76 protein-coding genes, 1 pseudogene and 1 riboswitch (1 of these 78 running past the window's edge) are annotated in these 112,396 nt (G+C 44.2%); of the genes and pseudogenes, 35 read left to right on the top strand and 42 right to left on the bottom strand.

The window, feature by feature from the left end; translation table 11 throughout:
* Nucleotides 1-2,017, bottom strand: a 2,017-nt coding sequence (locus Q8W40_RS19805) for a VCBS domain-containing protein (RefSeq protein ID WP_305399633.1), incomplete at its 3' end; no start/stop codon positions are given.
* Nucleotides 2,018-2,417: 400 nt separating this feature from the next.
* Between Q8W40_RS19805 and Q8W40_RS19800 the strand changes: the two genes are divergently transcribed.
* From Q8W40_RS19800 to Q8W40_RS19785, 4 genes are all read left to right on the top strand, one after another.
* Complete coding sequence (locus Q8W40_RS19800; protein ID WP_305399648.1) at nt 2,418-3,719, top strand: TolC family outer membrane protein; 1,302 nt, start codon at nt 2,418-2,420, stop codon at nt 3,717-3,719.
* An 11-nt stretch (nt 3,720-3,730) separates the two neighbouring features.
* A complete protein-coding gene (locus tag Q8W40_RS19795; protein ID WP_305399632.1) occupies nt 3,731-4,345 on the top strand; it encodes an OmpA family protein in 615 nt (204 codons plus the stop codon).
* Between the two features lie 128 nt (nt 4,346-4,473).
* A complete protein-coding gene (locus Q8W40_RS19790) occupies nt 4,474-4,824 on the top strand; it encodes a DUF2750 domain-containing protein (protein ID WP_104398981.1) in 351 nt (116 codons plus the stop codon).
* Nucleotides 4,825-5,083: 259 nt separating this feature from the next.
* Entirely contained in the window at nt 5,084-7,054 is a 1,971-nt protein-coding gene (locus Q8W40_RS19785) for a diguanylate cyclase (RefSeq protein WP_305399628.1), read from the top strand.
* Here Q8W40_RS19785 and queC read toward each other — a convergent pair.
* From queC to Q8W40_RS19740, 9 genes are all read right to left on the bottom strand, one after another.
* A complete protein-coding gene (gene queC / locus Q8W40_RS19780) occupies nt 7,008-7,709 on the bottom strand; it encodes a 7-cyano-7-deazaguanine synthase QueC (protein ID WP_305399627.1) in 702 nt (233 codons plus the stop codon). The two genes, Q8W40_RS19785 and queC, sit on opposite strands and share 47 nt — an antisense overlap.
* 9 nt (nt 7,710-7,718) lie before the next feature.
* On the bottom strand, nt 7,719-8,369 hold the full coding sequence (queE, locus tag Q8W40_RS19775) for a 7-carboxy-7-deazaguanine synthase QueE (RefSeq protein ID WP_305399646.1): 651 nt from the start codon (nt 8,367-8,369) through the stop codon (nt 7,719-7,721).
* A 197-nt stretch (nt 8,370-8,566) separates the two neighbouring features.
* Nucleotides 8,567-10,036 carry a bifunctional NUDIX hydrolase/phosphatase PAP2 family protein gene (locus Q8W40_RS19770; RefSeq protein ID WP_305399626.1) on the bottom strand — a complete coding sequence of 490 codons (1,470 nt, stop codon included), beginning with the start codon at nt 10,034-10,036 and terminating at the stop codon, nt 8,567-8,569.
* Between the two features lie 41 nt (nt 10,037-10,077).
* Nucleotides 10,078-10,557, bottom strand: a complete 480-nt coding sequence (locus Q8W40_RS19765) for a GNAT family N-acetyltransferase (RefSeq protein ID WP_305399624.1) — start codon at nt 10,555-10,557, stop codon at nt 10,078-10,080.
* Between the two features lie 171 nt (nt 10,558-10,728).
* Complete coding sequence (locus Q8W40_RS19760; RefSeq protein WP_305399622.1) at nt 10,729-12,612, bottom strand: propionyl-CoA synthetase; 1,884 nt, start codon at nt 12,610-12,612, stop codon at nt 10,729-10,731.
* Nucleotides 12,613-12,662: 50 nt separating this feature from the next.
* Nucleotides 12,663-14,114, bottom strand: a complete 1,452-nt coding sequence (locus Q8W40_RS19755; RefSeq protein ID WP_305399620.1) for a bifunctional 2-methylcitrate dehydratase/aconitate hydratase — start codon at nt 14,112-14,114, stop codon at nt 12,663-12,665.
* 17 nt (nt 14,115-14,131) lie between these two features.
* The gene (gene prpC, locus Q8W40_RS19750) at nt 14,132-15,262 is read right to left on the bottom strand and encodes a bifunctional 2-methylcitrate synthase/citrate synthase (protein WP_305399619.1); all 1,131 of its coding nucleotides are present in this window, start codon (nt 15,260-15,262) and stop codon (nt 14,132-14,134) included.
* A 92-nt stretch (nt 15,263-15,354) separates the two neighbouring features.
* Complete coding sequence (prpB, locus tag Q8W40_RS19745; RefSeq protein ID WP_305399617.1) at nt 15,355-16,260, bottom strand: methylisocitrate lyase; 906 nt, start codon at nt 16,258-16,260, stop codon at nt 15,355-15,357.
* Complete coding sequence (locus Q8W40_RS19740) at nt 16,257-16,937, bottom strand: GntR family transcriptional regulator (protein WP_305399615.1); 681 nt, start codon at nt 16,935-16,937, stop codon at nt 16,257-16,259. Before Q8W40_RS19740 ends, prpB begins: the two co-directional genes overlap by 4 nt.
* Nucleotides 16,938-17,220: 283 nt before the next feature.
* Here Q8W40_RS19740 and Q8W40_RS19735 point away from each other — a divergent pair, with 283 nt between their 5' ends.
* The 3 genes from Q8W40_RS19735 (at nt 17,221) to Q8W40_RS19725 (ending at nt 20,422) form a co-directional block, all read left to right on the top strand.
* Nucleotides 17,221-18,192, top strand: a complete 972-nt coding sequence (locus Q8W40_RS19735) for a tripartite tricarboxylate transporter substrate binding protein (protein WP_305399613.1) — start codon at nt 17,221-17,223, stop codon at nt 18,190-18,192.
* A gap of 205 nt (nt 18,193-18,397) precedes the next feature.
* Nucleotides 18,398-18,877, top strand: a complete 480-nt coding sequence (locus tag Q8W40_RS19730; RefSeq protein ID WP_104398995.1) for a tripartite tricarboxylate transporter TctB family protein — start codon at nt 18,398-18,400, stop codon at nt 18,875-18,877.
* Nucleotides 18,878-18,886: 9 nt separating this feature from the next.
* Entirely contained in the window at nt 18,887-20,422 is a 1,536-nt protein-coding gene (locus tag Q8W40_RS19725) for a tripartite tricarboxylate transporter permease (RefSeq protein ID WP_126608316.1), read from the top strand.
* Between the two features lie 87 nt (nt 20,423-20,509).
* On the opposite strand, the gene Q8W40_RS19720 is transcribed toward Q8W40_RS19725, so the two are convergent.
* The 5 genes from Q8W40_RS19720 to Q8W40_RS19700 all read right to left on the bottom strand — a co-directional run bounded on the left by Q8W40_RS19720 (nt 20,510) and on the right by Q8W40_RS19700 (nt 25,626).
* Complete coding sequence (locus Q8W40_RS19720; RefSeq protein WP_305399612.1) at nt 20,510-21,454, bottom strand: hypothetical protein; 945 nt, start codon at nt 21,452-21,454, stop codon at nt 20,510-20,512.
* The gene (locus Q8W40_RS19715) at nt 21,454-21,957 is read right to left on the bottom strand and encodes a hypothetical protein (protein WP_305399610.1); all 504 of its coding nucleotides are present in this window, start codon (nt 21,955-21,957) and stop codon (nt 21,454-21,456) included. The genes Q8W40_RS19720 and Q8W40_RS19715 overlap by 1 nt, the downstream gene beginning before the upstream one ends.
* A 375-nt stretch (nt 21,958-22,332) precedes the next feature.
* Nucleotides 22,333-23,295 carry an ABC transporter substrate-binding protein gene (locus Q8W40_RS19710; RefSeq protein ID WP_305399608.1) on the bottom strand — a complete coding sequence of 321 codons (963 nt, stop codon included), beginning with the start codon at nt 23,293-23,295 and terminating at the stop codon, nt 22,333-22,335.
* Between the two features lie 88 nt (nt 23,296-23,383).
* Nucleotides 23,384-24,070: a response regulator gene (locus tag Q8W40_RS19705; protein WP_305399606.1), complete on the bottom strand. Its 687-nt coding sequence runs from the start codon at nt 24,068-24,070 to the stop codon at nt 23,384-23,386.
* On the bottom strand, nt 24,070-25,626 hold the full coding sequence (locus tag Q8W40_RS19700) for an ATP-binding protein (protein WP_305399644.1): 1,557 nt from the start codon (nt 25,624-25,626) through the stop codon (nt 24,070-24,072). Before Q8W40_RS19700 ends, Q8W40_RS19705 begins: the two co-directional genes overlap by 1 nt.
* Nucleotides 25,627-25,832: 206 nt before the next feature.
* Between Q8W40_RS19700 and Q8W40_RS19695 the strand changes: the two genes are divergently transcribed.
* From Q8W40_RS19695 to Q8W40_RS19680, 4 genes are read left to right on the top strand one after another with little or no spacing between them, the layout of a single operon-like run.
* Nucleotides 25,833-27,233, top strand: a complete 1,401-nt coding sequence (locus tag Q8W40_RS19695) for a TolC family protein (protein WP_305399643.1) — start codon at nt 25,833-25,835, stop codon at nt 27,231-27,233.
* Nucleotides 27,230-28,213, top strand: a complete 984-nt coding sequence (locus Q8W40_RS19690; RefSeq protein WP_305399604.1) for an HlyD family secretion protein — start codon at nt 27,230-27,232, stop codon at nt 28,211-28,213. Before Q8W40_RS19695 ends, Q8W40_RS19690 begins: the two co-directional genes overlap by 4 nt.
* A 3-nt stretch (nt 28,214-28,216) precedes the next feature.
* The gene (locus Q8W40_RS19685; protein WP_305399602.1) at nt 28,217-29,440 is read left to right on the top strand and encodes an ABC transporter permease; all 1,224 of its coding nucleotides are present in this window, start codon (nt 28,217-28,219) and stop codon (nt 29,438-29,440) included.
* Nucleotides 29,437-30,585, top strand: a complete 1,149-nt coding sequence (locus Q8W40_RS19680; RefSeq protein WP_305399600.1) for an ABC transporter permease — start codon at nt 29,437-29,439, stop codon at nt 30,583-30,585. The genes Q8W40_RS19685 and Q8W40_RS19680 overlap by 4 nt, the downstream gene beginning before the upstream one ends.
* 113 nt (nt 30,586-30,698) lie before the next feature.
* On the opposite strand, the gene Q8W40_RS19675 is transcribed toward Q8W40_RS19680, so the two are convergent.
* The 3 genes from Q8W40_RS19675 to Q8W40_RS19665 all read right to left on the bottom strand — a co-directional run bounded on the left by Q8W40_RS19675 (nt 30,699) and on the right by Q8W40_RS19665 (nt 32,538).
* Nucleotides 30,699-31,451: a chromosome partitioning protein ParA gene (locus Q8W40_RS19675; protein WP_305399598.1), complete on the bottom strand. Its 753-nt coding sequence runs from the start codon at nt 31,449-31,451 to the stop codon at nt 30,699-30,701.
* Nucleotides 31,452-31,466: 15 nt separating this feature from the next.
* Nucleotides 31,467-31,625, bottom strand: coding sequence for a hypothetical protein (locus tag Q8W40_RS19670; RefSeq protein WP_167404709.1), 159 nt, complete (start codon nt 31,623-31,625; stop codon nt 31,467-31,469).
* A 178-nt stretch (nt 31,626-31,803) separates the two neighbouring features.
* Nucleotides 31,804-32,538, bottom strand: coding sequence for a beta-ketoacyl-ACP reductase (locus tag Q8W40_RS19665; RefSeq protein ID WP_305399596.1), 735 nt, complete (start codon nt 32,536-32,538; stop codon nt 31,804-31,806).
* Nucleotides 32,539-32,931: 393 nt separating this feature from the next.
* Here Q8W40_RS19665 and Q8W40_RS19660 point away from each other — a divergent pair, with 393 nt between their 5' ends.
* The 4 genes from Q8W40_RS19660 (at nt 32,932) to Q8W40_RS19645 (ending at nt 36,869) form a co-directional block, all read left to right on the top strand.
* Nucleotides 32,932-33,387: a hypothetical protein gene (locus Q8W40_RS19660; RefSeq protein ID WP_305399594.1), complete on the top strand. Its 456-nt coding sequence runs from the start codon at nt 32,932-32,934 to the stop codon at nt 33,385-33,387.
* A 1-nt stretch (nt 33,388) separates the two neighbouring features.
* Nucleotides 33,389-33,889 carry a hypothetical protein gene (locus Q8W40_RS19655; RefSeq protein ID WP_305399593.1) on the top strand — a complete coding sequence of 167 codons (501 nt, stop codon included), beginning with the start codon at nt 33,389-33,391 and terminating at the stop codon, nt 33,887-33,889.
* A gap of 337 nt (nt 33,890-34,226) precedes the next feature.
* Nucleotides 34,227-34,351: riboswitch (glycine riboswitch) on the top strand.
* 112 nt (nt 34,352-34,463) lie between these two features.
* The gene (locus Q8W40_RS19650; protein WP_305399591.1) at nt 34,464-35,834 is read left to right on the top strand and encodes an alanine/glycine:cation symporter family protein; all 1,371 of its coding nucleotides are present in this window, start codon (nt 34,464-34,466) and stop codon (nt 35,832-35,834) included.
* A 132-nt stretch (nt 35,835-35,966) separates the two neighbouring features.
* Nucleotides 35,967-36,869 (top strand): alpha/beta fold hydrolase, encoded by a 903-nt coding sequence (locus tag Q8W40_RS19645; RefSeq protein ID WP_305399589.1) that lies wholly within the window; start codon nt 35,967-35,969, stop codon nt 36,867-36,869.
* Between the two features lie 20 nt (nt 36,870-36,889).
* Here the strand turns inward: Q8W40_RS19645 and Q8W40_RS19640 are convergent, their stop codons facing one another.
* A complete protein-coding gene (locus tag Q8W40_RS19640) occupies nt 36,890-37,522 on the bottom strand; it encodes a LysE family translocator (RefSeq protein ID WP_305399588.1) in 633 nt (210 codons plus the stop codon).
* 185 nt (nt 37,523-37,707) lie between these two features.
* Here Q8W40_RS19640 and Q8W40_RS19635 point away from each other — a divergent pair, with 185 nt between their 5' ends.
* A complete protein-coding gene (locus tag Q8W40_RS19635; protein ID WP_305399587.1) occupies nt 37,708-39,189 on the top strand; it encodes a carboxypeptidase M32 in 1,482 nt (493 codons plus the stop codon).
* Between the two features lie 347 nt (nt 39,190-39,536).
* On the opposite strand, the gene Q8W40_RS19630 is transcribed toward Q8W40_RS19635, so the two are convergent.
* On the bottom strand, nt 39,537-42,164 hold the full coding sequence (locus tag Q8W40_RS19630) for a phospholipase D-like domain-containing protein (protein WP_305399586.1): 2,628 nt from the start codon (nt 42,162-42,164) through the stop codon (nt 39,537-39,539).
* 590 nt (nt 42,165-42,754) lie between these two features.
* Between Q8W40_RS19630 and Q8W40_RS28165 the strand changes: the two are divergent.
* Nucleotides 42,755-43,485: pseudogene (locus Q8W40_RS28165) on the top strand (transposase).
* A 120-nt stretch (nt 43,486-43,605) separates the two neighbouring features.
* Here the strand turns inward: Q8W40_RS28165 and Q8W40_RS19620 are convergent.
* Nucleotides 43,606-44,463: an AraC family transcriptional regulator gene (locus Q8W40_RS19620; RefSeq protein ID WP_305399642.1), complete on the bottom strand. Its 858-nt coding sequence runs from the start codon at nt 44,461-44,463 to the stop codon at nt 43,606-43,608.
* A gap of 183 nt (nt 44,464-44,646) precedes the next feature.
* Here Q8W40_RS19620 and Q8W40_RS19615 point away from each other — a divergent pair, with 183 nt between their 5' ends.
* Together Q8W40_RS19615 and Q8W40_RS19610 are read left to right on the top strand one after the other, a co-directional pair.
* Nucleotides 44,647-45,363, top strand: a complete 717-nt coding sequence (locus tag Q8W40_RS19615; RefSeq protein WP_305399585.1) for an SIS domain-containing protein — start codon at nt 44,647-44,649, stop codon at nt 45,361-45,363.
* Nucleotides 45,364-45,430: 67 nt separating this feature from the next.
* Nucleotides 45,431-46,171 carry a copper homeostasis protein CutC gene (locus tag Q8W40_RS19610; protein WP_370693407.1) on the top strand — a complete coding sequence of 247 codons (741 nt, stop codon included), beginning with the start codon at nt 45,431-45,433 and terminating at the stop codon, nt 46,169-46,171.
* A 43-nt stretch (nt 46,172-46,214) separates the two neighbouring features.
* Here the strand turns inward: Q8W40_RS19610 and Q8W40_RS19605 are convergent, their stop codons facing one another.
* Nucleotides 46,215-47,144 (bottom strand): DMT family transporter, encoded by a 930-nt coding sequence (locus Q8W40_RS19605; protein WP_305399584.1) that lies wholly within the window; start codon nt 47,142-47,144, stop codon nt 46,215-46,217.
* A 148-nt stretch (nt 47,145-47,292) separates the two neighbouring features.
* Here Q8W40_RS19605 and Q8W40_RS19600 point away from each other — a divergent pair, with 148 nt between their 5' ends.
* Entirely contained in the window at nt 47,293-47,748 is a 456-nt protein-coding gene (locus Q8W40_RS19600) for an Lrp/AsnC family transcriptional regulator (RefSeq protein WP_101113753.1), read from the top strand.
* A gap of 49 nt (nt 47,749-47,797) precedes the next feature.
* Here Q8W40_RS19600 and Q8W40_RS19595 read toward each other — a convergent pair whose 3' ends face one another.
* Nucleotides 47,798-48,970, bottom strand: a complete 1,173-nt coding sequence (locus tag Q8W40_RS19595; protein WP_305399582.1) for a DUF1611 domain-containing protein — start codon at nt 48,968-48,970, stop codon at nt 47,798-47,800.
* Between the two features lie 572 nt (nt 48,971-49,542).
* On the opposite strand from Q8W40_RS19595, the gene Q8W40_RS19590 reads away from it, so the two are divergent.
* The 6 genes from Q8W40_RS19590 (at nt 49,543) to gspS2 (ending at nt 54,279) form a co-directional block, all read left to right on the top strand.
* Complete coding sequence (locus Q8W40_RS19590) at nt 49,543-49,776, top strand: cold-shock protein (RefSeq protein ID WP_305399580.1); 234 nt, start codon at nt 49,543-49,545, stop codon at nt 49,774-49,776.
* A gap of 341 nt (nt 49,777-50,117) precedes the next feature.
* Nucleotides 50,118-50,576, top strand: a complete 459-nt coding sequence (locus tag Q8W40_RS19585; RefSeq protein WP_305399578.1) for a carboxymuconolactone decarboxylase family protein — start codon at nt 50,118-50,120, stop codon at nt 50,574-50,576.
* A gap of 31 nt (nt 50,577-50,607) precedes the next feature.
* Nucleotides 50,608-51,351, top strand: coding sequence for a helix-turn-helix domain-containing protein (locus Q8W40_RS19580; protein ID WP_305399577.1), 744 nt, complete (start codon nt 50,608-50,610; stop codon nt 51,349-51,351).
* A gap of 321 nt (nt 51,352-51,672) precedes the next feature.
* Nucleotides 51,673-52,815: a DUF1611 domain-containing protein gene (locus tag Q8W40_RS19575; protein ID WP_370693408.1), complete on the top strand. Its 1,143-nt coding sequence runs from the start codon at nt 51,673-51,675 to the stop codon at nt 52,813-52,815.
* Nucleotides 52,812-53,957 carry an alanine/ornithine racemase family PLP-dependent enzyme gene (locus Q8W40_RS19570; RefSeq protein WP_305399573.1) on the top strand — a complete coding sequence of 382 codons (1,146 nt, stop codon included), beginning with the start codon at nt 52,812-52,814 and terminating at the stop codon, nt 53,955-53,957. The genes Q8W40_RS19575 and Q8W40_RS19570 overlap by 4 nt, the downstream gene beginning before the upstream one ends.
* Nucleotides 53,902-54,279 carry a type II secretion system pilot lipoprotein GspS-beta gene (gene gspS2 / locus Q8W40_RS19565; RefSeq protein WP_305399571.1) on the top strand — a complete coding sequence of 126 codons (378 nt, stop codon included), beginning with the start codon at nt 53,902-53,904 and terminating at the stop codon, nt 54,277-54,279. The genes Q8W40_RS19570 and gspS2 overlap by 56 nt, the downstream gene beginning before the upstream one ends.
* Nucleotides 54,280-54,494: 215 nt before the next feature.
* Here gspS2 and hflC read toward each other — a convergent pair whose 3' ends face one another.
* Together hflC and hflK are read right to left on the bottom strand one after the other, a co-directional pair.
* Nucleotides 54,495-55,481: a protease modulator HflC gene (gene hflC / locus Q8W40_RS19560; protein WP_305399570.1), complete on the bottom strand. Its 987-nt coding sequence runs from the start codon at nt 55,479-55,481 to the stop codon at nt 54,495-54,497.
* The gene (gene hflK, locus Q8W40_RS19555; protein WP_305399569.1) at nt 55,478-56,542 is read right to left on the bottom strand and encodes an FtsH protease activity modulator HflK; all 1,065 of its coding nucleotides are present in this window, start codon (nt 56,540-56,542) and stop codon (nt 55,478-55,480) included. Before hflK ends, hflC begins: the two co-directional genes overlap by 4 nt.
* 553 nt (nt 56,543-57,095) lie before the next feature.
* On the opposite strand from hflK, the gene dld reads away from it, so the two are divergent.
* The 3 genes from dld to otnI all read left to right on the top strand — a co-directional run bounded on the left by dld (nt 57,096) and on the right by otnI (nt 61,806).
* Entirely contained in the window at nt 57,096-58,802 is a 1,707-nt protein-coding gene (gene dld / locus Q8W40_RS19550; RefSeq protein ID WP_305399568.1) for a D-lactate dehydrogenase, read from the top strand.
* 471 nt (nt 58,803-59,273) lie between these two features.
* Nucleotides 59,274-60,809, top strand: coding sequence for an alanine/glycine:cation symporter family protein (locus Q8W40_RS19545; protein WP_305399567.1), 1,536 nt, complete (start codon nt 59,274-59,276; stop codon nt 60,807-60,809).
* Between the two features lie 211 nt (nt 60,810-61,020).
* Nucleotides 61,021-61,806, top strand: a complete 786-nt coding sequence (otnI, locus tag Q8W40_RS19540; protein WP_305399639.1) for a 2-oxo-tetronate isomerase — start codon at nt 61,021-61,023, stop codon at nt 61,804-61,806.
* A gap of 2 nt (nt 61,807-61,808) precedes the next feature.
* Here the strand turns inward: otnI and Q8W40_RS19535 are convergent, their stop codons facing one another.
* Nucleotides 61,809-64,286 (bottom strand): putative bifunctional diguanylate cyclase/phosphodiesterase, encoded by a 2,478-nt coding sequence (locus Q8W40_RS19535; RefSeq protein WP_305399566.1) that lies wholly within the window; start codon nt 64,284-64,286, stop codon nt 61,809-61,811.
* On the bottom strand, nt 64,283-65,401 hold the full coding sequence (locus tag Q8W40_RS19530; RefSeq protein ID WP_101113737.1) for a substrate-binding domain-containing protein: 1,119 nt from the start codon (nt 65,399-65,401) through the stop codon (nt 64,283-64,285). The genes Q8W40_RS19535 and Q8W40_RS19530 overlap by 4 nt, the downstream gene beginning before the upstream one ends.
* Before the next feature lie 151 nt (nt 65,402-65,552).
* Between Q8W40_RS19530 and Q8W40_RS19525 the strand changes: the two genes are divergently transcribed.
* Complete coding sequence (locus Q8W40_RS19525) at nt 65,553-66,596, top strand: substrate-binding domain-containing protein (RefSeq protein WP_305399637.1); 1,044 nt, start codon at nt 65,553-65,555, stop codon at nt 66,594-66,596.
* 95 nt (nt 66,597-66,691) lie between these two features.
* Here the strand turns inward: Q8W40_RS19525 and Q8W40_RS19520 are convergent, their stop codons facing one another.
* From Q8W40_RS19520 to Q8W40_RS19510, 3 genes are read right to left on the bottom strand one after another with little or no spacing between them, the layout of a single operon-like run.
* Nucleotides 66,692-75,883 (bottom strand): non-ribosomal peptide synthetase, encoded by a 9,192-nt coding sequence (locus Q8W40_RS19520; RefSeq protein WP_305399564.1) that lies wholly within the window; start codon nt 75,881-75,883, stop codon nt 66,692-66,694.
* A complete protein-coding gene (locus Q8W40_RS19515) occupies nt 75,876-88,082 on the bottom strand; it encodes a non-ribosomal peptide synthetase (RefSeq protein WP_305399563.1) in 12,207 nt (4,068 codons plus the stop codon). The genes Q8W40_RS19520 and Q8W40_RS19515 overlap by 8 nt, the downstream gene beginning before the upstream one ends.
* Nucleotides 88,082-93,292, bottom strand: coding sequence for a non-ribosomal peptide synthetase (locus Q8W40_RS19510; protein ID WP_305399561.1), 5,211 nt, complete (start codon nt 93,290-93,292; stop codon nt 88,082-88,084). The genes Q8W40_RS19515 and Q8W40_RS19510 overlap by 1 nt, the downstream gene beginning before the upstream one ends.
* A 178-nt stretch (nt 93,293-93,470) precedes the next feature.
* Between Q8W40_RS19510 and Q8W40_RS19505 the strand changes: the two genes are divergently transcribed.
* Nucleotides 93,471-94,787 carry a hypothetical protein gene (locus Q8W40_RS19505; RefSeq protein ID WP_305399560.1) on the top strand — a complete coding sequence of 439 codons (1,317 nt, stop codon included), beginning with the start codon at nt 93,471-93,473 and terminating at the stop codon, nt 94,785-94,787.
* Nucleotides 94,788-94,805: 18 nt separating this feature from the next.
* Here Q8W40_RS19505 and Q8W40_RS19500 read toward each other — a convergent pair whose 3' ends face one another.
* Entirely contained in the window at nt 94,806-96,056 is a 1,251-nt protein-coding gene (locus tag Q8W40_RS19500; protein ID WP_305399559.1) for an MFS transporter, read from the bottom strand.
* A 261-nt stretch (nt 96,057-96,317) separates the two neighbouring features.
* Between Q8W40_RS19500 and Q8W40_RS19495 the strand changes: the two genes are divergently transcribed.
* A complete protein-coding gene (locus Q8W40_RS19495; protein ID WP_305399557.1) occupies nt 96,318-97,265 on the top strand; it encodes a cupin-like domain-containing protein in 948 nt (315 codons plus the stop codon).
* Nucleotides 97,266-97,283: 18 nt separating this feature from the next.
* Here Q8W40_RS19495 and Q8W40_RS19490 read toward each other — a convergent pair whose 3' ends face one another.
* The 4 genes from Q8W40_RS19490 to hrpA all read right to left on the bottom strand — a co-directional run bounded on the left by Q8W40_RS19490 (nt 97,284) and on the right by hrpA (nt 104,228).
* The gene (locus tag Q8W40_RS19490) at nt 97,284-98,534 is read right to left on the bottom strand and encodes an MFS transporter (RefSeq protein ID WP_305399556.1); all 1,251 of its coding nucleotides are present in this window, start codon (nt 98,532-98,534) and stop codon (nt 97,284-97,286) included.
* 297 nt (nt 98,535-98,831) lie between these two features.
* A complete protein-coding gene (locus Q8W40_RS19485; protein ID WP_101113728.1) occupies nt 98,832-99,311 on the bottom strand; it encodes an outer membrane beta-barrel protein in 480 nt (159 codons plus the stop codon).
* A gap of 345 nt (nt 99,312-99,656) precedes the next feature.
* On the bottom strand, nt 99,657-100,112 hold the full coding sequence (locus Q8W40_RS19480) for a porin family protein (RefSeq protein ID WP_101113726.1): 456 nt from the start codon (nt 100,110-100,112) through the stop codon (nt 99,657-99,659).
* Between the two features lie 198 nt (nt 100,113-100,310).
* Nucleotides 100,311-104,228, bottom strand: coding sequence for an ATP-dependent RNA helicase HrpA (gene hrpA, locus Q8W40_RS19475; protein ID WP_305399554.1), 3,918 nt, complete (start codon nt 104,226-104,228; stop codon nt 100,311-100,313).
* 181 nt (nt 104,229-104,409) lie between these two features.
* Between hrpA and Q8W40_RS19470 the strand changes: the two genes are divergently transcribed.
* On the top strand, nt 104,410-104,913 hold the full coding sequence (locus Q8W40_RS19470; RefSeq protein ID WP_305399553.1) for a YgjV family protein: 504 nt from the start codon (nt 104,410-104,412) through the stop codon (nt 104,911-104,913).
* Here Q8W40_RS19470 and Q8W40_RS19465 read toward each other — a convergent pair whose 3' ends face one another.
* Nucleotides 104,914-105,381 carry a hypothetical protein gene (locus Q8W40_RS19465; protein WP_305399552.1) on the bottom strand — a complete coding sequence of 156 codons (468 nt, stop codon included), beginning with the start codon at nt 105,379-105,381 and terminating at the stop codon, nt 104,914-104,916.
* A gap of 230 nt (nt 105,382-105,611) precedes the next feature.
* On the opposite strand from Q8W40_RS19465, the gene Q8W40_RS19460 reads away from it, so the two are divergent.
* A complete protein-coding gene (locus tag Q8W40_RS19460) occupies nt 105,612-106,196 on the top strand; it encodes an NAD(P)H-dependent oxidoreductase (RefSeq protein ID WP_305399550.1) in 585 nt (194 codons plus the stop codon).
* A gap of 184 nt (nt 106,197-106,380) precedes the next feature.
* Nucleotides 106,381-107,397, top strand: coding sequence for a serine hydrolase domain-containing protein (locus Q8W40_RS19455; protein ID WP_305399548.1), 1,017 nt, complete (start codon nt 106,381-106,383; stop codon nt 107,395-107,397).
* 79 nt (nt 107,398-107,476) lie between these two features.
* On the opposite strand, the gene araD is transcribed toward Q8W40_RS19455, so the two are convergent.
* The 6 genes in view from araD to Q8W40_RS19425 are tightly spaced (at most 50 nt apart) and all read right to left on the bottom strand, a layout consistent with a single transcriptional unit that may run on beyond the window.
* Nucleotides 107,477-108,181, bottom strand: a complete 705-nt coding sequence (gene araD / locus Q8W40_RS19450) for an L-ribulose-5-phosphate 4-epimerase (protein WP_305399546.1) — start codon at nt 108,179-108,181, stop codon at nt 107,477-107,479.
* Nucleotides 108,174-109,052: an L-ribulose-5-phosphate 3-epimerase gene (locus Q8W40_RS19445; protein WP_305399544.1), complete on the bottom strand. Its 879-nt coding sequence runs from the start codon at nt 109,050-109,052 to the stop codon at nt 108,174-108,176. Before Q8W40_RS19445 ends, araD begins: the two co-directional genes overlap by 8 nt.
* 1 nt (nt 109,053) lies before the next feature.
* Complete coding sequence (locus Q8W40_RS19440; RefSeq protein WP_305399542.1) at nt 109,054-109,704, bottom strand: 3-dehydro-L-gulonate-6-phosphate decarboxylase; 651 nt, start codon at nt 109,702-109,704, stop codon at nt 109,054-109,056.
* Nucleotides 109,701-111,350 (bottom strand): FGGY-family carbohydrate kinase, encoded by a 1,650-nt coding sequence (locus Q8W40_RS19435; RefSeq protein WP_305399540.1) that lies wholly within the window; start codon nt 111,348-111,350, stop codon nt 109,701-109,703. The genes Q8W40_RS19440 and Q8W40_RS19435 overlap by 4 nt, the downstream gene beginning before the upstream one ends.
* Nucleotides 111,347-111,526 (bottom strand): hypothetical protein, encoded by a 180-nt coding sequence (locus Q8W40_RS19430; RefSeq protein ID WP_305399538.1) that lies wholly within the window; start codon nt 111,524-111,526, stop codon nt 111,347-111,349. Before Q8W40_RS19430 ends, Q8W40_RS19435 begins: the two co-directional genes overlap by 4 nt.
* 50 nt (nt 111,527-111,576) lie before the next feature.
* Nucleotides 111,577-112,396: the 3' portion of a lactonase family protein gene (locus Q8W40_RS19425; RefSeq protein WP_305399537.1), read on the bottom strand. 311 nt of this gene lie beyond the right edge of the window; 820 of the gene's 1,131 nt are visible here — the last part of the coding sequence; its start codon lies off the right edge, out of view — the gene reads right to left on this strand; it ends in the stop codon at nt 111,577-111,579.

The raw sequence follows: 112,396 nt of genomic DNA, 5'->3' as shown, positions 1-112,396 counted from the left end.
CCGGTCCATCTACATCCGTGCTAGTCAGTGTTCCTGAAGAAGTAAGAACACTGTCGGTTTCAACGAGCGTGACCGAATCTGACGACACAACCGACGCATCGTTGGTGCCCTTAATACCAATTAAGACCTCTACTGTTGTTTCGCCGCCATCTTCATCCGTCACTTTGACTTGATAGGTTTCAAACAGTTTCTGACCTTCTTTCAGGTAGTCCGCTTTGCCGGGGATCAATTCAAACGTCCAAACCCCTTCGGCATTTATTTTGAAGATACCTACGCTGTCTGCCGGTGCGGTCCCGCCCGCTACGGCAAACGTATGATTGTCGTTATCCAAATCCTGAACAACTAGATTTTTAACAATACGAGTGGTGCTATCTTCTTGGGTCCAACCGCCTAAACGTTCTTCTACAACAGGTAAGTCATTCGTACCTTGAATGGTGATTTCAACCGAGCTGGCTGTGCCATCGGCTGTTGTGACGGGGTAGGTAAAACTGGCCTCTTCTCCAACACGAAGGTGATCAAATGCACCATTGGATGAAAACGTCCAGTTTCCATCTACATCAATGACAAACGTGCCAAAGTCGTTAGTTATGGTATTGGCGGTAAAACTGTTATCCGGTCCATCGACATCTGTGCTAGTCAGTGTTCCTGAAGAAGTAAGAACACTGTTTGTTTCTGTCAGAGTTCTGGTATCTGCCGACACAACAGACGCATCATTGGTACCCACAATAGTAATGGTCAGCGTTGTTGTATCAGTCCCTCCCGCTTCATCGGTTACGGTTACTACAACTGGTATTTGTAGTATTTTCCCTTCCTGCAGGTAATCGTAGCTGCTGGCATCAAAAGTATAAGACCCATCATTATTGAAGGTCAGCCCTTCAATTGTGTCGGTAATAGAGAAGTCTAAAACGCTACCCGCTGGCAGGTCGATATCGGTGGCGTCCATTTGCCCCGAGAAGGTCTCGTCTTCATTTACTGAGAAAGATTCAGCCTTAGCAACAGGTGCATCATTTGTGCCCGTAATTGTGATCGTTAATATACCGGAGCCAGAACCACCTAAATTATCTGTCGCAGTGTAAGGAATAGTAATAACCAGTTCTTCACCTTCAGACAGTGAATCATAACTTGATGCATCAAACGTATAGCCGCCATCCGTGTTGAAAGTTAAACCAATAGCCGTCGACGTTGTTGAGTAAGTCAGGCTTGCTCCAGATGGAAGGTCTGCGTCTGTCGCCAATACTTGGCCAACAATAGACGTATCTTCATCCAAAGCGGCATTAAAGTTTTGAGCAGAAGGTAACTGATTGATCGCGGCGATTTGCAAAAGGTTGAGCAAAGAAAGGCTCTGTGTTTCAGATAAACCCTGGCTTTGTATTCCAGACGTATCGAAAGATGTTGATGCTAAAACCTGTGCATCTGTTCGTTCAATTTCACCTGACAAGCCTATTGACGACCCACCAGCCCCACCACCAGCTGCAGGAGCAAGTTCTTCAATTTGAGTCGGATCCTCTCCGGCCTCTAACGCAGCAAATATTTGGTCAATCTCTGGGTCGGTATCGAGACTAATCAGTTCACCATCATCACCAACAATAGAAGTCGTCGGCAGATCGCTTTCTGAGAATAGCAACAATCCGCTTTCATCTTGTAGAACAACCTCACCTGCAACCAGTATCGTATTTGCAGGTACAATTTTGATGTTACCCGCAATATCGATAATTAGAATTTTTTCTTGTGATGGTGGTTCAACCCCTGCAGCGGAGGCGAAATCCACAAGTAAGGTAGGGTCTTGACCTGATTCAATTGTCGCCAATATTTGGTCAATATCCGTTGAAAGCTCCGGCTCAGCCTCTTTCACAGGAAGCTCAGCCAAAACGACCTCATCATCTATAGCGACAAAGACTTCCCCAGGTAGGAGTGCATAATCCTCAGAGACAATTTTTAAGTCACCTCGAGTGTCTATTACGATAACTTTACCCAGTGCAGACAAGCCTGCAGAAAATAAAGGAGAAAAAGCGGCCATATTTACAACTCCCAGAGAAGCAAACCATCACGTACTTATGACTAAATTACGCAACTTAAAATGAACGGATAAACGCTGAGATAATAAGCAGCTATAATTTATTTAAAAGCTTACAGAACCGATGCTTATAATTGGATTCTATTTATCTCAACCGATATTATTTGACCATTTTAAGTATATGTATTTATTAACACTTATCAGTTTCAAAAGTGAGAATGACACTATTTAACTTATTGTCTTCAAAAACATTCAATAGCTTATAGAAGACAAATGCCGCAATATGTAGCTCGCTCATTTATTTGTATTTTGCATGCATCTCATAAATGAGATTATAATTACGATAAAATACATATAGATAAAAAAATAACTTAACTGGAGAGGTAAAGTGAAAGGACGTTATATAGGTGCCATTGGCTACTTACTTGCTGGCTCGATCGCCACAAGTGTTTCTGCTCAAACTTTGGAGCAAGCCGTGGCCATTACGCTCGCCACCAACCCAGAACTTAAGAGTGCATTTAGTGACTACATGAGTTATCGAAAAGATAACGAGGCGGCTTCTGGTGCATACCTTCCTAAATTGGATTTGGATGCAGGTATCGGATTTGAGCACGTAAACCCTGCTCCCGAAAACAGCGAAACAACAGACTTAACCAGAAAAGAAGCAACACTAACATTTACTCAATTAATTTGGGACGGTTCATCCACACTAAACAACATTGATAGAACAGCCGCTGAAGCTGAATCAATGAGGCTTCAACTCCTTGCAAATGCACAAGATAAAGCACTTGAAGTTGCACAGATTTATCTTGAAGCAGTAAAGTCTGAAGAAATATTGGCACTATCAGAAAGCAACTTGGCAGTGCATAAGAAGATATATAAAGATATTAAACGCAGAGCAGAATCAGGTATTGGTTCTGTTGCCGATGTGTCTCAAGTTGAAGCGCGTATTGCAAAAGCACATGGTAATTTGCTTGCCGCTCAAAACAATATCTTCGATGCACACACTCAGTTCACACGTTTAGTAGGTCAAACACCACAGGGTTTGATTTTCCCTCGTGCTGATGAAACTTCTATACCTCTTACTTTCGAAGACGCCATAAATCACGCATATCAAAGTCATCCTGTAATAAAGATTGCCATTTCAGATGTCGATGCTGCACGCTTCCAATACGACCAATCTAAAGGCGTAAACTACCCCACGTTTTCATTTGAAGCTTCAGGCACTTGGCGTGAAGATGCAGGCGGTGTACGTGGTCAAGCAGATGAAGCCAGCGCTATGCTTCGTATGAGATATAACCTATATAATGGTGGTTCTGATACTGCAAACTCTGAGCGCGCCGCATACCAGTTGAATAAATCGAAAGATTTACGAGACAGAACCTACCGTACTATAAAAGAGAGCTTGCAGCTGTCTTGGAGTGCACTGGATCTGACTTTACAACAAAAAGAGTTTTTGGCTGACCATGTTGATTCTGCTGCTGAAACCGTGATTGCTTACGAAAAGCAATATCGAATCGGTAAGCGTACTCTTCTCGATTTGCTGAATACTGAGAATGAATTGTTTGAAGCCCGTAAAGCGTACATTGATGCTCATTATGCCGAACAGTCAGCTAAATATCGTGTCATGAATGCCTCTGGCGTATTACTTGACTCTCTTCTGGTTGAGATTCCAGACGAGTGGAAAGAATCTGTAGAATATTAAGGTTGAAGTTAATGAAGTTTCTAGCAATAGCGTGTTCTGCTCTGCTTGCATTATCTTGGCAAGCTCATGCTAATCAAAACGATGAATACGACTACATCGAAATGCCTAAGTCAGATCAGGTCGCCGATCTCAGTGATGACGATTATGATGGTGTGGTTAATGCTCGTGACCTATGTACAGGCACTCCACGGGGTTCTCAAGTCGATAATGATGGGTGTGAGACATACATAGAGGCACAAGAAAAAAAGCAGCTTAAAGTATTGTTTGCAAATGATTCCGATGTCATTACACCTGCTTTCATTACCCAAATTAGAACCATGGCTGAGTTTCTAGATGCGTACCCAGAAACCTCAATCGAATTACAAGGCTTTGCAAGCAAAACGGGTAACGCAGAACACAACTTAGACTTGTCGAAAAGGCGCGCTAAGGCTGTACGAGAATCTTTGGTTAGCTATGGTGTTAGCCATACTCGAATCAAAACAATCGGTTTTGGCGATTCTGTATTGGATGATTTGGGTGAAAGCCAAGTCAGCCATGCACTGAACCGTCGAGTAGTCGCTACTGTAGTGGGTTACAAAGGTTCTGTTATCAGCGAGTGGAACATATTTACCACTAAGAAAAAATAACGGTCTCCGTTCAAACAGAAGCCAGGTTTTAATAAACCTGGCTTTTTTATTTTTCTATCTTTACCGTGTCAAAATACACGGAAAGTGCTACCCTTTCGGCGAATTTATTAATCTTATTGGATACCCCGATGACAAAACTAACTTCAGACATCGAATCTAACCTAAAACTATTCGTTGAAGAAACCAAGCAAACCAAATTGGTTTGGGGCTTGCGAAATGAAGAGGGTTGGCTAGCTTGCGATTCAACAGAGTTTGAAAGCAGTGAAGTAATGCCATTTTGGTCTTCTCGTGAAGATGCAGAATTACACAATGTTGAAGAATGGGCCGATTTTGAAGTATTAGAAATCCCATTAGATATTTTTGTCGAAGACTGGTTAATCACGTTAGCTGAAGATGGCGTTCTAATTGGAACAAATTGGAATGCAACTTTGGAAGGTAAAGAATTGGAGCCTTCCGATCTAGCGAAACTCTACCTTTAAAAGATATTCAAATTTCAGAAATCTAAAGCCTAGAGATTAAATATCTCTAGGCTTTTTTATTTCAAATAACGTCTAATTTCTATCGCAGAGATAATGATTTAAGATAGGGCAATTCCTATTATTTTCGGCTCACTTCACTAATTCAGTTTTTCTTTTGCACAAATCTCATTTTCTGTTTCAAAAGGTGACATTTGTACTATTTTCATATGTCTGCACACGTACAATAACTCCCTTATCCAATATTCACTCGGGAGCATAAGTGAGAAAGAGTAATCTACTCGCTAGTATTATCACCGCATTTGTCACCTTTACTGCTTCAGCGTTTGATCGCGAGAGCTGGAATGAGCTGTATGCTAATCAATTAAAAAACAATGAACATGCCGCGTTAATGATGCTTCAAGAACGTCATATCATACTTCCGGACAATGCAGAAAAGCTCTATATCTCGACGCAGATCTTCCGATTTTATTCCATTCGTAAGCAGCCTTATTACAGCCAATTACCCGATGTTCCAACCAGTTTCGACAAATTTCAACATACGCTAATTGAAGCACTTAACGACGAAGCAAGTGGTAACAATCAAGCTTCTTATGCAAAACTTAAAAATTTAATAAACCAAACAAAGGTCACTCACGACTATCAAAGTAGAACATTAATTGAATATCAGTTGTGCCTGCTGCTTAGCCGAATGGGTGAACACCACAGCGCGAAGTTTTATTGTGCATCAGTCGTCAGCCACTTAGAGCAAATGGAAGACCCATTCATACCGCTAAGAGTCGCTTATCGTCTACTTGCTAATAACTATTCATACCTTGGAGACTACAAAACGGCGTTAGTTAAGTACTTCGAAATCATTTCAAACTCCAAGCCTTACCATGATAATTCTGGCAATTACAACGACATAGGTAATCTTCTTGTTGATATGGGGAGATACGACGAAGCCGAAACTTACCTTTTAAAATCGCTAGAATTGCGAAGTGAGCCAAGCACCTTACCGCTAGCGAAAGCTCAAATAATGCACAACCTCGGCAATTTCTATCTCACTACAGATCAATTTGATAAATCACAGCAGTTTTTTCAAAAATCGCTAGAAATATTGAAGGAACTCGATCACCAGTACGGAATCGCCCTTTCCTACATAAGCTTAGGAAAACTCAATACAAAACTAGGTCATCATGATTTAAGTAATGCTTACCTTCATCAGGCAATGGATATGGCTGCCGAGCAAAACAACCGTGAAATGAAGATAAAAATAGCGTTAAGCCTCAGCGAGGAGTACCTAGCCAGAAAGGTTTACAACGTAGCCATTGAATATGCTGAAACCGCAGTAAGAATTGCTCAAAATGACGAATTGCCTTTGTTTGAAGCTTCAGCGCACTCCCTACTATCACAAATACATGAACAGACAGGCGATTTCGAGAAAGCGTTAGAGCACTACAAACAGTTTCACACACTCGAAATCAATAAGCGTGATATCGAAAATCAAAACGCTTTTGAAGCCTTAGATTTGAGTAAAAGCAAATTAGAAGAGGAACTTCAAAATTCGAAGTTGGTTTTGAAAAATACCGAACAAAAACACCAGCTCGATAACCTAACACAACGCGATATGATGAACAGAATGTTTATGGTTGTCCTGTTTTTTATTATTGGAGGCATCTTGTATGCCAATAAAAAGACAAGACAAACCGCCGAAAAAGATTCGCTTACGCAAACATTCAATCGATTAACTATTTTGGACAAAATCCGCAGGCATCCACAATCCTCTTCTAGTAGCCACAAGCACGTGTTAGTTCTTTTTGATCTAGATAATTTTAAGGACATCAATGACAGCTATGGCCATCCAACTGGGGACATTGCGCTGAAGCACGTTGCTAAAACAATTAAGGAACAGCTCGAAGAAAAGGACTGTATAGGAAGAATTGGGGGCGAAGAGTTTTTAGTCTTACTGAGCGACGTTTCGGAAGAACAAATTTGGCACCGCGTAGAAAAAATGCGAGAGACGATTGAAATCAGCCACTTTATGTCGGAAGACCATCAATCACTGAATTTAACCGCGAGCTTTTCTTATCTTGCGACATCAGAAAAGCTCAGTGATTTTGATATTTTGTATTCGATCCTCGATCAAGCGTTATATCAGGCGAAAACAAATGGCAGAAACTGTATTGTCGATGCGTATACCGACCCTATTGACAACGTTCCTCACCCTGCTTCGAAACCAATGACTGCATAACTGATTCTTGATTATCTAAATACTCGTTAAGCCCTGCAGAGCGCAGATCACAAGAAGGACAATCACCGCAACCATCGCCAATGATCCCGTTGTAACACGTCAGCGTGTGAGAACGTACCAATTCCAGTGCTTTATATTGATCGGCCATTGCCCACGTTTCTGCCTTATTCAGCCACATCAACGGGGTTTTAATCTCTAACGTTTTATCCATGCCGGAAACAAGCGCTTTGTTCATTGATTTTACAAACTCATCGCGGCAATCAGGGTAACCAGAAAAATCGGTTTCACACACGCCTGTAATGACAGTCTCTGCGCCAATTTGATAAGCGTAAATTCCAGCTAGAGTCAGGAAAAGGATGTTTCGACCGGGAACAAACGAATTAGGTAATCCATTGTCTTGCAGTTCATGTGAGACAGGAATGTCATCACGCGTTAACGAACTGATTGCTAGCTCGTTCAGTAAGCCAACATCCATCACTTTATGAGCGGCAATATTGAGATCACTGGCTAGTTTTTCAGCCACTTCAATTTCAAGCTTATGACGCTGACCATAATCAAACGTAATCGCGTGTACTTCATCAAATTCTTCTATCGCTTGAACAAGACAAGTTGTGGAGTCTTGACCACCACTAAAAACGACAACGGCTTTTTTCATATTACGGCCCTATGCAATGTTTAAGTACTTATGAGTTTGAACAGAGAGACGCCAGTTTCGTTCAATACAGGTATCGATACACAGTTTTGTTGCTCTTGGCTTCTGGCTGATTGGCTGAAGGGCTATCGTCGTCTTTTCAGACACGTTAGCGCTGGTTATCAGTTCATCTAGCTGGTCTATGTCTTTTTGCGTTCCAACCGGGTGCTTTATTTCGTCGGCTCGTTCCAATGCGGACTTGAGAACAGGTAGCTTTCCTTTCATCGCAATTTTTGGAGAAACCGTTACCCAAGTTGAATCCGTTGCTTTTACTTCAAAAGTTCCACTGGTTTCGATCTGACATTGGCAACCAATTGTCTCGAAAGCTTCTGTTAGGTTCACCAAGTCGTATACACACGGTTCGCCACCCGTTATCACGATATTCTTAGCGCTAAATCCGTGTAACTTGTACTGCTCGACAATTTGCTCAGCTGAAACAAAACACCATGTAGGAGAGTCTTCTGTTTTCACCATGATATCGCCAATTGGCGCCAAATCTTTTTCTTCGGCTTCCCACGTTTGTTTTGTATCACACCAAGCACACCCTACAGGGCATTCTTGCAGACGAACAAACACCGAAGGCACCCCTGTAAAAGTACCTTCACCTTGGATGGTTTCAAACATTTCGTTGATTTTGTACTGGCTACTCAAAACGTGAACACTTCTTAATCCGGATTTTTAATAGGGTTTACTGCTGGACAAATACCGCCTAGCGAACAGCAAACTGCCGGATTATACGCACTTCTGTAGAACATACCAGTGTTTGTAAAAGGCACAAAAAATAGGACCTCGAAAGATCCTATCCTAATGCCATGAATGGCCTACATTCTTTGGTCTTTGCCCGTACGAAGCTGAGTGATTGCAAATATCAATACGAGGATTGGGTATCTAAGCGCTTCTAGAGCCAACGCAATGATAGAACTGTAATTCAAAATCCCCTGCACGACCCCAAACAATAAATTGGTTAGCACTAACACAGCTATCACACTCACGATATGTTTGACGCTGCGATGACGAGATTCCACTTTCGGTTTCAAGAAGGTAAAAACTGCTGCAATAGCAATCGAAGTAGCAAACCAATTCGCAAAGTCAGGTCGTGGCCATAATGTCGCCAACCCTGCGATAATAACGACCACTACCCACCAAACAGACGCACTGCTTAGTATTTGTCCCGTATGAACTTCGTCTTTTTTGTCTAGGCGATTAAAATGCCAAACAGCCATTGCCCCAAGAGCAATACCAACCAAAACGTCTGAGAAGTATTGCGCCCCGAGATAAACACTAGACACGCCATGGAAGAGCACAATAGTTATAATCGACGGCAGGTAACGTCGCACGACTTCAATCGGATATTCACGGGTAGCGTGCAAATAAAATAGACCTAACACCGTCACCATGAGTGCGCTCGTCATGCTCGGCATTCCAAACCCAAACGTGTCACCAAGCATCAATTCAGGCATAAAGGCGTGAGGGCGAGCAAACCCTACTCCAACTTGCGCAACTAAAGCCAAAATCGCCACACTGACCACAGCGAAGAGTAATTCCGCACCGAAGTAACGTCCAAACACCATAAATGCTGTTGGTATTAATAAAATCAGCATCCAAGGACTTGCTAGCGTGTCTCCAACATAGAGAAAGGCATGGATATACGGAACCAATGCTGGTGGAGCACTTAAAACACCATCTTGAAGCGCTTTAATGTACTTAATTTCCGCTTGGTGCATCGGAGGCGCCGCTTCGACGATATCATCGATGTACGCTACTTTTTGTCTTGTCGCTTTTCCGGAGTAGTATTGCAAAGCTTCTATTTGAGACGGGTATCTGTACGTCGCCTTATTTACTTCGCCCACTTTCGCAAGCACCACTTGTTTGGTTTCAATACCATAATGTGGCGCAAACCAAGCCGGAACGATGTGATGACCTGCTTCATCAGTATGATTGAACGCGACGATGGGAGAATCTGATACGCAATCGTATAAAGCGGCATTACCTAAAACGCCTAACTTCCCAAGAGCAGTAACAACCAAACCAGACTCTTCCCAAGCTTCTCGCTCTGCCGCTTTCGCTGGGTCTTCCCCTTCTTCGACATGACCTCCTGGGATTGAAATCTGCCCAGTGATGGCCTCTCGCACCATGACAATGCGCCCATCATGGCTTGCAATCAAACATAGTGCGCCTTTGTATTTCTGAGGAGATTCCGTGCTAGCAGAGGCAGTGGCGGATACGGACAAACTGGTAAAAGAGATGAATACTAGAAAAATGAAACATGAAAACAGACGACGAAATGTCACAATGTGTAATCCCTAAAATTAAGAATCGATTAGATCAGACCCTAGTTGAGAGGCTTTCGCATCCAATGGATATGATGCTCTAATCCCAAGTTGTTATAAAAGTTTAAGGCAGCTTCATTAAACTGCCACACTTCTACAAACATTTGTTTCACTCCACAGTCTTTAAAAGAGCGCTCCAAGCGTAAGAACAGTAGCCTCGCTATGCCTTGTTTACGAAAATCTGGTTCAACATACATTTCATCAATGCTGCCCATTTGCACAGGTTTCATAATGGAAGATTGTAGTTCGCAGAAGTGACCTGAGATAAACCCAATAGCTCCATGTTCTGGATGCTCGGCGACATAAACAAAACATTCAGGGTTATCGAGATAACGAGCAATGCTTTTTTCTTGCTCAACATCTTCAGCCGTTTTAAACAGCTCTGGGGTGACTTTGTGATGAAAGTCGTGAAGTTCATACATAAAATCGTTGAGTGCTTCCAAATCGGATGATTGGGCAGCACGAATCTTAATGAGGCTCATAAGTCTATGGGAATAAAAGCTTATACTCTAAGTATATACTCAATCTACTTCAATGTGCAGGGTTCGAAGCCCTATCTGCTACTTCCATTCAAAGAGAAAAACTACCAAAAACAAACCTCATCAGTTGTGACTAAAAAGCGCACCCAATGGATGCGCTCAAATAGCAACCGTTTATTTGGGTAGATTAAGTACGTCTTCCAATTCATTTAAGCTGGTGGGATCGTCTATCGTCGATGGCACGGTGTATTGTTCTCCATCTGCAATTTGGCGAATGACTCTTCGAAGGATTTTTCCTGACCTCGTCTTTGGCAAACGGTCTACAACCAACGCGTGCTTGAAGCAAGCTACGGCACCAATCTCATCCCTAACTTTACCAACCAGTTCTTCTTCAATGCTATCGTCGGTTATCGACACCCCATCTTTTAGAACCACAAAACCAAGCGGCGTTTGACCTTTGAGATCATCGTGTATCCCAACAACAGCACATTCAGCAACGGCAGGATGACCTCCAACAATCTCTTCCATCTCCCCTGTTGATAAACGATGCCCTGCAACATTAATGACATCATCCACTCGTCCCATAATGAACAAGTAACCATCTTCATCCAAATACCCGCCATCCCCTGAAACATAGTACTCAGGAAACTGAGACAAATAACCTGACTCAAATCGGTCGTGATTACGCCATATCGTAGGCAAACAACTTGGGGGGAGCGGGCGCTTTATCGCAACGTAGCCTTGTTGCCCAGATGCTTTAGCATGACCAAACTCATCAAGTATGGCGACTTCAAAGCCTGGCATGGGCTTTGTTGCGCTGCCGTGTTTAACCGGTAACACTTCCACGCCTAATGGGTTTCCCGCAATCGCCCAGCCCGTTTCCGTTTGCCACCAGTGATCAATCACAGGTTTGCGAGTACAGGTTTCCACCCATTCTTGAGTTGGCGGATCCAACCTTTCTCCTGCCATAAAGATACTGTTTAGATTTGATAAGTCATATTTCTCTAACTGTTTACCTTCTGCATCTTCTTTTTTAATCGCTCGGAATGCCGTGGGGGCAGAAAAGAGTACATTCACATTGTATTCTTCGCAGACTCTCCAAAATGCGCCGGGATCCGGTGTTTTTATAGGCTTGCCTTCAAAAAGTATGGTTGTGCAACCATGAATCAAGGGCGCGTATACAATGTAAGAATGCCCCACTACCCACCCAACATCTGATGCCGCCCAAAACACGCCATTTTGTGGAAGGTTATACAAACAAGACATGGAATATTTCATCGCAACCGCGTGTCCACCGTTGTCACGCACAACGCCTTTGGGTTTTCCAGTTGTTCCCGATGTATAAAGAATATAAAGAGGGTCTGTCGATTTTACAGGTACGCAGTCCGCAATAGGTGCTGAGCTCTGTGCGGATTGCCATTCAATATCACGCGGTTGGTTCAACGCAGCAATACACTCAAGTCGCTGAAAAACAATCACAGAGGAAGGCTTCCAACGGCTATCCATAACGGCTTGGTCGACGATGGGTTTGTACGGCAGTATTTTGTTTACTTCAATACCACAGGAAGCCGTCATCACCACTTTCGGTTCCGCATCCTCAATCCGCACTGCAAGCTCATTTGGCGCAAAGCCGCCAAAAACTACAGAGTGAATTGCCCCTATTCTGGCGCAAGCTAACATCGCCATAACGGCTTGGGGGATCATGGGCATGTAGATAACGACTCGGTCGCCTTTACCGACCCCTTGCACCACAAGCATACCCGCAATTTTAGCTACTTCTTTTTGCAGCTGAGCGTAAGTGTAACTGCGCTTTACTCCAGTAACCGGTGAATCGTAGATCAACGCGGCTTTGTCGCCATTACCTTGCTCAATGTGGTAATCAAGCGCAAGCCAACAGGTATTCAAAACTCCGTCGGCGAACCATCGGTCTATGCCATTTTCGTCTTTGCTTAAAATCGTTTTAGGGAACTGAAACCAATCTAGGTTTTGGGCTTGTTTTTTCCAAAACGCTTCGGGTTCATTACAAGAAAACTGATACTCTTTTTCGTAGGTAGGCATCCGTTCTTCCTCCGATACAAAAACGGAGCCGATCACGACTCCATTTTCAGTTAATTGATAGTAAACAAACTCATGAACTCATGAACAGGTGTGCTTTCAAGTGCTTGTTGGTCTTTACATAAATCAAAGATTTGCTGAGAACGCATCACAGGGAAACGGGTTTGTAGATTTCGAAGGAATTTTTGCTCCAGTACTGGAATACCTTCTTCACGTCGGCGGCGATGACCAATCGGGTATTCAATTTCGATCTTCTCAGTCGACGAACCATCATCAAAAAAGACTTGGATCGCATTGGCAATTGAACGCTTATCCGACTCCAAATACTCTCGGCTATACCGTGAGTCTTCAATGATCATCATTTTCTCTCTCAGTGCATCGATACGCGGATCGCCATTGTGGAAACCATCTTCATAATACTCTGCAACCAAATCTCCGTAAATCAATGGAACAGCAATCATGTACTGTAGGCAATGATCCCTATCCGCAGGGTTCGCCAACTTACCGGATTTAGAAATAATACGAATCGCAGATTCATGGGTCGTCACTTCAATTCTGGTGATCTGGTCGATTCTATCTTTAACTTCATTGTGAAGCGCCACGGCGCATTCCACAGCGGTTTGAGAATGGAATTCTGCAGGGAAAGAAATCTTAAATAAAACATTTTCCATCACGTAGCTTTCAAATGGCTGATTCACTTTAAATTGTTCACCATTGAAAAGTACGTCGTAGTATCCCCACTTCGGAGCCGTTAACACAGACGGCAAGCCCATTTCACCTTTCATCGTGATCATTGCGAGTCGAACCGCACGTGAAGTTGCATCCCCAGCCGCCCACGATTTTCGTGAACCTGCATTAGGGGCATGCCGATACGTTCTAAGCGCGCAGCCATCGACCCAAGCTTGGGAGACCGCATCTATAATTTGCTCTTTGTTGCCTCCAAGCATTTTGGTGACAATCGCAGTGGATGCAACTCGCACCAACAAGACATGATCCAACCCAACTCGGTTGTATGAGTTTTCAAGCGCTAGCACACCTTGAATCTCGTGGGCTTTGATCATGGCAGTCAGAACATCTTTCATAGTGAGAGGCGCTTTCCCCTCAGCAACAGCAACTTGGCTTAGATAATCGGCGGTAGCCAAGATCCCACCTAGATTATCTGACGGGTGCCCCCACTCCGCTGCCAACCATGTGTCATTAAAGTCCAACCAACGAATCACACAACCAATATTAAAAGCAGCAGTGATTGGATCTAACTCATGGCTAGTACCTGGAACTCTCGCACCATGCCTGACGGTTGTACCTGGCACGATTGGACCAAGATGTTTAGTACACTCCGGGAATCTAAGCGCCAATAACCCACAACCTAGCGTATCCATTAAACAATTTCGGGCTGTGTTATACGCTTCTTCCGACTGAATATTGGTATTGCTGACGTATTCCGCTATTTGGACAAGCAGGTCGTCAGGTGCTGGGCGTTCATTTACTTCTACATTTTGTGTCATTTCTTGTTCCTTAAATTCTACGGACGTTTGTCGATTGGCAGCCAGTCTTGGTGTTCTGGACCTGTATAGTCGGCACTGGGTCGAATAATTCGATTGTTTTCTCTTTGCTCAAAAATATGAGCACACCAGCCAGTTAAGCGACTCATCACAAAAATAGGCGTAAATAATTTGGTGGGAATATTCATAAAGTGGTATGCCGAAGCGTGGAAGAAATCTGCGTTACAGAACAAATCTTTCTCACGCTTCATGACCGATTCGACTCGCTCGCTTACCGCATAAAGATGGGTATCACCAACAGAATCCGATAACGTCTTTGACCATGTTTTTATCAGCGCATTGCGAGGGTCACTTTCACGATAGATAGCATGACCAAAGCCCATGATCTTCTCTTTACGCTCTAACATGCCCATTGTCTCGCGTTCCGCTTCCTCTACTGATGTCCAATTCTCAATCATCGCCATCGCCGCTTCATTTGCACCGCCATGCAACGGGCCACGCAGAGTTCCAATTGCGCCAGTCACACAGGAATGAATATCTGAAAGTGTGGAGGCACATACGCGAGCGGTAAATGTGGAGGCATTAAATTCATGTTCAGCATATAAAATCAAAGAACAGTGCATCACCTTTTTATGGAGTTCAGAAACGGGTTCGTCCGATAACATTTTTAGGAAGTAACCGCCAATGCTGTCTTCACCCTCATCATCTGTATCAATTCGAACGCCATCGTGCGAGAAGCGATACCAATAGCAAATAATCGCAGGAAACAAAGCCAGCATACGTTCTGTAGCAGCAAGTTGATCCTCAAAGGACTCTTCTGTTTCTAAGTTCCCAAGAACTGAACAACCTGTTCTCATTACGTCCATTGGGTGCGCCGTTGAAGGTAGCAATTCCAGAGCGTGCTTTAACGGTTCCGGCAACCCTCTTAAACGCTTTAAGGTTAACTTGTATTCATCAAGCTCTCGTTGGTTTGGCAGTTTTCCCCGCAGCAGCAAATAAGCGACTTCTTCAAACTCAGCATGGTTAGCTAAATCCGTAATGTCGTATCCACGATAGGTCAGCCCCGTTCCGCTTTTTCCTACGGTACATAGTGCTGTTGAACCTGCGCTTTGCCCACGCAGCCCTGCACCACCAAGTGGTTTATCTGTCATGACAGACTCCTTGTCATTGTGCTTTTGCCTGTTCGTTATTTTTATGAGTTGAACAGTACGCCAGCAGCTTCACGTTATTGGATTGTGTACGACTATGTTTTGTCGGCGAACAACTCGTCGAGTTTGTCCTCATAGTCGTGGTAATTTAGGTGTTGATATAACTCTTTTCGTGTTTGCATTTGGTCAACCAATGCTTCTTGGTTGCCTTCATGTAATAGATGGGAATAGACCATTTCTGCTGCTTTATTCATGGCGCGGAAGGCGCTGAGAGGGTAAAGCACCATATCCACAGAATACTCCGCAAGCTCTTCTCCCTTATAAAGCGGTGTTTGTCCAAATTCGGTTATATTGGCCAGTATTGGCACCTTGTAGCCAAAATGGTGCGTTAGTGCATCAGACAGCATTTGGTATTGATTCAGTTCGACAAAAGCTTCCGGGAACAACATGTCAGCACCCGACTCAACGTACGCAATACAGCGTTCTATGGCACTCTCCATACCTTGTACAGCCAACGCGTCCGTTCTCGCCATCAATACAAAATCACCGTCGTTTTTTGCATCCACAGCCGCTTTAATTCGATCGGTCATTTCTTGTATGGATACGATGGCTTTATTTGGTCGGTGACCGCATCGTTTTTGAGCGACTTGATCTTCCATATGCACCGCTGCTGCGCCGGCTTTCTCTATCGATTTAACCGTACGAGCTATATTAAATGCGCCACCAAAACCGGTATCGATATCCACCAACAAAGGCAAATCGCAAGCATTAGTGACTCTCTCCACATCCACCAGCACATCATTGAGTGTGGTGATACCAAGATCGGGTAAACCATAAGAAGCATTTGCAATACCACCGCCAGACAAATAAATCGCCTGATGCCCAGTGTTTTTTGCCATCATGGCGCAATACGCATTGATGGTACCGACAATTTGCAGTGGATGATGATTTTCTACCGCTAAGCGAAACTTCTTCCCTGGTGAGGCTTTCTCTGCCGTCATGCGTCACTCTCCTGTTGAATTTGTTGTTCGATAAGCTGGCGGCTGCACGAAATGTGTCTTCTCATTAGAATTTCCGCTAACTCTTCGTCTCGGTTTTGAATGGCTTTGAGTATGAATTTATGTTCTTCCAGCGCTTGCTCGGGACGAGAATGCGAGCGTGGAGACTGATATCGATACATTCGAAGCAAGTGATACAGCTCATCGCATAATAAGGTGACAAGCTTGCTGTTTCGGCTGGCTTTAATAATTCGGTAATGGAAGTCGAAATCACCGTGTTGGTGGAAGTAAGAAGAACCCTCTACCTGTTCAATATGATCGGAATGTGTCGACAATAGCTGACTCAAACCTTCGATTTCTTCATCGGTGATGTATCTCGCCGCTAACCTCGCTGCCATACCTTCTAAAGCTTCACGCACGGCATATAACTCAGATAGGTGAGTTAACGATATTTCGATAACGCGGGCACCAACATGCGGGATCCGTTCAATTAGCCCAAGCCCTTCAAGGCGCATTATCGCTTCTCTTAGTGGACCTCGGCTTACATTAAATCGCTTTGCTAACTCTGGTTCAGAGATTTTGCTTCCGGGAATGATGTGCCCTTCCACAATCGCTTCTACCAAGCTGCTGGTGAGGTTTTCTGATTTTGTCGCTTCTTTCTCAGGTGTGACTACAGACATCGACTCGCTCTACATTGTCAACAATATTTAAGGTTTGATCATAACTTAGCCACTAAAACCTAGTATATCAATATAATTGTCGACAATTTAGACTAACGTCTAGCTTTTTCACCTTCCATGAACAATATGAACTTAATTCACTTTTTGTTTTTTATTCTTTTTAAGTCCTCTATCTAGGCTTTCACACCTCAGCACACTAACTTAACAACCAGCACCAAATGGCAACATAAACATAACAAATGAGCTCATCTATGAATAAGCTCAACGACATAAGGAACGTGACATGATTAAGGTACTGAAACCCACATTAGCGGCTGCGGTAATTGCTGCTAGTTTTTCTTTCAGCGCATTTGCCGCTGACATGGAAAAGATTCACTTTTTGATCCCCGGCGGCGCTGGTGGCGGTTGGGATATGACCGCTCGTGGTACTGGTGATGCGTTAGTTAAATCTGACATTGTCGACAAAGTTTCATTCCAAAACCTTTCTGGTGGCGGTGGTGGTAAAGCAATCGCGCATCTTATCGAAACAGCAAAGCGCCAAGAAGACACACTCATGGTGAATTCAACGCCTATCGTTGTCCGTTCACTAACGGGTATTTTCCCTCAATCTTTCCGTGACTTAACGCCAGTTGCAGCGACCATTGCTGATTACGGCGCGATCGTTACATCAGTCGATTCTAAGTACAACACATGGCAAGAAGTGGTTGCGGATTTCAAAGAAAACCCACGTAAAGTAAAAATTGCAGGTGGATCGGCTCGTGGCAGCATGGACCACTTAGTCGTAGCAGCCGCGTTTAAAGGTGAAGGTTTCGATGCCAAAGCCGTACGCTACATCGCTTACGATGCAGGCGGTAAAGCAATGGCTGCCTTACTTTCTGGTGAAACGCCGCTTCTTTCTACTGGTCTTGGCGAAGTGTTAGAGATGTCTAGAAGTGGTCAAGTAAAAATATTAGCTGTGACGGCACCTAAGCGCCTTCCTGCTGCTCCTGAAATTCCGACACTCGTTGAAACAGGAAATAACACAGTATTCGCTAACTGGCGTGGCTTCTTCGCGGCACCTGATACCCCACAGGCGAAAATTGATGAATACAACAATGCGTTATCCAAGATGTACACCACTAAAGAGTGGGCAACGGTTCGAAACCGTAACGGTTGGATTGACAACTACAAGCCAGACCAAGATTTCTACAAGTTCCTTGAGGAACAAGAAGAAACAATGGGTGCACTAATGCGCGAGCTTGGTTTCCTTAAGTAAAAGATTGACCAATTCTGTGTGTTTGATCTGCTCGACTCACTAGAATTGGTCTGCCCCTTTGCTGTGTGCGCTGTAAAACGCCAAACTCCTTTGTTTATTTAGTTATCCCTCAGTGACGCTGCCTTAAACGGCATCTTCACAACTAAATTGATTAACTGAGCGTACACGGCTTTTTTCCTTCCATTTAGAACAAAGGAATGAAGATATGTCTGTTAAGCCCACCAACTTATTTTGTCGTGACCGCGTGGGCGCGATGATATTTCTCGTCGTCTGCTTATGTTACGGCTATCAAACCACGCAAATCCCTCTATTCCCTGGGGATGAATACGAACCCTTTACTGCTCGAACGCTCCCAACATTACTTACCGTCGTCGGCGTTATTCTTTCTTTAATGCTGCTTGTAACTGCTCGCCCTGATGAAGAAAACGGTTCGCTGCTGGGTTTCGACTGGAAATTGCTCATCGGCTTTTTGATATTAATGGCAATGTACGGCGTTGGGCTCACTTACGTTGGCTTTGTATTAGCAACGGGGTTCTTCTTAATGATCGGGTTCTACATGCTTGGAGAGCGTAAGAAATCTATCTTATTTGGCGCTTCTTTCCCGTTTGTTATCGCTTTCTATTTACTACTGACTCAGGGTTTAGACATCTATCTAGAACCCGGTGTTTTGTTCTCTATCTGGTAGGAGATTGACATGTTAGATGGAATATTAGCGGGTCTTTCTACCGCCGTAATGCCGATGAATATCATGATGGTGATCGTCGGTTGTTTTGTAGGAACCTTTATTGGCATGTTGCCGGGATTAGGTCCCATTTCTGCAATCGCATTGATGATCCCCATCAGCTATGGTTTAGACCCAGCTTCTGGTCTTATTCTTATGGCTGGAGTTTATTATGGTGCCGTTTTTGGTGGCTCCACATCCTCTATTTTAATCAATGCTCCGGGCTGTTCTTCAACGGTTGTAACCGCATTTGATGGCTACCCAATGGCACAAAAAGGTCAGGCTGGTAAGGCTCTGGCACTCGCCGCTTACTCATCGTTTACTGGTGGTACGCTTTCAGCAATCATGCTTTTGGTTGCCGCTCCTGCTCTAGCAAGCGTGTCTTTGAGCTTTCAGTCTTCAGACTATTTCGCTTTAATGCTTCTTGGTTTGTCTGCGGTAGCTGCCTTTGCAGGTAAAGGCCAAGTATTGAAAGCTTGGATGATGACGATTCTGGGATTAATGCTATCTACAGTTGGTATCGATAAAGGTGTTGGTGTAGAACGCTTTACGTTTGGTTTGACGGATCTCATGGACGGCTTTAGCTTCCTACTGCTTGCTATGGCGACGTTCGCCCTAGGTGAAACCTTAATGGGGATTTTGAAACCGCAACAAGATACCCGAGGCGATGAAAGCAACAAGCTCAATAATTTAGGTAGCATGAAGGTAACAAAAGAAGAAGTGAAAGAGGTCGCTCCTGTTTCTCTACGTTCTTCTGTCCTTGGCTTCTTTACTGGCGTGCTTCCAGGCGCGGGCGCAACCATTGCTGCATTCCTAAGTTATGGTATGGAACGTAACTTGGCACCAAAAGAGAAACGCGAAGAATTTGGTAAAGGCAGCATCCGAGGTTTGGTTGCACCTGAATCGGCGAATAATGCAGCATCTAGCGGCTCGTTTGTTCCCCTTCTTACTTTGGGTATTCCAGGCTCAGGAACCACCGCCATCATGCTTGGTGCCCTGATTGCTTACGGCATTCAGCCAGGTCCTCGCCTGTTTGTTGATCACCCAGACGTATTCTGGTCGGTTATCATCTCCATGTACTTTGGTAACATTGTATTGGTTATCTTAAACCTACCGCTGATCCCATACATCTCGAAGCTACTTATGGTGCCTCGCACCGTACTTCTTCCAATGATTTTGTTCTTCTCAATCACTGGGGTGTACTTGGTATCGTTCAATACGATGGATGTGTTCATCATGTTGCTTGTCGCCATGGCAGCGATTGCGCTTAGGTTGGCTAACTTCCCCCTCGCCCCATTATTACTCGGATTTATTCTGGGCGGGCTGATGGAAGAGAACCTTCGCCGAGCCTTAATGATCAGCGACGGTGAACTGAGCTTTTTATGGGAAAGACCTATAACAGGAGTATTCGGTGCGCTGGCTGTTGCTGTCCTTCTAAGCCCTATAATTGCTAAGCTTTTTGGGTATTTAAAGCAACGCAATTCAGCAAACCCGAGTCACCAAGATTAGATTTAGCAATCGAAAGTTATTCGAAATAAATACAAACCAAAAGGCTTCTGGAAAACCAGAAGCCTTTTTATTTTTGAAGGAGTTAGGTTATTTAATTTTTCCGAAATCGACCTTCAAGTAACGAGTAAAATCGCTATGACGAACTTCACGGCCTAAAGAAGGAAATTCTGATCTTGTCCACCAGAAAGCTTCCATGCCCATGTCGTAATCGAGCGCATTAGAGTGGAAACGAACGGTAACGGGCTTGTTGAAGTTTTTGTCGATTTCCCAGAAAACATATCCCGGTATCGCCGTATCTCCACCCCATGCTGGTGGGAATGGCTCGTCAGTGCGATAAATACGCCAATCGGCACCCGCGTAAAACCAGTTGTACCAATTTCTCTTCCATAGTGTGTACAGCTGCCATTTATTACCTGCATTACCACCACTACGAGTGATACCAGAATGCCCGTAAGACACAGATTGCTGTGGCGGTGTAATGGAAATACTAGGGGCACCGGCAGTACCTGAAACAGAGAACGACGGCCCAATCGGAACTGAGACACTGGTAGCTGCCGACACAGCTTCAGGTCCTGAACGTCTTAAGAAGAAAGCGTTATCTGGGTTGTAGCTCAATTCACACGCTCGCCCAGACTCTGGAACCAAGCAGATTTCAAAATTCAGCTTATCAAGTAAGCGATAAGCCTTGGATTGAATACCGCCCGTTTGTTCGTGGTAAGGTTTTTGATTGTTGTTTCGGGTTAAACCTTGCCCTGCCCACTGGGTGGCTAAATACTTGTGACCAGAAGCATCGCGATACGCGACTACTTCAACTTTGGTATTGATGGTTCGGCGACCATTAACTGAGTAGATAATTTCTTCGCTATTCAAACAAGTACCGTCTTCTACCTGCCAACGTGTTTTCAGCACTGAACACAAATTAGACGGCGTAAAAAACTCAGCATGTACTGGCGCAGAAGTAAACGTAGATGCCCCGACCATCCCAAGCATTGAAACAGTGATTAAAGAGCGAAGATTGATTGTCTTTGTCATTATTTATCTCCTCTGCTTGATTGATCTTTAAAAAACTCGCTTAGCTGTTCTTGAATGATGTTATTAGACGTATTTGCAAAGCTTAAGCTGTTAGAAGACTCTTCGTTTCTAAGTGTCATGCGCTTTGCAAAATTGCCATCGATAGGGAAAAGTACAACGACATCACCTTCCGATCCAATTCCGGTTAACTCTAAAGACAATTCTTCAACGTTGTTTTGTATAACAATGGGAAGATTTTTCTCTTTTGCCATTTTTATCAAAGGGCTAGATACCACGTGGCTAGAGTCGACATGGTTACCATTGATCATAAGCAAGACGTTATCTGCATTAAAATCGACGGCTGAAAGACCTTCAACTACTGTGTATTCACTGCTTAGTAAATTCAGAAGTGCTGCGTCGCTCGAATTAACGTCACCAAGAGATAAACTGGTGTTTGCAGCGGACGCAAATCCACTCATGATGGCCAGGCAGGCACCTAGATATTTCACGTTTATATTTTTCATTATTTTTCCTTGTAGGGTTGGAAACTGACAACCCATACAGCGTTATTTATAGGGTCATCATTAACTCCTTTGTAACCTCAAGAAAGAACGCTAAACAAGTAAAATAGCCTGCATTTTATAAAATATTGGAATTGTATTATCAGATTTAGTAATTAGGAATTTTTGCTGATTGACACATGGCTACTTTTACCTTTAGAAATAAATGTTTATGTCATGTAGCACGTATGTGATGTTGCTTCTAAATACAGTGAGATTGAAAGCGATATACGTAGTATGGAGTGAATAAAACGACAAAAAGCCTCGTGATAATAACGAGGCTTCCTGATTCAAATAATAATCAAGTTTTAAAGGCTAGATTTATTCAATACGCGCGCATCAATCACGCATTTCAGCCTTTTTTTCAATATCGCTAGGCACACTTAATTCCCAACGTTTCAACTCTTTCTTACTGAATATAAATGACCCTTTTTTCGGTGTCGTTATCGTAGGCATTTCTCCCGAAGCAACAAACTGATTAATAAGTTTTGCTACTTCTATTCCTTGTTCAAGAGCACTGATACTTAGCCCCCCTATTGCCTTTCCTTTACCGACGGAATATGACCAAAAAGCAAACACGGGAATGGGAGAATTTTCACTTGTCCAAGAGCTTACTTCATCCAATGAGTAGTGTTTGCCAGATTTATCTTTAAGAGCAGCATAATTGGCAATGATAATGGCATCGTAACCTTGTTGTTTGGTTTCTAAAATATTACTTTCCCAGCTTTCGTAATTCTGAATCAAGCTAGTATGAACGGTAATACCATTGATGCTTTGAGAAAGTTTATTATTGAAAGACGTTTCGAGAATGGCATGAGACGTAGCAGCGCCATCCATTAATACACGAATTTTAGCGACGTCGGGTAACACTTTACTGATCATATATACGGAGCGCTTCATCAGCGGTCGCTCTAACACGCCAGAAATACTTGGAGTAATTGGAACATAATTCCGAGGGTTGGCATTGATGCCTAAAAAGAAAGTGGGAATATTGTTTTCTATTAAACGAGGACCTAGGTATTTGAGGGCATTATCGTCAGAAACCACTACAATATCTGGGTCGTGCTGTTGGATAAACTCCCAGGCTTCATCGGCTATTGCTGGGAACTGGCTCGCAGGCTTACGTTTGGTATCCATTTGGAAATTATGAATATTCATATCCCCAATTGCACTCTGAAACCCTTCTCGATACTCCGCAACCCACGGATATTCAAAATGATAGCTATGAATAAAAACAAGTTCTTTAGCAATGCTATTACTTGCAAATAGCATGGTCATCAGCAGCAAAAAAATTTTTCTCATAAGAAAGCCCTAACACATTGTCTTATCCAAGTTTAGACAATTTGTTAGGACCTGCTCATTTTCGTTTAAAGCTCTTATCAAAATAAGGTTAACGGAAGATTCTGCGATAGGTACGTTCAGGTCTCCCCACAGACCCATAATGAACATCCGCTTCAATTTCGCCAGAACTAATTAAATACTCAAGGTAACGCCTCGCCGTTGTTCGGCTTGCACCAATTTTAATGCCGGCTTCGTCGGCGGTGAATTGTGCATCCCCCCCAAAAAGCTGGCGGATCTTGTCCAGTGTTACACCGTCAATACCTTTAGGTAATCGGTTTGTTGAAGGCTCTTGCGACGTTGATGCTTGCAACATTTTATCGACCAGTTTCTGGTCCAAATCCGATACCGTTTCCAGCTCTTGTTTCTGCGCTTGATATTTTTTTAACGCCGCTTCAAGTCGTGAGAAAATGACAGGCTTCAGTAAGTAATCCACCACCCCACCTCGCATGGCTTCTTGCAGCGTATCAACATCACGTGCTGCGGTCACCAAAATCACATCGCAGTGCTGTTTTTGTTGCCGTACTTGGCTGAGGATTTCAAGCCCACTTCCATCTGGTAGGTAGACATCAAGTATCACAAGATCCGGTTGAAGCAGATCCAACTGCATTTCCGCTTCAGATTGGGAGGTGGCGATCGCGACCACATCAAACCCACCAATCTGATTAAGATATCTGTGATGTACCTCAGCGATACCTTCATCGTCCTCGATGATCATCACTTTTGTACTTGCCACCATTATTTCTTTTCCTTTGGTATATACACCGTTGCTCTTACTCCTTGAGTCGGTCCGTTTCCAATATCCAGCTGACCGCCATATTGCTTCACCAAATTGTCAACAAGGTATAGCCCAACACCTCGATTGTTTTTCGCCTTACTTGAAACACCTTTGTCTACAAGTTTGGCTACATCAATGTCACTTGGCAAACCGCAACCGCTGTCTTCTACTTCTAAAATAATTTCTGTACCGTAATCGCTGATCGAAACAAAAATGTGGTTATTGGGCATTTTCCCGCGCTCTACGATCATTGCGTCGAATGCGTTATCAATTAAGTTGCCCAAAATTGTCACCAGGTCTTCAGCATTCACGTTGGTGGGTAATGGTTCTAGTCGTGTACCGTTATCAATTTCCAAAACTAACCCGATCTCACGTGCACGTTCAGTTTTTCCTAGCAATAAACCGGCGACTAATGGGTCTTTCACTGTCTCCCGGATAAAACCGATCAGCGCTTGATAGTGCGCGGTCTCTTGCCCTATCAGCTTCTGCACTTCTTCCGATTCACCCAGTTGCACCAGGCCGCTTATCGTATTGAGCTTGTTCCGGTGTTCATGGGTTTGAGAACGAAGCATATCGGCGTATTCGCGCGTTTGTGAAAGCTGTTTTGTCAGTTCGGTTATTTCATCACGACGACGAAAGCTCGACACCGCCCCAACCACTTCTCCTTTTACGATAATTGGATTGCGGTTGGCGACTATTCGCTGATCATTCAAATAAAGATCAATATCATGCTGAGGCTCTTTAGTGGAAAGAATACCAATCAAATCACTGTCTGGCAGAACCTCTTTCATTGGCATGTTCATCACACTGCCGCGCTTAATTTTAAGAATGTCACATGCACTACGATTGATTGATCGGATCAGCCCTTTGTTGTCTATGCTGATAACCCCCTCTTTTATCGTGCTCATCGTGACATCAAGCTCGACATATAACCGAGCGATTTCTTCTGGCTCGAAGCCTAAAATTGCTTTCTGAAAACGCCTTGATGCGTAATTAGACAAAACGGCGTTGGCAATCACCACCAGCAGCGCCATCGCAATGAGAAAGGCAAGATATGGCTCAATTCTATCTTGCAGGCTATCCAATAAATAACCCACTGAAACAACACCAATAATATTGCCATCGCGATCAAATATCGGGGTTTTACCGCGGACCGACTTGCCCAGCGAGCCCTCAGCATAGGAAACGTAAGATTGCCCTAATTCCAGCGCCCTAACATTATCTCCCCCTTTCATTGGCTGCCCGACGCGCTCGCTCACGGGGTGAATCAATCGAATGCCTTCTTTATTGCCTATCACAATAAAAGTTGCCCCGATCAAATCCGTCAATTCTTTAAATTCTTGTGGGAGCAGCCCCACCTCTTCCGTGGTTACCATATCGACAACCGATTGGGACTGAGCCAAAAACTGGGCGATTCCGAGTGCTTTATAACCCATTTCTTCTTGCTGGGAATGTTTAATGTAAGCAAATCCGGCTGCCGTCAAAATCAGCAGCTCGATCAAGCCAGACAATGTCATAATTATCAATAGCCTGCGGCGAAAACTCAGATTCTTCCAACTTAACAATGTCATTCCCCTTTATTCTGAGCTCGGAACATAACAAAAAAGAAACATTTCTTCCGTTAGGCGTCGCAAAAAATTGACTCCTTTATCAAAAAGACTTGGTTGCACAGCTATTTTTTAGAGTATAAACTCTATTTTAAATTTTCAGCGGTCAGTTAATGATGAAAAAGAGACCTTTTGCCTTTCTTTTAGGGACACTGATTACCCTACCCTTTTCCTCGCAATCTCAGCCAGTTAGCTTTGATCAAGCGTGGCAAATCGTGCAACAACAAAGCGACGCCTTATCTGCTTCTCGAGCTAATCTTCAGCGTTACCAGCACCTTCAAGCATCGAAAGACAGTTTAAACTTACCCAAAGTCACCCTTTCTGCTAACTACACTCGCTTAGATGACGATGTCACATTATCAGCCGGGCAAGTTGCAGAGAGTTCTAATGTCGACCTATCGGGCTTGGGTCATATGTTGCCCCCAAGTGTTATTCAAAGCCTAGCAGGTGCGAGTTCCACTATTACCGAGAAAGACATTTTTTCGTCGTCTATCCGCGCCATTTGGCCGATATTCACAGGCGGAAGAATTACAGCGGCTCAAGAAATAGCGAAAGGTCAAACTGAAGAAGCGCGCAGCCAACTTGAAATGGAAAGGCAGGCAAAATTTGAGGACCTGACCAAGTTTTATTTCAGTGTCGTCCTCGCCAAAAAAGTGGTTGAAACAAGACACGCCGTTGAGGGTGGATTAGAAAAACACCGCAACTTCGCGTTGAAAATGGAAAAACAAGGGCAAATCGCTAAGGTAGAACGCTTACAAGCCGAAGCCTCGTTAGACAAAGCCAAAGTCGATCGGAAAAAAGCAGAGCGTGATTTGGACATCGCAAAAACCGCGTTAGCCAAAATGCTAAATGTAAAAGACGTTCAGTTGCAAAGCGCTTTATTCATTAACGATAGCCTACCGCCAATGTCGGTTTTTGTTGATCAAACCTTAAATACCTACCCAGGTTTACAATTGCTCGACGCCAAGGAGCAACAAGCCAGCAATTTGGTGAAAGCAGAAGACGGGAAATACTTCCCGAATGTTTACCTATATGGCGATTACACCGTATATGAACACGACAGCTTGGCAAGCCAAATGAAGCCAGACTGGCTTGTGGGTGTCGGTGTCAGTATTCCACTTATCGACTCTTCAGGTCGCTCTGACCGCTCTCAGGCTGCTCATAGCGCCGTTCAGCAAGTTCAACATTTAAAGGCACAAGCGCAAAAAGACTTACAAGTGTTAGTGGAGAAAACCTATTTAGAAGCCGAGCAAGCCAAGGAAGAAGTCAATGGGCTCACCTCTAGCTTAAACCTAGCTACAGAAAACCTTAAGCTTCGCCAACGTGCGTTTTCGCAAGGCTTATCTAACTCATTAGAAGTCGTCGATGCTCAGCTTTATTTAGCCAGCATAAAAACGCAGCAACATGCCGCACGTTTCAACTACCTTATCGCACTGAATAAACTGCTCGCACTGAGCAATGAAATGACCACTTTCCATCAATACGAACATAGAGCCAATTTGGAGACTCAATCATGAAATCAAACCTATTAAAACCTGTTTTCGCTGGCGTCATCGCCTTAGGTTTAGGTGGATGGCTGATTCACAGTTTCAACGCGGCCTATGAAGAGCAGCCCCTGCGCCTTCAAGGGCAAATCGAAGCGCAGCAATACAATATTTCATCCAAAGTCGCTGGTCGTATCGACAAAGTATTGGTTCGAAAAGGCGATGAGATTCAAAATGGTGATCTTATCTTCACCATCTACAGCCCAGAGCTAGACGCCAAGTTAGAGCAAGCGGTGGCGAGCAAAGAAGCGGCTGGTGCACTGGCTCAAGAAGCAGAAAAAGGCGCACGCGATCAGCAAATTCAAGCATCCAAAGATCAGTGGCAAAAAGCCAAAGCCGCATCAGACTTGATGGAAAAAACCTATAACCGTATTAACAACCTATACAAAGATGGTGTTGTCGCGGAACAAAAACGTGACGAGGCGTTAACTCAGTGGCAAGCCGCTAAATACACGGAAAGTGCCGCGTACCAAATGTATGAGATGGCGAACGAGGGCGCACGCGATGAAACCAAACGCGCTGCTGCAGAGAAAGCCAGAATGGCCGCCGGTGCCGTTGCTGAAGTCGAAGCCTTTACCGCCGATACTAAAATCCGAAGCTGGTTTAAAGGTGAGGTATCACAAGTTCTACTAAGCCCAGGTGAATTAGCACCTCAAGGGTTCCCTGTTGTGACCGTATTGGATATGGAAGATGCTTGGGCTGTGTTCAATGTTCGTGAAGATTTACTGAGTAAGTTTTCTAAAGGCAGTGAGTTTTCGGCGTGGGTTCCAGCGATCGAACAGCACGTTACCTTCAAAGTTTCTCACGTATCCGTAATGGGTGATTTCGCAACGTGGCGCTCTACCGATTCTTCTCAGGGTTTTGATATGAGAACATTTGAAGTTGAAGCGCGCCCAACCAAGCCAACAGAAGGGCTTCGTATGGGCATGAGTGTCGTCATAGAGAGTTTATAATCCATGATTCAACCTTCATCGGATTCAGGGCAGCACTTCTCAGGGAAGCACTTAGTTTCTGGACAGTACTTAGTTTCTGAGCAACGCTTGGGCTCTGGACAGCGCCTAATAGTTAAAGCAGACAAATGGCTTTTGTCTGCTTTAACGTGGATTCCTATTCTTGTTGCGGTGATCATTTGGGGTGTGTTCAATCAAGGGCTCGCAAGAGATATGGCGATTGGTATTGTCGATCACGACCACACTCAGTTTTCACGCGAGCTTGTGCGTCATTACGATGCCTCCCCAAGCCTTGATGTACAAAACCATTACACCGATACACTGTCGGCTAAAGAGGCACTTCAGTCTGGCGAGATCTATGCCTACATAGTGATACCATCAAACAGCTTCAAGCATGTTTTGCAAGGCAAGCCACCGCAAATTTCGGCATTTACGAACACGCAATACATACTTATCGGTCGATTAATCAATTCCGCATTGTTGCAAGCTCAAGGGACGTTTAATGCAAAACTTGAAGCTGGAAAAGTGCTGTTAGGAGGCGATACAACGCCTGTGCAAGCTCTAGGGCAAGCGGTACCAGTGCGAAGCCAAATCACGCCTCTGTTTAACAGCAATACCAACTATTCGCAGTTTCTTCTTGGCGCTGTGGTACCTGCCATATGGCAAATTGCCATTGTGGTTGGCACCGTGATGACATTAGCCGCGAACTTGCGTTTGAGAGGCAAAGAGCAGTGGTTCAAGGACGCACCTATCTTAAACGTGTTTCGAACACTTGCGCCCTACTCTTTAGTGTTTGTCGCCCAAGGCTTTTTGATGCTTTTCTGGTTTTACATTGGACTGGGCTGGCCATTTCATGGCGACATCGCCATTTTATTGCTTGCACAGATATTGATGGTTATTGCCTGTATGATCATGGGAAGCGTATTTTTCTTTTTGAGTCTGGATGCCACGCGAGCCATGAGTTTCGCTGGCGCATTCACCGCCCCTAGCTTCGCCTTTATGGGGATCACTTTTCCCGTTACAGAAATGAATGGTATAGCACAAGCTTGGCGCTCTATGTTGCCTGTTAGCCACTACATTGAAGCGCAAGTTTATCAATCTAACTACGGGGCAACTTGGGCAGACACGTTGAACACACTTATACCAATGGCGGGCTACATTGTGCCTTTCATACTGATGTTATTGCTAATTCGTAAGAACAGTGTTTCGGCTAAGGCGGTAACCTCATGAGCACTCAATGGTTATTTCCTCAGTCTCTTTGGCAAGAATTACGCGCTATTGTGAAGCATCCAGCGATTGTTTTAACGGTGTTTGGTGGCACTCTGTTTTACTCTTTCCTATATCCACTTCCCTATGCAAACCAAGTGGCTCAGGAACAAACCGTCGCGGTTGTTAACTTAGACAAAAGCCAAACCAGTTATCAGCTCGAACGCATGGTCGATGCGACACCCCAAGTCGCCATTACCCATCGAGTACACGCCATAGAAGACGCAAAATCGTTGTTTTTGTCGCATCAGGTAAGCGGTATTCTGGTGATCCCAGAGCACTTTTATCGGGATCTCATGCTAGGCAAAAGCCCCGTGCTGTCTTACGCTGGCGACGCATCATACTTTTTGGTTTATGGTGCGGTTGTTGAAGGTCTGGCGCAGGCATCGGGCACTTTGGCGGCGAACGCAAAAGTGGTAAAACTGCTTGCCGATGGCATGCCACTAGCGAAAGCCAGTGAACTGTATTCTCCAGTGCACTTAAACATTAAACCCACGTTTAATCCCGAAATGGGTTACGTCGACTATGTCGTCCCCGCTGTCTTTGTACTCATACTTCATCAAACATTGATCATGGGTGCAGGTCTTCTGACTGCGCACCAGAAGAACACAAATACCCCATCAGCATACTGGCATAAAATGTCGTCATTGAGCCTCGTAAGCCATCGCGTTTTTGTGTTCGGCGTTTTATATCTTGCTCTCAGTTTGTATTACTTCGGATTCAGTTTTGATTTCTACGAGATCAATAGGCTAGCCAGCATAGCCAACTTGTTCGTTTTGCTTATCCCCTTCTTAATAAGCACGGGCGCAGTTGGTATTGTATTGGGCAGCCTATTGCCGAGAACGGAGCTGGTTACGTTAATTGTGCTGGTGAGTTCAATGCCACTGATTTTCACCGCTGGGTTTATATGGCAAGTTGAAAGCTTGCCACAACCTCTGATTTGGATAGCAAATGCACTGCCGAGTACCCCAGCTATTCAAGGCTTCTTAAAACTCAATCAAATGGGCGCACAGCTTTGGCAAATTAAAGACGTGGTCACACAGCTTTGGGGGCTTGCGTTTATCTGGTTTGGTATCGCTTGGATTCGGATGCGTAATTCGGATGCGTAAAGTCTAGCCGGATAAAAATGCCTATAAAAAAACAAACCCCGCCAACAACATTGGCAGGGTTTGTTTTCGAATCAGTTTTCTTTTCAAATCAAACTAACTTTGCGCGAGAAAGATCAGTTACCTAACCCCAGCCCTTCAGACAGCGCTTTGATTTGTTCAAGATCCAGTTTATGAACCTCAATCATTTGTGCGATTTGGCTGAGTTTGGAATTCACGTCGTCACTCTTATCACACGAATCTGAAGACGCATCCCAAGATGTACCTGCCAAAAACTCGTCACATTCTTTACTGAGTTTTTCCTTCTGAGGCAGCAGCTCTTTCTGTTCTTTAAGCAACCCGTCTAACTCTTGTCGGATAGCCATTTCGCGCTGAAATACTTCTCTTGAACGTTCAAACACAGAGGCTTGTAAATCGGCTTGTCGATTGAGTCTTTGGTTTGATATACCCAAATCTTCAAGTTGCGAGCCTTGTTGGGCAATCAACGCTTCTTGCTCTAGATTCACCTTTTCAAGCTCTGTCACCGTCGTCTGTAGCTGTTGAAGTTGTGCTTGGAACTTCGCATTCAGTTCATCTGCTTGCTGAACCAATGCCGACTCAATCGCTTTAGCCGAATCGACTTCATAAGCACTTAATGTTTGTTGAAGCTGTACATTTTCACCAGCCAACGTTTGAGTTTCTTTATCTTGAGATAGGTAGGCATCCTGCCAACTGCTTTGCGTAACTACGACACCAACCAGTCCACCAATCGCTAACCCTAATATGGCCGCGACGGTGATGTAGATGTAAGAGGATTTGTTACGCTCTTCAATAATGACGACTTCTTCCTGATCGTCATCGCGTTCGTCTTGGATATTATTGTCTACCATTCTTTAGCTCCAACGTCAGTTGATCAATTCCATGGTCATAACCGACACAACGTAGATTACAAACCCAATTATTGATGCAAGAATGACGCCTTTTTGCAGTTTTTCGTTGGTTCGATAACGAAAAAGTAGCACGGCGATGGCAATAAGCACCCCAATTGCAATTAGTCTGGTCATAACTTCCTCCTGTTCAGTTAGTTATACCACTTTTTTGAGCTTAGAGCGTAAACACAATGTCCGAAATATCACCGTCTGAAAGCAGAGTAAGGTGTGATCGTTTGAAATGTAATCGAAAAGGCAAAAGTGAAGCGGGCATATCAAGTCCCACCTCACTTTAAATGACTAGGTGAAAGCGTTAAATCACTAGCCCCCCATCAATTTTTAACACCTGCCCCGTAATAAAGCTGGCTTTATCGCTGGCTAGAAATTCCACCCCATTGGTAATGTCTTCTGGTTTACCCATTCGGCCTAATGGTGTTTTTGCTTTCATCATATCCAATACTTTTTCTGGTAAATCCGCCGTCATTGGCGTTTCTACAAAGCCCGGTGCGACGCAGTTTGCTCTCACCTGTGCACCTTTGCGTGCAAACTCTTTCGCCCAACCTTTCGTCATAGCTATCACGCCACCTTTGGTTGCGGCATAGTTGGTTTGACCAATATTGCCATCTGTTCCGACAACTGATGACATTGTCACAATGGATCCGTAGTCATTTTCAATCATTATTGGTGCAATCGCTTGGGTGAGGTTGAATACCCCTTTTAAATTTACATCAATGACTTGATCCCAATCTTGCTCTGTCATTCTGTCTATCAAGCCATCCCGCGTGATACCGGCATTATTCACAAGTACGTCGATTCGACCAAACTCTGATTTAATGTCGTTCACCAGTGCTGCTATTGCTTCGCGGTCGCATATATTGACCGTAACGGCTTGTACATTTTCATGACTTGAAAAGGCTTCGCTCAGCACTTGTTCGTTCATATCAAGGGCATAAACTTTTGTTGCACCTTGTTCAGAAAACCGTTCGACAACCGCCTTACCAATACCTTGGGCGGCACCGGTTACAACACATATTTTATTGTTAAACATTGAGTGTCCTCTAGTGGGCTATTTAATACGCATTTCACCGCCTGGCAATGGTTTGGGCTTAAAGTCCGACGTGAAAACAGCGCGTTCCATGTTTTTACTGCTGAATTAATAATAGGTTTAATCCACATTAGTGCTAGTCGGCTTCGGTCAAGATTTCATTACAACTTGATTTCCATCATTTCTTTCCTCACTAATCGTTTACTTTGGCTGCTGAAATAGCAAAAAGAGTCTCTAACGTAAAACAACTGAGATAGGTTCAAGGTAAACGCAAGTTATCAATTACATTCAAACCGAATTTCGATCGAAAAACTAAAGTAATTTTCCTGATATTAATTGCACTCTATTTAGTCTATTTGCAATATCTCACCATTAATATGGGTAGAGATAGAATGTATGAGATTAAAAAAATTCAAACCATCTGAGCTAAACTTCAATGACGCTGAGACGAAGGAAATATTGATTTTTTTCTTTCCATCCAGCCAATCAAAAATAAAGCAAGCACCTATGGATTTAAAACTAAAAGAGTTCGCTCAAGGATTACTTTTAGAAGCAATAGATGCTTCATATAAGATAGGATTTGTCCAGGGATTGTGGGAAGCAACTATAAATCCACGTGAACCTCTTCGAAAGGTCATTTCAAAATTAATACAAAATACAGCGTCTCATATGTTTCATCATGCTACTACAAAAGATCTTCGTGATGTTAAGGTATATGATTTTGTTGTAAAAACTCTTAGTTTAAAATTTAAATCCACACTAGAGCTTCATTTAAATGGAATTGCTAAAAATCAACCGCTATTGGTTCCAACCTATAGAATACCAGCAGGTAGATTAAAGGTGTGGGCATAACATGATAAAAAAAATAACAGGCGCAACTCTAGTATGTTTACTAACCGTGACCTTAATCTTTAAGATTTCAGTTTCAGAAGAAAGATTAATGCTATGCACCTTAGGATCGGATATTGCACTGCTAGACGCGAATCATTGTTACAAGTATTTCTCAACCTTTGGAATATCACCTGAATTAGTAGAAGTCGTGCAAGATGAATACGGTATTAGCGCAATATTAAGCGCCGAAACAGAATTTAGATTCTTAATGGCAGGACAATTAATCGAAGCTGGTGTCAATGTAAACACACCCAACACTACTGATAGTCTTAACATCCCTCCAATTCATAGCACAATATTACAAGACGACCTTAGGGGTTTTAACTGGCTACTAGACAACGGGGCTAACCTTCAAGCTACCTATACAAGAACTGGTGAAAATGCTTATGTATTTTTGAACAGTATTTACACAAAAAACCCTACCGACAATAGAAAGAAAATGATTGAGCTTATTTCAAACTAAATCAGTACGTGTTGGGCTCAACCGCTGTGTATTAGCATTCCCTCTAAAATCTAAGCTCTCTGGGGAATGCTTTTATTAAAGTGGACTTCTTTAATACCGGCATTAATCGTTTGCTTTGCTCGTTAATTGCGCAAACAGACTTTTCGCTACTGACATCGTCTTTTTCTTTTTGTACGATGCGCAGCTTAAAGTCGAAAGACTTTTGTTCCAGTGAAGACAGCAGGAGAGAGGTTTTACTCTGACTTTTTAATTTAAGTGAGTATAACCCGCCGAAGAAGTAAATCTTTCAGGTGCTAAATTCCAGATTTTCAATCTTGAATTGGCGAGGACTGTTGTTGGAGGAACCTCTGGAGAGAACCGTTAAATCGGTCGCCGAAGGAGCAAACTTCTCTATCAAGTGATCTAAAGGTTACCTGGTTATATAGAAGTGAAACTCTCAGGCAAAAGGACAGAGGAGTGAAAGGCAACCATTTCAACCAAACCTTTTGGTGAATAACCCATTTTGGGATCTGCTCTTTTGAGTAGACGCCCCCTTTCTCTCTTCTCCTTATGTTTTATTAATTAAGGGGAAACCATGCAAGAACTGCATTCCATTTTACTGACCATCGATAATTTGGTCTGGGGACCACCGCTACTGATCCTGCTAGTAGGAACAGGCGTGTATTTCACATTCAAACTGAACATTCTTCAATTTCGCTATTTACCCAAGGCGTTAAAAATGGTGTTTAGCAAAGATACGGGCTCTGGTGACGTATCTAGCTTTGCTGCGCTGTGTACCGCTTTATCGGCCACCATCGGCACCGGTAATATTGTGGGTGTCGCAACAGCCATAAAATTAGGCGGGCCGGGCGCGCTGTTTTGGATGTGGTTGGCTGCTGTGTTTGGAATGGCAACAAAATACGCAGAGTGTTTACTCGCCGTAAAATACCGTCAAAAAGACAGTAACGGCCAGATGGTTGGCGGTCCTATGTATTATTTGCGTGATGGCGTGGGATCTAAGTTTTTAGCGACAATGTTCGCCATCTTTGCGCTGGGTGTTGCCTGTTTTGGAATCGGCACATTCCCACAAGTGAATGCGATTTTAGACGCTTCTCAGCTTTCATTTGGCTTGCCACGAGAAATCGCAGCCGTTGTACTTACCCTACTCGTTGCGTTTGTGACTTTGGGCGGTATTCAATCCATTGCTCGCGTAGCGGGTAAAGTCGTTCCTTCCATGGCATTACTCTACATTGGCGCTTGTGTCAGCGTATTACTGATGAATGCAAACCAAGTAATACCGGCTATTCAGCTTGTTCTAGAATCAGCGTTTACAAATACGGCAGCAACTGGCGGCTTTTTAGGTGCAAGCATCATGTTGGCTATTCAATCTGGTATCGCTCGCGGTGTCTTTTCAAACGAATCGGGGTTAGGAAGTGCACCAATTGCAGCGGCAGCAGCCAAAACAGATTCCTGTGTTAAGCAAGGTTTGATCTCAATGACAGGCACCTTCTTCGACACGATCATCATCTGCACAATGACAGGGTTAACGCTTATTTTGACGGGTGCTTGGCAAGGTGATCTCGCTGGCGCAGAGATGACAACATCGGCATTCGCCATGGGGCTTAACTCCGACACTTTCGGACCAATGTTGGTGTCGATTGGGCTTATCTTTTTTGCTTTCACCACGATTTTAGGCTGGAACTATTATGGCGAGCGCTGTGTGGTGTACCTAATGGGCACTAAAGCCGTATTGCCCTACAAAATAGTATTTGTTGTGTTGGTAGCTTCTGGTGCCTTCTTAAAGCTGGATATGATTTGGCTGATTGCCGATATTGTGAACGGGCTGATGGCAATACCTAACCTAATAGGGCTCATCGCTTTAAGGCATGTGGTTGTGGAAGAAACCAAACTCTTCTTTGAAAAAATATCTGATTCCCCCAATTTGATTACAGAACATCAAAACTAAACTCTAGCCCGGATTGAATCCGGGCTTATTTTTTCCGGAATAATAATTCTTGAATAAATAATTTTAAAATTTAGTTAGATCTTATAAAAATTTATCATTATCTTATTCTCTATACCGAATGGGGAATAAATTATGAATACGCATCCATTTAGAAATGAACAAGTAAAGTCAGAATACTTACAGCATTACCAATCAGTATTAGATTTATGGCCAACACCATATGAAGAAAAGGATATTAATACCTCTTACGGTACCACTCATGTTCGTATTAATGGTCCTGTTGATGCGCCACCCTTGTTTTTATTCCATGGTGCTGGAACATGCTCTCTTCAATGGCTGTTAAATATCGAAGAGTTATCTAAACACTTTAGAACCTACGCCATGGATGGCGTGATCAACCTTGGTTGTGTGGGTAGAAGCGTACCAAGCCAACCAATTCTTGATGAAAGTAATGCTGCTCAATGGGTAGATGAGTTACTGGATGGGCTCAATGTTCATACTGCAATTAATCTTGTAGGGTCCAGCTACGGTGGATGGCTTGCCAGTCACTACACATTAAAAAGGCAAGAAAAAATCAAGAAATTACTTTTGATCGCGCCTGCTGGTACTTTGAGCCCTTTCAATGGCAGTTACTCGTTTAAAAGCCTGCTTATTCACTTCTTTCCATTTCATCGGGTATACCAATGGTATTTTAAATGGGTATTTAAGAACTTATACAACAACGATATTGATTTTTTTGACAAAGTTATTAAAGACTTTATTCTTTCATCAAAAAGCTTTATTCCAATAAACCCAAATCAACTACCTAAAATAAAACCCTTAACTGATAATGAATTAATATCACTCACAAAACCGGTAAAAATCATTATGGGAGATTCCGATGTTGTGTATTCTCCAATGGATACATCAAAACGAGTGAGAACATTAAATAACACCATTGAAATAGAAGAATTAGAAAACACAGGGCATGATTTATTGCTCACTCACACTGATTATATCAATGCTTCGATGGTTAGCTATTTTCAAAACGATTAACGGAAAAATCGACGAGAGCCTTAACTCTCGTCGACAAGCAACTTCACGCCTAAGCCGATTAAGACAGCGCCAGTTGCGCCTTCCACCACTTTTAAAAACGTATCGCTGCTCAAAAGTTCCTTGGCTTTATTGACCATAACCACTAAGCCACCCTGCCAAACCATGGCAATAACAAAGTGTATTCCTGCCATAAACATGGATTGAGCGACGGCGCTGCCTTGCGGGTCGATAAATTGTGGTAAGAATGCTAAATAAAAAACTGCGGTTTTAGGGTTCAGTACGTTAGAAAGAAAGCCTTCTCGTAACACTGCAAAACGGGTGATACCCGACACGTTTTCTATTTCGCTGGGCAAGGAAGTGCGAGCTTGAAACAAAGAGCGAATTGAACCAATTCCCAACCAAATAAGATAGCCTGCCCCTACAAGCTTGAGTGCCATAAACCACTCAGCGGATTGCAATAAAATCGCAGAAATACCGATCGCTGAAAACGTCGCATGAACAAACAAACCACAACAAATCCCAACACTGGTTAACAGCCCATGTTGCGTACCCGAGCGGCTTGTGTTTCTGACTATAACAGCAGTATCCAGACCCGGTGTTAATGTAAGAATCGTAATCGCAACTAAAAAGGCTTCAATGTTCAGTATTTGCATGACTTTTCCATAAAAATTCAACGACATTGAATTTATACCGCAAATCGCGCTCAGTCCCAAATTTTGAGCATTTTGGCTCAGCTCACAGGACAATAATTATTTACCATTTCGCACGATGATTTGAGGCTAAAGCCTTGCTATAGTTGGCGTCAACAATAACAAGCCCCTATGTAACAAGGACAACCATGAGTTACTACGACAAGTTGGTAAAACACAATAAAAAAATTTCTCGCTTTGAGCACCTAGAGGCAATCTGTGGCTGGGACGCAGCAGCCGTTATGCCCGCTGGTGGCAGTGAAGCACGCTCTGAAGCACTAGCCGAGCTTTCGGTACACTTGCATCAGCTTTCCAATAAGCCAGAATTAGCGGAGTGGTTTGATAAAGCAGAATCTGAGCCCTTATCTGCGGACGAAACAGCCAGCCTAGCTGAAATGAAGCGCGTTTGGCAGCAAGAAACCGTCTTACCTGAAGAACTGGTAGAAGCCAAATCATTAGCGGGTTCAAAGTGTGAGCACGCATGGCGTACGCAACGTGGCGAAAACGACTGGAACGGCTTTGAAAAAAATTGGGCTGAAGTGGTTAAACTTTCTCAGGAAGAAGCGCAGATCCGTGCTGAAGCGACAGGGAAAACACCTTACGATGCCATGCTAGACCTCTACGAGCCGGGTGTATCAACGGAATCACTGGAGTCCGTGTTCAGCAACGTAAAAACATGGCTTCCAGACTTGATCAATCAAGTCATCGACAAGCAAGCTAAAGAAGACATCATCATGCCAACTGGCACATACAGCGCAGCAGACCAAAAAGCACTTGGGCTTGATGTAATGAAGCTTCTGCAATTTGACTTTAACCATGGTCGTTTAGATGAAAGTACCCACCCATTTTGTGGCGGTGTACCAACGGATGTTCGCCTTACAACTCGTTACGATGAAAACGACTTTATCCAATCTATGATGGGCACCGTGCACGAAACGGGTCATGCACGCTACGAGCAAGGCCTGCCTAAGAAATTTGCAGGTTTACCAGTAGGTGAAGCTCGATCAATGGGAATCCACGAGTCGCAGTCTCTCTTTTTTGAAATGCAGATTGGTCGCAGCACGCCATTCATTCAAATTTTGGCGGACAAAGCTCGTAAGCAGTTCCAACGTAACGACGATCCTACTTTCTCTGCAGAGAACTTCCACAAGCTGTACACCCGTGTTGAAAAAGGGTTTATTCGCGTAGATGCCGATGAACTGACCTACCCTGCACACGTGATTCTTCGCTACGAAATCGAACGTGATTTAATGAATGGCAAAATCAAACACACCGACGTGCCAGAGCTTTGGGCAGAGAAAATGCAAGCTTACCTAGGCTTGGATACTCGCGGTAACTTCACCAATGGCTGTATGCAAGACATTCACTGGACAGATGGTGCTTTTGGCTACTTCCCAAGTTACACATTAGGTGCCATGTACGCGGCTCAAATGATGGCAAGCATGAAGCAAAATGTCGATGTAGAAGGCGCTATTGCTAGCGAAGACCTATCGCCAATCTTCACGTGGCTGGAAGAAAAAGTATGGAGCCAAGGCTGCTTGCACACCACCGACGATTTGGTGAAACGTGCAACAGGTGAAGTGCTGAATGCTGATCACTTCAGAGCACACCTAGAAGGGCGTTATTTGTAATTTCAAAGGTTAGAAAAGATTAAAGAGCCGCAATCGCGGCTCTTACATTTTCTATAATCAATTAACTTGAAGATACAGGTTTGAGCACATAAAAATTGTTATTTATTCGAGACGTCAGAGTACTTGCGATCTCTGGTAGAATCACATTGAAAAATGATCCGTACCAGCAGTTTTGGACACCGAGTTAGATGTATATAGCGAGTACAATCACTACAAAATGAACAATAGCAACTAAGAAATCTAGAATTAAACACTCCCCTGAATTTAGAGCAGAAGCCCTGAAGCCAGCAGAATCTCTGCTGGCTTTCATATATGCTTCGCTTTAAGGCACAATAACCGCAATATATTTAGAAAGTTATCGCCCTAACGCATTGCTCTTTACTCACAAAAGTTCTTTGAGAGTTACCGATCAATGGAGCCCAGTAATCTTGGTAGTATTTCACAGCTTCTGTTTCACTCGCAATAATATACATCATTTCAATCAACGAAGCGGGTCTTTGTTCATAAACATTATGCGATCCAATCGAAAAGAGTTTCTTGTCAATCATTATCGCCTTAGAGTGGTTCGCAAAAGAGTAGTTTGTGTTGGGATACGTTTCACTTTGACGGTCGATCCTGAGATTCCCTAGCTTAAAGTGCGAGCAAAATTTTTGTCGACTGTCTGCATCATTTGTAACGCCGGAGTCGATTGCCGCTGTCCAAAGGGCTCCAATAATATCAGTATTCGAAGCATTAGATGTGGTATCAAAGGGGGCAACCAAGTTCGATATCACTACTTTCACGTCGACCCCTTCAATCGATTTTTTGGCTAACATGTAGGCTAACTCTTCGTCGATATCTCTTAACAATGCACCGAACCAACTTTTACTGTATGGATTGACGAGAGACTGCTGTGAAAGAAGGATCTCTTGTTGAGCCGCTGATATCATCGCTAAAACTCCTACTTTCATATCAAATCGATCAGCGCCATCGATAGTCATTGGATTTCCTTGATCCAAAATCAACACATCAATATCACCAGAAATAACAGGTGGGAGGGGCAAAATTTGCTCAACGTATGGAACAGTATCAGTTAACGCTATCGCTCCGTGTTGCCATTTCAACATGTGCCTAAAGTCCCCTGTTCGCCACATCTTGTCGACGACTTTGTGCGTAAAATACGCAGCCGTACCTTGTACCTTAACGGATGTATCAATGACTGGTGTTTCTGCGAAATATTCCTCCCATAAATTGTGCCCTCCAGTAATAGCCTCTATCCCGTCAACCGCCACAATCTTGCTGTGATTCCATGTGAGATCAAAGAGCCCTGTATCTGGCACCAAAAAGCTCTTTCTCCCCCCACTAATGAACACCTGCATGTTGGTTTTACCTGTTAAACTCGAAACCAATTGAGTTAATATGCCCTGCAGATGAGTATTCCACTGTGTTTCGGGGATCCCGGATTCAGAAACAAAGCCTTGACCGATGAGCTTCCGTTTTACAATATCAATCACATAATCTGGCCACCCCGTCGCCAAACCACCTAGCCCCACATAGATCCGAACAACAGGCGATGTTCCATTTCGTTGTGCATTTATCTCAATCGTTCTTAGTGCATCTTGCAGCCTCGTGATCCAAGAATCGTCGATTCTCGCTAGTACTGTCAGATCAATAATATGTTGACCATTCTTAATGGTGTTGATCACTTTGTCCCGAAAGACTTCGTTGTTTCTGTGAACATCCGCTACGCTGCTCTCTCTGCCTGAAAGAGAAGACATCACCTCAATCGACGTCACTGGAAAAAGGTGCCATGTATGAGCGTAGCCAACACGACTCAACCGCTTTGATACCTGTCTCAGCAAACATTGTGCATTACAGTCACCAATAATGTCCTCAAGGAAATACTGTTTAACATCGTGGATTATCTTAGCGTTTGCCGCTTCCTGAGCAGGAATGTCGCCAATCTCGACACCAACTTTGTCGTAGTATTTAGCTACGAGCTCACCCGGTGAGCTAATGTAAAACTCCTCGACTTTATATGGGTTGGAATACCTTGAACCTGAAACATAACCAGAGTTTGCGTATGTACCCGAGTTTTGCATAACCAGCCTACCCGAAAAGCGAGAAGGCTCGATGTGGTAAAGTGGTGTTGAGCCACTTGTATTCGGATCGGGACGAAATGCCCAGCGTAAATTGTCGCTGATTGGTTCATCAATCGAGCATTCCCCCGCCTTAGCCCACGCCCATGACGTAATATCTGTCAATGGATTGATGTAACAAACTGTATACCGTACGGTACCTCCCCAATTGGAAAAAAGTGTATTTTTATGGACATTATAGAAATTTTTATACGTCCTCAATTCGCTGTCTTTGCCAAAATAGACATTGCCTGCAGAGGTTGGATAAAGACTGTGATTCTCAGGGATGGGTTTATTGGCATAGATATCTAATGAAAACTGAGTATAGCCTGGTGATTGCTTGGTGATCATTTCTTGCATATTTTGTACTACGACCAAAGGGTAGCTCGGGTTTATCGAAACCAGCCCTTCCGGAGTTACCGATATCGATTGATTTCTCAATGTTACGTTGCCTGTTTTTAGGCGTATACCAACCCGAGAATAATCGGTGTACCAATTTTGACGCGTATTGTTGATGTCACATGTATCCGTGTACAACACCCCACCTCCTTCTGGCACTGTCAAGCATTCGTACCCAAACTGCCATTCATGCGCTAAATTCCTTCTTGTAATAAGCTGACCATATTCTGTGTAGGTCCAATATGTGTCTAACCGACCGCAGTCAGATATACCAGCCTTGTCGACTGGCCATGCACTCGGAATTAAACAACCATTGTTTAAGCCAATTTTTATCTTGTGCTGTTCTAAGAATACTTCTGGGGGGACTAACGCTTGGGGGGCAGCACTAAGTGCTGATGTGACTAAACTACTTGCCACAATGATAGGAAAAGAAAAACTGAGCTTGATAAAAATGTTCATGACAACCTCCCGTTGCCTATAGCTGGTTTACTAAACGAGCATTCAGAAACGAGCAAGATCCTAACTCACTGCAACAAGTTGTGCCAATAACTTAATAATCTATAAAAATAATTGTAATGACCGGTTATTATATAAAATAATTGAAGTGACCGATTATTATATAAAATAATTTTATTTACCAAACATTATATCTAATAGAGCCAAGAAGAAATGGATGTATAAAAAACACTACCTATACCCAAGTGACCTCAAGATGTTCGGTTCAGCGAGAATTAACTGGCTTTCAGACAAGACACCGATTTGATGACCTAGTGGTTCTAAATTAAGAATCGGTAACGCAGTATGAAAACCCGTTAAACTCGCCCTTGGGAGCCCATATTCTGTCCCATTTCATCGTCAAAGAACTTGGAAAGGACTCGTCATTCCACTGCGTTCTTTTTCTTGAACTGAAACAGAATATGAGGCTCTGAATCCTGCATCTTGAGGTCACTTGGGTATATAAGTATTAGAAACATAAAATGGCATTTTAATAACTTTAGCTAAGGATTTAGCTTATTAAGATAACCTGACCTTCGCATAAGGACCTAGGCATGAATAATTTAGACACTGTTTTCGTGGATGTCGACGACTTTTATCAGACTTTCCTCCCTGCATGGCAAAAGCTCCTCATATCCTCTGGAGATAAACAAAGAAACAAACCCTCCCGTCTTTCTATTAGTGAAGTGATGATGTTAGTTATCTCGTTTCATCAATCCGGCTTCTGGGATTTCAAGACTTAATACACAGGGTTTGCCTATCGCTTTCTCACCCGTGGGTTCCCTAAAATTGGTCAGCTAAACCAGAATGTTCTAGCTCGTGCAAAAGCATTCTCGTGCCTCTTTTCTCCTATCTTTCCCATCGTCAGGCTAAGCCTACGGGCATCACTTTTGCTGATTCAACCAAACTGCAACTCTGTCACAGCCTGAGTATCCTCAGACATCAAGTCTTTGTGGGCGTTGCCAAGAGAAGGAAGGAAACAATGGGCTGGTTCTACGAGGTTAAGCTTCATCTCAATATCAATGACCAAGTCGGTATCATTTAAGTCAAGGTAACGACTGCCAATGTGGATGACAGAGAACCCGTTTCAGATATGGCAGATAGCCTATGGGCAGTTTGTACGGAGATAAGGGCTATATATCGCAAGAGTGGGAGGAGAGATGCGTGACGCTCATCGCAGGTATAAAAAAGAACATGAAACCCAAGGTAATGAAGCTGCGTTAGTTTTATAGTAAATCTGCTCAATGGTCTAATTGCCTATTCCTTCCAGCCGAGAAATGGGTGAACAACCAACTCGTCTTTGCATCTGTGTCACTGATCGGGAAGTGGATCTATCCAATACATAGAAGAGCCGCAATCGCAGCTCTTTTCTTATAATAAGCCCCATTAACCATCTCATACCGCCTTACCTAAACCTCTGCCGATATTGAGTTGGCGACATCCCTTTGTATTTCTTAAACAGTCGATTGAAGTTGGAGCGGTTGGTATAACCCACATTTTCTGCAATTAAGCTTATTGGCTGTGACGTGGTGGTGAGTAATTGGGAGGCGTGATTTAACCGGAGTTTCATCAAGTATGAGGTGTAACTTTCATTAAAGTGTTGAATAAACCAACGATGAATGGTGTTTTCACTTACGTACATGTAGTCCGCAAGGTTTTTAAGCGTAATATCTGATGCGTAATGATTGTCGATGTATTTGCACACTTGCTCAATTTTACTGTAGTTGGCGTTCGTTTTTTCCTTTTCCCCTTCTGACAAATACGAAAGCAAAGTGGTATGGGATTGATCTGCGCACAACTCACCCAGAACCTGCATCAATACGGCAAGCTGCCCGATAGGGGTCAGGTGATTAAAATTATCGAGATGCTGAAAAACCTTTTCAGCGGTGTCGATGGAAAACCGAACCCCCTTACTGGCACTCTTAATCACTGGTCCTAACTGCCTAAGTTCGACGCAGCTGTACATCAGTTTGGCAATCCATTCTTCTCGAAACCAGATAACGTGAGTTTCACACGGGTTTTGTTCATTAGAGTTTATCGATTCAAAGCTGTGCGCAATACCCGGACCAATCAACAACAGTTCGTTGTACTCTATCTCGCCTTCAAAGTGCCCAACTCTCGATTTCCCCTGAAAGTTTCTGTGTAAAACGAGTTCAAACTCCTGATGTGCATGCCAATATTCTGGCTTCGTCACCTCTTCAAACATCTTATAGCGCCAAGACCACCCGACGCGTTGAGGGACTTTTTGCATCGTTGCTTTCATCAAAAATCGTCTCCCTGTTTACTTACTATGGTCGTGAATTTGCACATGTCGTGACTGTGCAGTGATAACACGCACAATCGATATTAATCAAGAAAAGTATCAATAGTCGATAGCTTAGTATCAATTACGCCATTTTGCGGTGATACGGTAGTTAAGTCAGCACAGTTAAGGAGGCGACACATTATGTCCGAATATTTTCATTGCTTACTGCCCAAATTGACTTCAGTTATCGAATCAAACCAAGAGGCGCTGTCTCAAGCGACGGCGTTGTTTGCTCAAGCCATTGTGAAAGACAACATGATACAAGTCTTAGGAACAGGTCATTCTCATATGATTGGTTTGGAAGGATTCATTCGTGCGGGCGGCCTTGGCAACATCAACGCCATTTTGGATTCTGTGTTACTCACAAACGATGGCGCACTTCGTGGCTCTGCCATGGAGAAACTGCCGGGGCTGGCGGAGGTTATTTGGAACAGCCAAAACATCTCCCCCAACGATGTGGTCATGGTTATCTCCAACTCAGGGCGAAACGCTCTGCCAGTTGAATTTGCTCAACTGGCAAAAAGTAAAGGTCACCCTGTTATCGCGATAACCTCGGTAGAACAATCATCTAAATACGAAAGCCGCCATAGTTCTGGATTGAAATTAATGGACATCGCAGACATCGTAATTGATAACCAAGTACCTCCTGGTGATGGGCTTTGCAATATAAATGGCAAAGTGACTGGTGCTTTTTCTAGTATATCTGGGATGCTCATTATGAATACGCTTGTGGTGGAAGCACAAAAAGAAGCGCTTAAACAAGGTGTCACCCCACTTATATTCTCAAGTCAGAATGTGGATGGCTTCGACAACGATTATGTGTATCGGCATTTTGGCTCTCGACTGAAATCGATGTAAATAGAAACTCATAACTGTCATACATATTAAACACAGAAAATATCGTTGTAGACCGAGGAATATTAGTATGGAAATAGAAGCATCCATCGGAAATATAGAATCTCTTTATAGTGCCATTGCGGGTGGTGCCACTCGAATTGAACTTTGTTCGGCATTAGCGCTTGGGGGATTAACACCTAGTTATGGATTTATGCAGCAAGCAGGGAAAATATCCACCGTACCTGTCTATGCCATTATTCGCCCTCGACAAGGGGACTTCTTTTATAGCGAAGAAGAAATAGACATTATGATGTTCGATATTAAGTGTGCCAAACAAGCAGGCTTGCAAGGTGTGGTGCTTGGCGCATTAACATCTACAGGGCATATTCATACGCAGCATGCGAGAAAGCTTTGTGATTACGCTCATAAACTGAAGCTTGGCGTTACCTTTCATCGCGCATTTGATCAGTGCAATAGTGCAGAAAAAGGGTTAGAAGACATTATTGACCTAGGCTGTGAACGCGTTTTAACGTCTGGGCTCGCCGCTGCCGCACCGCTGGGCATAATCACGCTAGCGAAACTCGTTCAACAAGCGGGAACACGTATCTCAATCATGGCAGGAGCTGGGGTAAACGCAGGTAATGCAAGAGCACTTGTAGACAAAACCAAAGTGCAAGAACTGCATCTTTCGGGTAAAACGACTCGACCAACTAAAATGGCGTATACCTCGCAGTACAGCAAAATGGGGGCAGATGATATTGATGACTATCAAATCCCTGTCACCGACAAAGATGCTATTGCTGAACTGGTGAATATGTTCAGACCGTAATATTCGCTAGCCGTGCAGTTTTAACTTGGTTCTTGTAAAAATCCTAAGCACGGTTAGACAAAACAACCCCTGTTACCGTTAGGCAAATTCCACCAATAATCGCAATGGTCAACGCCTCACCAAACACTGGTACAGCCGCAAGTGCTGTTATACCAGGTGATAAAGAACCAATGGTTGACGACTGCGCAGATCCAAGTTGCCTAACTGCGTAGCTATAGCCAACCGTTGACAAAAGGCCAACGCAAAAACCCTGTACCAGAATAAATGGCAGCGCATCTTGAAAGGTATATGAACCAAAATTGCTTGTGACTAACCCGCTTAGTATTAGTGCTACCGTAATCACCAGTGAGCACCACGAGATCAATATCGTCACAGCAATTGGGCTTAACCCAGATTGTTTCAAACTTATGGTGTATATCGCCCAAATCGTACTCGCACTCAATAAAACAGCCACACCTTGCAAAAACGCACCAGACACAATATCAAGTTGCCCAACGATCATCGTGACAACGCCCATCATAATCATGGACAAAGCCACAACGCGCTTAGTATTAAAACGACCCGCCATAGCTGTGTATCGATAAAACATCCAACCTAAAACCGCGACGAAAAACGGTGGTGTACCCGCCAAAACAGTTCCTACATAAGCAGCAGGGACCAAGCTTGCTCCATGCGATGCGACAAAGAAAAACGGAACGCCACCCAGCAAAATTAACAAAACGTCTCGCACTTTCGCACGTCTTATTTCATGGAGATATCGGTAAGTAAAAGGAAGTAAAAGAATGACAGGAATAAGAAAACGCATTAACGCAACATCTGCCGTCGCCAATGGAGAAGAACCTATGGCGCGAATGGAAAGTGCGAAGCCCGTCCAAATCATCAAAACAAACGTAATGACCACGTAACCCTTCACCATTGGGGAGGCTGGCAATGAGTTAATCCCGCTGGATTGAGCGTAGATCGTTTTTTCCATGATAGTTATTCCTGAACACCAATAAGATACAGGAGAATTATTCATCAAATTGCTCGCATTTATTCAGCGAATATCGTACCAATAGATGATATTGTTAGTGGAATAAATCAAATATATCCAATTTAATAACGGAAACCGGCAGAGAATAATGGATAGAATCGATCGACACATACTTTCAGTACTTCAAAAAGAAGGCCGCTTATCTACCGCCGATTTATCTGAACGCGTTGGGCTTTCTCCCTCCCCTTGCGCAAGGCGATTAAAAAGACTAGAAGATGAAGGCTATATTGAAGATTATCAAGCGAACTTAAGCCGTGAAAAAGTCGGTATTGCGATGAGCTTTTTTGTAGAGGTTAGCTTAAACAACCACCAAGCTGACTCGATAGAAAAGTTTGAGCAAGAATTGGCAAATATGGAAGAAGTGGTCAACGCCCATATTGTGTCGGGTGGCTACGATTACCTTCTTGAAGTCGTCAGCCCCAATTTGGCTGGCTATGAAGCCTTCACCAAAAAGCTTCATCGAATCACCAGCGTTAAAGACATTCATACCCACCTTTCTGTTAGGCAGGTGATCAATAAAAGCCCGTTACCCATTTTTGTTTGACTCTTTAATAGTGGAGCTGTTTATCTCGGGTGTGTCGGATATTTACTATTCATCGTTTAAGGTCAGGGAAGAATCTGATAATCGTAGATAAAAGCTCATCTTCCGATTCAAAAAACAAATCCGTCACAGGCAAACCATGTTTTACAGTGTAATCCTTGATATTTTCAATAATACGAGTGCCTTCAATACCTTCATTATTGAGTGTAACACTGATAACAGGAGACGAGGAGAAAAGCTCTACAAGAGTAATTTCTTCGGCCAAATTTGGCATAACAACTTGCTTCGTGCCGCTTCTATAAACCCGACTTGGAACATGCTGCATTATAATCGCATTAGGGCACGATCCTCGTATGATAGACGCACTCGTACAAAACAAAGGATGACTTAACGCTCCCTGACCTTCAATGACAATAACATCAGGATTCTCAATTTCATACGCATCAATGATTACTGCTTCTAACTCTCCCGCACAAAACTGTGATGGGACAGAATCTAATGCAGCACCATACACTGAACCTTGCATTAAACTTGTTTGACCCGTGGCAATCATAACTGCATTTAGCCCATAACCTTGCAGTGCAGCTGTTAAAATGTGGGCAGTTGTTCGCTTACCTACCGCACAATCTGTTCCCATCACAAGGATTCGCGGGCAATCCACCTCAGTAACTCTTCCTGTAAACATCTGTAATTCAGAAATATCCCTAGGCCGCCGAACATCTTCAATGTGAACTTCATAAAGCCGACTCGCTCTTACAAACTGAGGATCATCACTCAAAAACTCATGCAGCCCATTAAGTATATTCATCCCATAACTCATTGCTTCGATTAGCAAATTGCGTTCGTTGAGGCTTAACTTTCCATTAGATGGTGCCAATCCAAAGATGAAGTAGTCTGGTAATTGATCTGAAAGCATTACTGCTTTTTCGAGATTCTTAGCTATCGGGATCCCGTTTTCTATACCTTCAAGAACTGACCCACTGTCTTGACCTACAAGTGTACTGTCAATTACGCAAAGTATATCGAATCGACTGGATATTCGGACAAGACCATTTGCCGTTTTCCCGTTATTTTTCCCAAAATACCCTTCACAATAAATGATCGCTGTTTCACGAGGGTAACTAAAAAGTTCGGGTGTAAAGTTGTAGCGAGTACCTGCTTTTTTTACTCTTCGACGAGGTATGTTTGGATTTAGACGTGTTACATTTGATTGAGTTACACACATAAGTTGACCTAGCTGATACTGGGCTCAGGGGGCAAAGTGTGTGTATCGAACGCTAAATTCGAATTTAGGCAAAATGTCCCCACTAAGCGATGGGGGAAATGACACCCTAACACAAATCAATCAGATTGATTAAAATTTAACCGCCCCTCAATCTAAACTTTACCTGTCAATCGTCCTAGCTGGACGAGAATCTCTTAGCCCAACGAATCGATTCCTCGTTTATGAAACTATGAGTTATTTATACAAAGGCGAGCTTAGATGACGGTTTCCCAAACCCAATATGCATTACCTAGGCAATTCGAAGACAAATCAAGTCTACGTTTTTTATAAATCAAATGAGGTAGAGAAAAATAAATATAGCTATTTTATAAACTAGGAGTAGTGTACACAAGGAACTCCTAACCTAACTGAGTTGTTAGTGACACCTACAGTGTAAGTTCTTCACAGAAGATTTACGAACTGTCTCTAATTCGTTTATGTCCCTGCGTGAGATTTATTCTCTTCGGTCACTCAATGACTCGAATTATCAGCCAAAACAACCAATGCGTTCGTTTTCTAATTCGAGGTCTATCATGTCTATCCAATACACAGGCTCCGTCAAGTGGTTCAGTACAACTAAAGGCTTCGGCTTTATTACCCAAGATAATGGAGAGAAAGATGTCTTTGTTCGTACCGACTCTATTCGAGCTGACGAAAATGATAATTTGATGCAAGGTCAAAAAGTTAGCTTTCACATTAAACATGGGAAAATAGGTATGCAAGCTACGCAGGTTGTCATCCTGAGACCATATCAGAGTCGTTGCTAACACATATTACAAGCCAACCCCGTCCCCTAAGAAAGGTCTAAAACAACCTAACACTCGTATGGGAGTTTTTTTGGGGTATTTCAACTCAACCATATAATGCAAAACCTGTTCTCGTTGTACTTTGAGCCTAAAGCGAACTGCTTGTCTACCCCATTTCAAGCTCATGTTTGCCTAGGCTCTTTTTTTCTTGTCTCTATACCTCAGAATCACTGGCGTTAAAGACCAAGCCGATTATGCTCACGTTCCTTTTTTAGGATGCTTTCGGCTTTATGTCGAATTTATTCAATCAATCAAATTCTCCGTTCTTTAAGCTAAGTGCATCTACTAAAGGAGAAACTCTAATGACGACTAGATTGGACTATTTCAACGCAACGCCTGAAGGTATTCAAATTCTATTGGAGCAGGAAAACTACCTTCGAGCTCAGTTTGAACAACAGCAAACCCTGTCAATTCCTTTGTGGGAACTTGTAAAGTTGCGTGTTTCACAAATCAACCAATGTGCATTTTGTATCGACATGCACAGTAAGGATGCTTTAAAAAACAGCGAGTCTGAACATCGTTTAATTGGTTTAAGCGCATGGAGAGACATGCCCCTCTACAGCGAGGAAGAAAGAGCAGCGTTACATTGGGCAGAGGTTGTCACTGAAGGAAAAGCGATATCAGAGCAAGATTACACCTCAACGTTAAACACGTTTGGAGAGCAAGGTATCGTTACATTGACGCTTGCCATTAACGCAATCAATAGCTGGAATCGCATCGCCAAAACATTCAAACCTGAGATAGGAAGCTTATCTAGCTAGATTTTAGTTAAGAATCGAGCAAAAATAAGAAATGGATTTCGAAATTGTAAAACCCAAACACAAGCTTGCCGACCATGTTCAAGGGATATGGTCGGCTGCCATTGTGAAAGGAAAACATCAAACGACGCTTAAACCATTGCATAGCGACGGTGGCTCGGGAGTGATGTTTGTTTTGCAAGGAAACGTGCGGCTATCTGATTCAGAGATATCACACCCTATTTATCTTCAGCAATACAGTAAAAAAACGCAATTCATAGAGTTCGACGAAGGAACTCAGTTATGTGGTATTCGATTCCACCCCGGTATGATGCCAACCTCACTTCTTACTCGTTCCGATACCACGTACCCTCATTCCCCACCTTCAACTTTGTCCAGCCTGTATTCTTTGCTGTTGAAGAAAACAAGCCACAGTAGTCGGTTAGCCACAATGTACCGATGGTGTAATGAGAACATCGATCTAAACAACCCGGTAATGAAGAAACGAGCATCGCTAATTAGCCAAGCCATAAGCGGGAAAATAGGTGAACAATTCCAGCATAACCAAAGGCAGGTGGAACGAAACTTTCGTGAGTGGGTAGGTATGAGCCCGAAATACTTCCAACGCTTGCGCCGAGTTTACTCCAGTGTAGCCACATTAAGGGAAAACCCCGACGTTTCACTCAGTGATTTTGCCTACGCACAAGGCTTTTCAGATCAAGCACATATGACAAGAGAGTTTAAAGCGTTCGTGCTAACAACACCGGGGGAGTTGAGTTCACGATTGAAAGGGAGATAATGCTTTCTTAGTACTCTCTTCTTTGTACCTATGTATCACTTGAGTGTAAACAGCGGCTATAACGGTGTTTTGTTATCCGGAATTGTAGTTACTTACAAATACCTAACGTCACCAAGTAAAGTATGTTAGTGTGTTAACTCTCCCTACAGCTTAGTAGGGGGCTTCTTTTCTTTTCCGAACTCGTCAATTCGGCATCCCTTAGCGGTCTCCCTAAGCCTAATCTACTAGGCTCTAATTATGTCAATTCCAACTAAGAAATTAAGAAACATTTTTCACTTAACCAGTTCTGGCTTAAATGAGACAGATGTACAAATTGCTTCAATGCCTCTCGAAAAAAATCCTCCCGAGCCATGGACTCCACTTTGTCATGATGTCAGCCCAGTCTTACCTACCGCTATCATTTATTGTGAAGGTAACTTCGGAAAGGTAGATGGAAAGACGGCTAACGGGTTGGTAAGACACTCCAACAACTACCGAATCTTATCGGTTTTAGATAGCGAAAATGCTGGTTTAGATTCTGGTGTGATTCTTGATGGGAAAGCAAACGCCATTCCTATTGTTGCAAACATTGAAGATGCCTTGCTTCACGCGAAAACAACTCCTGACTACTTTATTTTCGGAATCGCACCATCAAGTGGTTTGCTCTCTGATTCAGAGAAGGCAATTATTATAAACGCGATGTCACTAAACATGAGCATCGTTAATGGCTTGCATGAATTCCTCAGTGATGACCCTATTTTTCTTGAATCCAGTATAAAGAACAACGTCCATATCCTAGATATTCGAAAACCCAAAAAAAAAGAGGAATTACGAACATTTAGTGGCGAAATACACGATGTTAAGTGCCCGAGAGTTGCTGTTATGGGAACCGATTGTGCATTAGGAAAACGGACAACGGCAACAATACTCACAAGTGAGTTGAGACAAAAAGGGCTTAACGTCGTCATGATTGCAACGGGTCAAACCGGAATAATGCAAGGTGTTCCTTACTGTGTGGCATTAGATGCTGTTCCTTCTCAATTTTGTGCCGGCGAATTAGAAGCCGTTATTGTGAAAGCGTACGAAGTAGAAAAGCCCGATATCATCGTTATTGAAGGACAAGGTGCATTGAGCCATCCTGCATTTTCTACCAGCTCTTTTATATTGCGTGGCAGTTGTCCAACTGGTGTTATTTTGCAACATGCCCCTAAACGTATGTACCGTGTCGATTTTACCAACATGCCAATGCCTTCAGTAGCATCTGAAATCAATCTCATTGAGACTTTTTCTAATACCTCAGTTATAGGACTAACTTTGAATCACGAAGGGATGTCTTTAGATGAGATGCTTACTGCTGTTAGTGCCTACTCTGCTGAGTTTGATCTACCTGTTACAGCCCCTTTGCTACAACCCAAAGAACAACTTTTGAACATAGTGCTGTCAGCCTACCCTCTTCTGACAAGCAAAATAGAAAAAAAGGGGTGAATTATCCAAGGCTAGACATCAACTGTTGTAAAATTCGCCACAATGCTCAGTTTCTTATTAAACAGCTCTCTTTAAGAAATGTTTCTGTCACACCAGTAACGAAAGTGTGTTTAGGTCACCCTATTATTGCCCAAGTTCTGATTGATGCTGGTGCAAGTATGCTTGCAGATTCTAGAATCGCAAATATACAAAGAATGACGCAATCCGGAATTACGGTACCAACGATGTTGATACGTACTCCAATGCTTAGCCAAGTTGCACGTGTTGTTAAGTATTGTGATATCAGCCTTAATAGTGAAGTAGAGGTTATTCAAAGACTTTCACGCGCAGCAAAGCAGCTAAACACTAAACACGGCGTGATTATTATGGTCGAGCTTGGGGATCTGAGAGAAGGCGTTATGCCTAATCGTCTCATTGGCTTCATCCGAAAGATTGTTTCCTTACCCAATATCATAATAAAGGGAATTGGAACCAATCTAGCGTGCCGTTACGGCATCGCACCCGATGATGAAAAAATGGCACTTCTCTCGGATCTTGCCAATGAAATTGAAGACAAGTTTGGGATCTGTCTTGATATTATTTCAGGTGGAAATTCCGCTTCAATCAATTGGGTTTTAGATCATGCAGGTCAATCTCGAGTTAATAACCTTCGTATAGGGGAAGCTATTTTCTTAGGTTGCGTACCTATGGAGCAAGTACAAGTCCAAGGGTTACATACAGACGCAATTACATTGACCGCCGAAGTCATCGAATCTAAGATTAAGCCTTCTTTACCATGGGGGAATCGTGGTTCAAACGCTTTTGGCGAAAAAGAAAGTATTCAAGACAGGGGGGCCGTGTCTCAAGCCATTCTCGCATTAGGTCGTCAAGACGTCTGTGTCACCGGACTAAATGCTCCCAACAATATAAGAATTATTTCATCCAGCAGCGACCACTTAATTATTGAAACTTCGGAAAATTCTTTAGCTGTGGGAGACAAAGTTCAATTTGGCGTCGATTACAGTGCGCTCTTGTCGTCCATGTCTTCTAGCTCGGTCCACAAAGTATTCTACCAACCATACTCTTTTCGAAATCAAAGAGGGGATAATGACCCTGAACCAACAACGAAATACATTCGTACTATCCTTCATCATATTGCTTAGTGGCTGCTTATCAAGCCATATGTCAGTGAGTGCGTTATCAGACTTTAGGGCGACGATTATTTCAAGCCAGTTACCACTCAAGATTGGACCATTAACGTTAGTTAAAGCTCAATCAGACGGTCAATACGTCACTCTCCATTTTAATAAGGAAGGTATTCTAGATATGGATAAATTAATCAAACGTGTTGCTATACACTTCTGTGGTAGCCTTGAAACAAGAGACCTAATGAACCGCGGGGTGTCTTATCGAATCAGTACATATGACTCAACCAAGCTGGAAACGCAAATTCATATCATATCTGAAGAAAAATGCCTCTATTAACGCTAGGCAATAAATGAATGTATGAGCCTGTGTTCTTGCTTGGCTAAATTTTCGGGCTCAATACGATATCAATCGTTTACTAATACAGAGCGACGACACGATCAAACTCTGAACGATTAAATTCTGTTTGGCATAAAGAACCCGTAAATCACAGCAAAAACTTTTTGAAAGCTCAATAACTCCTAGTTGGTGTCTCTTAACTCAACGTCTTTTTTTCATTGTCCAGCAATACTTTTTCGCTTTCCTTCGATACCATTGAGGAACTTAAACAAATCACTGTCAGTAGACAAAACAAGCGTTGTGTTTTCTGCAATTATGGTCGAATAGGATTGCATCGTTCGTGTAAACTCATAAAGATGCACAGCCTCAGGGGTTTGATTGTACGCTAGGGCATAAATTTCGGCTGCTTTTGCATCAGCTTCACCGCGAATCTGCTCTACTTCACGATATGCTTCAGATTGGATTTTATTTAAGTCTCTGACTCGGTCACCTCGGATTCTTGCCGCTTCACCGTTCCCCTCAGATAGAAAACGCTCTGCAATTTGGCGACGTTCACTAATCATCCGCTCGTAAATTTTGGGGCGAACACTTTCATTGTAGTTAATTCGTTTAAAACGAATATCGAGCAATTCAATGCCAAAAATTTTTATTTTTTCTGATGCAGCAGAAAATATTTCTTGCTCTACGAATTGGCGTCCTTTTTGAATAGGAACAAGTGCTCCGATCTTTAATTCTGCTTCCTCATCACTTAATAAAGTGTCTCTTAGTGGATCTCGATTCTTATTAGTACGAATAATTTCGATCAATTTGTGTTTTGCCACTGCATTGCGAGTCTCACTTCCCAAAATATCATCAAGTCGAGATTGCGCACTGCGCTCATCTTTTAGGCGTAAAAAATACTGGAGAGGATCGGTAATTCGCCACCGAGCAAACAAATCTACAGAAATATACAACTTGTCTTTTGTTGGCATGTCAGAAGGGTTGCCATCCCATTCCAACACTCTTTTGTCGATGGTATTAATCTCTTGAATATACGGTATTTTTATATTCAGCCCTGCATCAATAACAGGCTCTCCAACTGGTTTCCCAAATTGAGTAATGATGACCTGTTGTACCTCGCTAACAATGTAGAGTGCGTTGTACAGGCTAAGAGAACTCCCTAAGAATAATGCTATTGCGACTCCTACTTTAATCGGTTTCATTGGGCTTCTCCTTGTGTTCTGTTTAGGTTGAGCAAAGGTAGAATATGATTGGCTTGTTCATCGATGATAATTTTGGAACGAATATTAGGTAATACAGCCTGCATTGTTTCAAGATAGATTCGTCTCTTAGTCACCTCCGGTGCTTTAGCGTATTCCGATAACAACGCATTGAACCGAGCCGTATCGCCTTCCGCTTCATTAATCCGTTTTAGGCGATAGCCATCAGCCTCTCTAATCCGCTGATCTTTTTCTCCTAAAGCCAAAGGGATGACTTTATTGTAATCTCGACGTGCTTCGTTAATGAGCTTTTCTTTTTCCTGTTGAGCCTGATTGACCTCATTAAACGAACTTTGGACAGGTTTCGGCGGATTGATGTTTTTTAACTGCACCTGATCAATACTGATCCCTAATGCATATTTGGTTGTTAACACTTGCATTTTAGCAAGTGCTTCTGACTCGATTTCTTGTCGACCAATCGTAATAACCTCATCCACTGTCCGATCTCCCACCACTTCACGCATGACAGATTCTGAGACATACCGGAGTGTTTCACTAGGCTCGCGGACTTCGAACAGAAATTTAATGGGCTCTGAGATTCGATATTGCACCACCCACTCGACAAGGGCTGCATTTAAATCACCAGTGACCATTTGCGTTTCTTGACGCCCAGAATTGGCTCGCGGACTTTGATTAGGATTACTTGCGCCAGGTGTTATAAACCCAAACTCCTGTTTAAGCTGCCGTTTCACAGGCACTATTTTCACTGTATCTATTCCAAGTGGCATCTTAATATGAAGCCCGGCTGGAACATTGTATACATATTTGCCAAACCGCTGTATCACAGCAACAGAATCACTCGGCACGGTATAGAAAGCTGTCCATAAGATAGGCGCTAATAAGAAGATAATTAGAGGAGTAAAAAAGCTTGAAGGTTTTCCTCCTGGTAGATTTTTTTTAAAGTATTGAATGATAGAAGTGAAAAATTCACCCAAATTTGGAGGATCTTGTTTTCCTCCTCCCCAGGGGTTGGGGTTTTCTGAAGACTGGTTACTCTGGAGCATGAGAATGCCCTCCAGTTATAGGTGAACAATTTTTCACCTATCTCATACATTGGGGGGAAGTAATAATTAACAAGAGTACTGCAACCTTTAATTATGCTTTTGAGTCTTCGTAACATGGATATATTGCCATTTCGAGTTTACTTTCATGAATGCTCTAATCTTTTTAAAGTCCGAGTTCTCGCATAGATGAATATGGGTTAGAGGCAAGCGATTCAACTGACCTTTTATGGCTTTTATCACTTCACTAGATGACACACTTGGCTAATTTCCCGTCGCCACCAAAACCATGCTCAAGATCACTTTCTCTTCACATAAAATCTAACATTTAGCCTCTCTTGATTATGTCATTTATGGAAAAATACAATGTTATTTATTCCAATAATGCAATAATAAAAAATCATTAACCTATTGATTTAAAATACATCCATAGCTTTAAGATAGACATTTAAATCGCATTTTTGGAAATTATACGACGCTCGCTTCTGGTTCGTATTGGGATTCGAATTTAAGATGAATGCATAACAATGATTAACAAGCCGATCACAAGGACGCTATGAGTACCCAAGAGCTAATTAACACATTCACCGAAATTGTCGGGCACGAACACGTTTTAACTCAGGAAAAGAAAACGGAGTATTACCGCTCTGGTTTTCGCTCGGGTAAAGGCAAAGCGCTAGCGGTGCTTTTTCCGGGTACGCTAGTAGAGCAATGGCGTTTGTTAAAAGCGGCAGTGGCAGCGAACTGTATCGTCATTATGCAAGCTGCAAAGACTGGTCTGACTGAAGGTTCCGCCCCCAGCGGTGAAGACTACGATCGTGAAGTGGTGATCATCAATATCATGCGCATGAACGCTTTGCACTTAATAGACAATGGCAAGCAAGTGGTGAGTTTGCCCGGTGTTAGTTTGCATCAGTTGGACAAAACACTGAAAACGGTTAACCGAGCCCCCCACTCTGTGATTGGTTCCTCCTCTATTGGTGCGACAGTGGTCGGGGGTATTGCGAATAATTCAGGGGGTGCACTCGTTAAGCGAGGCCCTGCGTACACAGAGCTCTCTTTGTTTGGGCAAGTGACCAAAGACGGTGAACTCGTATTGGTTAATCACTTGGGCATAGAGGGGCTTGGCGATACGCCGGAGGAAATCCTGACCAATGTCGAACAAGGCAACTTTGACCCAAGCAAGATTACCCATAATGATGCAATGGCATCAGACAGAGAATACGACGAGCGAGTGCGAGATGTAGACGCAGAAACCCCTTCTCGCTTTAATGCAGATTCTCGTCGCCTGTACGAAGCGAGTGGTTGTGCGGGCAAACTGGCGGTGTTTGCCGTGCGTGTAGACAGCTACCCTGTGCCAGAAAAAGAGCAAATTTTTTACATCGGTTGTAACGATCCTGCCAAGCTCACTATGTTGCGCCGAGAGATGCTAAGTAACTTTAAGCATCTGCCGGAAATGGGCGAATACATGCACCGCGATATCTTTAACCTATCCGAAACGTATGGCAAAGATGTGTTCTTTTCTATCCATCACTTAGGAACAGATAAGTTACCCAAATTTTTTGCTTTGAAAGCGAAAGTCGAAGCAACGTTAAAACGCATTCCTTTTGTTTCAAAAGATTTACCCGATATTTTGATGTACTGGGCAACCAAATTATTCCCACAACACCTCCCTAAACGCATGCTGCAATTTAGGGACAGGTATGAGCATCATTTGATTTTAAAAATGAGTGATGGCGGCATTGAAGAAGCCAAACAGTATCTTGAAAACGTTTGGTCGAAACAAGAGGAGTGTGAGCACTTTGAATGTACACCGGATGAAGGCAAAAAAGCTCTGTTAAACCGGTTTGCGGCAGCAGGCGCTGCCATTCGATATGAAACCATCCATTCTAAAGAAGTAGAAGACATCTTGGCTTTGGATATCGCATTGCGCCGCAACGATATTGATTGGGTTGAGCAACTGCCAGAAGAAATCACCAAAGATATGGTTATAGCGCTCTATTACGGTCATTTCATGTGTCATGTATTCCACCAAGATTACGTCTTCAAGAAAGGGGCAGACACGAAGAAAATCAAAGCCAAAATGTTAGAGCTTCTGACCCAAAAAGGGGCGAAATACCCTGCCGAACACAATGTTGGGCATTTGTATGAAGCTGAGCAACAACTCCAAGCCTTTTACCACTCATTGGATCCCACCAATACGTTCAATCCAGGTATTGGCAAAATGAGTAAGTACAAACGCAATTGCAGTTGTTGTGGGTGATTCACTCAACTCAGATATGCAACAAAAACCAACATGCAAATCAGCCAGAAATTAGAGTCTGGCTGATTTATTTTCAAACAAGTCATATTGACTTAAATGCTTATAAATAAATAAGTTACGAACAAAATTCAATCACACAAAAACAGGAGTTAAGTACTAACTGCGACAATCAAAAAGTTATATAGATTTTTAAACGCCGCGAATTTAAAAAACAATCCACCACATATCCAGCGCCATACTGTTTAAATCCCTACAAAAGCAGAATTATGCAGCAAAAAAGCGTTTTTAAATGACACCTTCCAGTAAATAGCAGAAGTGTTTGACAGCTCATACTTTCCGACAGACATGTTGCGAACATGTTACAGGGGTGAATAATACGCTCCTGACTACGCCTATAAAAACACAACATAAAAAAACACAACATATAAAAACTCTAAATCTCAATAAGTCTTTTTGACAGGAAGGAAACTTATGGACAAACGAATTCCACTTGCCTTATTGGCAAGTACCACAGCATGCAATGCTGCCGCCTCAAACCTTGATGACAAAATCAATGAAATCGTCGCACCGATCGTTAACCCTTTTGTAGGAATGATCTTTTCGAGCATTCCTTTCCCTTTTACTGACGTACAGGTGCCGTGGATTGTTCTTTGGTTAGTTGTTGCAGCGATCTTTTTTACCGTCTACCTTGGTTTCATCAACGTCCGTGGATTCAAACACGCGTTGCAGTTGGTTTCGGGCAAATTCTCCGATCCAAAAGCCAAAGAGGAAGGTGAGGTTTCCCACTTTCAGGCACTAACCACAGCGCTTTCTGGTACGGTTGGCTTGGGTAACATCGCGGGTGTTGCTGTTGCCGTCTCTATTGGTGGTGCGGGTGCAACCTTCTGGATGATTCTTGCAGGCTTACTTGGTATGTCGAGTAAGTTTGTGGAATGTTCTTTAGGTGTGAAATACAGAAACACCAACCCAGATGGGTCGGTTTCTGGTGGTCCGATGTACTACCTCAGCAAAGGTCTAACAAAACGCGGCAATGCGGCTCTTGGTCGCACGCTGGCAGTGTTGTTCTCTATCTTCGCAATCGGTGGTGCGCTGGGCGGCGGTAACATGTTCCAAGCGAACCAAGCATTTAAACAAGTTGTTGGCGTAACAGGCGGCGACGCTTCGTTCCTAGCAGATAAAGGCTGGTTGTTTGGTCTTATTCTGGCAGTGATCGTAGGTATCGTGATCATCGGTGGTATCAAATCTATCGCCAAAGTGACCGAGAAAGTGGTTCCGTTCATGGCGGCTATCTACGTTGGTGCGGCGCTTATCATCATCCTACTTAACTTCGACCGTATCGACGATGCATTTGGTGCCATCTTCAATGGCGCATTTACTGGCGAAGGCGTTACTGGTGGTGTCATTGGCGTTCTAATTCAGGGCTTCAAGCGTGCGGCGTTTTCAAACGAAGCAGGTGTGGGTTCTGCCGCTATTGCTCACGCAGCAGTTAAAACGAAAGAACCTATGTCTGAAGGTTTTGTATCGCTTCTAGAACCGTTCATCGATACCGTAGTGATTTGTACAATGACAGCGTTGGTTATCATTATCACAGGTTATCTAGACACAGATACTGGTTTAGCCGGCGTTGAGCTGACTTCTGCTGCGTTTGGTAGCGCCATTGGTTGGTTCCCGTACATTCTTGCCATTGCCGTTGTTCTGTTCGCATTCTCAACCATGATTTCTTGGTCTTACTACGGATTGAAAGCATGGACTTACCTATTTGGTGAAAGCAAAGCAGCAGAACTTATCTTTAAATTTATTTTCTGTACCTTTGTTGTCATTGGCGCAGCAATGAACCTAGGCCCTGTTATCGACTTCTCTGATGCAATGATCTTCGCAATGGCATTGGTGAACATTGTTGGTCTATACATTCTGGTTCCTGAAGTGAAACGCGACCTAGCGGATTACCTAGAGCGCTTCCAAGCAGGGAAAGTGTACAAAGTGCAAGACAACGCTGCTCAAGACTAAGCAGCCTTAGGCTAGTCAATTCAAAACAGCAGGCTTCGGTCTGCTGTTTTTCGTTTCTATACCGCTGTTTTTTATTTCTATACCAAAGCGCCTCAAGATGTTCGGGTATTATGTGTATCCATCTCATCACGATCCCTGTTAGGATAAAACGTGCCACAGTATTCCCATTCAAGGATTGATAGGAGATAAGGGTATGATCGAAAAAGGAAGGATGCCTAAGTTTGCCGCAAATTTAACCCTACTCTTTACAGAAGAATCCTTTCTCGACAGATTTGCACAAGCTCAAGCGTCTGGATTTCACGCTGTCGAGTGTTTATTCCCGTATGCTCACCCACCACAAGACATCGCAGAAAAGCTTGAAAAGCACCAACTTGAGCTGGCTCTGTTTAACCTGCCGCCCGGAAACTGGTCACACGGAGAAAGAGGATTAGCCGCTCTGCCAGACCGTGAAGAAGAGTTTCGAAATAGTGTTGAACTGGCTCTGAAGTATGCTTTGGAGCTTCGATGTAAGAAAGTACACGTTATGGCAGGCATTGTTGAATCGTGTTTTTCTCGCCAACAACATATCGCTACTTTCATCAAAAACCTTCGATACGCTGCCGACGCTTTTTCGCCATACGGCATTGACGTTATGATTGAGCCTTTGAACTGCCGCGATATGCTGGGCTACCTCATATCGCATCAAAAAGAAGCCGTTGAACTCATCAATCAAATTGACCGCCAAAACGTTAAGCTGCAATTCGATATTTACCACGCTCAAATCATGGATGGCGACATCACCACCCTACTTCGTCAATGCGCGCGCCATATTGGGCACGTTCAAATCGCCTCCGTGCCCGACCGCAACGAGCCCAACTTAGGCGAGCTTAATTTGCCTTACCTGCTCGATATATTAAACGAGGTTGGCTACCACGGCTGGATAGGCTGCGAATATCGCCCCAAAACCAATACCTATGACGGGTTGGATTGGTTGAAGCGATATCATCGCCCTATATAAGTTCACGCTTGATTGGTGTGTTTACCGCTTTCACCTTTGAGATAACCTAACCAATCATCAACAGGTAGTGGTTTGGCGAAGTAATAACCTTGAGCACAACGGCAACCTATTTTCACCAATGCGTCGACGTGGCTTTCGGTTTCTACCCCTTCTGCAATCACCGTTAAATCGAGCGCTTGTGCCATTTTCAGTACTGCGCTGGTGATCTCGTAATCGAGTTTGGATGAATTCACATCTTGAATGAAGCCTCTATCGAGCTTAATACAGTCTGCAGATAGGTTTTTGAGTACGGATAGCGAAGAGTAACCCGTTCCGAAATCGTCAATCGCAATCTTAAAGCCTTTTAAGCGAAGTGATTCTATGGTCCGGTCACAGGTTTCAAAATCACGCATCATGTCTCGTTCGGTTATTTCAAGCAGCAATTGATGCGGCTTGCAGTCCGTTTCGTCGAGAATACTTTGTAACTGTTCAGCTAAGTCCGTCATGTAGAACATTCTCGCTGAGAAGTTTACTGAGAATATGATGCCGTCTAAATTCGTTCCTTCGTTTTGCCATTCAGATATCAAACTGGCTACTTCCCTGAATACCCACTTGTCGATATCAATAATCAGGTCCGTTTTCTCTGCCACTTCGAGGAAATCAATAGGAGGAAGTAATCCCAGCCTTGGATGTTGCCAGCGCACCAAGGCTTCCGCTCCGATGACTTTTTGAGAATATAAGTCAATCTTGGGTTGGAAATAAACAACCAGCTCATCATTCTTAATCGCTTGGTGTAAACCGACATTGGTTTCAATCAAGTCGGTTACTTCTAAGGTCATCTTATCCGCATATACTCGGTACTGATCCCGACCGTTTCGTTTGGCGTGGTACATAGCCGTGTCTGCATTTCGAATGAGTGTTTCACCATCGGCACCATGGTTAGGGAATTGACAAACCCCAATACTGGCCGAAACAAACACCGTTTTATCTTGGATGTAATAGGGTTTTCTTAATGCTTTGTTGATGCGATCGGCCAGGACTTCACCACTCGATAAACTGTCTACTTTGGTCAGAACCACCATGAATTCATCCCCTCCCATTCGAGCGACAAATCCAATTTCCGAAATCAACTGGTCAAGAATTTCAGCAATGCTCGCTAACAAGTTATCACCCGAAGCGTGACCTAATGAGTCATTGATCGTTTTAAATTCATCAACATCTAAGTAAAGCAGTAGAAATGATGTTTCTTCTTCGGTCGCTTTAGCAATTTCCTCATCCAGCCTTTTGGTTGCCAGTAGCCTGTTTGCCAAACCTGTAAGGGGATCGTGATGAGCCAAGAAGTCGAAATTTTTCTTCTCTTCATTCAAATCAGAATACGCTTGAGACAGACGAACAGCCATCTTGTTAAACGCGTTCTCTATGTGGCTCCATTCATCTGTTCTTCCTAGGTTGATCGGTTTATTTGCGCCTTGAGACTCAAGACCTTCAAACCCTTCTTTTAAGTCATCAAGCGGTTTTCGAATGTGTCGTTTCACAACTTGGCTGATCAGTAGCAAGGAGGTAAGAAACGCAAGAATACTGATGATGATGGCATTAAATCTGGATTGGCTAATTTCTTGCTCTAGCTGCTGGGTAAGTTGCAGAGCTTGCTTTTGAACGCGCGCTTCTGTTCTTTCCACCATATCAAGCAATTCATTTTGCGCGCTCACCAACGCTTGCATGACCACCCAGCGTTGTTCTAAATTCGCGCTAATGCGCCGCAATGCTGCGTTGTAACGTCTTACCGTGCGCTTCATTCGTTTTTTTTGCGCTTTTACTTCATTGGTGTCGATGTCGACGTTTTCCAAATGCAGTAAAAAGATATCGAGTTCTTTTTGAATCTCGATTATTAGCACTTTCTCTGTTTCTGGTGTGATACGGCTGTGAATGCTACCAACCATTTTACCAACGGTGAGAAACACTTCGCGCAGCATGTTCACCAAATCGAGTTCATTGTTGTAACGAATATAGTTTGGCTCGCGAATGTGAGTGAGTTTGCTGTCGGCAACAACTAATTCAAGTTGATCAAGCTGTTCGGCTAAAGAGTCGTCAATTTCTTGGGTCTGTTTCAGGATTCGATTCAGCGCCAATGAACTCCCCAAAAAACGGTGAAAGTTATCGATAAATGAGTCCATTTTTTTCGAGAAATCTCGGTTAGTCGATAGATCTCTCAAACGCTGCAATTGAAGATCGATATTGAATGCTTCCTCGGACAACGTAGTTTCACTGAACAGAAACGTTTGCTCTAGCAATTTCACTCTTGAAGTCAGGGCGAAAACTCGGCGGCTGATTTCCGAGTTCACAGTCAGCACAGAAACGTGTTCGGAGGCTTCCGTTTTTAGTGTGGATTCAACGTAATATAACGAACGAATAACGGTGAACAAGGCGATACTAAGAATGGCCAATAGTAATAGATTGGAGAATATAATGCGCTGAGTAATACTGGCTTGATTTAATTTCATCGACCCTTCCATATTTTTAGGTAGGCGTCACGGTAACCATTTTGGGGGTCATAAATACCCGTATCTTCCTGATTGATAAGTTCCGCTACGTTTTCCGGTGTCACTAAGTGTACAGGTGCCGAATACCCACTTGGTGGCATACCATGAAAAGCTCGGTTTAGCTCATCGACTGTCTGCCAACCTTGCAGGTAAAGAGGCTCAGGAACGGTGGCTAACTGGAAATAATCTTGGTCTATGCGCTTATACGCCGCTTTACTTCCATCACCCGCAGAAATATTGTCTGAAACGGGCTTCCCTTTCTCTATATTGGACTCTAGTGATGGGATTGCGTAGTCGATGTATAAGTCATTAATAGCCAAAATGTGAGTGATCTGTTCTTCATGTTTATCCCAAAGGTACTCGAAGGTTTCTGGCATCTCCTCGGCTATTTTATCCAACGGTAGCGGTTGTACTTCCAATAGATTACAAGTTTGACAGCGCTTGATGGTATCTGCCATCACGTTGGCTTTTATGGTGGCAATCTCGTAGTTAGGGTCCGTGAATACCACAGCATTAACATTGCCGTTAGAATTCACAATTGCCAGTAGCGCCGCCACTTCAGCCACATCGATCGGGTCGGTCGTGATGTTCATGTACAACCCAAGCTCTTCATTTCCACCAGCCTGCTCGGTTGCATGCCAACCAATTACCACAATGCCTAGGCTTTCAGCAAGCTTCAGAGTTTCTCGGTGACGTTGCGCATCTATTCCTCCAAGAACGATAGCATCCGGTTCAAACCCAATGGCTTTTCGCAATGCTGCTCCCTGCCTTACTTCAGATCCCAATCCATCGATGAAGCGGAGATGCCAATCTAAGTTGGAAATGGCTTGTGACATTCCCCTTGCCACGCCATAAACGCCTCCATTTCTTAGATCGGAAGCAATAAAGATAATGTTTTTCTCGTGGACCATTTTCGGTCCGTCTGTAGGACCATCCCAATTCAGGTCACTTGCCACTGCTTTTGCAACTTTTTCGCGCGCATAAGCGAGAAAATCCCCATCAAAAGTATTGGCTATACTGTATGAGCTATAAGCAACTATGAACCAAGAAACGGACCAGCGTATGATTTTCTTCATATATTTGTATATTTAATTATTTTTTTGTAAGCATTTTTGTATAGATTAACAATAATGTTAATACATAATTAAACAATTGGTAACAGTGATGGGTGACCAGATTTATAAATATTTTCTTGCTGCAATATTCATAGCTCTAGCTACGACGCCAATGGAAGGCTTAACCAAGGACAACAAGGGCGAGAACTCCTATACACATCAAGTAGATGCAAACAAACTAGACAGTTTTCAAGTTACGGTAAGCGCCAACCCTGAACCGCTAACTAAAAAACTTAACAAGCCCGTTCGCATTGCAATTATTTATCCAAGCGCCGATATCTCTGATTTTTGGGTACGTAACTTCATAGCAATGACAAAACGTTTGGAGGCGCTAAACCTCCCTTTTGAAATCGATGAGTTTGCCTCAAAGCAGATAGAGCACTCGTTGCAAACACAATATACTGAAACGGTTCTCAATTCAGACATTCCATACGATTTTGTCATTTTCGGACCATCTGAGCTTGGTATACAAGCCGGGAATATTCAAAAATTATCTGCGGCTAGAGATTTTCAAACCTTCATTTGGGCGTTCCATACACCCAATCCCGAATGGAGTCATCAACCAGATGCTTGGTTTGATTTTTCCAGCGCAATGGGAGCAGAAGTACTTTGTGACTATGTAATCAAGGAGTTAGGGAAAGGAGTGGAATTTGCCGCTAACCGTGGTATTCCCGGAATCACCGATACTCAACGTTCACAAGGTTTTATCGACTGTGTGGAAGAGAAAGGCGATTGGCTTAGCCTTTACGAACATTTCGGACAGTATCAGAAGCTCGGGGGAGCTGATGGCGTTCGTTTAGTGTTAGATAATTTTCCTGAAGTTTCCATGCTTCATAATGCCAATACTGCCATGACCATTGGCGCTGTAGACGCCTTAATTGAAGCCAATAAGCATGAAGATATTTTTGTGACTGGTTGGGGTGGAACGGCAAAAGAGATAGAGAAAATAAAGCGCGATGAATTGGATGCCACCCCCATGCGCATGAGCGATGATTTGGGCGTAGCGACGGCTGAAGCAATTAAATTTTATGTTGAAAAGCGCGCAGCAGAAGTCCCGCATATCTATCTCGGGCGTATTACTGTGGCTCACAGTGGCATGAGTGATGTAGAGCTGAATACCCTCACTCGCGAGGCTTTTCGTTACTCCGGCCAATAAGCAACTTACATAATTCGCTATTTAAATTGCGGGTTGCTGTTCATTTAAACCTAAACGCCCTCTCACTGAGCAGGGCGTTTTCATTTAGGCTTCTCCTAATGTGGTGCGCTTTCCCCTATCATGGTCAACATATTACGCGATCCCGTTTCACACAAAATCGAGTAATGATCTCCATTTACCTCATGAATGTTGATGTCAGGAAGAATGGTTAACCACGATTTTGTGACATCGATTTTTTCAGATTGAGAATGCTCCGACGCTACAAACAACCAAGCTTGCTTAACGTGAATTTTGCTAGGTTTGTATTGCCTCAACGCATTGGCATTCTTCTGGCAAGCAGAAACAACGCGCTCCAAATACTGGCGTGCTTCACTACCATTTGTATGCATGGCATCGACAATGTCATTCACTGAACTGTGCTCGTTCAATCGCCCTTTAAGTTCAGGGTATTGTTGCAATACTTCTTTAACAAAAACCGAGTTGGCAAGCTCTGGAAGATGTTGTGCAGAATGGTTAAGTGCAGGAGGGTCTATCAAAACCAGCTCCACATCGTCACCTAATTGCTTCACCATTTCCTGCGCCACTACTGCACCAAAAGACCAACCAATCACGCGTTTGACTCGATGAGGAGAAAGTTGAGCGCAATACTCTTGAGCGCACATTTGAATCGTGTTCAATGACGCCCCTCCTTCCAATAATGGATCTCGAATAGCGATCAGTTCTCTGCTTTTCGGGTAACACTCTCGCCACTTTCGGTAACCCGACACATCACCGCCTACCGGATGAATCAGTACGTCTACGTGCCGGACTTTTTCTGACTCACCGCTATTTTCTAACTCATCGCTACTTTCTAAATGGGTGTTCTTTTCTAAATGCCCGTTTTTCTCTAGATGGAGACCAGCTTCCAAATGAAGAGTAAGCGAATCAATAGAGACATTCTGATTCAGTTGCACCAGGGTAAAAGCATCAGGGAATAATTCGTTTAGTACATCCAACAAATCGAGCACAGTTAACGAATCACCACCTAAATCGTAAAAGCAAACATCGGGGTCGATATCGCTCTCTTCCATCCCCAACATTTCTGCAAATAACGCTGTTAGCTTAAGGCGAATGTCTAGATTATTGTTCGTATCCTCGACAATCGAATTCTTTGAATATCCGCTTTGTTCGGCGCTGTTTTTATCATTACGAGTACGGACGTCTCGATGATTGAGCGAGTGAAAGAAATTGCGCGCATCGACCTGATTTAAAGGCGACACATACAAACAGCCTTCGAAAAGACTATGTATCACCCTATCAAAAACCATTAGCCCCTCTTGTGGCGTTATCGCAAAATCTGTTTTATTGACGTCTTTTGCCATGCCCGTTTGCAGCCATGTCGGGAAATTAACCGAAATCATCCGTGTTGTTGAATCTCTTCGACAAAAAGACATCTGATTCAGAAACGCATTTGCTGCGTTGTAATCGGTTTGCCCAGCCACAGGATAAATGGAAGACATCGACGAGCAATACAAAACAAACTCCGGCTTCAACGTATCGATCGAATGAGCCAGTTGAATAGCACCTAGCACTTTAGCGCCCACGTTTTGTTGGAGGGTATCGGCATTGAGCGTGTGTATCATCGCACCGCCAGCTAGCCCAGCGGCGTGAATAATGCCTTTTACACAGCCAAAAGTTTGGTGAATTTGTTCCACCAGCGATTGCCATTGCGCACCATTTGAGATGTCGCACTGGATGTGTTGTTCCCTCACACCTTGCTGGATATGTTCTTGCTTTGCTGAGCGAGATAGTCCTATCACCACGTTTTGGCTATCTTGCGCTAAAAGGTGCTGGGTTAAATGCCGTCCAATGCCTCCTTTCGAACCCGTAACAATAAACACGTTGGATTCGCTGCTCTGTTTAGACAGATCTTGCTCTGTTAGGGGATCTAACTCTGTTGATTCAATAAGCGATTCTACAAAAGCTTGCTGCCATAAATAGCCGTGTCGTAAGGCGAAAAAGGGCTCATTAGGCTGACTTAAACTGGCGCACGATGAACTGAATAGATGGGTCAAAGAAGCCGCTAAATCAGATGACGACTCACTTTCACTCACATCCAAACAATAGCCATTCATACTTGGGTTTTCTATGGTCATGGTTTTAACCAAACCATTCATTAAAGCGCTATCAGGGTTAACCAGCTCGTTTCCCAACACCTCTGCTGAGTTTGAGTTTAAGAAAATCACTTGGATGTCAGTGGTTGAACTGCAAGATTGCAAGGCTTGAACCAGCTCAACTCGTTGCCACAGGGGTTGTATAGAACCACTCCCTGAATGATCACTTTGGCTAAATACGACTACATTTAGCTGCGCAACCTCGTTGGATTCAATGTTCAACCATGCTGGCAAGTTTGCGGAGTTAGAAACGTAAGTGACTTGATTACCTTGCTGCTGATAATGGGCTATGACCTCATCACGATACTCACTTTTTTTGCCAATAAAGAGGGTTTGATTGTTTACCCCTTTAACCGGTTTTACTCGAAGAACCCGCTGCCAGCTTTCTTCCAAAAACCACTGTTCAAATGGCACTCGAATTCGTTCTACCGTGTGCTGGAGTTCACTGGTTTGAATGGGGTTTGCGTAATATGGACTCAAGTACGATTTAGTATTGAATGTGGTTGGTAGCTTATCCCATTTGAGATCACCATTAATGACGTCATCGAAAGCTCCAAGAATCACATGCGCGTTTGTGCCTCCCATACCAAAGCTGCTAACACCAGCGAATCTATTCCGACCTTCCCAGGTGTAGGCTTGCGTACTCAAGGCAAAACCAGCCGCTTTAAAATCAATGGCTTCATTTAGGCTGTCCGACCAAAGTGTTGCCGGGTAATGTTGGTGATATAGGCACAAAGCCGTACGAATGAACCCAGCCACTCCAGCCGCACTGCCTAAATGTCCCATCTGACTTTTAAGGGATCCTAGCTGACATAACCCATTGGTGTCTGGTGACTTTCGGTTTGCTTCAAACGCGGCGGATAAAGCTTCCACTTCAATGGGATCACCCAACGGAGTACCAGTACCGTGCGCTTCTACATACTGTACTTGCTCGGAAAATACTTGGGCATTTCGCTGGGCTTGAACGATGACATCGCGCTGACCATGAACAGAGGGAGCATAAAAGCTGACTTTGTTTCCACCGTCGTTGTTTACGGCACTGCCTTTCACCACACAGTAAATACGGTCGCCATCTTGCTTTGCTAAGTCCAGCCTTTTGAGTACAACCGCTCCTGTGCCATTGGCTGGAACCGTACCGCTCGCATGATTAGAAAAAGGTTTGCAATGCCCATCTTCCGATAAAATCATCCCTTTCCTGAATGGGTAGCCATCTAAAGTCTCAAGATCAGCATTCACACCGCCAGCCAACGCGATATCGCAATCCCCCAATTGAATTTGCTGACAAGCCTGATGAATCGCTACCAAAGAACTAGAGCAAGCCGTTTGAGCCGTAATAGCTGGGCCAGAAAGATTAAGGTGGTACGCAATACGTGTGGCAATGAAATCTTTCTCGTTCAATAGTGATAAATGGTATGGGTCGATTTTTTCTTCACCATGTTTAGCAATGGCTGGACCATAAGTATTGTCACTCGCACTCATGAAAACGCCGATCTTTCGAGCATCTTTTGATAGAGAAGAATGGGGTTCCATATCGGAACCATTCGAACCAACCTTTTCCTCTATTCCTGCATTCTCTAAAGCATGAACGGCAGTCATTAATGCATGCCGCTGCTGGGGGTCCATCAACTTTGCGTCGTGCTCGGAAATACCAAAGTAAGCAGGGTCGAAATCTGTTACACCTAACATACTGGAACGGACGGAGACCCAATTTTCCTCATCAAACTTTTCGCGGTTTTTATCTAATGGAATACGCTCAATACACTCTTTGCCATTTTTTATGACTTCCCAAAATTCCGATAAATCACTCGCCGCTGGCAAGTTCACAGCCATACCGATAACCGCAATATCGTGGCTTTTCTCTATCTCGCTGTTAACGGCTTTTCTCTTTTCTTTGGTTTGAGCACTTCCTTTACGCTCATTGCTTTCATTACTTTCGAACTCACCGCAAGAAGCCTCTTCTTGCATTAGAAATTCTGCCAATTTACGGATACTTGGATAAGCAAAAAGATCGACCAGATTAATCGGAGGGAATTGAGAACAAAGCCATTCATCTTGCAACAATTGGCTATGCATTTTCATAAGATTTAAAGAGTTAAAACCGGATTCAAAAAATGGGGTATTGGGATGAACTTGAGCACCATTTTGTTGGCTGAACATCGAAATCAAATGATTTACTAGTGGCGATTCTGAATGTGCTTTTTCTTGTTCACCGTTATTGATTTTTGTTGCCAAATCGGGAGTTGGAAGCGCATCGCGATCCAGCTTGCCATTCGGCGTTTCAGGCAAAGTATCCACCGAACAAAAGTGGCTTGGTATCATGTGGCTTGGTAGCTGTTTAGCCAACGCATCCATTACAACTTGCTGCTTGTTCGCAAGCTGCTTTACACAGAGTTCGACATACGCCACCAGCATTGCGTTTTCGCTTTGTTTTAACGCTACAGCACTGCGCACATTAGGCAAAGCGAACGCTAATGCGGCTTCGATGTCACCTAATTCAATTCGATAGCCATTAAGCTTAATTTGATCGTCTTCTCGCCCGCAGAATATAAGTTCTCCATTTGTGTTCCAGTAACCAAAATCACCCGTTTTATAACAACGCTGAATAGCACCATTGATATCCAAATGAACGAAACGCTCTCGGGTCTTTTCACCTTGATTCAAGTACCCCAATGCGACGCCACTTCCACTGATGTGTATTTCACCAATCACGTTCTGGGCACAGAGCTGTGCGTGTCGATTTAGGACATGAAGATTTACCCCACAAATAGGATGACCGATTGGCAAAGCCGCATCATCATATTGATTCATTTGAGGCGGATATACATAGGTGGAACAACCGACCGTCGCTTCAGTTGGACCATATTCATTGATCAATTTCGCCGAAGGAAGCCACCGCTGACATTGCTTTGCAGTAGCGGTATCAAATGCTTCACCGCCGACTACGAAGCGATGTGCCAGTTCTATTTGCTCATTTCTCAAGTAATGATTCAGGGCTTTTAGGTGGGTTGGCGTTAATTTGAATACCATCGGCTCCGTAGCATTTTTGATGGTACTGGCTAGCGAGTGAACATCATTCCCATCTTGCGGTATCAGCTTCACCGTTTTTCCTGCCACTAAAGGCGCAAGTAACGTGGTTACTGTTGCATCAAAATTTACCGAAGAAGACACCACGCCAGCGCTCACTTGCGCGTCTTCGAAATAATGATTTACGCAATGGTCAAGGTAATTCAGTAATGCATCGTGTGGTATCTCTACCCCTTTCGGGACACCGGTAGAACCCGAAGTGTAAATAACATAGGCTCTGTCGCTGCCTTGTTTTTCAATCACCTCTGGCGGTGCAGTAGCATCTATATGTTCTGAGCTTTGCTGGGACTCTTTGTGCGATTCTTTGTTAGTGACTGGCTTCAACTCAAAACTCGAATTCAGACAATATACAGGGCTAGAAATCGAATCGGCTTCGCTTTTATTAGAGGTGCTATTGCGAACAAAGCTATGTAAATTGCCCTCTTCCGTTAACAGCAAATCGAGGTTTGCTAACTCACACATAGTGTTTAAACGCTGCTTCGGGTAATCAGGGTCGAGGGGAAGATACGCCGCGCCCGACTTTAAAATAGCCATGACCGCCACTACCAGCTCAATACCCCGATAAAAGCTCAGCCCGACAATCGTCTCACTTGGAGCTCGTTGATATTGGGCACGCAAGGCAACAGCAAGCTTTTCACTTTTCGCATCCAGTGCTTGATAACTGAGCTGCTGCCCTTCCATCTCCACTGCAATATTGTGTGGCGAAACAGAAGCTTGGTAAGCAAACCAATCCTCGACGCGGTGCCAAGGTAGAGAAGGCGAGCTCGATTGATACTCCTGTAATTGAGGTTCCGAGAATACAGCAACTTGTGCCAACTGAGATGGCGACAAATAGGGTACCTGTTGAATCGCTCGATCTAATGATTGGAATAAATGGGTTGATAGGGTCATAAATGAAGCCACCATGGCATTGGCTGCCCCATTCGATATCTTTTTACCCTGATATTCCAACACCAATTCCGTATTGTCACCGCAGTCATTCACGAACAACGTAATGGGAAATTTTGCTTCACCACTAAACAACGTTTGTGCGTTTATCTCCGCCCCTTTGATGGTGAGAACACTAGGGTCGGTATTTTCCAAAACCAGCATACTTTCAATAACATCATCGCTTACCCCACTTACTGAGCGCTGCTGCACTATGCTCGCGACATCCGCAAAATCCACCTGCTGATGCTTCTGAACTTGCGTAACGTTATAATGCGTTTTGTTTAAAAACTTGCTGACTTCTAACCCTATTGGCATCTCAATGTTAAAAAGGCAGGTATTCGCACACATACCAACCAAGTTTTCAAAATTGCCACCTTCTCGATTTGCCACAGGGGACGCTATCGCGACGCGATCTTGATGAAAATATCGATTTAGCGTTAAGCCCCAAACGCCAAGTAATGCACTAAACAGCGACATACCTCTATTTTGGGCGTTGCTTTTTAGTGCACTCCACTCTTTTGGCGTGAACGTCTTTTTCACCACACCATCAGGTTCAACTTGCTTGTGCACCAAAGATAGTGACGAAAATAAACTCGGCACCGCGTTCAACGGCTGACTTCGCCAAAATTCCATATGCTTTTGATAAGAACTTGCAGTAATAGCCGCTTGTCTTTGCTGGCTAAAATGAAGGTATTTTGAAACTTTTCTATCTACTTTAAGCGCCTGATTCGATGTGAATGCTTCATACGCACGGCTTAAATCATTCAGTAGAACATTGATGCTCCACCCATCAACAATTAAATGATGAAAACAAAGAACGAGATGATAAGTAGCTTGCTGCTGACTCCCATCTACTTTGATTAAATCGGACGTAAACAGCGGGGCAGCTTCAATGTTAAAGCGTTGAGTCACACGAGCATTAATGGCTTTATTGACGCGGTGTTCTGGCAGCAGTTGGTATCGCAAAGAACCCATCTCATCTTGGAATTCGCATTCCTCGACCTTGACACCTGTACTCGATGTTGAAAATTGACTTCTCAATGCACCGTGTTGTTTTACAACACCTATCCACGCCTTCTGTAATGCTTCAACATCCACATTTCCAGTGAGCGTGAAAACAAAAGGGGCATTGTAAGCTGTTGAATCGGTATTTAAATATTGCAGTAACGCCAAGCGGCTTTGTTCTGGTGATGCTGAATAGACATTCGAGTGAGTTTCCGCTCTCGACTCATCCCAATTTTCTGAGTTCTTTTCAGATTCCGATTCAGATAACGCAGCATATTGCTGTTCTATATCGGTCGCCAGATGAATCAAGCTTGTACTCGCCATAAAGTCGCCGACACTGAGCTCTAGGCTCCCCGATAATTGCTTTCTCAAACGAGCAATAATTCGCATGGCTTTCAGCGAATCTCCACCATTCTCGACCAAGCTGTTTTCTAAAAAGCGGCTATTTTGGTTGGGGCTGCTTTCTAACTTCAACATCTCACGAACGACGGAAACAAATTGCTTACCGACCGTCGGGGCAAGCACATCAATCTGATCGCTAAATTGTACAGTGCTTTGCTCACTAACGAGTTCAACGTGCTCCATATCTCTGAGCCGACGTTTGTCTAACTTGCCGTTTTTATTGAGAGGCGCTTGAGAGATAGTAAAAAAACGATGCGGCACCATGTAACTCGGTAAATACTGGCGGATGTGTTGCCTCAACGTCTCTTTAGACACTTGTGAATGCAGAGATAAATACGCGTAAATATCCGTTTCTTGCTCCTTTACAGAAACACAAGAAGCATGCAGCACATCCGGATGAGACTGAATACATTGCTCGATTTCAGATAATTCAATCCGATGCCCTCGAACTTTGACTTGTTGATCCGCCCGACCCAAAAACTCGATGTCGCCTTGCTCGTTTTGCATACCCAGATCGCCACTGAGGTAAACGTGTTCCTTTAACCAAGGCAAATACACAAACCGTTCTGCGCTTCGGGTTTCATCGCCGTAATATCCTCGCGCCAGCGCAGGGCCCGAAATAGCGATCTCACCCACCTCACCAGACAGAGCTAACCTGTTTTGTTCCACCACAACATAGACTTGAGTACGATTAATGCCCTTACCTATTGGCACTCTCGCATCACGAATGTACTGTTCGACACTTTCGGGTTGCAGGCGATGGCATGCGCTAAACGTCGTGCATTCAGTAGGGCCATAAACGTTGTATAACGCGGGATAATCGCTACCTTCAAACCCAGCACTCGTCGCTGCATCGAAAAACGGGGCGGCATTACTGGCGACAAACGCTTCACCACCAACCAATAGATGCTTGATGTGCACAAGGCTTTGTGGGAACTCCAACACCATAAGATTGAACAGCCCCGTCGTCATAAAAGCGACATCCAACGCAGACTGTTCTATTTTGCGTGCCAAGGCTTGAGGATCGTTGATCTCTTCTTGCGTGAATACCACGGTCGTAGCACCGTTTAGCAAAGCACCCCAAACTTCAAACGTTAACGCATCAAATGAAGGATTCGCGAAATTACCGACGCGTTTTCCAGATGTCAGCGGCACGTAATTGGGTTGATGAACCACACTTTTAATACCGGAGTTTAGAACGGAAACACCTTTCGGCAACCCCGTTGAACCTGATGTAAAAAACAGGCAAGCCAGCGTATCGGGCGAAGCTGTAAACGTCTCGAATTCAACTAGTTCCCCACTTTTAGCTTGCGATAAGGCGTGGCTAAACTCAGCCTTAAAGTCGAACAATTCTGCGACACTGATCTCCGCTTCTTCATAACGCCATATTTCTATTTGCTCGCTATAACTCAACACAGTTCGAATATCGCATTGCTCAAACAGTGCTTGTCTGCGGCTAACGGGCATACTCGGTTCAATAGGAACATAGCAAGCACCTAGTTTGATCACCGCGACCATAGTAGCGATCAGTTCTGCGGAGCGAGGCAAACACAAGCCTACATGTGCCCCTTCATGAACGCCTATGTTCGCCAAAGATGACGCTAACGCATTTGAAATCGAGTCCAGTTCTGAATAACTAAGGCTCAGGCTCCCATCTTCAACCGCGATTTGATTACCCTGTTCTTTCACCACCTGCATGAATTGCTCAATCATGTGAAAGCTCCTTCTCGATCATACGGGCGACGGAATTAATATAAGGTGGCTCCAGCAACGTCGAGTGATCACCCTGAATGGTTTCCACTTGGATGGTCACGGCGACTTTAGCGGACCAAAAATCTCGCATCAGCTGCAGGTGCTCCTCGTCTTTATCATCGGTTGCCAATACTAGGATCGTTGGGGCGCTAGACACGTCGAGAGTCAGTTTTTTTAATGTATCCAGGTGGTGGTTATACAGGCGGTGATAGCGTTCAATTTGTTGGTCTTTAATGCCAGGATACATGCCGTTGTAAGTAACGAGTTTCTGACGAAACACTTCATTCGAAACGGGTTGAATTTTGGCAAGCGCCGCTCTATTTTCAGTAGCTTCGCTGTCGAGAACCACCGCCGTCGAGAACGAACATCCTCGCGCTTTCATTACCCTCGCCATCTCAAAAGACACGATTCCACCATAGGAAGCGCCAACAAACACATGGGGCTTATCCAACAGCGATTTAACTTGATCTAAATAGTAGTGAGCCATGGCTTGTACATCAGATAAAAAATCTTCATCCGTATCAACACCCTTCGCTTGAATACCGTAGACACCATATTCTTCAGGCATGGCTTTGGCGAATGAAAGGTAACCAAATGCTGTACCACCCGCAGGGTGAATACAGATAACATTCTTACCATTTTGACTAGGTCGAAACTCGATCACACCGTGGGGCCAATTCGACGACGGCTGCCGTTGATTGGATAACTGACGCTGATTGGACGCCTCAGCACGAACCAATCCGCCTAATGCCTCAATGGTTGGGTGATTCATAAGTTCCGACACTCGGATACGTACTGCGAACTGCTTATCAATAAAGTGCATCACTTTGATCGCAGCGATTGAAGAGCCCCCGACATCGAAAAAGTTATCGCGTATTCCGATTTCTTTCTCTAACAGAATCTCGCGCCATATCCGGTATAGCGTCATTTCCACATCGTCTCTTGGCGCACCGGTATTCACTTGTTTTTGATTGCAGTTTTCGGCCAGTGTTGCCAACGATTTAGCGTCTATTTTTCCATTGGGTGTTAGCGGTATTTCTTCCACGGTAACCCAAAGTGTAGGCACCATAAAATTGGGTAATATGGATCCTAAAATCTCTTTAAGTTGCGCTAGTTTAGTTTCTGAATCTTCAGCTTTTGCAAATTGAACCGCTGCATAAAGTTGTTTTTCTGCACCTTGATTTAGGGTGCCAACGTAAGCAGCCTCTACGCTATCGCTCGCTAATATTCGCAGTTGAACCTCTGAAAGTTCGAGTCTTTGCCCCCGAATTTTGACCTGATGATCGACGCGCGAAATAAATTCAAGTTGACCTTCTTGGTTGTAACGCACCAAATCGCCTGTTCTGTATAGGCGTTCTATGTGGTTGGCACCAAGCTCTTGATAAACAAAACGTTCAGCAGTTAAATCACTTCGACCAAAATAGCCTTTTGCCAATCCTTTCCCACCTACGTACAGCTCCCCCATTTGCCCTAATGGAACCAACTGTTGACGATGATTTAAAACATACGCAGTGGAATTCGCCGTTGCGCGACCCATAGGGTAATCAGAACGAAGCTCGGTGATCTCGTAGGTGGAACATATCGTGGAGTTTTCCGCGGGTCCGTAAACGTTTACAAGGTGCTTAGGTTTTCCGTATTCAAATATCGATTCAATAGTTTTCCCGTTAACGGCTTCACCACCAAAAAGAAGATACTCTACGTTCGCAAACAAATTCGGTTTGAGCTCTACTAATTGATTCATCAACGCGGTTGCCATGCAGAATACCTTGATGTTGTGCGTTGATATCTGCTCGGATAATCGGTTTACGTCCTGTACTTCGTCGTCTTTTAACACCACGACGGTTGCACCATTGATGAGCGCCCCCCAGATATCAAAACTAGAAGCATCGAAAGAGAAGTTACTCACTTGCCCCACTGTGGTTTCAGGAGTAATCGACACGAAATTGGTGTTTTTCAATAAGCGAACCACGCCACTATGTGGCACTTCCACGCCCTTTGGTTGCCCTGTCGAACCCGACGTAAAGATCACCATCGCACTGGCATCGAGATCGCGTTTAACACTACAAAAACTGCTTGGCTGTTCCCATTCATTCATGTGTTGTGGGGAAATATCGATTACGTGGTAGCGCGAATTGCTTGAGAGAAATTCCGTATTTCCATCCGTTAGAATGCATTGTGTTTCCGACAACGAAACCAATAATTCAATGCGTTCTCTTGGGTATTTTGCGTCCATCGGCACATACAAAGCCCCGAGTTTTAATACCGCCAGTACCGCCAAAACCATCTCTGCCGAGCGTTCAACGCATACACCAACGCGATCGTTTTCTTGAATACCTTTGGATTGCAAATGATGGGCAATCCTATCCGCAGCCAGACTTAGCTCGTGATATGTCCAGCGCCTGTCGCCTTCAATTAATGCGGTTTTATTGGGCGTGCTCGCCGCAAAATGTTCCACCCATTCATGAATCGATTGCGTTGGGATCTCAGTTTGCGTGTTATTCAACTCGCGTAAAAGGTAATGCTGTTCTTGTTCACCCAACATTGGAATGTCTCGCAATGCGGAGTGCGAATTACCTGAAAAGGCGTGCAGCACGTTTTCTAAATGTGTAACCAACTGCCGCATCTGCCAATCGGTAAATTTGCTGCAATCGTAAGTTGCAGACAATTCCAGCAGAGAGGTTTTGTTGTTTACGTTATCTGTAGACGTAGATTTGTACGCTTGAAGCGAAATGCCATAATTGGTGTGTTCTACCGATCCAACTGCGGAAATTTGCCAACTTCCATCATGCTGGGCATTCCTTGCTTCATCGCTCACAGGGTAATTTTCAACCACCAAAATGTTGTCAAATAAGGCTTGAGAAGCACTGCCTGCTTGCGCTTGAATCTCGAACAAAGGCAAGAAACTGAACTCTTCAGACTGTGCATTTTGAACGTGCAACTTTTGTAGCCAGAGGTTTAATGAAGCTGAGAGTTCAACATCAACCACTACAGGCACCGTGTTGATAAATAGCCCTACCATGGTTTCAGAACCAGCCAGTGATGCCGGTCGACCAGAAACCGTCGAGCCAAATACCACCTGTTCGCACCCAGAATAGGTCGACAGCAATAATGCCCACGCACCTTGAAGTACGGTATTTAAAGTGCATCCCGATTCTCTTGCTAGTTGTTCTAACCCTTGGGTTTGTTGTGAAGACAACGACAACGGCAATGTTTTGAATCTTTGGTCGCCCTTGTTAGCGCCTAAAGACTCACTAGCGTGTTCCGAGAACGACTTTAAAGGCAGCGGTGTAGGTTCTTCAAAACGGGAGAGTTGATCTCGCCAATACTGCCGAGCAAGTTGATGATCTTGATTTTGTAACCAATCAATATAGCGGCGATAGGGCTTGGCAGACGGCAATACCAGCGTAGAAGCGTTCTCGCTAGCCGTATAGCAAGCTCGAAGCTCGCTCACGATTATAGGGAGACACCAACCATCCAACAGGGCATGGTGGGTGGACCAAATCAGTTTTCCCTGACCCTTTGAAAGTTGTACCCAATGAAACTTAGTGAGCGTTGGTGACGACACATCAAAACCTTCCCACTTTTCTTGATGTTCAATGGCGTCCACTTTGTCTTTTAATTCACCGGTGCTGTTTTGCGCATCACAACCGTTCCCTGCACCAAGACTGGTTAGATTCGTATGCTGCCAGCGCAGTATCCCCTCTTTTGCAACACGCTGATATCGCGTTCCTTCTTCTGAAAGCGCGAACGACGTTTTTAAAATATCGTGTCGATTGATAACAGCCTGCCATGCCAATTTGAGAATATCGGGATCAACGTTATCCAATGTGAGAGTAAGCTGGGTAACATACGCATCTTTTTCCAGCTCACTATGGAACAGCAAGCCTTGCTGCATACCCGTTGCCGGATATACATCATTCAAAGGAAGGGATACGTTTTTATGTGCCGTTTCCCAAGTGTCGATGTCTACTTGGTGTAAATCAGGTGCGCGGAAATCGGAAGGAGTGCGGCGAGTCGTTTCTTGCTCTACACAGTGATCAATAACCTGCGCGAGTCGTTTTTGAAATTGAACGGAAAACGCGCTGACCTGTTCGTAAGAAAGACAGCCCGTGTCGTAGTCCAAATCGAACGACAGAACCCCGTTCCTTACTCGGAGGTTAAACGCCATCGCACGTGGCGTCATGTGCCCTTTCGAGCCGTCTTCGACTCTAAATCCCGATACGACTGAAAAGGCTGTCTGAGTTTTTCCAATCGAATCTGATGCTGTATCGCCACCAAACTGACCAAGAAAGTTAAACAATATGTCTGGCTGAGCAGCGTTCTTATCGAGCGAGTTCGTGTACGATTTTAGCAAACTGTGCCCCACACCTTTGTCTGGCACACTGCGAACTTGCTCTTTTATCGAGCAAATCAGATCGGATATTTGGGTACTATTCCCTGACAAGTTCATCGGGTAAATGGACGTAAACCAACCGACTGTTTCACTTAAATCGGCATTTTTCCCATTTAGGCAAAGGTGCTCGGCATGTCGTCCGTGCGTCTCTAAGGCAATAGAAAGGGACGTATTTTCTCTCTTGCCTACATTGCCTCCTTCTTCAATCTTATCTTCTCCAAATTCCGTATCGCTGCCCAAACTGAGAAGTAACGCAACCAAAAGAATATCTTGAGTATTGGTTCCGTAAGCACGATGGGCAGATTGAGTCAGTTTTAGCGTTTGGCTCGCCTCAATATCGAATTCAATGTGCGCCATCACTGGAGCTTGTGAAGAACTGAAACGCGGCTTAATCGAGGCTTCTACCTTTCTCCAATATGGGATTGCTTTCGCCCCTGTATCACCAGTAATCCATTCGAGATTACGCTGCGACCAAGCAGAAAACGACAAGGTTTTAGCAGGCCGGAAATCATCAGGATGGAGCAGCAACGCTTGCAAGTCATCCAACAGAATTCGCCAAGATACCCCATCAATAACCAAGTGGTGGGCGACCACAAACAGCTTGTTGGTTTTCGTGGGTCGGTCGGCAATTTTTACAAATCGGAACAACGGACCTTGTGTGATATCCAGCTCATCAATGACACGATCGCACACAGCGGCAAGTTCGCTTTGGCTCTGAACCGCGATATCGCTTAACGCCTGTTGTAACCACTCATCGGTTATTTCTTGGTGGGTAGCCCGCCATACTTCTGCGTTTTCACTCTTCGAATTGTCATCATCCAAATGAAAAGAAAGCCTAAGCGCATCGTGTTTGTTGACTAACGATTCCACCACCGAAACGTAATGTTCATCGGTTATCACTTGATGTAACTCAAGCAGAACAGACTGGTTGAATCGATGAGGGCTCTCTGCATTCTTGGCGTGGAAAAAGAATTCTTTTTGAACGGGTAGTAGCGGCATTTCACCGCTAACAGATAGAGACGGGGTTAAATATGAAAATTCACCTTCTAACGCTTTATCATCATGGATAGAAACAATATCCGCCAATGCAACGACCGTCGGCGCTTCAAATAACTGACGCACTGTGTAGCGAACTCCCTTCGAAGAACAGCGCGACACACTTTGCATAGCAACGATAGAATCGCCCCCGAGTGCAAAAAAGTTGTCATTCACATCGATGTTTTCCAACCCAAGCAGCCTTTGCCATACTTGGGCTATGACTTGTTCCACCCGTGTTTTAGGGGAGGAACTTTGAGCAGCATCATTTGACGATAAAGAGTGAGAAGCCCGTTGAATGGGTCTGGCGCTTGGCAACGCGGTTTGATCGATTTTCCCATTAGGAGTAAGAGGCCAAACATCCACGAAAGCCCAAGCACTGGGCATCATATAGTCTGGTAATGTATGTTCTAACTGGTTTCTTACCGAGAATAAGAACTCTGCGCTTACATCTTGTGTTGACTCCATCTCAGAGTTCATCGTATTTAAGCTCGTATCCCACTGAATGTAAGCGTTTAAAACCAGCGCGCCTCTGTCATTTTTTTCTGCCAGCACTTTGGCCGATTTCACGCCTGAAACTCGTGAGATACAATGCTCGATTTCACCCAGCTCTACGCGGTGCCCACGAATTTTCACTTGATTGTCAGATCGCCCAAAGAATTCGAGCTCTCCCCGAGCATTCAACCGAACCACGTCGCCACTGTCGTAATAAACGGTATCGCTGTTTTCCAATTTCCTGAACTTATCTTTTGTCAGCTCAGCCTTACCTACATACCCTCGCGCAACACCGGCTCCACTCAAATACAAGCGCCCTTTTGCACCTTGCGGTACAGGGAGATAAGAATCATCCAATAGTGCGTAGCCAACGCCTGCGATCGGTTTCCCTATCACATTTGCGGCATCGCCTTTTTCATACCGATGAACAGTAGAACATACGCTGTTTTCCGTCGGTCCGTATTCATTGAAAAGCTGTGTTCGATTAACTAATGAATGAATCAGATCGGTATCTGTTGCCTCCCCCGACACCACCATTCGTGGAATCAATTGCCCCTGCGCAGACACATCCAGCTCTTTTAGCAACGCTGGAGGAATGTACACCACGGCATAACGATCTGGTTGATAGAGTTTGGCTTGCAACTTATCGATATCAAAGCGCTCCGCTTCCGAAACGATATGCAGCGGACGACCACTGGCTAGGGCTCCCCAAATACTGGCTACCGATGTATCGAACGCAAAATTGGTTAAGTAAAGAAAACCAGCGGAGTCGCTTATCTCCGATGCGCTCAGGTTTAAGTACTCATTTTGGTTTTGAATGTAATTCGCCACACCTTGGTGCTCGACCATCACCCCTTTCGGTTGTCCTGTCGACCCTGAGGTATAAATGATGTACGCCAGCTGTTTGGGGGACAATTGTTTATGAGGTAATTGTTTAGAAGATAAACGACTAATCCGCTCGCCTGTCTGCTCATTAAAGCTCTGTCCACTAGGATTTTGCTCATTAGATCGCTCGCCCAAAAGCGATTCTGACTCGATGGGTATCAACCTTTCATCCGACAGTTCAGACAAGGTGGTTTTCGCAAGCTTTATCGACGTCAGAACAAATTGTGCTCCGCTGTCTTCAATAATTTGGTTCAGTCTTTGACTCGGTTGGTTGCTGTCCAGCGGCACATACGCGCCACCTGCTTTTACAACACCAAGCATGGCAATGATCATCTCTGGCGAGCGGTCCAGCACAATGGCTATCGGATCTTCCGGCTTCACACCTTTGCTAGCGAGCATATTCGCTACCCGATTTGCCAGTGCATCCAAACGCTCAAAACTGATCTCACGCTCTTCACACACAAGCGCGATACTCTTTGGATGACGCGCTACTTGTTTGTCGAACAATGCCAATAACGTCGTAGATTGGTCGTCTGATTTTACGTTATCGGCTTCTATGTCGAACACGCTCCAATCAGCAAGGGCGTGTGTTTTCACCTCGGATTTAGGTTCTGCAACGAGCTTGGAAATCAATGTTTCAAAACTCACGGCCATTGACTCTATCGTCACCTGCTCAAAAATATCACTGGAGAAGTTCCAAGAGAGTGCAATCCCATCTGAGGACTGTCTAACGCCCAACGTTAAATCAAACCTAGCCTCAGTAGAATTTGGGGATACTGCCGCTGCCTGAGTGAAACCAAAATCAATGGTCTCATGGCTTTCTTGCTCCATGGAAAGCATAACTTGGAAGATTGGAGGACAATTGAGCTGACGGCGATGATTAACTAGCGAGATCATGTGTTCAAATGGCAAAGATTGATGCTCAAAATCTTGCAAAATGTGTTGATGATTTCGCTTGAGTAAGGACTCAAAACTATCGGATGGTTCCACCTTTGCGCGAAGCGGCAGGTTATTCACAAAAAAGCCGATCAAGTCGTCTAACTCTTTTCGCTCACGGTTTGCAACGGGCGTCCCTATAACGATCTCTTCAACTCCAGAGTAGCGTGTCAGAAAAACAGAGAAAGCACTATAAATAACGTTAAACAACGTCGTGCAGTGTTGCTTAGCCGTGGAAGTAAGATTCGCTGACAATTCCTCCCCCAAGGAACGTTTGAACGCTTTACCTTGGTAAGTTGGTGTTTCTGGGCGCGCAAAATCGAGTGGCAGAGCGTGCTGTTCTGGGGAGTCTTTTAGCCGTTGTTCCCAATAGGCTTCTAAACGATGTTGAAGACAGCTTTCATGACCGTATTGTTCCCGTTGCCAAGCCGCATAATCGCGGTATTGCAATGGTAACGGCTTCAAATCTTCGCTCGAATGGTTAGAACAAAATGAGAGATAATAGTGCTGAAGTTCGTTGAGCAGTATCGATAAAGATAAGCCGTCTGTCGCGATATGGTGAACCACTATAAATAAGCGACTTTTACGCTCTCCTAGCTTAGCTAACCCAACTCTGAATACTTCGCCTTTAGCCAATTCAAAAGGCGTATCAACCATCTTCCTTTCGAACTCACCTAGCGCTTGCTCTTTTTTCTGCTCGGTTTGCTCAGTAACATCTTCAGTAAAAAACTGGAATGCGTCTTCGCCCATCGTGATTTGTTCAGCACTCGAAGCTCCGTTTGAACCTTCGACCACTTGATACCCCGTTTGGAGTATTTGATGGCGTTGAATCAAAGCCAGACAGGCTTGATAAAGTGCCTGATGATTTATGTTTTCGTCCACATCATAAATTAAAGGTACCGCGTAAAATCGCCCTTTTGCTTCAAGTAAATCTAACGCCCATAAGCGTTGCTGAGAGTATGACAGTGGTGCAACACTCTTGGTCGCAGCTATCGGAATAATGGGTATATGACCATTACTCTCTTGCTCTGACGAGTTGATAAGTTGCTCATCGAGAACCTCTGCCATTTGTTCAATTGTGGGGGCGTCAAACAACACTTTAAGTGACAAGCGAACACCAAAATGCTCCTGAATTTGGCTGATCATTTTGATCGCGAGAAGAGAGTGCCCTCCTAATGAAAAGAAGCTTGCCTCTATATTCTGAATATCTTGTTCGAGTAATTCCGACCATATCGCACAAAGCGAACGCTCGGTTTCCGATGTGGGTACCTTGCTTTCGGATTGAAGGTGAAACGTTGGAAGAGGTAGCGCGCGCCGATCTACTTTACGGTTGTCCGTTAGTGGGAATTCAGGCAATACCATAATGAAATTCGGCATCATGTACCTTGGAAGCGCCCGTTCCAACCTTGATTTCAACGCTTCTTCTAGCTTAAGACTATCGGCTTGGCTTTTGATGTAGGCAACCAATATCTGCGGCTCGCCTATTGACGGTTCAGTGCCCGTTATCCGGCTTTTAGGTATCGCAGTCACTAGGCTTTGTTCAACGTCTGAGTGCTGCCTTATTTGATGCTCAATATCACCCAGCTCAATTCGAAATCCATTCACTTTTACTTGGAAATCTTTACGCCCAACGATTTCGATGGTCCCGTCTGGCAACCATCTTCCTAAATCACCCGTTTGGTATAAGCGATGCTTTTCTTTTAGAAAAGGATCAATGCGGTATTTTTCAGTCGTGAGTTCTGGCTGCCCGAGATACCCTCTTGTGACGTTGTCACCAGAAAGATACACTTCGCCAATGCAACCAATAGGGCGGTGTTGATGAAAATCATCTAGAACATAGTAATGGTTGTTCGGAAATGCGCGCCCAACGTGGATGCGTGGGTTATCAAGAAACGCTTCGTTGCCGGAACAATAGACCGTGGTTTCCGTTGGTCCGTACAAGTTGTAAAATCGAGCCGTGCTTCCACTGCTCAATAGCTTATCGTGAAGCTGCCTGCCAAGTGCATCACCACCCGTCAGCATTTTCAAGCCATCGTATGGCTTCCAACCGTCGTCGATCAGCATTTGCCATGTTGAAGGTGTCCCCTGCATCATACTTATGCTGTGTTGCTGCTGGCATTGTGCGATAGAAGAAGGAGCGCGCGTTTGCTCCCAATTCAGCAGCACAACTTTTGCGCCCAACATTAGCGGTAAATACATTTCCGTTACGTGGATATCAAACGCGGGTGGCGCAATGGACGCGACGACATCCGTTGATTCCAACTCGACTGTGTCCTGCAATGAAAACAGAAAGTTCGAAACGTTTTTGTGTTCAACCATCACGCCTTTTGGAACACCTGTGGAGCCGGACGTATAAATCACATACGCAAGATGGTCTGGCTGCGACGCGATTCCCCGTTCACTAGGGTTTGTGTGAACAAACGGGTCTGACTGTGAAGTTGTGGAAAGCTCGGCCCAAAAATCGGGGTCACTTAAATCCACCACTGTATGAACGGATTGAGCTGTTGCTCTATCTAATTCAAAGGAGCCTGCCACCAGCAGCACTTCGACAGACGCCAAAGACAATATTTGATTCAAGCGCTGCTCTGGGTGATTAGGATCCAGCGGTAAATACGCGGCACCACTTTTTAATATTCCCAAAATACCAACCAAAGACGTATGGGACCAAGCATCAATCAGGCCGACACATTGATCGTATTTCACACCTTTATCAATCAAGTAGCTTGCAAGGCGGTTGGCTTTTTCGTTTAACGCGTGATAGCTGAGGCTTTCAACGCCTCCATTGGCATTAGACCATTCGCACGCAACGCTATCGGGAGTTTTGGCGACTTGTTCTTCAAACAGCGTGACAAACGTTTTGTCTAGCGGGTAGTCCCTATCAGTTTGATTCCAAGACGCGATGGTTTGCTCGGCTTTCAGCGAAATCAACGGTAATCGATAAATATCGGATTCAGGGTAAGCCAATACGCCTTGAATCAGTGCATTCAACGCTTCTTGCAGCGATGTGATGGTAGTTTCATGGAAAAGGTTATCAGCAAACACCCACGTCGCCTCCAACACCTCCCCTTTGTCCATGATGTGAAGTTCAAGTTCGAAGTTGATGTTGCTGCGCTCTACCACCACGTTTTCACACGGAATACCATCGATATCGAGTTGAAACTCTCCTTCCTCGTGCAACGCAAACAGCACTTGTAAAATGGGTGAAAAGCCGCTTCTTCTCTCATGCCCTAGCTGTTGAACAATGCGCTCGAATGGCACATCTTGATGGCGAAACGCTTCCGCTATTTTGGTTTTTGAATGCTTGAGTAAACTCAGAAAGGTATGATCATCGTCGAGATTAAAACGAAGGGCTAAGGTGTTAACAAAAAAGCCAATAAGTTGTTCTGAACCGGACACTTGACGACCAGCGACTGGCGTACCCGTTACAACATCGGATCGCTCTGTCAAGCGCCCTATCAACAGTGAGAAAAACGTTTGAAGTAACGTAAATAACGAAGCTCCTTGTTGCTGGGCAAAGGCTCTGAGTGTCGCGGTTAAATGTTTATCCAGAATTTGCCGGCTAATCGTGCCCGAAAATTCAGGCGTATCGGGGCGCGGAAAATCAGGGGTTAAACTGTTGAGCTCTTCAACACCTTTCATTTGCTTAAACCAATACGCTTCTCCGGCTTTTAAAGCCGTATTACCCTCAGTTTGTTGCCATGCAGCATAATCGCCGTATTGATAATCTACAACTTGTTCAATCTTCCCTGTAGACAAATACTCATTAAGAGCATTGAAAAAAAGCCGGTAAGACAAACCGTCAAACACAATATGATGGAATACAAACAGGATCAGAGTGCAATTCGAGTTTGAACTGGCTTTTGTGCTCACTCTGAATAAAGGGGCTTCAGATAAGATAAATGGTCGGCTTGCCTCTTCCGCCATCCATTCCTCATCTGTTACAGCATTGGAAATGCTTGGTGTATCAGGACATTCAGAAATAGTGAATAGAACGTCAGGCGATATCACCTGTTCAGGGATGCCATCCGTAATCTGGAATTGCGCTTTGAGCACCTGATGCTTTTCGATAATGGCATTAATAGCGTTTTCCAGCTTCTCAATGCTTGGCTTACCACTCATTCGAAACGCTGTCGCCATATTGTAAGGTGCTTTATCTCCGTATAACGTTTCTAAGTAAAATAGCCGTTGCTGCGCAGACGTTAAAGGGAATCGCAACCTGTTGGCTTCTTTCTTTGGGATACTGGTGCTTTGCTTTGTGTGTTGCTGCAAAAACGCAATCACTTCGGATTTACTGCTGCGCAATGCCGTCGCTAATTCTTTGCTCAAACCATTTTTGGCTTTGTATTTTAAGGCGCCGTTATCCAGATAAAGGTGTACACCCTGCGATTTCGCTAGCCGAATCAATTCGTGAGCCATTAGATTTCGCCCTCTTCCAAGAATTCGGAATCGGATCCTTCGCCTTCAATGTCAACCCCACTTCCAGAGATGCTAGAGAACCCGTGGTCTTGAACCGCGAGAATGCTCTCAATGTAACTCGCCAATTCACGTACCGTGCTGAATTCAAAAAAGTCACTCATTTGAAGCTCGACCCCTTGCTCCATTCGGATACGAGCAATAATCCGCATGGCCAAAAGCGAATGCCCTCCAATCGAGAAAAAGTTGTCGGTAACACTGAGCGAAGGCAGCTCTAAACATTCCAGCCAGATAGCGAGAATGGCCTCTTCCATAGCGCCGCTGGCACTCTCAAAGGTGGTTTCTTCTTCAAACGGTGAAGGCAAACGACGTTTATCAAGCTTGCCTTGTTCAGTAAGTGGAAGGGAATCTAAGATCAGAGTGGCACCGGGGCGCATGTATTCAGGTAGGGTCTTTTTAAGAGACACGCGCACTTTTCTTGCTAGCTGGCGTTCATACTTGGTGCTGTTACTTTTCCATGCAATCGCATCATGATCCGTTAAGGTTACATAAGCGTATATTGCACCTTGCCTAACAACCACAGCAGCTTGCGCCACCTCTTCAAGTTGCAAAAGTTGAGCGCTAATTTCCCCTAAAGAAACACGATAACCCCGAACTTTAACTTCATCATTCAACCGCCCGAGATATTCAAGTTCACCGCTAGGTAACCAGCGAACCAAATCCCCTGTTTTGTACCAACGAATATCCGAAGCAAACAACGAAACATCCCCTAGGGAAAAGCGTTCTTGGGTTAATTCCGCTTGATTAAGATAACCATTGGCTATGCCAGCGCCCCCCATGAACAATTCTCCGGGAACGCCAATAGGTGCTATATCGCCATCGATAATCACTGCCGCAAAAGCATTGGCGATAGGGCGCCCTATCGGCGGTGCTAACGACTCCAATTCATCATCGCCCCCTGTTTTAGGAGTAAGCTTGGCGAACGTCGCGTCGATGGTCGTTTCTGTAGGGCCATACAGATTATAAAAGCTGGCATCAAACCCTTCTGGAAACACAACATTACCAAGTACGTCCCCACCAACCAGTAGATTTTTAAGCGAGCTTGGCCATTTAAACTGGCTGGCACAAGCAGCTTCAAGTAACCCTGTCGGTAAACAGCTATGAGTGACGTTGTGGCTGTTCATGCAATCGGATAACGCTGTGAGGTTATCTCGATCTTTATCTTCAATCAAAACCACGTGCCCAGCGGACATAAGCAGTGGAAAAACCTCGGCTAAAAAGGCATCAAACCCAGCAAAAGCAAGGCTCGTTCCGATACTATCTTCGTTCAATTTGAATTGGTCAATGTGCCAGCAACATTCATTGTGAAGCGATGATTGCGTCACCTCGACGCCTTTTGGAACGCCAGTAGAGCCAGATGTGTACAACACGTAAGCACTGAGAATGTCTTCAAAAATAGGGGTTCGCCAAACACGGCTGGTACTATCAATGCCAAAGCACTGGGCAATGTCCAGCGTGAGTGGTGCTAACGATCCAACGGCTTCATTGTTGTCTTGATGAACCGAACCACGTCCATCAAAAAGCAGTATCGAAATATTGGCATCTTGCGCCATAAATGCCTGACGCTGACGCGGTAAACTCGGGTCTATAACCACCGCACAACCGCCTAACTTAAACACCGCAAGCATGGATGCCACCAGCTCAATGGATCGACCTGCTGAAATACCAACTCGTTCACCAGGTACAATACCCAGAGCATCCATATCAATGGCAATTTGGCTTGCCGTTCTATCCAGTTCAGCGTAGGTAATTTTTTGATTATTCGTACTCAGTGCCACTTTTTGTGGGAAGTTCTGCCCCCCCTTTTCAATCAAAGCGGCGATGCTCGATTTGGCGTATTTGTGTCGAACAGGGTGAGATAGCGCACCGCCAACACCCCAGCCCTCAACCAAGCACTTAGATTGATTAGGTGTTATCGCCGATACAGAAGATAAGAGCTGTGATGCCATGGATTCATAGCTTTCACTCAGCTGTAAAAACAAGCCATGGAAGCTTTCCAAAAATACGGCGATTTCTTCGGGTGAATACACATCGCTCCGATATTCCCACAAAAAATGAACCTCACCGTCTTGATTGAACGACTCGCCACGCGGCACAACCAAACAATCTAAGTCGAACTTAGAGGTTTCCGAAATCATGGTTTCATCTTTGTACCAGTCCAGATCAGGTATGGTATCAACATCGATAGGCGTATCGTGAAAGCCCAAAAGAACATTAAAAAACGGATTACTGACGGAAGATCTATCTGGGTTTAACGCTTCCACTATTTTTGTGAACGGCAGCTCTTGGTTGTCTTGCGCCTCATCAATCACACGTTGGGTCTCGGCAAGAAAGTCAGAAACGCACTGCGTCGAATCCATAGCCTGTCGAAGCACCAATGTGTTCACCAACATGCCGAGGGTACCGTGAGAATCTCGCCAATTTCGGTTAGCAAAAGCAGAGCCAAATGTGAGGTCTTGTTGACCTGAATATCGCCACATACAGAGATAAAGCACAGCGGAAGTAAAAGCGAATGGCGTCATGCCGAGCTGCTGACATCGATGTTCCATTGATGCCCACTGGGCTTTGGTAAACATCATTTTTTGATGACCACCAGAAAAACCGAGGGAATGGGATTGCTTGCCAAATAGCGCGACCCCTTGAGGGCTGCCTTCTAGCTTACCTTTCCAGTAATCCAGCTGCTCGGTTGCTTCTTTCGACTCTAACCATGCCTGTTGCGCCACATGAAAATCATAATATTGCGCGACAGGTTCTGGCGTCCATTTTGCATCGCTAGATTCCTCACCATATGAGTAAGCGCGGTACGCTTCCATCATTTCCCGAGTAAATTCACTGCCGCTCCAACCGTCGTGAATAATATGATGCTCTTGGTGCAACAGCACGTGATCGATAGGGCTAAATCGGATTAATACGAACTCGGCAAGAGGTAGCGTTGAAAGATCGGAAATACATGGCAGTTCTTGAGTCAACACACTGTCAATAACGGCTTTTTTATCTAGGACTATGCTGCCATTTGAGCCAGCTTCAGCGTGCTCTATGACCGATTCGGCTTCAATTACCTTGAGCTTCATTTCGAAACTGGGCAGCACAGTTTGCATAGGTTCACCAGATTCATCGTTGAAAATGGTTCGATAGATGTCATGACGAGCAAACAAGGCGTTGAGCGATTTTTCCAACGCATGAATGTTCAATTCACCCGAAAAATGAATCGCCGCTTCCGCGAGGTAGGCTTTACTCTCCGGTTGCTGCTTGGACATATACCAAGCCACTAACTGTTGGCTTGATAAATCGAACATTTCTGGTCTGTTTTGGTGTTGAACTAAAGCTTTTGAAATAGCTTCGGTTTTTGAATTAGCACTGGTTTTTGAATTGGCACTGGCTTTAGGGGTAAAACCCTTCGCAGAGATAAGATTCTCAATCCCTGAAATGGTTGGGTTTTCCCTAAACTCACGCATGCTCAGGTTACAATTGAAAACTCGGTTTATTTGGTTGATCAACCGAATGGATGCAATCGAGTCGCCCCCTTTCTGATAGAAATGATCATCATCGGCTAAATCTACCCCCCCAAGTTCTGATACAAACAATGCTTTCAGAACATTATCATTCTGCGTGACAACCTCTTTTGAATCAGCAAGATGAATGTTATGAATAGCCAAGCGGTCGACTTTCAAGTTTGCCGTTAGTGGCATGGAGTCCAACCATTGAATCAATCTTGGTAAATGGCTTTCAGGCAACATGTCGGTTAGTTGCTGGCGCACATGATAGGTTTCATCACCTGTGACTTTTTCGTTTCCGGAGATAAACGCCGCCAGATACTTATTGCCACCTGCGTCTTGCTTGACCACAACACACGCGTTTTCTACCGTTTGAAGCGACTTGAGGCTTTGCTCGATCTCTTCCAGTTCCACTCTATTACCACGAATTTTAACTTGATGATCTTTTCGCCCAACGAAATGCAGCTCCCCCTTCGAGTCCAACTTCACTAAGTCGCCGGTTTTATACCAAGTCCTTCCATCTTGACGTTGTTCAAACGACTTGGCGGTCTGACTCGGGTTGTTTATATAGCCTAAAGATAACCCCACCCCAGTTGCCCAGAGCTCACCTAATTTACCCGTATCAACGGGAGCGCCACTATCCCCAACAACCAAAACTTCGGTTCGGTCAATTGGCTTGCCCAAGGTGATTGGCTCGGCATCCTGCACGGAATGTAACGAGGTACAAATCGACATTTCCATCGGACCATAGCCATTAAATACGCTGCACTTTTGGGTCCATTGCCACAACAAGCTTGGGTCGGCAACATCTCCAACAGATGCCATGGCTTTTAATGCGTATGAACGGTTGATGTCCAAGTATGGCAACATAGTTGAAGGAAAAATTGCGTGCGTAACATGCTTTCGAGCTACAAATTCTGCCAACGCATCCGGTGCTGTGCGGTCATCATCTGGAATGATCACTAATTGAGCGCCGTTAGTCAGAGCCAGCAGCCATTCAAGTGTCGCAGAATCAAACCCTAACGATGCGTAATGGAGGACAGTGGAAGTGGCATCAAGCCTCATCTTTTCGCTGAGTGAAAAACTGGTATTGAGTAAACCAAGATGCGTTAATGCCGCGCCTTTTGGTACTCCTGTTGATCCAGAAGTATGAAGAATGCACGCCACATCATGAACTTTTGGAGAACGAGCATCTGCAGACGAAGGGGCTTCTGTCACTCTTAAGTTTTTAATTAATCCTCTTTTCACATATGGGTCATCGCAGTGATTGGAGAGGTCACTAAATGTATTGTCTTCATCGCAAATCAGATAGTCGCAGTTCGCGTTTTCATACATATAGCGCTTTCTGTCTGCTGGCTGGTTGGGGTCGATAGGTACATAGATTGCCCCAGCTTTAAGGACACCGAGCATGGCAATGATCATGTCATTTCCACGCTCAATTGAAACACCAACAGACAACACAGAACCCGACGATTCGTTTTGTATCAAGCTAATGTGATAGGCAACATTGTTGCTAAGAACATCAACCTGTGCATAGGTTAAAAATTCAACATTATCATCTAAGGCAGGGGAATCAGGAGAAAGACGTACGTTATCTTTAAATTTACTTACAATTGAGTCAGTTATGGATTTTTTGTTTTTTTTATCGTTTGAAGTCATCTGCCACTGCCTATCTTTTTGATACAAAAATTTACATATTCTTATACAATATCCCGAAGTTTGTAAACGACTTGTTAAAGTTTATAATGGTTTGCTCATAAAACTAATTTTTGTCTTACATCACCTGATTCATTTCAATATAAAACAATAAGTTAAATGAATTTCTTGGAGTAATAATATGCAATCAAGCACATTCTGGTTTGACTATTTTGAAGAGAATCCTTTGGCAGATGACTTGGCGGATGACATCAGACATAACGGGGCAAGCAGCCGATTTTCTCGTCCTGATTGGCATTTGCTGATGACACCTATCGTATATCCCAACGATGTGATTAAAAAACAGACAAATATGCTAAGCCAATTGTTCGGCATTATAGAGAGCCTTCCTAAGATTGCTTTTGACGGTAATGTGCGAGATTTTTTAGCCACTGCAGGGTTTCGTGGCGAAACAGTCATTTCCTTGGCAGAGCGGTTATCCTCTCGAACTGGTTTGATTCCTTGCCGATGGGATATTTTAGACAATGGAACCGATTGGAAAGTCATGGAAGTGAACGTAGGCGGAGCCATCGGTGGTTTTGCTTATGATGGCATTCAAACACTATACGATGAGGCATTAGCTCAAGAAAAACAGGACACACCTTCTGTGGTTATTGAAGAGTATTGGCGATCGCCCTACTCCCACATTACACCCAAAATTGAAGACAAACTGGCAGAGCTCGAAAAGCCAATGCTAATAGTTGTCGACGATGCGCTTCAGTTTCAAGAAAGCCCTCTAGTGGCAAACAGTGCGTCTGGAGCATTAAGTGCACGGCTCAACCAAGACATCATCGCCATCCCCCATACAAAACTTAGTGATGTCATCGATTCGCATGATGGCTGCGTATTGGTCTTCGAAGTGTTTACGTTAAGTGATATTGCACGTTCATCCGACGACAGCTATGTGCCGTATTTGGACGGATTAGATAGTGGGAAAGTTCATTCCGTTATTCACCCTTTAAGCGAAGTCTTCATGAGTAAAGCCATTCTAGGGTTACTTAGGGAAGAGCGCGTTCAGTCAAAGCTCACTAAGGATCAAAACAACACAGTTGAAACCTTGATCCCCAATACGTTTATTGTATCTGAGGAAAATCTCAACCACCTTCTCGACTTGAACCAGAATGACTGGGTAATTAAAGACGCCATTGGCTACGGTGGACACGGCGTCTTTTGCGGTTGGGAGTGTAACAGTGAAGAGTGGGTCGCATTGCTAAATAAAGCGACGCTGGCAGAATCACCGACAGCCATTATGCAGCAAAGAATACAAGGCAAACGCGAAGCTGCCATTTCAATGACCCCCAAAGGTGTTTTTGTTGAATCGGACGAAGCTTCGGTGTTAGGTGTATTTATGTTAGGGGAAGAATTTGGCGGGGGTTGTGTACGCCAATCTTTATCTGGAAAAGGCGTAGTATGCACCGCCAATCAAGCTGCGCTCGGTGTTATGAGAGTTCAGAAATGATGCTGGTCGGCAACGTTCTTACGTTGCCGCGTTTGCTGGTTCAGAAGCTTGGTTAAGCATAGGGCTTTTGTAAAAGAACAATGCCCCGATGGCAAGCACAATGCAAATAAGCCATATATTCACTAATCCGATGTAAGCCGCACCAAAACCACACATAAGTGACCCGATGACCCCTCCGATTCTCATCACCAAAGAATTGAGCGAGTCTACCGTGGAGCGCACACTGTCATTTATGGAGTGATGCAACAGCTGGTTGTATGCAGACTTGCCGAGATGATTGGTAAAGTCGTAACAGACAAAAAGAAGTACAAACATCACAACGTTGCCAGACAACGCAAAAATAGTGGCCGCGATAAGACGAATAGCGACACTGACCATAAGCACCTTACCCATTTGCTGATCAAACTTATCGGATAACCAATTCGTCATTACAGCCGCTAGACTTCCTAAGTAAAAAGTGACGGCATACGTTAATCCATATACCCATTCTAATGGCTGTCCATCTGACAAATCTTCAAACCTAACTGGCCAAAACTTCTCGATGGCACTGGCGATGGGAATGGTAAGAAACATGGCGAACAATATTCGCCAAAGCACTGGGTGTTTCGCCGCGTCAATCCCACTTTTCATTTGAGTCGGCACACTTGTAAGTAATGCAAATGAAAAAGGCTTAAACTCTCGCTGCTCTTTAATCCAAAGCAATGCGATAATGAACACCAATGCCAAACATGCCAATCCAGCCCACAAAGACACATCGTAAAGTTGCCGCGCCTCAAAGCCGAATTCAACCCCACCGTACATAATGCCAGCACCGATTAAAGCGCCAGTAGCTGCAAAAAAACTGCTTCTAGCACTCACTCTCGCAAACCCCGCTTGCAAGGTAATATCCCCTTCACTTTCGTTAAAGGATTCAACAAACCAGGCTGTAAGTGTACCAGAGCTAATGGCGATACTGGCTCCCCACAAAAACATCGAAACAACACCACCAATAAAGCTTGGGATAAACAGCAGCACAAGATAAGACAGCATGCTAAACAAAATTGAGATCAGGAATACTTTCTTACGCCCAACTTGATCGGCCAAACCGCCCGTTGGCAATTCAAGCACCATGACTGTAATCCCCATGGTCGCCATGATCATTCCTATTTGAGGGATACTCATCCCAAACCCCAAAAGCAGCGGTGTCATTATTGGAATCACTAAAAACTGGGAGATAAAAAATAGCCCCATAAAGAGACCATATCGATGACTAAGCTGAATTCGATTCATCCACGTATCCGTAAATTATTGGCATTTTCCGCTCACTTTGCCCTATTGGGAATTGGAGAAAAGTGGCATTTAAAGTTTTGATGATGAAGGTAATTACGATTAAAGATACAAAGTAACACCACTAGAGAATAACGCTTTGATCACAGTTAAAACAACACCAATTATCATTTCATTAAAAAAGGTATAACATTTCCGGCGATTAAAATTGAACCGTTTTCGGTCAAATGAGACGAATTCCTCACCTTATTGGAGCCAGTATTTATGGATACAGCAGAGAAAATAGCGGAAGAACACGTTTTCAAACACGTTCCAGGTATGGACTCGGCTCAGAATATTGAAACGGTTTATGCAGACAGTCTGACTCCTAAAGCGTTTTACTCTCAATACGTTGCCCGAAACCGACCTTGCCTAATCAAGGGAGCAATAAAGCATTGGCCGGCGATGAAGAAATGGCGCTGCCCCGAGTACTTACTTGAAAAATGTCACGATGTCCCTACTCCTCACTATCCTCATATGAACTACGAAAGCCCAGAGCGAATGGGGGAAGGGCGAGAAGTAAAGCCTTTCCATGAAGTGCTAGAAATGCTGCAATCAAGTGATATAGGGATTCTGAGTGCTCCTTCGGTCGTATTGAGCGAAAAACCCTTTGATGTATTGTCTACCGACACCGATGGCTACCCTTTTCTACCCAACCCAAAGCCTCCCATTGCTTACCCAAAATCGAGAGCATTCATGTATAAGGGTGCGGGAACGGGCTGGCATTTTCATGTAACGGATGAAACCCTCATGAGCCAAGTGGTTGGTACTAAGAAGGTCGGCTTGCTACCGCCAGATAAACTCACCGATGACCTTGTGTTTGATGCATTTAAAGCCGATGCCTACCTTGAAAATGGTTCCTGTTTTGATGCCAGCCGATCTTCTCAATTGAAACCGTATACCGCAATGGTAGAGCCTGGTGATGCTATGTATATTCCACCCTTTTGGTGGCATGGTATTGAACCAACTGACGATAATTTTGGCATTACCGTTGCGCAATGCTGGCGCTCACCACTGCATGTGATGGGCGATCTGTCTTACCCAACGGTGAGAAAAATATGGAAGAAGGGTTACACCGAATTAGGAAAAGTGACCTTTCTTATTACGGGGTTAGGCATCGCCAGCTTGTTTGCCCAAGCGTGGCGATTCATCAGTAAACCTTTTCGAACTTAGATATTTGGTTCTGTTGATTTACACAGTGACGGGTTCTTCAATCTTAGGTTGGTTAAGCACCCTACTTTTGTAGATCAACAGCGCACCTGCTGAAATAACGACACAAGCAAGCCACACGTTTGTTAAACCAATATGTTCTGAAGCAAAGCCACAAAGCAAAGACCCAACAACGCCACCAAATCTCGTTGTCAGTGAAGAGACCGAATCGATAGTAGATCGGATTTCGTCGTCGGCTGATTGATGCAATAGCTCGCTGTATGCCGAACCACCCAATTGATGAAACAACTCGTAGCACATAAGAAAAGCGATAAACAGGTAGAGGTTCCCGCTTAAAGCAAACGCCGATGCAGCGATCATCCTTAGCAAAACACTCACAAATAGTACTTTACCCAATTGATGGCTAAGTTTCTCTGACAACCAATTAGTCATCATCGCCGCCAAGCTTCCTAAGCACAATATGGCGGTATAGGTTAAGCCATACGCCCACTCTAACGGGTTGTTACCTGACAGCGCTTCAAATTGAATAGGCCAGAATTTTTCGATTCCACTCGCAACAGGAACCGTAAGAAAGAGTGCCAATAGAATTCGCCAAAGTACTGGGTGCTTTACGGCTTTCACACCACTGGTAATCTGGTTAGGTAACTGGGCAAAAACTTTTATAGAAAGAGAATCGAAGTTTCGATCTTCTTTAATCCAAATTTGAGTAATCACGATGACAGCAAAAATAATGATCATCGCCAGCATGATCAAAAAGTTGTAAAGCGTGATAGCACTGTATCCAAGCTTCTCACCCACGAACATAACGGTCGAACCCGATAACGCCCCTAATGCACCTAGCAAGCTTGAATGGAAACTCACACGCGCAAAGCCTTTTTGCAGAGTCATCGTCCCTTCCGCTTTGTTAAATTGTTCGACAAACCATGCGTTTAAAGTGCCTGAATTAAGTGCAATGCTCGTTCCCCAGAGAAACATGCCTATCACTCCGCCAATAAAACCCTGAAACATCAGCAAGCAAAGATAAGCAAGAACACAAAACCACATCGAAAACGTGAACACTTTACGCCGTCCAATTTGATCGGCTAAACCACCTGTCGGTAATTCAAGCAGAATAACGGTCATGCCCATGGTCGCCATGATAATACCGATTTCCGGCAGGCTCATGCCAAAAGCCATTAACAAAGGGGTGAGTATCGGGATAAAAAGAAACAGTGAAAACAGGAAAAGCCCGGTAAACAACCCCATAAAGTGGCTCAGTTGCGATTTATTCATTGAGATTCCATTCTGAGAGAGGAAGACATCCACAAATCTCCCTCTGAACGAGGTAATTTATGAGATAGAACACATAACAGTGAGGCAATTTTATACCCCCACCTCTTAATATCCAACCGATTTTATAAAGAACTTTCTTATTTGATTTAGTACGTAAGCGAGTGAAGTTTTTCACCAAAAATCCGCCAGTTAGGAGAGGTAATGGTGGGTTATACCCTAGTGGTCTTTAGATAAGGATTGCAGAAAAAAACAAAAGCCCTCTGACCTCTCAGAGGGCTTCAAATATGATTGATTAACTTACAGGAAGTGAATCGTAGCGTTCAGCGTAAATGAACCGATTGAATCAATGTTGTTCTCATCGAATTTGAACTGCTGGTATGAACCACCTACAGACAGCATATCGATAACAAAATACTCAACACCAACACCGTACATCAACTTTGTGCCGTCGCCAGCTTTGGTGCCGTTGTTGTCCAGTTTGAAGTTGTGCAAACCGCCTTTCGCGTAGACATGCAAAGGACCAAAATCGATGCTTGGTTTTAGAGCGGCGTAAACAGAATTTGCTTCTGTACCACCATCAAATTTACCGTGGTTCCAAAAACCAGCTTCTACGCCAATAATTGGAAGAATACCCGTACCTACATGGGCACTTACCGCGGTTGCTGTGTTGCCATCGAGATCAGATTGACCAGCGTTAATGCCGCCGTACAACCATGAATCCGCGTTTGCAGTCGTTGCTGCGCCCATTAGTGCTAAAGCTAAAAGTGTTTTTTTCATTTCGTACAACTTTAATTAAGATCGTGCAAGCCTTCCCGCTACACACGCTTTTGATTACAACCATGATTCATCATGAACCACAAAAACATACCCAAAAAACCTATAAAAAGTCGTTTGAATATAGTTCTTCGTTAAGAAGATACTCAATAGTACCTGAGGCGGGCTTATTCTAAGATTAACAACAGGATTTCGCCATACTAAGATGTAAAACTTTTTAAATAATCTCTGTATTTTACATAGATATATACCCTTCTTAGTGAACATATAGAGGGCTAAATAAAAATGCCAACCTAAGGCTGGCATTTTACATAATTGCGTTACTTTCCTGTGCGGCTTAAGCGTCTTTTACAGGAAGTGGAACGTTGCTGTAACAGTAAACGAAGTAATGTCGTTAAAGTTGTCGCCACGGTTGAATGATTGCCATGAACCACCAAGAGACAAATTGTCGACGAGGAAATATTCTGCCCCCACTCCGTACATCAACCCAGTACCATCTCCGCCATTATCGCGGTCCCATGAATGCAGGCCACCTTTGGCGTAAACATGAAGAGGACCAAAATCGATACTTGGTTTTGCTGCAACAAATAGTGAGCGAGTATCGTTTCCGTGGCTCCAGTATCCGCCTTCCAGACCTAAGATCGGCAATATGCCGGTACCCACGTGGAAACCATATGCCGTTTCTTTGTCGGTGCCGCTGCCGAAATCAGACTGACCGAAATTACCACCAGCATAGAAAAAAGAATCCGCGCTGGCTGTTGCCGCAATGCTCGCTAAACCTAGAGCCAACAATGTTTTTTTCATTTCCATTCCCTCAAATACATGATCAGAGAATAACGATTTATCCCCGGTGAATTGACGCAACACATTAAAACAACAGTCGTATTTACGTCAGCTTAATCATTGTCCTGCAAATAATAGACCAGAAATAGAATTCCTGGTCAAAATTAATACGCTTCGGTCGAACATTGCCCTCACACGAGATCAGCAATCTGAACGAGGTCAACATTCGGAAATTGCGTTTTTCACTCGCTTGTCTGATACCGGGTATGGCGTACCCAGTTGCTGCGCAAAGAAGCTTACTCGCAATTCTTCAATCATCCAGCGGACTTCTTTAACGTTATCTGGAACCGCAACCCCCTTAGGGATCTTGTTCAGCAGTTCTTTGTAGTCGTTCGTTACCGACTCAATCTTCAACATGTGCAGTCGATCCTTATTCGGATCTATCGGCAACTTCTCCATTCTGCGTTCTATCGCTTTCATGTAACGCAAAATATCGGGAAGCTTTTTCCAACCACACTCAGTTGCAAAGCCCTTAAATATCAAACCTTCTACTTGAGCTTTAATATCTGAAAGCGCAAAGGCCATCGTAAAATCAATTTTGCCTTTTAACTTCTTGTTGATATTGAACGCCGTGGTAAGAATCGTTTCAACCTGCTGAGCAATATCCACCACTGTATCGTCTAGCTCTGCTCTTACGTGCTCCTTAAGTGCATCGAACTTATCAGATTCCCAAACCAAGCCGCCCTGCTCTTCAATCAGCTTATCAACACCACAGGCAATGCAATCATCAATCAGGTCTAACACCTTGCCATACGGGTTGAAGTACAGACCAAGCTTTGACTTGTTCGGTAGATTGCTGTGCAAGTATTTAATCGGAGAAGGCACGTTGAGCAAGACCAAACGGCGCTGACCTGCGCGCATCGCCGAGATTTGTTCTTGCTCGGTTTCAAACAGTTTGATTTCAACGCTGTCCTTAGAGTCCACAATAGCGGGGAAGGCTTTCACATCGTAACCGCCTCGCTTCTGCTGGTAGACTTTTGGCAACTCGCCAAAGCTCCACGTATGCAGACCTTGTTGCTCAATATCGTCATCAGCAACTTTGGAAAGGGTTTCTTGAACTTTGTCCTTCAAACTTTCTTTCAGCTCGTGAAGATCGCGGTTCTCTTTTAACTTGCGATTTCGATGGTCGACCGCTCGGAATGTCACTTTTAGGTGGTCTGGCACCTGCTCCAAGTTCCAATCATCGCGTAATACTTCAACGCCCGTCATCCGTCTCAGCTCTTTTTCTAACGAGTCGAGCAATGGCGCTTCCATTGCGGTAGAACGCGCTAAGAATGCGTCGGCATAGTTAGGAGCAGGTACGAAGTTTTTACGCAACGTTTTCGGCAACGCTTTAATTAGGCTAACAATCAATTCGTGTCTTAAACCGGGGATCTGCCAATCAAAGCCTGCAGGCTCAATTTGGTTAAGAATCGGCAGTGGAACATGCACGGTTACCCCGTCGCTGTCTTCGCCCGGCTCAAACTGGTAGCTCAACTTGAGCTTAAGCCCATTTTGGTGCCAGAAGTTTGGGTAATCCAAATCGGTGATGTGGCTTGCATCGCCTTTGAACAACATCTCTTTTTCAAAGTTGAGCAGCTCTTTATTTTCAGCCGACGCTTTTTTCCACCACGTATCGAAATGACGTCCCGACACAACCTCTGTTCCAACACGCTGATCGTAAAAATCAAACAGCTCATCGTCATCGACCAATATATCTCGACGGCGCGATTTGTGTTCCAACTCTTCCACTTCTTGAAGCAGTTTTCGGTTTTGCTTGAAGAATGCGTGTTTGGTTTCCCACTCACCTTCTACAAGTGCGCTTCGAATAAAGATCTCGCGGCTAATCACGCTGTCTATATTGCTGTAGTTCACCAAACGTTTAGGCACGATAGGCACGCCGTAAAGCATGACTTTTTCATGAGCCATTACCGCAGCACGTTTCTTCGACCAGTGCGGTTCACTATAGCTGCGCTTGATCAGGTGTTTGGCTAATGGTTCAATCCATTCGGGCTGAATCTTGGCAATAATACGCCCCCAGAGTTTGGAGGTTTCAACCAGCTCTGCCGACATGATCCACTTCGGTTGCTTTTTAAATAGACCCGATGCAGGGAAAATGTGGAATCGGGCGTTGCGCGCGCCTTGGTATTCGCTCTTTTCCTGATCTTTTACGCCAATATGAGAAAGCAAACCGACCAAAATGGCGCTGTGAACCGATTGGTAATTTCCAGGTTCGTCATTCAGTTTGAAATCCATTTCGCGCATGGCTTGATGGATTTGGAAGTACACATCCTGCCACTCACGCACCCGTAAGTAATTCAGGAAGTCTTGCTTACACTGTTTACGGAATTGATTGCCTGTTAAAGCCTTCTGTTGCTTTTGGATGTAATCCCAAAGATTCACAAACGTCAAAAAGTCCGACTCTTCATGGAAGAAGCGACGATGTTTGTCATCAGACGACTGCTGTTTTTCCGACGGGCGTTCACGCGGGTCTTGAATCGATAAGGCAGAAGCAATGACCATCACTTCTTTCAAACAGCCATACTTAGGTGCTTCTAGGACCATTCGAGCCAAACGTGGATCGATCGGCAACCGAGCAAGCTGACGACCAGACGCCGTTAAACGCTTCTTGGGATCGTTCGCTTTATCGTTTATCGCACCCAGTTCTTCAAGTAGCCTTACACCGTCTTGAATGTTGCGTTTGTCTGGCGCTTCTACGAACGGGAATGCTTGAATATCACCTAACCCCAGCGCTGTCATTTGAAGGATAACAGACGCTAGATTCGTTCTTAGGATTTCCGGATCGGTAAATTCAGGACGAGATTCAAAATCCTCTTCCGAATACAGGCGAATACAGATACCTTCTTCAACACGACCACATCGACCTTTACGTTGGTTTGCACTTGCTTGCGAAACCGGTTCGATAGGAAGCCTCTGTACCTTCGTTCGGTAACTGTATCGGCTAATACGCGCAGTGCCCGGGTCGATAACGTATTTTATGCCCGGCACGGTTAATGATGTTTCTGCTACGTTGGTTGCCAACACAATTCTGCGACCGGCATGAGGTTGAAATATCTTGTTCTGCTCACCGGCCGACAATCGCGCATACAAAGGAACAATTTCTGTATCACGTAAATTACGCTTACCTAACGCATCAGCCGTATCGCGAATTTCGCGCTCGCCGTTCATGAAGATCAGGATATCGCCCAATCCCTCATCGCAGAGCTCGTCTACAGCTTCAAATATGCCTTCAAGTTGGTCGCGATCGTTTTCATCATCACCTGAAAGTGGACGATAACGCGTATCTACCGGATACGTTCGTCCAGACACCTCAACAATAGGCGCACCATTGAAGTGGTTAGAAAAACGTTCGGGATCGATGGTCGCAGACGTAATAATTACTTTCAGATCAGGGCGACGTGGAAGCAATTCCTTAAGATAACCCAAGATAAAATCGATATTCAGGCTTCGCTCGTGCGCTTCATCGATAATGATGGTGTCATATTGATTCAAGAATCGGTCGTGCTGAATCTCTGCCAGCAAGATACCGTCTGTCATCAGCTTAACTTGTGTATTCTCGGAAATTTGATCGTTAAAGCGAACCTTATACCCGACAAACTCTCCCAGCTTGGTTTCCATTTCTTCCGCGATTCGGTTTGCCACTGAACGCGCAGCTAATCGCCTTGGCTGAGTGTGACCAATCAAACCGTATTTGCCACGACCAAGCTCTGCACAAATTTTGGGAAGCTGAGTGGTTTTGCCCGATCCCGTTTCACCCGCCACGATCACCACTTGGTTTTCTGCAATCGCTTTAGCAATCACATCTTTCTTTTGGCTGACTGGGAGGATTTCTGGGTATTCGATTGTCGGTTGTTGCGAACATCTTTGCTGCACCGTCATCATGGACTTCGCAATGTTAAGTGCGATGTCGTCTAACGCAGCGTTTCGTGATTCTTCTTTTTTGATTTTGCTGGCACCCTGAATTCGTCGGCTAAAACGAAAACGGTCTTTAATCATGCATTCTTTTAATGCAGCTCTTAACTTAGATGGGCTGTTAGGCGCATGATTTTCGGCAGCATTTTGCTGTGACGAGGTCAAAGCGATACCTTCTTTATTTATTGTCTTTCAAAACTGGCGCGATTGTATCACATGAGTAAGACAATGCTCCAAATCCAAAAGCGCTACAGAAATAACTGCGTAACAATCTAAGAAATATGCGATTGACCAATCAATCATTAAGCTGATAGTTTTGCTAACAAATTACGCAAAAGGACTGCTCATGTCTGCTTTCATGTTGTCTCAGGTATTGGTGGGTTTTGCCATTGTTTTTGACCTGATGTCATTTCAATTCAAAGAGCGAAAAAAAATTGTTGGCTGCCTGTTCTGCGCTGGAGTTTTGATTTCCAGCCATTTCATACTGCTAGAACAGTGGACAGCCGCAAGCTTGATGCTTATTGCCACCATTCGGTATCTCACCAGTATTTTCTCAACGTCTCCAAAATTGATGACCCTTTTCTGCGGCACATCCGCTATTGCTACTGTCGTCACTTTCTCAGGGATAACAAGTGTTCTTAGCTGTTTAGGCTCTATGTTTCAAACCGTTGCTGCATTCAATAAAGACGATAAGAAGCTAAGAGAATTGATGCTCATTGGTACCAGTTTTTGGCTGATACATAACTACGTTGTTGGTTCTCCAACCGCTGTTTTGATGGAAGTGCTTTTTATCAGCAGTAATCTTATTGGTTATTATCGTCACTACTATAAAAACAGCGCCACTACGTAACTAATTCCTTGGAATCGGTAACAAATCGGGTTCAATAAATTCCGCCCTTGCGCGAGCGGAAAATAGCGTCTCTTTTTTGTAATGCGTCATCATAATTGCGGTGTCCAAAAGCGCCGGATTATGTTTGATAAATTCATCCGCCGTCGTGCATTTCTCCGTTTTATTCATGAAATGTTTAACCGCTAAAAGCCACGCTTTGGTTAGCGTCTCGTGATATTTCCCTAGTGGCTCAATATCATTGTATTTCAATAAGTTGAATAATACTTCTCGTACTTTAATTACCGCGTCTTCTACACCGTATTGAGTTAAATATAGGTACGCCAACCTTATATGTGATTTATGGTCAAAATCTGAAATTGGAAATAGGCATTGCTCTACATGTTCGCAAAAAATCCTATCTTCGTTGGAAATGCCTAATCTAAACATCATTTCTTCTTGAGCTGTTCGCTTAGTCGTACTCTTATCCATCGTTAACCCCTTATATTTTTCAGCAGCATCAGCCACTCGAAATGCAAGTATGAACCCTAAACCTATAGTCGGGTCAAATGCGATTTGAGCAATGGAACGTCTCGCTCAAACTCCTTCAAAAAAATTGAACGACTTCATCGTTAGCGCAGCATTATCTTAGCCTTAGCAATCTCCTAAAGTGAGCTTATTCCCGTTACCTAAAACGAAAATAGATAAATAAAGGACAAAAAATGGCTCAAGTACTGATTCTTAAATCAAGCATTCTAGGCGCTTACTCTCAATCAAATGCGCTGATTGACGTTATCGCAAAAAACGCAACTGAAACAAATGTGGTTATTCGCGATTTAGCGGAAAACCCGTTACCTATTCTCGATCACAATGTATTAGCGGCATTTGGTGGAGGCGAAGACTTAACGGAAGAACAACAAAACATCTTGGCGACCTCAAACCAATTAATTGAAGAGATTAAACAAGCAGACAAATTGATCATCGCTGCGCCAATGTACAACTTTACTGTACCGACCCAGCTTAAAAACTGGATTGACCTGATTGCTCGCGCTGGTGTGACGTTCCAATATTCTGAAAATGGACCGGAAGGTTTGCTGACCAACGTAAAAGAAACCACGGTTATTACGACTCGCGGTGGTGTGCACAAAGACACAAAAAACGACATCGTCACCAGCTATTTAAAAACGACGCTCGGATTTGTCGGCATCCACAACGTCAACTTTGTGTATGCCGAAGCGCTAAGCATGGGTGAGGAACTCGCCAGCCAAGAGTTAACCAACGCAAAAGAACAGCTTCCAACATTGTAATCCCCTATTTCCACCAACATAAAAACCTTGTCTTTGCCCACTTTTAAGTGGGCTTTTTTTTGTGTCTCTTAACTCACCATTAACCCTCCCCGATGTACCTTCACATCCAAACAAGACAAAATACACTGCACACCTAAGTCGCTACTTCTGTTCTTTTCTCGTTTCACTGCTTAGGGTCATGAATATGAGCTTCACCAAACAAGACATAGAAACTATCGAGAGCACTCTCTCCCCATTTAACGACAACAACGAATTGGCGATCGCGAAAGTAGCGCATGGTCACGTCGATTTTTATGGTGCTAAGAAGCAAAATGGAACGGTAGTACCCGCCATAAATCAGAATTCCGTCTTTGAGATTGGGTCTATCACGAAAGTTTTCACCAGCTACTTACTCTGCGACATGATACTAAGAGGTGATGTTCAGATTGATGATGCGATCAACTCAGCGATACCTGTTCCATTTAAAAACGGTGCCACGATTACCTATAAAGCACTCGCATCACACACATCTGGGCTACCAAGATTGCCACCTGGGTTAATTTGGAGCGCTCTATTTAAAAATCCTCAAGACCCTTACAAAGAGTATCAAGAACCTCAGCTACTGAATTACCTAGAAAATAGACTTAAGCTCAGCGCTAAAAGAAAGCATGTGTATTCCAATCTCGGGGCAGGTCTTTTGGGGTATACCTTGTCTCGTGTGGCGGAAACATCTTATGAAGATCTGCTTCAAAGAGCGTTGTTTGAACCACTCAAAATGACGCGATCTACCACTAATTTGGCTGCTTTGAAGCCATGGCTTGTTCAGGGATTAGATGGAAAGGGTCGACCCGTTTCAAACTGGGATCTTGGTATTCTGTCTGGTGCTGGAGCGGTTCTTTCTACCGTAGAAGACCTTTCTGCATTCGTGCTTTCTTGCTTTGATTCGAGCAACTCGGTGTTTCAGTTCCAAAAACAGCCGGTTTTTAAAGATGCCAACGCGTCCCATGCATTAGGTTGGGTTGTATTGAATTTGAAAGATAAAGGCGAACATTTCTACTTTCATAACGGTGGCACCGGAGGATACAGCTCGTGTATGTTGCTGGACACTCAAAACCAAGTCGGCTTCGTGGCGCTATCTAACACTACAGGTATGTCGAAATTCAAGGAACCCGCTATGGATAAGCTGGTCTTTGATTTGATGGAAGACACGATTTCTAAGTAGCAATTTTGTGAAAAGGTAAGGGAAAATAAATTCAACTTACCTTTTTGCCTAAGTGAAAGTCACTTTAGCGTATTAGTCTTCACTTCGAGGATTGCCCATAGTAGGCATTTTTTCCATGTTTTCTTAAATAGTGTTTGTCTAACAGTGGTTTCTGCATCGAACTGAGTTGAGGCGTTAGCTGACGAGAAAATAACCCCATGTATGCGACTTCTTCTAACACAACCGCATTATGAACGGCACTGTTTGCGTCTTTCCCCCAAACGAAAGGCGCGTGAGCATTCACCAATACCGCTGGCATTTGGTTCGGATTCAGTTGACGGTTTTTAAACGTTTCAATGATGACTTCCCCTGTCTCCCACTCATAATCTCGCTTTATTTCTTCTTCAGACATCTTACGCGTGCAAGGGATTGAGCCATAAAAGTAATCCGCATGAGTCGTGCCCCAGGCCGGAATATCAAGACCTGCTTGAGACCAAATGGTGGCATGACGCGAATGAGTATGTACGACTCCACCAATATCAGAAAAAGCGCGGTACAAGCACAGGTGCGTAGGCGTATCCGATGATGGATTCTTGTCACCTTCAACCACAGATCCCGTTTCCAAATCGACAATCACCATGTCATTGGCTTTCATCACATCATACTCAACCCCTGAAGGTTTAATCGCAATGACACCAAGCTGGCGGTCAATGGCACTCACGTTTCCCCATGTAAACGTCACGAGTCCGTGCTTCGGGAGTGCTAGATTAGCTTCAAGGACTTCCTCTTTTAATGCTTTATACATTCCATCCTCCTTGCACCATTTTGTCTTCCATCCAGCGTCGAGCATTAATCAACTCACTCACTGGCTCATCGGCTTTTTCTGTCCACATTTCGATTAAGAAGCTGCCGCGATAATTCAAGCGTTTTAGTGTCTTGAACACCCCGACAAAATCAACGCAGCCCTCTCCGAAAGGAATATCCCTAAATTGACCCACGCATGTATCGGTCACCGCAAGTGTATCTTTAAGGTGTAACGCGGCTATCTGATTCATGCCCAATTCCAGTTCCGCCTCCACATCGTTCCCCCAAGCAGAGAGATTTCCAACATCGGGATAAACCGTAAACCACGGGGAGTCGATTTTCTGTTGCCATGCTTTCCACTTAGTGATTGAACTCATGAAAGGGGTATCCATAATTTCAACCGAAAGCATCACTTGGGATTTGGCGGCTAAATCAACCGCCCACTTTAACCCTTCTTCAAAATGAGCGAGCGTACTTTCATCTTGTGTTTCATAGTAAACATCGTAACCCGCCAGCTGTATGGTTCTTATCCCCAAATCTTGGGCAAGCACAATGGCTTTTTCCATGATGGAATAAGCTTGCTGTCGAACGTCTGAGTCGTGGCTTCCAAATGGAAACCGACGGTGCCCTGATAAGCACATAGACGGGATACGAATACCGCTTTCAATAATCGCACTCGCCAGCGCTTTGCGTTCTTCCTTTGTCCAGTCTAGGCGAGCAAGCCTTTCATCCGTTTCATCAACCGACATTTCGACAAAATCAAAACCACAGGCTTTGGCTAAAGCCAGTCTTTCCGGCCAAGTTAATTGCGCAGGTAAAGCCTTCTCGTAAATACCGATTGGGTGGGTGCGTGAGGAGTCAACGTACGTCATGCTATTTTCTCCAAAGTGAATTCAGTGTTTCTTTGAATGAGATGGCGGCTTTTTGCGGATCAGGTGCAGACAAAAGTGCTCGGCCCGCAATAAAGGTATCAATGGGTAGATGTTCGAATATGGGTAATAGCTTTGGAGTAATACCTCCCGTCACAGACATGTTAAATCCCATATCGCACATTCGCTGTAACCAATCTAAATCTTCTTGAAGCCAAGTTTGCCCCTTAGCTTGAGCATCTCTTCCGCGGTGATAAATAGCCTGGGAAATGCCCAGTTTTCGCCATTCATGAGCTTGCTCAAAGGTCCAATCTCCAAACAGTTCAATTTGGATGTCTCCGCCATACTCTTTTGCGACTTCTAATGCGCTTTCCATCGTGGCTAAAGGAGCCGCGCATATCACCGTTAGTAACGTTCCGCCCGACTTAAACGCCATCTCGCCTAAATCTCGCCCTGCGTCGGCAAGCTTCATATCGACTACCAATGGTTTGTCTGGGTGTTGCGATCGCAGCGAACGAACGACAGACATTCCTTCGGCAAAACAAATCAGGGTTCCTGCCTCTAGCACATCTACCACAGGTGCCAACGCTTTGGCTGCACTCAACGCTTCGGCTTCGGTTGTCACATCGAGTGCGACTTGTAATTTAGGGATCACGACAACTCTCCTTGGTTGGATTTGTCTGATGAAATATTGATTGAAGTAACCTGACTCGAAGACACTTGGCTCGGAGAATCTAAGTGGGAAGAAACTTGGCGCGAAGAACCTAAGTGAGAAGAAACTAGACTCGAAGAAGCCTGCCCCGAAGAAATATGGCTTAAGTCGTTCTCAAGCTGCGCTAACGATTTGACATAAACGCGATACTTTTTCTTTTTTACTTGATAACTCTCAAAGGCTGCGTCGTCTGGCAAAACCGTTTCTTCTTCAATGTTCATGGCGTCCATCGCTTCACTGGTCGAAGAATAAGTTTGGCTTCCTACCATCGCGACGATAGCCGCGCCTAAACAGCCGGTTTCTTCAATTTTTGGCAGTAAAACAGGTAAGCCGCTCGCGTCTGCCAATATCTGCATCCACTCTTTAGAGCGAGCAGGACCGCCACACACAACTAGATGTTTGAGATCAGGATACAGAAGCCTGACATGGTCAAGATGCGAAAGGTGGCTGAACACGACCCCTTCATAAATGGCTTGGTATAGGTGTGGTTTGGTATGGAGTGATTGAATACCATAAAAACCACTTTTAACCCCCAACCCTGCATTTGATCCGTAGATAAAGGGCGCGAACAGAAGCTCTGAGCTCAACTTAGGCAACTCACGTATGGAGTGATTTATCTCACCAAAATTTTCATCCGCGAATAGTTCAGTAAACCATTCCAAATTGCCTGCCGACGTCGGGCTGGCATCGTGAGTAATGTATTCATCTTTTTGCGCATGATGCCCGATAACATGCGGTTTTTGATTGGCATCGCGAACCTCAAACAGGCTATCGGTTACACCCGTTGTTACAGACCACGTCCCCATTGTTAGGTTTAAAGCGCTATTATCCCTAACGCCGGAACAAATGGTGGTGGCAACAACATCAAACACACCACCCACAATCGGAGTGCCTTCTTTAAGCCCTGTCATGATGGATGCCGATTTCGTGACGGTTCCGGCTATATCCGTTGCTCCAATAATCGGTGGTAACGCCTCTATAATTTCTGGAATCCCAAGGATGTCCGCCAGTTCTGCATCGTAAGCTTGAGTATCAAAATTGTATAAGTTGGATTCAGAAATATTGGTGATCTCACAATACTTTTCACCTGTGAGGCACCATCTCAGATAATCGTGACTCATGAACACGGTGCCGATTTGGCCGTACTGTGTTGGGCGTTGTTCTTTAAGCCAACGAGCGATAGATACAGGATGCCCTGTCCACAGGGTTTGCCTTGTTCTCGGGTGGATAGCTTGAGGTATCCCTTCGCTCTGCCACCTTTTTACGACGTCTATCGACCGCTGGTCGGCCGATAAGATCGCTCGCTCCATTGGTCGATCATTTTTGTCCAACAAAAATAACCCTTTCCCTTGAGCAGAGATACCAACGCTTTGAATGAGGTCCGAGTTTATCTGAGTGTCGGCAAGCACCTTTTTGATCACCGAGCAGGTCGAAGACCATAACTGTGAAGTACTTCTTTCAACCCAACCAGATTGATCAGAAATAAGTTCAAGGGATTCACGTGCGACACCCATTTCTTTCCCATATTTATCGTAGATACCCGCTTTTAGGTAAGTACCGCCGCAATCCACACCTAACCAATAGCTCATGACGCACCTTCCGATTCTTTTGCAACCAATAAGTTCGAAGACAACAAAAATGTTGGCAACGGTAAGTGTGTTTCTAAAGCGAAACTTGGCTCTAAAACTGTATTTATCTCTAAAGCTGAACTGACTTCTAAAGCTAAATGTGGATCTAAAACAGAGGGTTTAAGTTTGGTATACATAATTGTCTCTATATCTTAGCGACGATTCTTGGCTATATTCGATGTTTGATTTACAGCGCCAAGAAGCGAATATAATTGGGAGCTGGTACCTCGATGATTTCATCTGTCTTCTTGATTAGACCGGTTTCGATATCTCTCGAAAAGACAATCACATTCCCTGAATCTTGGTTTGAAATAATCGCAGCGTGCCCGCAAGGAGAAATGGCAAAGTGTCGCGGGAATTTTCCATACGTCGAAGTGATATCGACTCGCTCTAACTTTCCGCCTTCTTGAACTTTAAACACAGCAATGGAGTTATCGCCTCGGTTTGAAACGTAAAGAAATTTCGCATCTGGTGACAACTTAATCTCTGATACGTAACTAATTTGATCGTGATTATCCAGAGTCGACTCGTACTGAATCGGTATTAGACGCGGTTTGACTTCAGCAGGCTCCGACTTGTCTAACTCAGCAACACACACGGTGTTAAACAGCTCATTTGATACGTAGCAAATGTCTAAGTCTGGGTGCATAGCCATGTGGCGAGGGCCTGAACCCGGTTCGAACTCTATCCATGTTTCACGAGTTAACTGGCGACTTTCAGCATCCCAGCGGTATTGAAATACAGCGTTCTCACCAAGATCAGGAATGAAAACCCAGTCGTGCCAAAAGTGCGCGCAATGTGCATGAGGGCCGACCTGACGGTTACCCCAATGGTCTTCGCGGTTTTCCACTTGTCGCCATTCGGTTTCAGGGCGGTAAAACTGTTTGAAGGTTTGAATAACCTCACCTAGCTGCCCATTCTCATCTACGTCGACAACATCAATAATGGCGTCCCAGTAGTTGATGACGATAGCCGCATCTTTATTGGGTGAAAAAGACAAATAGCAT

The organism is Vibrio penaeicida (genome assembly GCF_030689305.1).
Classification (GTDB): domain Bacteria; phylum Pseudomonadota; class Gammaproteobacteria; order Enterobacterales; family Vibrionaceae; genus Vibrio; species Vibrio penaeicida_B.
This window is presented reverse-complemented; position numbering and strand designations above follow the sequence as displayed.

Excerpts from the sequence above, each read along its gene's own strand:
- Q8W40_RS19795 (WP_305399632.1), top strand. The coding sequence starts at position 3,731 with ATGAAGTTTCTAGCAATAGCGTGTTCTGCTCTGCTTGCATTATCTTGG.
- Q8W40_RS19790 (WP_104398981.1), top strand. The coding sequence starts at position 4,474 with ATGACAAAACTAACTTCAGACATCGAATCTAACCTAAAACTATTCGTT.
- queC (WP_305399627.1), bottom strand. The coding sequence starts at position 7,709 with ATGAAAAAAGCCGTTGTCGTTTTTAGTGGTGGTCAAGACTCCACAACT.
- queE (WP_305399646.1), bottom strand. The coding sequence starts at position 8,369 with ATGTTTGAAACCATCCAAGGTGAAGGTACTTTTACAGGGGTGCCTTCG.
- Q8W40_RS19765 (WP_305399624.1), bottom strand. The coding sequence starts at position 10,557 with ATGAGCCTCATTAAGATTCGTGCTGCCCAATCATCCGATTTGGAAGCA.
- Q8W40_RS19760 (WP_305399622.1), bottom strand. The coding sequence starts at position 12,612 with ATGCCTACCTACGAAAAAGAGTATCAGTTTTCTTGTAATGAACCCGAA.
- Q8W40_RS19755 (WP_305399620.1), bottom strand. The coding sequence starts at position 14,114 with ATGACACAAAATGTAGAAGTAAATGAACGCCCAGCACCTGACGACCTG.
- prpC (WP_305399619.1), bottom strand. The coding sequence starts at position 15,262 with ATGACAGATAAACCACTTGGTGGTGCAGGGCTGCGTGGGCAAAGCGCA.
- prpB (WP_305399617.1), bottom strand. The coding sequence starts at position 16,260 with ATGACGGCAGAGAAAGCCTCACCAGGGAAGAAGTTTCGCTTAGCGGTA.
- Q8W40_RS19740 (WP_305399615.1), bottom strand. The coding sequence starts at position 16,937 with ATGTCTGTAGTCACACCTGAGAAAGAAGCGACAAAATCAGAAAACCTC.
- Q8W40_RS19735 (WP_305399613.1), top strand. The coding sequence starts at position 17,221 with ATGATTAAGGTACTGAAACCCACATTAGCGGCTGCGGTAATTGCTGCT.
- Q8W40_RS19730 (WP_104398995.1), top strand. The coding sequence starts at position 18,398 with ATGTCTGTTAAGCCCACCAACTTATTTTGTCGTGACCGCGTGGGCGCG.
- Q8W40_RS19725 (WP_126608316.1), top strand. The coding sequence starts at position 18,887 with ATGTTAGATGGAATATTAGCGGGTCTTTCTACCGCCGTAATGCCGATG.
- Q8W40_RS19720 (WP_305399612.1), bottom strand. The coding sequence starts at position 21,454 with ATGACAAAGACAATCAATCTTCGCTCTTTAATCACTGTTTCAATGCTT.
- Q8W40_RS19715 (WP_305399610.1), bottom strand. The coding sequence starts at position 21,957 with ATGAAAAATATAAACGTGAAATATCTAGGTGCCTGCCTGGCCATCATG.
- Q8W40_RS19710 (WP_305399608.1), bottom strand. The coding sequence starts at position 23,295 with ATGAGAAAAATTTTTTTGCTGCTGATGACCATGCTATTTGCAAGTAAT.
- Q8W40_RS19705 (WP_305399606.1), bottom strand. The coding sequence starts at position 24,070 with ATGGTGGCAAGTACAAAAGTGATGATCATCGAGGACGATGAAGGTATC.
- Q8W40_RS19700 (WP_305399644.1), bottom strand. The coding sequence starts at position 25,626 with ATGACATTGTCTGGCTTGATCGAGCTGCTGATTTTGACGGCAGCCGGA.
- Q8W40_RS19695 (WP_305399643.1), top strand. The coding sequence starts at position 25,833 with ATGAAAAAGAGACCTTTTGCCTTTCTTTTAGGGACACTGATTACCCTA.
- Q8W40_RS19690 (WP_305399604.1), top strand. The coding sequence starts at position 27,230 with ATGAAATCAAACCTATTAAAACCTGTTTTCGCTGGCGTCATCGCCTTA.
- Q8W40_RS19685 (WP_305399602.1), top strand. The coding sequence starts at position 28,217 with ATGATTCAACCTTCATCGGATTCAGGGCAGCACTTCTCAGGGAAGCAC.
- Q8W40_RS19680 (WP_305399600.1), top strand. The coding sequence starts at position 29,437 with ATGAGCACTCAATGGTTATTTCCTCAGTCTCTTTGGCAAGAATTACGC.
- Q8W40_RS19675 (WP_305399598.1), bottom strand. The coding sequence starts at position 31,451 with ATGGTAGACAATAATATCCAAGACGAACGCGATGACGATCAGGAAGAA.
- Q8W40_RS19670 (WP_167404709.1), bottom strand. The coding sequence starts at position 31,625 with ATGACCAGACTAATTGCAATTGGGGTGCTTATTGCCATCGCCGTGCTA.
- Q8W40_RS19665 (WP_305399596.1), bottom strand. The coding sequence starts at position 32,538 with ATGTTTAACAATAAAATATGTGTTGTAACCGGTGCCGCCCAAGGTATT.
- Q8W40_RS19660 (WP_305399594.1), top strand. The coding sequence starts at position 32,932 with ATGAGATTAAAAAAATTCAAACCATCTGAGCTAAACTTCAATGACGCT.
- Q8W40_RS19655 (WP_305399593.1), top strand. The coding sequence starts at position 33,389 with ATGATAAAAAAAATAACAGGCGCAACTCTAGTATGTTTACTAACCGTG.
- Q8W40_RS19650 (WP_305399591.1), top strand. The coding sequence starts at position 34,464 with ATGCAAGAACTGCATTCCATTTTACTGACCATCGATAATTTGGTCTGG.
- Q8W40_RS19645 (WP_305399589.1), top strand. The coding sequence starts at position 35,967 with ATGAATACGCATCCATTTAGAAATGAACAAGTAAAGTCAGAATACTTA.
- Q8W40_RS19640 (WP_305399588.1), bottom strand. The coding sequence starts at position 37,522 with ATGCAAATACTGAACATTGAAGCCTTTTTAGTTGCGATTACGATTCTT.
- Q8W40_RS19635 (WP_305399587.1), top strand. The coding sequence starts at position 37,708 with ATGAGTTACTACGACAAGTTGGTAAAACACAATAAAAAAATTTCTCGC.
- Q8W40_RS19630 (WP_305399586.1), bottom strand. The coding sequence starts at position 42,164 with ATGAACATTTTTATCAAGCTCAGTTTTTCTTTTCCTATCATTGTGGCA.
- Q8W40_RS19620 (WP_305399642.1), bottom strand. The coding sequence starts at position 44,463 with ATGAAAGCAACGATGCAAAAAGTCCCTCAACGCGTCGGGTGGTCTTGG.
- Q8W40_RS19615 (WP_305399585.1), top strand. The coding sequence starts at position 44,647 with ATGTCCGAATATTTTCATTGCTTACTGCCCAAATTGACTTCAGTTATC.
- Q8W40_RS19610 (WP_370693407.1), top strand. The coding sequence starts at position 45,431 with ATGGAAATAGAAGCATCCATCGGAAATATAGAATCTCTTTATAGTGCC.
- Q8W40_RS19605 (WP_305399584.1), bottom strand. The coding sequence starts at position 47,144 with ATGGAAAAAACGATCTACGCTCAATCCAGCGGGATTAACTCATTGCCA.
- Q8W40_RS19600 (WP_101113753.1), top strand. The coding sequence starts at position 47,293 with ATGGATAGAATCGATCGACACATACTTTCAGTACTTCAAAAAGAAGGC.
- Q8W40_RS19595 (WP_305399582.1), bottom strand. The coding sequence starts at position 48,970 with ATGTGTGTAACTCAATCAAATGTAACACGTCTAAATCCAAACATACCT.
- Q8W40_RS19590 (WP_305399580.1), top strand. The coding sequence starts at position 49,543 with ATGTCTATCCAATACACAGGCTCCGTCAAGTGGTTCAGTACAACTAAA.
- Q8W40_RS19585 (WP_305399578.1), top strand. The coding sequence starts at position 50,118 with ATGACGACTAGATTGGACTATTTCAACGCAACGCCTGAAGGTATTCAA.
- Q8W40_RS19580 (WP_305399577.1), top strand. The coding sequence starts at position 50,608 with ATGGATTTCGAAATTGTAAAACCCAAACACAAGCTTGCCGACCATGTT.
- Q8W40_RS19575 (WP_370693408.1), top strand. The coding sequence starts at position 51,673 with ATGCCTCTCGAAAAAAATCCTCCCGAGCCATGGACTCCACTTTGTCAT.
- gspS2 (WP_305399571.1), top strand. The coding sequence starts at position 53,902 with ATGACCCTGAACCAACAACGAAATACATTCGTACTATCCTTCATCATA.
- hflC (WP_305399570.1), bottom strand. The coding sequence starts at position 55,481 with ATGAAACCGATTAAAGTAGGAGTCGCAATAGCATTATTCTTAGGGAGT.
- hflK (WP_305399569.1), bottom strand. The coding sequence starts at position 56,542 with ATGCTCCAGAGTAACCAGTCTTCAGAAAACCCCAACCCCTGGGGAGGA.
- dld (WP_305399568.1), top strand. The coding sequence starts at position 57,096 with ATGAGTACCCAAGAGCTAATTAACACATTCACCGAAATTGTCGGGCAC.
- Q8W40_RS19545 (WP_305399567.1), top strand. The coding sequence starts at position 59,274 with ATGGACAAACGAATTCCACTTGCCTTATTGGCAAGTACCACAGCATGC.
- otnI (WP_305399639.1), top strand. The coding sequence starts at position 61,021 with ATGCCTAAGTTTGCCGCAAATTTAACCCTACTCTTTACAGAAGAATCC.
- Q8W40_RS19535 (WP_305399566.1), bottom strand. The coding sequence starts at position 64,286 with ATGAAATTAAATCAAGCCAGTATTACTCAGCGCATTATATTCTCCAAT.
- Q8W40_RS19530 (WP_101113737.1), bottom strand. The coding sequence starts at position 65,401 with ATGAAGAAAATCATACGCTGGTCCGTTTCTTGGTTCATAGTTGCTTAT.
- Q8W40_RS19525 (WP_305399637.1), top strand. The coding sequence starts at position 65,553 with ATGGAAGGCTTAACCAAGGACAACAAGGGCGAGAACTCCTATACACAT.
- Q8W40_RS19520 (WP_305399564.1), bottom strand. The coding sequence starts at position 75,883 with ATGATTGAGCAATTCATGCAGGTGGTGAAAGAACAGGGTAATCAAATC.
- Q8W40_RS19515 (WP_305399563.1), bottom strand. The coding sequence starts at position 88,082 with ATGGCTCACGAATTGATTCGGCTAGCGAAATCGCAGGGTGTACACCTT.
- Q8W40_RS19510 (WP_305399561.1), bottom strand. The coding sequence starts at position 93,292 with ATGACTTCAAACGATAAAAAAAACAAAAAATCCATAACTGACTCAATT.
- Q8W40_RS19505 (WP_305399560.1), top strand. The coding sequence starts at position 93,471 with ATGCAATCAAGCACATTCTGGTTTGACTATTTTGAAGAGAATCCTTTG.
- Q8W40_RS19500 (WP_305399559.1), bottom strand. The coding sequence starts at position 96,056 with ATGAATCGAATTCAGCTTAGTCATCGATATGGTCTCTTTATGGGGCTA.
- Q8W40_RS19495 (WP_305399557.1), top strand. The coding sequence starts at position 96,318 with ATGGATACAGCAGAGAAAATAGCGGAAGAACACGTTTTCAAACACGTT.
- Q8W40_RS19490 (WP_305399556.1), bottom strand. The coding sequence starts at position 98,534 with ATGAATAAATCGCAACTGAGCCACTTTATGGGGTTGTTTACCGGGCTT.
- Q8W40_RS19485 (WP_101113728.1), bottom strand. The coding sequence starts at position 99,311 with ATGAAAAAAACACTTTTAGCTTTAGCACTAATGGGCGCAGCAACGACT.
- Q8W40_RS19480 (WP_101113726.1), bottom strand. The coding sequence starts at position 100,112 with ATGAAAAAAACATTGTTGGCTCTAGGTTTAGCGAGCATTGCGGCAACA.
- Q8W40_RS19470 (WP_305399553.1), top strand. The coding sequence starts at position 104,410 with ATGTCTGCTTTCATGTTGTCTCAGGTATTGGTGGGTTTTGCCATTGTT.
- Q8W40_RS19465 (WP_305399552.1), bottom strand. The coding sequence starts at position 105,381 with ATGGATAAGAGTACGACTAAGCGAACAGCTCAAGAAGAAATGATGTTT.
- Q8W40_RS19460 (WP_305399550.1), top strand. The coding sequence starts at position 105,612 with ATGGCTCAAGTACTGATTCTTAAATCAAGCATTCTAGGCGCTTACTCT.
- Q8W40_RS19455 (WP_305399548.1), top strand. The coding sequence starts at position 106,381 with ATGAGCTTCACCAAACAAGACATAGAAACTATCGAGAGCACTCTCTCC.
- araD (WP_305399546.1), bottom strand. The coding sequence starts at position 108,181 with ATGTATAAAGCATTAAAAGAGGAAGTCCTTGAAGCTAATCTAGCACTC.
- Q8W40_RS19445 (WP_305399544.1), bottom strand. The coding sequence starts at position 109,052 with ATGACGTACGTTGACTCCTCACGCACCCACCCAATCGGTATTTACGAG.
- Q8W40_RS19435 (WP_305399540.1), bottom strand. The coding sequence starts at position 111,350 with ATGAGCTATTGGTTAGGTGTGGATTGCGGCGGTACTTACCTAAAAGCG.
- Q8W40_RS19430 (WP_305399538.1), bottom strand. The coding sequence starts at position 111,526 with ATGTATACCAAACTTAAACCCTCTGTTTTAGATCCACATTTAGCTTTA.